This window comes from Streptomyces longhuiensis, assembly GCF_020616555.1.
Lineage (GTDB): Bacteria > Actinomycetota > Actinomycetes > Streptomycetales > Streptomycetaceae > Streptomyces > Streptomyces longhuiensis.
The window spans coordinates 3,699,091-3,814,433 of sequence record NZ_CP085173.1 but is presented as its reverse complement, the minus strand read 5'-3'; the positions used below and the strand labels follow the sequence as shown (position 1 = coordinate 3,814,433).

Annotated in this window: 96 protein-coding genes and 1 tRNA gene (1 of these 97 running past the window's edge); 49 read left to right on the top strand and 48 right to left on the bottom strand. The window is 72.2% G+C overall.

What is annotated here, in order from left to right:
- Window positions 1-112, bottom strand: the 5' end (the start) of a protein-coding gene (locus LGI35_RS17645) for a sugar phosphate isomerase/epimerase family protein (RefSeq protein WP_227294764.1). Its footprint begins 791 nt before the window's first position; the window shows 112 of its 903 coding nt (coding positions 1-112); it begins with the start codon at window positions 110-112; its stop codon lies beyond the left edge, outside the window.
- Window positions 113-254: 142 nt separating this feature from the next.
- On the opposite strand from LGI35_RS17645, the gene iolC reads away from it, so the two are divergent.
- From iolC to LGI35_RS17615, 6 genes are all read left to right on the top strand, one after another.
- Complete coding sequence (gene iolC / locus LGI35_RS17640) at window positions 255-1,223, top strand: 5-dehydro-2-deoxygluconokinase (RefSeq protein WP_227294763.1); 969 nt, start codon at window positions 255-257, stop codon at window positions 1,221-1,223.
- A 62-nt stretch (window positions 1,224-1,285) separates the two neighbouring features.
- Window positions 1,286-2,173, top strand: coding sequence for a Cgl0159 family (beta/alpha)8-fold protein (locus LGI35_RS17635; RefSeq protein WP_227300344.1), 888 nt, complete (start codon window positions 1,286-1,288; stop codon window positions 2,171-2,173).
- A 30-nt stretch (window positions 2,174-2,203) separates the two neighbouring features.
- On the top strand, window positions 2,204-3,013 hold the full coding sequence (gene iolB, locus LGI35_RS17630; protein ID WP_116513651.1) for a 5-deoxy-glucuronate isomerase: 810 nt from the start codon (window positions 2,204-2,206) through the stop codon (window positions 3,011-3,013).
- Entirely contained in the window at window positions 3,010-4,878 is a 1,869-nt protein-coding gene (gene iolD, locus LGI35_RS17625) for a 3D-(3,5/4)-trihydroxycyclohexane-1,2-dione acylhydrolase (decyclizing) (protein ID WP_227294762.1), read from the top strand. The genes iolB and iolD overlap by 4 nt, the downstream gene beginning before the upstream one ends.
- Window positions 4,879-4,930: 52 nt before the next feature.
- Window positions 4,931-6,442, top strand: a complete 1,512-nt coding sequence (gene mmsA, locus LGI35_RS17620) for a CoA-acylating methylmalonate-semialdehyde dehydrogenase (protein WP_227294761.1) — start codon at window positions 4,931-4,933, stop codon at window positions 6,440-6,442.
- Window positions 6,443-6,889: 447 nt separating this feature from the next.
- Window positions 6,890-8,308, top strand: a complete 1,419-nt coding sequence (locus LGI35_RS17615; protein ID WP_116512900.1) for an APC family permease — start codon at window positions 6,890-6,892, stop codon at window positions 8,306-8,308.
- Window positions 8,309-8,333: 25 nt separating this feature from the next.
- Here LGI35_RS17615 and LGI35_RS17610 read toward each other — a convergent pair whose 3' ends face one another.
- Window positions 8,334-8,753 carry a GNAT family N-acetyltransferase gene (locus LGI35_RS17610; protein WP_227294760.1) on the bottom strand — a complete coding sequence of 140 codons (420 nt, stop codon included), beginning with the start codon at window positions 8,751-8,753 and terminating at the stop codon, window positions 8,334-8,336.
- 115 nt (window positions 8,754-8,868) lie between these two features.
- Here LGI35_RS17610 and LGI35_RS17605 point away from each other — a divergent pair, with 115 nt between their 5' ends.
- The 5 genes from LGI35_RS17605 (at window position 8,869) to LGI35_RS17585 (ending at window position 16,586) form a co-directional block, all read left to right on the top strand.
- Entirely contained in the window at window positions 8,869-11,655 is a 2,787-nt protein-coding gene (locus tag LGI35_RS17605) for an alpha/beta fold hydrolase (protein ID WP_227294759.1), read from the top strand.
- Window positions 11,652-12,515, top strand: a complete 864-nt coding sequence (locus LGI35_RS17600) for an ABC transporter permease (protein ID WP_227294758.1) — start codon at window positions 11,652-11,654, stop codon at window positions 12,513-12,515. The genes LGI35_RS17605 and LGI35_RS17600 overlap by 4 nt, the downstream gene beginning before the upstream one ends.
- 150 nt (window positions 12,516-12,665) lie before the next feature.
- Window positions 12,666-14,279 carry a vWA domain-containing protein gene (locus tag LGI35_RS17595; RefSeq protein ID WP_227294757.1) on the top strand — a complete coding sequence of 538 codons (1,614 nt, stop codon included), beginning with the start codon at window positions 12,666-12,668 and terminating at the stop codon, window positions 14,277-14,279.
- 287 nt (window positions 14,280-14,566) lie between these two features.
- Window positions 14,567-14,707: a hypothetical protein gene (locus LGI35_RS17590; RefSeq protein ID WP_227294756.1), complete on the top strand. Its 141-nt coding sequence runs from the start codon at window positions 14,567-14,569 to the stop codon at window positions 14,705-14,707.
- 124 nt (window positions 14,708-14,831) lie between these two features.
- Window positions 14,832-16,586 (top strand): ABC transporter ATP-binding protein, encoded by a 1,755-nt coding sequence (locus tag LGI35_RS17585; protein WP_227300343.1) that lies wholly within the window; start codon window positions 14,832-14,834, stop codon window positions 16,584-16,586.
- A 2-nt stretch (window positions 16,587-16,588) separates the two neighbouring features.
- Here LGI35_RS17585 and LGI35_RS17580 read toward each other — a convergent pair whose 3' ends face one another.
- The gene (locus LGI35_RS17580) at window positions 16,589-17,563 is read right to left on the bottom strand and encodes an aldo/keto reductase (protein ID WP_227294755.1); all 975 of its coding nucleotides are present in this window, start codon (window positions 17,561-17,563) and stop codon (window positions 16,589-16,591) included.
- Between the two features lie 22 nt (window positions 17,564-17,585).
- A complete protein-coding gene (locus tag LGI35_RS17575; RefSeq protein ID WP_227294754.1) occupies window positions 17,586-18,065 on the bottom strand; it encodes an SCP2 sterol-binding domain-containing protein in 480 nt (159 codons plus the stop codon).
- Window positions 18,066-18,151: 86 nt separating this feature from the next.
- On the opposite strand from LGI35_RS17575, the gene LGI35_RS17570 reads away from it, so the two are divergent.
- Together LGI35_RS17570 and LGI35_RS17565 are read left to right on the top strand one after the other, a co-directional pair.
- A complete protein-coding gene (locus tag LGI35_RS17570; protein WP_341483369.1) occupies window positions 18,152-18,877 on the top strand; it encodes a TetR/AcrR family transcriptional regulator in 726 nt (241 codons plus the stop codon).
- A 174-nt stretch (window positions 18,878-19,051) separates the two neighbouring features.
- The gene (locus LGI35_RS17565; RefSeq protein WP_227294753.1) at window positions 19,052-20,992 is read left to right on the top strand and encodes an AMP-dependent synthetase/ligase; all 1,941 of its coding nucleotides are present in this window, start codon (window positions 19,052-19,054) and stop codon (window positions 20,990-20,992) included.
- Here the strand turns inward: LGI35_RS17565 and LGI35_RS17560 are convergent.
- The 3 genes from LGI35_RS17560 to LGI35_RS17550 form a co-directional block, all read right to left on the bottom strand.
- Window positions 20,931-21,524, bottom strand: coding sequence for a TetR/AcrR family transcriptional regulator (locus LGI35_RS17560; RefSeq protein ID WP_227294752.1), 594 nt, complete (start codon window positions 21,522-21,524; stop codon window positions 20,931-20,933). The two genes, LGI35_RS17565 and LGI35_RS17560, sit on opposite strands and share 62 nt — an antisense overlap.
- Window positions 21,525-21,606: 82 nt before the next feature.
- Complete coding sequence (locus tag LGI35_RS17555) at window positions 21,607-23,265, bottom strand: phytoene desaturase family protein (protein ID WP_227294751.1); 1,659 nt, start codon at window positions 23,263-23,265, stop codon at window positions 21,607-21,609.
- Window positions 23,262-24,233: an ACP S-malonyltransferase gene (locus LGI35_RS17550; protein ID WP_227294750.1), complete on the bottom strand. Its 972-nt coding sequence runs from the start codon at window positions 24,231-24,233 to the stop codon at window positions 23,262-23,264. The genes LGI35_RS17555 and LGI35_RS17550 overlap by 4 nt, the downstream gene beginning before the upstream one ends.
- A gap of 240 nt (window positions 24,234-24,473) precedes the next feature.
- On the opposite strand from LGI35_RS17550, the gene LGI35_RS17545 reads away from it, so the two are divergent.
- The 5 genes from LGI35_RS17545 to LGI35_RS17525 all read left to right on the top strand — a co-directional run bounded on the left by LGI35_RS17545 (window position 24,474) and on the right by LGI35_RS17525 (window position 28,026).
- Window positions 24,474-24,764, top strand: a complete 291-nt coding sequence (locus LGI35_RS17545; RefSeq protein WP_227294749.1) for an acyl carrier protein — start codon at window positions 24,474-24,476, stop codon at window positions 24,762-24,764.
- The gene (locus tag LGI35_RS17540; RefSeq protein ID WP_227294748.1) at window positions 24,757-25,995 is read left to right on the top strand and encodes a beta-ketoacyl-[acyl-carrier-protein] synthase family protein; all 1,239 of its coding nucleotides are present in this window, start codon (window positions 24,757-24,759) and stop codon (window positions 25,993-25,995) included. Before LGI35_RS17545 ends, LGI35_RS17540 begins: the two co-directional genes overlap by 8 nt.
- Window positions 25,992-27,101 (top strand): beta-ketoacyl synthase N-terminal-like domain-containing protein, encoded by a 1,110-nt coding sequence (locus LGI35_RS17535; protein WP_227294747.1) that lies wholly within the window; start codon window positions 25,992-25,994, stop codon window positions 27,099-27,101. The genes LGI35_RS17540 and LGI35_RS17535 overlap by 4 nt, the downstream gene beginning before the upstream one ends.
- Before the next feature lie 86 nt (window positions 27,102-27,187).
- Window positions 27,188-27,613 carry an FAS1-like dehydratase domain-containing protein gene (locus LGI35_RS17530; RefSeq protein ID WP_227294746.1) on the top strand — a complete coding sequence of 142 codons (426 nt, stop codon included), beginning with the start codon at window positions 27,188-27,190 and terminating at the stop codon, window positions 27,611-27,613.
- Window positions 27,610-28,026, top strand: coding sequence for a MaoC/PaaZ C-terminal domain-containing protein (locus tag LGI35_RS17525; protein ID WP_227294745.1), 417 nt, complete (start codon window positions 27,610-27,612; stop codon window positions 28,024-28,026). Before LGI35_RS17530 ends, LGI35_RS17525 begins: the two co-directional genes overlap by 4 nt.
- Here LGI35_RS17525 and LGI35_RS17520 read toward each other — a convergent pair.
- The 5 genes from LGI35_RS17520 to LGI35_RS17500 form a co-directional block, all read right to left on the bottom strand.
- On the bottom strand, window positions 27,929-29,335 hold the full coding sequence (locus tag LGI35_RS17520) for an MFS transporter (protein WP_227294744.1): 1,407 nt from the start codon (window positions 29,333-29,335) through the stop codon (window positions 27,929-27,931). The two genes, LGI35_RS17525 and LGI35_RS17520, sit on opposite strands and share 98 nt — an antisense overlap.
- 89 nt (window positions 29,336-29,424) lie before the next feature.
- Window positions 29,425-29,868 carry an ester cyclase gene (locus LGI35_RS17515; protein ID WP_116512913.1) on the bottom strand — a complete coding sequence of 148 codons (444 nt, stop codon included), beginning with the start codon at window positions 29,866-29,868 and terminating at the stop codon, window positions 29,425-29,427.
- A 48-nt stretch (window positions 29,869-29,916) separates the two neighbouring features.
- The gene (fabG, locus tag LGI35_RS17510; RefSeq protein WP_227294743.1) at window positions 29,917-30,621 is read right to left on the bottom strand and encodes a 3-oxoacyl-ACP reductase FabG; all 705 of its coding nucleotides are present in this window, start codon (window positions 30,619-30,621) and stop codon (window positions 29,917-29,919) included.
- Window positions 30,618-31,316: an HAD family hydrolase gene (locus LGI35_RS17505; RefSeq protein WP_227294742.1), complete on the bottom strand. Its 699-nt coding sequence runs from the start codon at window positions 31,314-31,316 to the stop codon at window positions 30,618-30,620. Before LGI35_RS17505 ends, fabG begins: the two co-directional genes overlap by 4 nt.
- Window positions 31,313-32,305, bottom strand: a complete 993-nt coding sequence (locus LGI35_RS17500; RefSeq protein WP_227294741.1) for an AfsA-related hotdog domain-containing protein — start codon at window positions 32,303-32,305, stop codon at window positions 31,313-31,315. Before LGI35_RS17500 ends, LGI35_RS17505 begins: the two co-directional genes overlap by 4 nt.
- Before the next feature lie 225 nt (window positions 32,306-32,530).
- Here LGI35_RS17500 and LGI35_RS17495 point away from each other — a divergent pair, with 225 nt between their 5' ends.
- On the top strand, window positions 32,531-33,175 hold the full coding sequence (locus LGI35_RS17495) for a MerR family transcriptional regulator (protein ID WP_227294740.1): 645 nt from the start codon (window positions 32,531-32,533) through the stop codon (window positions 33,173-33,175).
- An 11-nt stretch (window positions 33,176-33,186) separates the two neighbouring features.
- Here the strand turns inward: LGI35_RS17495 and LGI35_RS17490 are convergent, their stop codons facing one another.
- Window positions 33,187-33,834, bottom strand: coding sequence for a class I SAM-dependent methyltransferase (locus tag LGI35_RS17490; RefSeq protein ID WP_227294739.1), 648 nt, complete (start codon window positions 33,832-33,834; stop codon window positions 33,187-33,189).
- A gap of 164 nt (window positions 33,835-33,998) precedes the next feature.
- Here LGI35_RS17490 and LGI35_RS17485 point away from each other — a divergent pair, with 164 nt between their 5' ends.
- The 4 genes from LGI35_RS17485 (at window position 33,999) to LGI35_RS17470 (ending at window position 40,101) form a co-directional block, all read left to right on the top strand.
- The gene (locus LGI35_RS17485) at window positions 33,999-34,631 is read left to right on the top strand and encodes a DedA family protein (protein ID WP_227294738.1); all 633 of its coding nucleotides are present in this window, start codon (window positions 33,999-34,001) and stop codon (window positions 34,629-34,631) included.
- A 155-nt stretch (window positions 34,632-34,786) separates the two neighbouring features.
- Window positions 34,787-36,982, top strand: coding sequence for an MMPL family transporter (locus LGI35_RS17480; RefSeq protein ID WP_227294737.1), 2,196 nt, complete (start codon window positions 34,787-34,789; stop codon window positions 36,980-36,982).
- A 785-nt stretch (window positions 36,983-37,767) separates the two neighbouring features.
- On the top strand, window positions 37,768-38,484 hold the full coding sequence (locus LGI35_RS17475; RefSeq protein WP_227294736.1) for a hypothetical protein: 717 nt from the start codon (window positions 37,768-37,770) through the stop codon (window positions 38,482-38,484).
- A gap of 423 nt (window positions 38,485-38,907) precedes the next feature.
- Window positions 38,908-40,101, top strand: coding sequence for a lactonase family protein (locus LGI35_RS17470; RefSeq protein WP_227294735.1), 1,194 nt, complete (start codon window positions 38,908-38,910; stop codon window positions 40,099-40,101).
- Between the two features lie 97 nt (window positions 40,102-40,198).
- On the opposite strand, the gene LGI35_RS17465 is transcribed toward LGI35_RS17470, so the two are convergent.
- From LGI35_RS17465 to LGI35_RS17435, 7 genes are all read right to left on the bottom strand, one after another.
- Window positions 40,199-40,843, bottom strand: a complete 645-nt coding sequence (locus LGI35_RS17465) for a 4'-phosphopantetheinyl transferase family protein (RefSeq protein ID WP_227294734.1) — start codon at window positions 40,841-40,843, stop codon at window positions 40,199-40,201.
- Between the two features lie 197 nt (window positions 40,844-41,040).
- Window positions 41,041-41,898, bottom strand: coding sequence for an AfsR/SARP family transcriptional regulator (locus tag LGI35_RS17460; protein ID WP_227294733.1), 858 nt, complete (start codon window positions 41,896-41,898; stop codon window positions 41,041-41,043).
- Window positions 41,899-41,909: 11 nt separating this feature from the next.
- Window positions 41,910-42,743: a UbiA family prenyltransferase gene (locus tag LGI35_RS17455; RefSeq protein ID WP_227294732.1), complete on the bottom strand. Its 834-nt coding sequence runs from the start codon at window positions 42,741-42,743 to the stop codon at window positions 41,910-41,912.
- 216 nt (window positions 42,744-42,959) lie between these two features.
- Window positions 42,960-43,664, bottom strand: a complete 705-nt coding sequence (locus LGI35_RS17450; RefSeq protein WP_227294731.1) for a response regulator — start codon at window positions 43,662-43,664, stop codon at window positions 42,960-42,962.
- Window positions 43,627-44,763, bottom strand: a complete 1,137-nt coding sequence (locus tag LGI35_RS17445; RefSeq protein WP_227294730.1) for a sensor histidine kinase — start codon at window positions 44,761-44,763, stop codon at window positions 43,627-43,629. Before LGI35_RS17445 ends, LGI35_RS17450 begins: the two co-directional genes overlap by 38 nt.
- Before the next feature lie 204 nt (window positions 44,764-44,967).
- Window positions 44,968-45,684 (bottom strand): MerR family transcriptional regulator, encoded by a 717-nt coding sequence (locus LGI35_RS17440; protein WP_227294729.1) that lies wholly within the window; start codon window positions 45,682-45,684, stop codon window positions 44,968-44,970.
- A 355-nt stretch (window positions 45,685-46,039) separates the two neighbouring features.
- Window positions 46,040-46,112: transfer RNA gene (locus LGI35_RS17435), tRNA-Arg, on the bottom strand.
- A gap of 316 nt (window positions 46,113-46,428) precedes the next feature.
- Between LGI35_RS17435 and LGI35_RS17430 the strand changes: the two genes are divergently transcribed.
- The 4 genes from LGI35_RS17430 to LGI35_RS17415 all read left to right on the top strand — a co-directional run bounded on the left by LGI35_RS17430 (window position 46,429) and on the right by LGI35_RS17415 (window position 52,312).
- Window positions 46,429-48,042 carry a dynamin family protein gene (locus LGI35_RS17430; protein WP_376225217.1) on the top strand — a complete coding sequence of 538 codons (1,614 nt, stop codon included), beginning with the start codon at window positions 46,429-46,431 and terminating at the stop codon, window positions 48,040-48,042.
- A gap of 5 nt (window positions 48,043-48,047) precedes the next feature.
- Window positions 48,048-49,862, top strand: coding sequence for a YfjP family GTPase (locus LGI35_RS17425; RefSeq protein WP_227294727.1), 1,815 nt, complete (start codon window positions 48,048-48,050; stop codon window positions 49,860-49,862).
- Window positions 49,863-50,076: 214 nt separating this feature from the next.
- A complete protein-coding gene (locus LGI35_RS17420) occupies window positions 50,077-50,574 on the top strand; it encodes a single-stranded DNA-binding protein (RefSeq protein ID WP_227294726.1) in 498 nt (165 codons plus the stop codon).
- A 322-nt stretch (window positions 50,575-50,896) separates the two neighbouring features.
- Window positions 50,897-52,312: a Cys-Gln thioester bond-forming surface protein gene (locus tag LGI35_RS17415; RefSeq protein ID WP_227294725.1), complete on the top strand. Its 1,416-nt coding sequence runs from the start codon at window positions 50,897-50,899 to the stop codon at window positions 52,310-52,312.
- Between the two features lie 312 nt (window positions 52,313-52,624).
- Here LGI35_RS17415 and LGI35_RS17410 read toward each other — a convergent pair whose 3' ends face one another.
- Window positions 52,625-54,124 (bottom strand): glycosyltransferase family 39 protein, encoded by a 1,500-nt coding sequence (locus LGI35_RS17410; protein WP_227294724.1) that lies wholly within the window; start codon window positions 54,122-54,124, stop codon window positions 52,625-52,627.
- Between the two features lie 721 nt (window positions 54,125-54,845).
- Between LGI35_RS17410 and ettA the strand changes: the two genes are divergently transcribed.
- Genes ettA through LGI35_RS17395 form a run of 3 tightly spaced genes read left to right on the top strand, consistent with a single transcriptional unit; the run spans window position 54,846 to window position 57,621 of the window.
- A complete protein-coding gene (ettA, locus tag LGI35_RS17405; RefSeq protein ID WP_227294723.1) occupies window positions 54,846-56,510 on the top strand; it encodes an energy-dependent translational throttle protein EttA in 1,665 nt (554 codons plus the stop codon).
- Window positions 56,510-56,950, top strand: a complete 441-nt coding sequence (locus LGI35_RS17400; RefSeq protein WP_116513659.1) for an acyl-CoA thioesterase — start codon at window positions 56,510-56,512, stop codon at window positions 56,948-56,950. The genes ettA and LGI35_RS17400 overlap by 1 nt, the downstream gene beginning before the upstream one ends.
- Window positions 56,947-57,621 (top strand): DUF8185 domain-containing protein, encoded by a 675-nt coding sequence (locus LGI35_RS17395; RefSeq protein ID WP_227294722.1) that lies wholly within the window; start codon window positions 56,947-56,949, stop codon window positions 57,619-57,621. Before LGI35_RS17400 ends, LGI35_RS17395 begins: the two co-directional genes overlap by 4 nt.
- 35 nt (window positions 57,622-57,656) lie before the next feature.
- Here LGI35_RS17395 and LGI35_RS17390 read toward each other — a convergent pair whose 3' ends face one another.
- The 4 genes from LGI35_RS17390 to LGI35_RS17375 form a co-directional block, all read right to left on the bottom strand.
- Complete coding sequence (locus LGI35_RS17390; RefSeq protein WP_227294721.1) at window positions 57,657-58,613, bottom strand: ABC transporter ATP-binding protein; 957 nt, start codon at window positions 58,611-58,613, stop codon at window positions 57,657-57,659.
- Between the two features lie 91 nt (window positions 58,614-58,704).
- On the bottom strand, window positions 58,705-61,482 hold the full coding sequence (locus tag LGI35_RS17385) for an FtsX-like permease family protein (RefSeq protein WP_227294720.1): 2,778 nt from the start codon (window positions 61,480-61,482) through the stop codon (window positions 58,705-58,707).
- Between the two features lies 1 nt (window position 61,483).
- Complete coding sequence (locus LGI35_RS17380) at window positions 61,484-64,843, bottom strand: FtsX-like permease family protein (RefSeq protein WP_227294719.1); 3,360 nt, start codon at window positions 64,841-64,843, stop codon at window positions 61,484-61,486.
- Window positions 64,844-64,969: 126 nt separating this feature from the next.
- Window positions 64,970-65,374: a globin gene (locus tag LGI35_RS17375; protein WP_227294718.1), complete on the bottom strand. Its 405-nt coding sequence runs from the start codon at window positions 65,372-65,374 to the stop codon at window positions 64,970-64,972.
- 223 nt (window positions 65,375-65,597) lie between these two features.
- Between LGI35_RS17375 and LGI35_RS17370 the strand changes: the two genes are divergently transcribed.
- A complete protein-coding gene (locus LGI35_RS17370) occupies window positions 65,598-66,584 on the top strand; it encodes a methyltransferase domain-containing protein (RefSeq protein WP_227294717.1) in 987 nt (328 codons plus the stop codon).
- A gap of 3 nt (window positions 66,585-66,587) precedes the next feature.
- Here LGI35_RS17370 and LGI35_RS17365 read toward each other — a convergent pair whose 3' ends face one another.
- From LGI35_RS17365 to LGI35_RS17290, 16 genes are all read right to left on the bottom strand, one after another.
- Window positions 66,588-67,790, bottom strand: a complete 1,203-nt coding sequence (locus LGI35_RS17365; RefSeq protein ID WP_227294716.1) for an FHA domain-containing protein — start codon at window positions 67,788-67,790, stop codon at window positions 66,588-66,590.
- Window positions 67,791-67,825: 35 nt separating this feature from the next.
- Window positions 67,826-69,178: a vWA domain-containing protein gene (locus LGI35_RS17360; protein WP_227294715.1), complete on the bottom strand. Its 1,353-nt coding sequence runs from the start codon at window positions 69,176-69,178 to the stop codon at window positions 67,826-67,828.
- Window positions 69,179-69,258: 80 nt separating this feature from the next.
- Window positions 69,259-70,587 (bottom strand): protein phosphatase 2C domain-containing protein, encoded by a 1,329-nt coding sequence (locus LGI35_RS17355; RefSeq protein WP_227294714.1) that lies wholly within the window; start codon window positions 70,585-70,587, stop codon window positions 69,259-69,261.
- A gap of 4 nt (window positions 70,588-70,591) precedes the next feature.
- Entirely contained in the window at window positions 70,592-73,186 is a 2,595-nt protein-coding gene (locus LGI35_RS17350) for a serine/threonine-protein kinase (RefSeq protein WP_227294713.1), read from the bottom strand.
- Entirely contained in the window at window positions 73,183-74,499 is a 1,317-nt protein-coding gene (locus LGI35_RS17345; RefSeq protein WP_227294712.1) for a coiled-coil domain-containing protein, read from the bottom strand. Before LGI35_RS17345 ends, LGI35_RS17350 begins: the two co-directional genes overlap by 4 nt.
- Before the next feature lie 83 nt (window positions 74,500-74,582).
- Window positions 74,583-75,587: a glutamate ABC transporter substrate-binding protein gene (locus LGI35_RS17340; RefSeq protein ID WP_227294711.1), complete on the bottom strand. Its 1,005-nt coding sequence runs from the start codon at window positions 75,585-75,587 to the stop codon at window positions 74,583-74,585.
- 17 nt (window positions 75,588-75,604) lie between these two features.
- Window positions 75,605-76,990 carry a hypothetical protein gene (locus LGI35_RS17335; protein ID WP_376222454.1) on the bottom strand — a complete coding sequence of 462 codons (1,386 nt, stop codon included), beginning with the start codon at window positions 76,988-76,990 and terminating at the stop codon, window positions 75,605-75,607.
- 291 nt (window positions 76,991-77,281) lie between these two features.
- Window positions 77,282-77,767: a hypothetical protein gene (locus LGI35_RS17330; protein WP_227294709.1), complete on the bottom strand. Its 486-nt coding sequence runs from the start codon at window positions 77,765-77,767 to the stop codon at window positions 77,282-77,284.
- The gene (locus tag LGI35_RS17325) at window positions 77,764-78,276 is read right to left on the bottom strand and encodes an RNA polymerase sigma factor (protein ID WP_376597824.1); all 513 of its coding nucleotides are present in this window, start codon (window positions 78,274-78,276) and stop codon (window positions 77,764-77,766) included. The genes LGI35_RS17330 and LGI35_RS17325 overlap by 4 nt, the downstream gene beginning before the upstream one ends.
- On the bottom strand, window positions 78,266-78,730 hold the full coding sequence (locus LGI35_RS17320) for a DUF3995 domain-containing protein (RefSeq protein ID WP_227294707.1): 465 nt from the start codon (window positions 78,728-78,730) through the stop codon (window positions 78,266-78,268). The genes LGI35_RS17325 and LGI35_RS17320 overlap by 11 nt, the downstream gene beginning before the upstream one ends.
- 154 nt (window positions 78,731-78,884) lie before the next feature.
- A complete protein-coding gene (locus LGI35_RS17315; protein WP_227294706.1) occupies window positions 78,885-79,853 on the bottom strand; it encodes an N-acetylglucosamine kinase in 969 nt (322 codons plus the stop codon).
- Window positions 79,850-81,115 (bottom strand): 6-phospho-beta-glucosidase, encoded by a 1,266-nt coding sequence (locus tag LGI35_RS17310; protein WP_227294705.1) that lies wholly within the window; start codon window positions 81,113-81,115, stop codon window positions 79,850-79,852. The genes LGI35_RS17315 and LGI35_RS17310 overlap by 4 nt, the downstream gene beginning before the upstream one ends.
- Before the next feature lie 8 nt (window positions 81,116-81,123).
- The gene (locus tag LGI35_RS17305; RefSeq protein WP_227294704.1) at window positions 81,124-82,035 is read right to left on the bottom strand and encodes a carbohydrate ABC transporter permease; all 912 of its coding nucleotides are present in this window, start codon (window positions 82,033-82,035) and stop codon (window positions 81,124-81,126) included.
- A 5-nt stretch (window positions 82,036-82,040) separates the two neighbouring features.
- Window positions 82,041-82,976, bottom strand: coding sequence for a carbohydrate ABC transporter permease (locus LGI35_RS17300; protein WP_227294703.1), 936 nt, complete (start codon window positions 82,974-82,976; stop codon window positions 82,041-82,043).
- 17 nt (window positions 82,977-82,993) lie between these two features.
- Window positions 82,994-84,331 (bottom strand): ABC transporter substrate-binding protein, encoded by a 1,338-nt coding sequence (locus tag LGI35_RS17295; RefSeq protein WP_227294702.1) that lies wholly within the window; start codon window positions 84,329-84,331, stop codon window positions 82,994-82,996.
- Between the two features lie 67 nt (window positions 84,332-84,398).
- The gene (locus LGI35_RS17290) at window positions 84,399-85,577 is read right to left on the bottom strand and encodes an ROK family transcriptional regulator (protein ID WP_227294701.1); all 1,179 of its coding nucleotides are present in this window, start codon (window positions 85,575-85,577) and stop codon (window positions 84,399-84,401) included.
- 190 nt (window positions 85,578-85,767) lie between these two features.
- Here LGI35_RS17290 and LGI35_RS17285 point away from each other — a divergent pair, with 190 nt between their 5' ends.
- Genes LGI35_RS17285 through LGI35_RS17265 form a run of 5 tightly spaced genes read left to right on the top strand, consistent with a single transcriptional unit; the run spans window position 85,768 to window position 90,014 of the window.
- Window positions 85,768-86,328, top strand: coding sequence for an RNA polymerase sigma factor (locus LGI35_RS17285; RefSeq protein WP_227294700.1), 561 nt, complete (start codon window positions 85,768-85,770; stop codon window positions 86,326-86,328).
- Entirely contained in the window at window positions 86,325-87,284 is a 960-nt protein-coding gene (locus LGI35_RS17280) for a zf-HC2 domain-containing protein (protein WP_227294699.1), read from the top strand. Before LGI35_RS17285 ends, LGI35_RS17280 begins: the two co-directional genes overlap by 4 nt.
- A complete protein-coding gene (locus LGI35_RS17275; protein WP_227294698.1) occupies window positions 87,281-88,057 on the top strand; it encodes an ABC transporter ATP-binding protein in 777 nt (258 codons plus the stop codon). The genes LGI35_RS17280 and LGI35_RS17275 overlap by 4 nt, the downstream gene beginning before the upstream one ends.
- A complete protein-coding gene (locus LGI35_RS17270) occupies window positions 88,054-89,421 on the top strand; it encodes a hypothetical protein (protein WP_227294697.1) in 1,368 nt (455 codons plus the stop codon). The genes LGI35_RS17275 and LGI35_RS17270 overlap by 4 nt, the downstream gene beginning before the upstream one ends.
- Window positions 89,418-90,014: a hypothetical protein gene (locus tag LGI35_RS17265; RefSeq protein ID WP_227294696.1), complete on the top strand. Its 597-nt coding sequence runs from the start codon at window positions 89,418-89,420 to the stop codon at window positions 90,012-90,014. Before LGI35_RS17270 ends, LGI35_RS17265 begins: the two co-directional genes overlap by 4 nt.
- A gap of 77 nt (window positions 90,015-90,091) precedes the next feature.
- On the opposite strand, the gene LGI35_RS17260 is transcribed toward LGI35_RS17265, so the two are convergent.
- On the bottom strand, window positions 90,092-90,628 hold the full coding sequence (locus LGI35_RS17260; RefSeq protein ID WP_100594167.1) for an HNH endonuclease: 537 nt from the start codon (window positions 90,626-90,628) through the stop codon (window positions 90,092-90,094).
- Between the two features lie 259 nt (window positions 90,629-90,887).
- On the opposite strand from LGI35_RS17260, the gene LGI35_RS17255 reads away from it, so the two are divergent.
- Window positions 90,888-91,949 carry a mechanosensitive ion channel family protein gene (locus LGI35_RS17255; RefSeq protein WP_227294695.1) on the top strand — a complete coding sequence of 354 codons (1,062 nt, stop codon included), beginning with the start codon at window positions 90,888-90,890 and terminating at the stop codon, window positions 91,947-91,949.
- Between the two features lie 30 nt (window positions 91,950-91,979).
- Here the strand turns inward: LGI35_RS17255 and LGI35_RS17250 are convergent, their stop codons facing one another.
- Window positions 91,980-94,955, bottom strand: a complete 2,976-nt coding sequence (locus LGI35_RS17250; RefSeq protein WP_227294694.1) for a glycoside hydrolase family 84 protein — start codon at window positions 94,953-94,955, stop codon at window positions 91,980-91,982.
- Between the two features lie 319 nt (window positions 94,956-95,274).
- On the opposite strand from LGI35_RS17250, the gene LGI35_RS17245 reads away from it, so the two are divergent.
- From LGI35_RS17245 to LGI35_RS17235, 3 genes are all read left to right on the top strand, one after another.
- Entirely contained in the window at window positions 95,275-95,520 is a 246-nt protein-coding gene (locus tag LGI35_RS17245; protein ID WP_100594170.1) for a hypothetical protein, read from the top strand.
- 93 nt (window positions 95,521-95,613) lie between these two features.
- A complete protein-coding gene (gene malQ / locus LGI35_RS17240) occupies window positions 95,614-97,713 on the top strand; it encodes a 4-alpha-glucanotransferase (RefSeq protein ID WP_227294693.1) in 2,100 nt (699 codons plus the stop codon).
- A 20-nt stretch (window positions 97,714-97,733) separates the two neighbouring features.
- Complete coding sequence (locus tag LGI35_RS17235; protein WP_227294692.1) at window positions 97,734-97,970, top strand: hypothetical protein; 237 nt, start codon at window positions 97,734-97,736, stop codon at window positions 97,968-97,970.
- Window positions 97,971-98,154: 184 nt separating this feature from the next.
- On the opposite strand, the gene LGI35_RS17230 is transcribed toward LGI35_RS17235, so the two are convergent.
- Entirely contained in the window at window positions 98,155-98,727 is a 573-nt protein-coding gene (locus tag LGI35_RS17230; protein WP_227294691.1) for a TetR/AcrR family transcriptional regulator, read from the bottom strand.
- Between the two features lie 137 nt (window positions 98,728-98,864).
- Here LGI35_RS17230 and LGI35_RS17225 point away from each other — a divergent pair, with 137 nt between their 5' ends.
- On the top strand, window positions 98,865-100,325 hold the full coding sequence (locus tag LGI35_RS17225; protein WP_227294690.1) for an FAD-dependent monooxygenase: 1,461 nt from the start codon (window positions 98,865-98,867) through the stop codon (window positions 100,323-100,325).
- A 45-nt stretch (window positions 100,326-100,370) separates the two neighbouring features.
- On the opposite strand, the gene LGI35_RS17220 is transcribed toward LGI35_RS17225, so the two are convergent.
- Entirely contained in the window at window positions 100,371-100,871 is a 501-nt protein-coding gene (locus LGI35_RS17220) for a MarR family winged helix-turn-helix transcriptional regulator (protein ID WP_227294689.1), read from the bottom strand.
- Window positions 100,872-101,025: 154 nt separating this feature from the next.
- On the opposite strand from LGI35_RS17220, the gene LGI35_RS17215 reads away from it, so the two are divergent.
- The 4 genes from LGI35_RS17215 (at window position 101,026) to alc (ending at window position 105,174) form a co-directional block, all read left to right on the top strand.
- Window positions 101,026-102,012 (top strand): EamA family transporter, encoded by a 987-nt coding sequence (locus LGI35_RS17215; protein ID WP_227294688.1) that lies wholly within the window; start codon window positions 101,026-101,028, stop codon window positions 102,010-102,012.
- 40 nt (window positions 102,013-102,052) lie between these two features.
- Window positions 102,053-103,027 carry a DMT family transporter gene (locus LGI35_RS17210; RefSeq protein ID WP_227294687.1) on the top strand — a complete coding sequence of 325 codons (975 nt, stop codon included), beginning with the start codon at window positions 102,053-102,055 and terminating at the stop codon, window positions 103,025-103,027.
- 4 nt (window positions 103,028-103,031) lie between these two features.
- A complete protein-coding gene (locus tag LGI35_RS17205) occupies window positions 103,032-103,937 on the top strand; it encodes a LysR family transcriptional regulator (RefSeq protein ID WP_227294686.1) in 906 nt (301 codons plus the stop codon).
- A gap of 88 nt (window positions 103,938-104,025) precedes the next feature.
- Complete coding sequence (alc, locus tag LGI35_RS17200; RefSeq protein WP_227294685.1) at window positions 104,026-105,174, top strand: allantoicase; 1,149 nt, start codon at window positions 104,026-104,028, stop codon at window positions 105,172-105,174.
- Between the two features lie 73 nt (window positions 105,175-105,247).
- Here alc and pepN read toward each other — a convergent pair whose 3' ends face one another.
- Window positions 105,248-107,818, bottom strand: coding sequence for an aminopeptidase N (pepN, locus tag LGI35_RS17195; protein ID WP_227294684.1), 2,571 nt, complete (start codon window positions 107,816-107,818; stop codon window positions 105,248-105,250).
- A gap of 124 nt (window positions 107,819-107,942) precedes the next feature.
- Between pepN and LGI35_RS17190 the strand changes: the two genes are divergently transcribed.
- On the top strand, window positions 107,943-108,455 hold the full coding sequence (locus tag LGI35_RS17190; RefSeq protein WP_227294683.1) for a DUF1203 domain-containing protein: 513 nt from the start codon (window positions 107,943-107,945) through the stop codon (window positions 108,453-108,455).
- Between the two features lie 44 nt (window positions 108,456-108,499).
- On the opposite strand, the gene LGI35_RS17185 is transcribed toward LGI35_RS17190, so the two are convergent.
- Complete coding sequence (locus tag LGI35_RS17185; protein ID WP_227294682.1) at window positions 108,500-109,516, bottom strand: aspartate-semialdehyde dehydrogenase; 1,017 nt, start codon at window positions 109,514-109,516, stop codon at window positions 108,500-108,502.
- 195 nt (window positions 109,517-109,711) lie between these two features.
- Between LGI35_RS17185 and LGI35_RS17180 the strand changes: the two genes are divergently transcribed.
- Together LGI35_RS17180 and LGI35_RS17175 are read left to right on the top strand one after the other, a co-directional pair.
- Window positions 109,712-110,233 carry a sigma-70 family RNA polymerase sigma factor gene (locus LGI35_RS17180; protein WP_227294681.1) on the top strand — a complete coding sequence of 174 codons (522 nt, stop codon included), beginning with the start codon at window positions 109,712-109,714 and terminating at the stop codon, window positions 110,231-110,233.
- A gap of 1 nt (window position 110,234) precedes the next feature.
- Window positions 110,235-110,954, top strand: coding sequence for a hypothetical protein (locus tag LGI35_RS17175; protein WP_227294680.1), 720 nt, complete (start codon window positions 110,235-110,237; stop codon window positions 110,952-110,954).
- A gap of 153 nt (window positions 110,955-111,107) precedes the next feature.
- Here the strand turns inward: LGI35_RS17175 and LGI35_RS17170 are convergent, their stop codons facing one another.
- Window positions 111,108-114,422: a S8 family serine peptidase gene (locus tag LGI35_RS17170; protein WP_227294679.1), complete on the bottom strand. Its 3,315-nt coding sequence runs from the start codon at window positions 114,420-114,422 to the stop codon at window positions 111,108-111,110.
- Window positions 114,423-114,698: 276 nt separating this feature from the next.
- On the opposite strand from LGI35_RS17170, the gene LGI35_RS17165 reads away from it, so the two are divergent.
- Window positions 114,699-115,154: an NUDIX hydrolase gene (locus LGI35_RS17165; RefSeq protein ID WP_227294678.1), complete on the top strand. Its 456-nt coding sequence runs from the start codon at window positions 114,699-114,701 to the stop codon at window positions 115,152-115,154.
- The last annotated feature ends 189 nt before the right edge of the window (window positions 115,155-115,343 follow it).

The window sequence follows — 115,343 nt, the reverse complement described above, 5'->3', positions numbered from 1 at the left end:
CGACCTCGTCGAGAAAGCGCCGCCAGGGGACCTGGCGGGGGTCGTCGGGGAACCACACGCCCCAGGAGTCGGGTGCCGAGCCGATGCGGATGCGGGGTGACATCGTCGTCATGGAACCAGCCTTCAGGGCGCCGGAGACGGGTGTCAAGACGTGGTCCGAATGTCCGGACAAAATGTTGACAGGGTCTTGAGGCAGGGCTAGACCTGAGCCTGAGACCGCCGAAGGGGCGCGCGCCCCGCCGAAGGGAATCCGTATGCAGCCCAGTCCCGGCGAGCCGTACGACCTCATCACCATGGGCCGGATCGGCGTGGACCTCTATCCGTTGCAGACGGGCGTGCCGCTGGCGGAGGTGGACACGTTCGGCAAGTTCCTGGGCGGATCGTCGTCGAACGTCGCGGTGGCGGCGGCCCGGCTCGGGCGCCGCACGGCGACGGTCACCCGCACCGGGGCGGACCCCTTCGGGGAGTATCTGCACCGCCAACTCCGGGAGTTCGGCGTCGACGACCGCTGGGTCACCCCCGTGCCGGGCCTGCCGACGCCCGTCACGTTCTGCGAGGTCTTCCCGCCGGACGACTTCCCCCTCTACTTCTACCGCCTGCCCAAGGCGCCCGATCTGGAGATCCGCACCGCCGAACTCGACCTGGACGCCATCAGGGCGGCCCGCGTGTTCTGGATGACGGGCACCGGGCTGAGCGAGGAGCCGAGCCGCTCGGCGACCCTGGCCGCGCTGGCGCACCGGGCCGAGGCGGGCGTCACCGTCTTCGACCTCGACTGGCGGCCGATGTTCTGGGAGGACCCGGAACAGGCGAGGCCCCACTACGCCGAGGCCCTGCGCCACGCCACCGTCGCCGTCGGCAACGTCGACGAGGTCGAGATCGCCACCGGCGAGCGCGAACCTGCCGCGGCGGCACGGGCGTTGCTCGCCGCCGGGGTGCGCCTCGCCATCGTCAAACAGGGCCCCAAAGGCGTACTCGCCATGGCCGCGGACGGAAGGTGTGCGGAGGTCCCGCCGCTGCCCGTCGACGTCCTGAACGGGCTCGGCGCGGGCGACGCGTTCGGCGGCGCCCTGTGCCACGGACTGCTCGCCGACTGGGAGCTGGAGGAAGTCATGCGGTTCGCGAACGCGGCGGGCGCGATCGTCGCGTCCCGCCTGGAGTGCTCGTCGGCGATGCCGACCCGCGACGAGGTAGAGGCCGCACTCACGGCGGGAGAGGTCCGATGAGCCGGGCGGGCCGCGTCGGCGGGAGCGGTCCGGGACACGTCCCCGAGCGGGGCGGCCGGGACATGAGCGTCGATCCCCTGAAGCTGGTGCGGCTGCGGGCCCACCACCCCGAGGCCGTCGCCGAGGCGGCGGCGCGGCGGCCGCGCAGGTCGCTGATCGCGCACGAGACCGGGCGCCTCCTGATCGTCGCCGCCGACCACCCCGCGCGCGGCGCCCTCGCCGTGGGGGAGCGGCCCTTCGCCATGGCCGACCGCGCCGACCTCCTCGGACGGCTCTGTCTCGCCCTGTCGCGGCCCGGCGTCGACGGGGTCCTCGCCACCGCCGACATCCTCGACGACCTGCTTCTGCTCGGCGCGCTGGACGGCAAGGTCGTCCTCGGCTCGATGAACCGCGGCGGGCTCGCCGGGGCCTCCTTCGAACTCGACGACCGGTTCACCGGGCACCGGCCCGCGGACCTGCACCGGCTGCGGTTCGACGCCGGCAAGCTGCTCCTTCGTATCGACTACGACGACCCGGGATCGCTGCGCACCATGGAGTCCGCGGCCCGCGCCGTCGACGAGATGGCCGCGCTGCGCCTGCCGGTGTTCGTCGAGCCGTTCCTGTGCCGCCGCGACCCGGCGAGCGGGGCCCTGCGCAGCGACCTGAGCGCCGAGGCCGTCACCACGTCCATCGCCATCGCCTCCGGCCTCGGCGGCAGCTCCGCGTACACCTGGCTCAAGGTGCCCGTCACCGATCACCCCGACGACATGGCGCGCGTCATGGAGACGTCGACGCTGCCCGCGGTGCTGCTCGGCGGCGATGTGGGGGACGACCAGGACGCGGCGTACGAGAAGTGGCGGCACGCGCTCCAACTGCCCACCGTGCAGGGCCTGGTGGTGGGGCGCTCGCTGCTCTACCCGGCCGACGGCGACGTGGCGGGCGCGGTCGACAGCGCCGCGTCGCTGCTGTAGGAGGGGACGGTGACGAACGACAGGGACCTCATGAACCCGTACCTGCCCCGGGGAAGCGCCGCAGACGGGCCCTACGCCCTGGCCGTCGGCCCGGAGCGGGCCGGCTGGTCCCGCGCGGGGCTGCGAGTGATCGAACTGAGGCCCGGACAAACCCACGATCTGGACACCGGTGCGAGTGAATGGATCGTGCTGCCCCTGACGGGTGGTTGCACGGTGCGCACGGGAGGCCGGATCATCGAACTGCTGGGCCGGGAGAGCGTGTTCGGCGGGGTCAGCGACTTCGCGTACGTGCCCCGCGACGCCCATGCGCAGATCGCCTCCGGCGCGGGAGGCCGCTTCGCCCTGGCAGGAGCGAAGTGCGAGCGTCAGCTCCCCGCCCGCTACGGCCCCGCGCCGGAGGTTCCCGTCGAGCACCGCGGCTCCGGCACCAGCGCCCGCCAGGTGCGCAACTTCGCGTCCGCCGACGCCTTCGAGTGCGACCAGCTCATCGCCGTGGAAGTGATCACGCCCGGCGGGAACTGGTCCTCGTACCCGCCCCACAAGCACGACGAGCACCGGCCGGGCGTCGAGACCGAGCTGGAGGAGATCTACTACTTCGAGATCGAGGGGCCCGGCGGGTACGGGTACCAGCGCGTCTCGCCGTCCAGGCCCGGCGGCACCGACCTGCTCGCCGAGGTCCGTACGGGCGACGCGGTCCTCGTACCCGACGGGTGGCACGGCCCGTCGATCGCGCAGCCGGGACACACGATGTACTACCTGAACGTGATGGCGGGACCGGGCGAGGAGCGGGAGTGGCGGATCTGCTTCCACCCCGATCACCTGACGGAGGGATACCGATGACGCGGCTCACCACAGCACAGGCCCTCGTGCGGTTCCTGTCCCGGCAGTACACCGAGCGCGACGGCGAGCGGCGCCGCCTGATCGACGCGACCTGGGGCATCTTCGGACACGGGAACGTCGCCGGGATCGGCCAGGCCCTCCTGGAGTACGCCGACGACATGCCCTACCACCAGGGCCGCAACGAGCAGGCCATGGTGCACGCGGCCGTCGGCTTCGCCCGGCAGAGCGGCCGGCTCGCCGCGCAGGCCGTGACCACGTCCATCGGGCCCGGCGCCACCAACCTCGTCACCGGCGCCGCCCTCGCCACCGTCAACCACCTGCCCGTCCTGCTCCTGCCCGGCGACACCTTCGCGACCCGGCCCGCGGACCCCGTGCTCCAGCAGCTCGAAGTCCCTTACGCGGGCGACGTGTCGGTCAACGACTGTCTGCGCCCCGTCTCCAGGTACTTCGACCGGATCACCCGGCCCGAGGCCCTGATCCCCGCGGCCCTCGCCGCGATGCGCGTACTCGCCGACCCGGTCGACACGGGCGCGGTCACCCTCGCGCTGCCGCAGGACGTGCAGGCCGAGGCGTACGACTGGCCCGACGCCTTCTTCGACGAGCGGGTGTGGGGCGTGCGCAGGCCCGCGCCCGACCCGCGCGAGCTGGACGAGGCCGTCCGCGCGGTGCGCGCCGCGCGCAGGCCGCTGCTCGTCGCGGGCGGCGGCGTGCACCACAGCCGGGCCGAGGAGGCGCTGAAGGAGTTCGCGGACGCGACCGGGATCCCCGTCGCGTCCACCCAGGCCGGCAAGGGCTCCCTGCGCTGGGACCACCCCTCGGACGTCGGCGGCATCGGCCACACCGGCACCGCGACCGCGAACGAACTCGCCCGCACCGCCGACCTCGTCATCGGCGTCGGCACCCGCTACACCGACTTCACGACCGCGTCCGGCACCCTCTTCGGCTCCGGCGCCGTGCGCTTCGTCAACCTCAACATCGCGGCCCTCGACAGCCACAAGATGGCGGCCCTGCCCCTGGTCGCGGACGCCCGCACCGGCCTGGAGGAGCTCACGGCCGGGCTACGAGGCCACCGCGCGGAGCCCTCGTACGTCATGGAGTACACGGACGACAAGGAGCGCTGGGAGTACCGCGTCGACGCCTGCTTCACGGCCGACGACGACCTGGCGCACCCCACCCAGCCGCAGGTCCTCGGCGCGCTCGACGCACTCGTCACCGAGGACGACATCCTGATCAACGCGGCCGGTTCGCTCCCCGGCGACCTGCACAAACTGTGGCGCGCCCGGTCCCGCGACCAGTACCACGTCGAGTACGGCTACTCCTGCATGGGCTACGAGATCCCGGCCGCGATCGGGGTCGCGCTCGCCGCGCCGGGCCGGCCCGTGTGGGCGCTCGTCGGCGACGGCACGTATCTGATGATGCCGACCGAGATCGTCACCGCGGTCCAGGAGAACATCCCGGTCAAAGTGGTCCTCCTGCAGAATCACGGGTACGCGTCCATCGGCGGGCTCTCGGCCTCCGTGGGCGGCGAGGGGTTCGGTACGGGTTACCGCTTCCCGGCTGCCGACGGCACGTACACGGGTGCCCCGCTGCCCGTCGACCTCGCGGCGAACGCGGCCAGCCTCGGCATGACGGTGCTGCGCGCGAAAACCGTCCGTGATCTGCGGGAAGCCCTCGCGGCGGCGCGTGCGGCGGACGGTCCCACATGTGTCTACGTGGAGACCGAAACGGCAGACACAGTGTCGGGCGCGCCCCCCGCGCAGGCGTGGTGGGATGTGCCCGTGGCCGAGACAGCGACCCGACCGTCGGCGGTCAAGGCCCGCGAGGAGTACGACCGGCACGTCACCGCTCGGCGCCGCCGGCTGTGAAAGAACGCGAGACACCCGAAACACCCGTAGGACCCCAAAGGAGCTTGCCCTCATGACGACCGACGTCAAGACCGTCAACCACTGGATCGGCGGGAAGACCGTCGAGGGTGTCTCGGGCAATTTCGGCCCGGTCACCGACCCCGCGACCGGCGCTGTCACGACGCAGGTCGCCTTCGCCGACGTCGACGAGGTCGACGCCGCGGTCGCCTCGGCCAAGGCCGCGTACGCGACGTGGGGCACCTCGTCCCTCGCCAAGCGCACCGCGATCCTCTTCAAGTTCCGCGCGCTGCTCGACGCCAACCGCGACGCGATCGCCGAGCTGATCACCGCAGAGCACGGCAAGGTCCACTCGGACGCGCTCGGCGAGGTCGCCCGCGGCCTGGAGATCGTGGACCTGGCCTGCGGCATCACCGTGCAGCTCAAGGGCGAGCTGTCCACCGAGGTCGCCTCGCGCGTCGACGTGTCGTCGATCCGCCAGCCGCTCGGCGTCGTCGCCGGCATCACGCCGTTCAACTTCCCGGCCATGGTGCCGATGTGGATGTTCCCGCTCGCCATCGCGTGCGGCAACACCTTCGTGCTGAAGCCGTCGGAGAAGGACCCGTCGGCATCCATGAAGATCGCCGAGCTGCTCTCCGAGGCCGGTCTGCCCGACGGCGTCTTCAACGTCCTGCACGGTGACAAGGTCGCCGTGGACCGCCTCCTGGAGCACCCGGACGTCGCGGCCGTCTCCTTCGTGGGCTCGACCCCGATCGCCCGCCACATCCACACCACGGCCTCCGCCAACGGCAAGCGCGTGCAGGCGCTCGGTGGCGCCAAGAACCACATGCTGGTCCTGCCCGACGCCGACCTGGACGCCGCCGCCGACGCCGCGGTCTCCGCCGCGTACGGCTCCGCCGGCGAGCGCTGCATGGCCATCTCGGCCGTCGTGGCCGTGGGCTCCGTGGCCGACGAGCTCGTCGCGAAGATCAAGGACCGCGCCGAGAAGATCAAGATCGGCCCCGGCAACGACCCGACCTCGGAGATGGGCCCGCTCATCACCGCCGCGCACCGCGACAAGGTGGCGTCCTACGTCACCGGCGCCGCGGCCGAGGGCTGCGAGGTCGTCCTCGACGGCACCGGCTACACGGTCGAGGGCCACGAGAACGGCCACTGGATCGGTCTCTCCCTGCTCGACCGCGTCCCCACGACCGCCAAGGCCTACCAGGACGAGATCTTCGGCCCGGTCCTCTGCGTGCTGCGCGTCGACACGTACGAGGAGGGCGTGGCGCTCATGAACGCCTCGCCGTTCGGCAACGGCACCGCGATCTTCACCCGGGACGGCGGCGCCGCCCGCCGCTTCCAGCTGGAGATCGAGGCGGGCATGGTCGGCGTGAACGTGCCGATCCCGGTGCCGGTGGGCTACCACTCCTTCGGTGGCTGGAAGGACTCGCTCTTCGGCGACCACCACATCTACGGCAACGACGGCACGCACTTCTACACCCGCGGCAAGGTCGTCACGACGCGCTGGCCCGACCCGTCCGACGCCCCCGCGGGCGTGGACCTGGGCTTCCCGCGCAACCACTGAGGTCCCGGCAGTACCAGGTGCCCCGGCCGCCGCACAGCGCGTCCGGGGCACCGCTGTGTGTGCCCGGGGCGCCGGGGGAGTGTCCGGAGTGCGGACGAATTCAGACGGACTTCGGAGCGTGGGCTGCGGTTCCCGTACGTAGGGGATGTATCGGGTGTCCCAGTCGACATCGCCTGTTCACCTGGGAAAGCAAGGTCATTAATCCGAGATGCCTGATGGAATGCACTTGCTGCGGCGAACCGTCTTGGAAGTGACCGCAGTTGGATCAGGCGTCCGGTGCGGAATCCGCAGCTAAACGGCCGTTGACGTTCCGGATTTCGCACGGTGCAATGACGCGCCGGGAGCGGACGAACAACTCCCCATCGCGACAGCCCTTCGGAGGCGATAGCGCTCCCGGTCCGAGTATCAGAAACATCTGCCGCACGAGTCGATCGGAACCGCTTCCCCATGTCCGACACGCTTCGCACAAGCCCCACGACCGTCACCGAGGAGCCCCTCGCGCCCCTCGGCAACACGGCCAGTCCCCAGAAGCTCAAGCGTTCCATCGGCGTCGTCGGCGGCACCCTGCTCACGCTCTCGTGCGTGACGCCCGCCTCCACGCTCTTCGTGGTCGTCCCCGACCTGTTCTCCTCGCTCGGCACCGCCACCGCGCTCACCATCGCGATCGGCTCGCTGCTCTGCATCGCCGTCGCGTTCTGCTACTCCGAACTGGGCACCCTCATCCCCAGCGCGGGCGGCGAGTACGCCATGGTGTCGACGCTCGCGGGCCGCCTCGCCGGCTGGCTCGTCTTCGTGCTCTCGCTGCTCGTCGTCATGATCGTGCCGCCCGTCATCGCGATGGGCACCGCGGACTACCTCGCCCCGCTCGTGCACCTGCCCGCCGCCGGTGCCGGCGCGGGCGTCATGCTCCTCGCCACCCTCGCGGGCCTGCTCGACCTGCGCGCCAACGCCTGGATCACCGGCATCTTCCTCGTCCTCGAGGTCATCGCCGCCGGAGTCGTGGCCGTCCTCGGCTTCGCCCACTCCGAGCGCGGCGCCGGCTCCCTCGTCGACCTGCACGTCTCCGGGGCGGGCGGCCACACCGACACCGTCACCGCGATGCTGATCATCTCCGGGCTCGCCATCGCCCTCTTCATCACGCAGGGCTTCTCGACCGCGGTCTACCTCTCCGAGGAGCTGGAGAACCCCCGCCGCAACGTGGCCCGCACGGTGCTCGCGACCCTCGCCATCTCCACCGTGGTCATCCTGGTGCCGGTCGTCGCCATCACCATGGGCGCCCCCGACCTCGCCGCCCTCACCAGCGGCGACATCAGCGGCATGGTCGAGGCCTGGTCCAACTCCGCCGTCGGCACGTTCGTCAGCCTCTGCGTCGCCCTCGCGATCATCAACGCGGGCATCGTCATGGTCATCCAGAACTCCCGCGTCCTGTTCGCCTCCGCCCGCGACAAGTCCTGGCCCGAGCCGGTCAACAACGCGCTCTCCAAGCTCGGCCGCTTCGGCTCCCCGTGGGTCGCGACCCTCGTCGTGGGCGTGCCCGGCGCGGCCCTCTGCTTCGTCAACCTCGACACCCTGTACGGGGTGACCGGCGTCTCCGTCACCGGCATGTACCTCCTGGTCGCCGTCGCCGCGCTGCTCGCCCGCCGCGGCTCCCACCGCGACCAGCCGGCCTGGCGCATGCCGCTGTGGCCCGCGGTGCCGGTGGTCCTGATCGCCGTACTCGCCTACATCCTCAGCCAGCAAGAGGTCTCCTACCTGCTGTGGACCGGCGGCATCACCGCCGCCGCCACCCTCTACTGGGCGCTCTACCTGCGCCCGCGCAAGGACACCCGCTGGCTGGTGTCGATCCCCGAGGACGAGCAGGCCTGAGCGTCGGCGCCGCCCGGGGCGGCGCTCAGACGAACGACCACTCGACGACGGCGCACCCACCGCCGTCCCGGCCGCCCGCGCCGCGATACGTCGCGAGCGCGGGCGCGTTGTCCGTGTCCACGCCGACCCACATCCCGTAACAGCCCCGCTCCCTGGCCAGCGCCGCCAGCGCCTCGACCAGGGAGCGGCCGATGCCGCGGCGGCGGTACGCCTCGGCCACCGACAGCTCGTACAGGAACATCTCCACCCCCTTGTCCGGGTGGATCGTCTCGACCCCGCTGACGAAGCCCACGGGCGCGTCGTCCTCGTAGGCCAGGAAGAGATGGTGGCCCGGGGTCCGAAGGAAACGGGCCGCCCACTCGGGAAGGGCGGGCCCGTCGAACAGGGGCCCGGCGGCGGTCAGTTCGTCGACGGTGCGCGCACGGCGGATGCCGGATTTCTGCATGACGCTTCGTACCACGAGCGGTGTACGCGGGGGCGGGACCCTACTCCCCAGGGAGGTCCGCCGGTTCACCCCGGGGGCTCCCCCCGTTGTCGGCGGTCGCCCGTACCGTTGACGCATGGATCTACGACTGACCGGTCCGCGGGCCAGGCCGCGGCGGTGGGCGGCCGCCGCCGCGGCCGTCGTGGTGCTCGCCGGAGCAGGCACGTGGACGGCCGCGGCCGCCTCGGACGACGCGCCTCCCGTGCAGCGCCGCGACAGGGTGATGGACACGGGCGGAGCCAGGATCGACACGTCGTACTTCACGACGCCCGGATCCGAGCGCCGCCCCGCCGTCCTGCTCGCCCACGGCTTCGGCGCCAGCAAGGACGAGCTGCGCGCCCAGGCCGAGGGCCTCGCCCGCGACGGATACGCCGTGCTGACCTGGTCGGCGCGCGGCTTCGGCCACTCCACGGGCAAGATCGGGCTCAACGACCCGAAGGGCGAGGTCGCCGACGCGTCCAGGCTCATCGACTGGCTGGCGAAACGGCCCGAGGTGCAGCTCGACAAGAAGGGCGACCCGCGCGTCGGTGTCACCGGCGCCTCGTACGGCGGAGCGGTCTCGCTGCTCGCCGCCGGGTACGACGACCGGGTCGACGCCATCGCCCCGCAGATCACGTACTGGAACCTCGCCGACGCACTGTTCCCCCAGGGCGTCTACAAGAAGCTCTGGGCCGGGCTCTTCATCAACACCGGCGGCGGCTGCGACCGGTTCGAGCCGCAGCTGTGCCGCATGTACGAGCGCGTCGCCGAGGCCGGGAAGCCGGACGCCGCGGCCCGCGCCCTCCTCGAGGAGCGCTCCCCGATCGCCGTCGGCAAGCGCATCAAGGTGCCCACGCTCCTGATGCAGGGCCAGACCGACTCCCTGTTCCCGCTCGGCCAGGCCGACGCGGCCGCCAAGGCGATCCGGGCCAACGGCGCGCCTGTCGACGTCGACTGGATCGCGGGCGGTCACGACGGCGGCGACCGCGAGACGGGGCGCGTCGAAGCCCGCGTCGACTCCTGGTTCGACCGCTATCTGAAGGACGACAAGGCGGCCGACACCGGCCCCGCCTTCCGCGTCACCCGCACCGGAGGCATCGACTCCACCGACGGCGCCGCCCAGCTGCGCGGCGCGAGCAGCGACACGTACCCGGGCCTTTCGAACGACCCGCGGCGCGTGCCGCTGACCGGGCGCGAGCAGCGCGTCGACAACCCCGCAGGGGCCAGCCCGCCCGCCATCTCGAACCTGCCGGGACTCGGAGGCGGCGGCGGTGGCGGACTCGGCCAGCTCTCCTCCCTGGGCGTCGGCCTCTCCCTCGACTTCCCCGGCCAGTTCGCCCACTTCGAGTCGGCCCCCCTGCGCGACGACCTGCACGTCACAGGGTCCCCGAAGGTGACGGTGCACGTCGCCTCCGACAGCGACGACGCCGTCCTGTTCGGCAAGGTGTACGACGTCGCGCCCGGCGGCGGTTCCCAGCCGGTGCTGCCCTCCCAACTCGCCTCGCCCGTAAGGGTGGTGGGCTCCGGAGCCGACGGCGGCAAGGACATCACGCTCACGCTGCCCGCCATCGACCACGAAGTGCAGAAGGGCCACCGGCTGCGCCTCGCCCTGTCCTCCACGGACCTCGGCTACGCGTCCCCGACGCACCCCGCCACATACACCGTCTCCCTCAAGAGCGACCTGTCCGTGCCCACCGCCCCCGCCGTGCGCACGGCCGCCGCGCCGCTGCCCGCCTGGGTGTGGTGGCTGCCCCTCGCCGGCGTCCTGGCGGCGCTCGCCCTGCTGCTCACCGGGCGCCGCCGCGCGAGCGCGGGAGCGCCCGACCCGGCCCTCGCCGAAGTCCCGCTCCAGATCACCGACCTGAGCAAGAAGTACGCGAAGTCCGCCGACCGGTACGCGGTCCGTGACCTGTCCTTCCGCGTGGAGAAGGGCCAGGTCCTCGGTCTCCTCGGGCCGAACGGCGCGGGCAAGACCACGACCCTGCGCATGCTGATGGGCCTCATCAGGCCCGACGGCGGCGAGATCCGCGTCTTCGGGCACGCCATCAGGCCGGGCGCGCCCGTCCTGTCGCGGGTCGGCGCGTTCGTCGAGGGCGCCGGCTTCCTGCCGCACCTGTCCGGCCGGAAGAACCTGGAGCTGTACTGGGCGGCCACCGGCCGCCCGGCCGAGGACGCCCACCTGGACGAGGCCCTGGAGATCGCCGGGCTCGGCGACGCCCTGGCCCGCGCCGTGCGCACCTACTCGCAGGGCATGCGCCAGCGGCTCGCCCTCGCGCAGGCCATGCTGGGCCTGCCCGACCTCCTCATCCTCGACGAGCCGACGAACGGCCTCGACCCGCCCCAGATCCGCGAGATGCGCGAGGTGATGATCCGGTACGCCGCCGCGGGCCGCACGGTCATCGTCTCCAGCCATCTCCTCGCCGAGGTCGAGCAGACCTGCACGCACCTGGTGGTCATGGACCGCGGCCGCCTGGTGCAGGCGGGACCGGTCGCCGACATCATCGGCTCCGGCGACACCCTCCTCGTCGGGCTCGCGGCGGACATCTCCGACGCGCTGATGGAGAAGGTGGAGGCGCTGCCCGACGTGGAGTCGGCGGCCCGCGCGGACGGCGGACTGCTGGTCCGTCTCGCCGCCCCGGCGCACGCGGGTGTCCCGGCGACGGTTCCGGCGGTTCCCGCGGCGGTCGTGACGGAGAGCGCCCCGGCGGCGCCCGAGGACCCGGCTCGGTCCGCGGTCCTCATGCCTCCCGCAGGCGACCGCGAGACGGCCGCGGCCAGTCTCCTCGCCGAGCTGGTCCGGCTCGATGTGCCGGTCGCGTCGCTCGGCCCGCACCGCCGCCTCGAAGACGCGTTCCTGACCCTGATCGGAGGCGAAGCCGGATGACCGCGCTCGTCGAGACCACCGAGGTGGCGCCCGGATACCGCGCGCGCCGCACCCTGCCCCTGCGGGTCGAGGCCGTGCGCCAGCTGAAGCGGCGGCGCACGCTCGTCATGGGCGCCGTCCTCGCCCTGCTGCCGTTCGTCCTGGTCGTCGCGTTCGCCATCGGCGGCGACCCGGGCGCGCGCAACGGCCGGGTGACGCTGATGGACACGGCCACCGCGTCCGGCGCCAACTTCGCCGCGACGTGCCTGTTCGTCTCGGCCGGGTTCCTGCTCGTGATCCCCGTGGCCCTGTTCTGCGGCGACACGGTCGCCTCCGAGGCCGGCTGGTCCAGCCTGCGCTACCTCCTCGCGGCGCCGGTGCCCCGCGCCCGCCTCCTGTGGAGCAAGCTCACCGTCGCGCTCGCCCTCAGCCTGGCCGCGATGGTCCTCCTGCCCGTCGTCGCCCTCGCGGTCGGCACGGCCGCGTACGGCTGGGGCCCGCTGGAGATCCCGACCGGCGGCGCGCTCCCCGCGGGCACGGCGGCGCAGCGGCTGCTCGTCGTGATCGCGTACATCTTCGTGTCCCAACTGGTCACTGCGGGGCTCGCGTTCTGGCTGTCGACGAAGACGGACGCGCCGCTCGGCGCCGTCGGCGGCGCGGTCGGGCTGACCATCGTGGGCAATGTGCTCGACGCGGTGACGGCGCTCGGAGACTGGCGCGACTTCCTGCCCGCACACTGGCAGTTCGCGTGGGCGGACGCCATCCAGCCGCGCCCGGAGTGGGGCGGCATGATCCAGGGGACGGCCGTCTCGGTAACGTACGCCGTCATCCTGTTCGCCCTGGCCTTCCGGGGATTTCGCCGCAAGGACATCGTCTCGTAGGTCTCCGGAGGATCACCCTCCGGCCTCGGCGGGCCCCCTCCGTAGCCGCATCGAGATTCATCCGCAACGCCACCGACTGCTCGTTCCGGCCGTCTCGGACGTCACATTCACGAGTGCTGACGCAGCGATCGGCGAACCGAGGGGGCACGGATGAGGCCTGACAGCGAGCACCGGGCAGGGGACCGCGACCGTACGCGGGCATCGGCGCGGGCCCGAAGGCGGACACGGGCGCGGGCGGTCGGCCTGCTCGCGGCGGCGCTCGTGGGCGGGCTCCTCGTCACCGGGTGCGGCGGCGGGAGCGACGGCTCCTCGGCGGACCACGGCAAGGCGCGGCGCGCGGGCCCGCTGCCCGCCCCTGCCCCGGCCCGCCCGTCCGCGCCCGCGACGCCCGCGCCGGGCACCGGGGCCGACGGCGAGCAGCGGGACATCGCGCCGACCGACACCCCGCCCCCGACGCCCGCGGACTACCTCTCCACGTTCGCCCTCGACGTCGACACGGCGTCCTACGGATACGCCCGCCGCACCCTCGCCGACGGGCGCCTGCCCGAACCGAGGACCGTGCGGCCCGAGGAGTTCATCAACAGCTTCCGCCAGGACTACCCGCGCCCCGAGGGCAACGGCTTCTCCGTGACGGCCGACGGGGCCCGTGCCGGCGACGAGGGCTGGTCCCTCCTCCGCGTCGGCCTCGCCACCGGCCCGGCGGCCCCGTCGTCCGAGCGCCCGCCCGCCGCGCTCACCTTCGTCATCGACGTCTCCGGCTCCATGTCCGAACCTGGCAGGCTCGACCTGGTCAAGCAGTCCCTCGGCGTCATGACCGACCGACTGCGCTCCGACGACTCACTCGCACTCGTCACCTTCAGCGACACGGCCGAGACGGTGCTGCCGATGACCCGCGTCGGTGGCGGCCGGGAACGGGTCCACGACGCGATCGACAGCCTGGAGCCCATGTCCTCCACGAACCTCGACGCGGGCGTGCGCACCGGCTACGACACCGCGGTCGAGGGAGCGCGCCCAGGCGCCACCAACCGCGTCGTCCTCCTCTCCGACGCCCTCGCCAACACCGGCGAGACCGACGCCGACGCGATTCTCGACCGGATATCCGACGCCCGCCGCGAGTACGGCATCACGCTGTTCGGCGTAGGAGTCGGCAGCGAGTACGGCGACGCCCTGATGGAGCGCCTCGCCGACAAGGGCGACGGCCACACGACGTACGTCTCCACCCCCGAGGAGGCCCGGAAGGTCTTCTGCGACGAGCTGCCGCAGAACATCGAACTGCGCGCCCGTGAGGCCAAGGCACAGATCGCCTTCGACCCGCAGACCGTGCAGCGGTTCCGGCTCATCGGCTACGACGACCGGCAGGTCGCCGACGACGACTACCGCGACGACCGCGTGGACGGCGGCGAGGTCGGCCCCGGGCACACCGTGACGGCGCTGTACGCGGTACGGCTGCGCCCGGGCGCGAGCGGCCACGTCGCGACGGCGGGCGTGCGCTGGCTGGACCCCACCACGCGAGCGCCCCACGAGGAGACGACCCAGATCGAGGCGTCCGCGCTGGACACGGACGTGTGGCGCTCGAACCACGGCCTCCAACTCGCTGCCACGGCCGCCTATTTCGCCGACGCCCTGCGCCAGGGTGTACTGCCAGGTGCCCCCACGTTGCCCCAACTGGCCTCACGCGCGGACCAGTTGGCCCGCACGGCGGGGGACAAGGGCGTGCGGCAGCTCGCGGAGGCGATACGCAGGGCCGACGAACTGCAGATCTGAGTCGCGTGTCCGGGTCTCGTGCGGACCGGAGAAGCTGTCATTTCGCCCTGTAAGTTCTGGGTGAATATCGAGGCGGATTCTTTGGTCGCCGAATGATGCGGCGTAAATTCTGTGTGAATGGCTGTCCAGTTCCTGAAGAGTGATGAGAATTGAACTCAGACGTAACTGATCGATTTCTCATCCCATTTGGTCATTCCGGGCCGGGGGCCCGCGTAATGTTTTCCGTGTCGAAGCCGAACAGGGCTTACGGCACACGGAAAAGCGTCACCGAGAAAGGGACAACCCTCATGAGCTTCCACAAGATCGCCCCCGTCAAGAAGACCCGCAAGCCCGGCGTGAAGCCGGCCGCCGCACACCAGCCGGCGCCGAAGCCGAAGCATCAGCCCCGCCGCCGCCCGGTCGGCAACAAGGCCGGCAAGGACTGCTGAACCGTGCCGACGAGGCGGGCCCCCGGCGTGTGCCGGGGGCCCGCCTCGGCCGTGTTCCCGGTCAGGGCGGAGAGAGTTGAGAAAGCCGGAGAAGCCGGAGAAGCCGGAGGAGCCGGAGAAATCGATGGGGGTGGGGGAGTTGGTGGAGCGTAAAAGCTCGGGTGCCCGTCAGGCGTTCCGGTGTTTCTGGCCCTTGACGCGCGGTGACCGCAGATGGCTGGTCCTGATCATTGTCTGCGTCGTGGTCGCCGCGCTTGCCGAGACGGCATCGATCCTGATTTTCGCGAATCTCACCGACCACGCGCTGGCCGCGGGATCGCTCTCCGCATTCTGGGTGCCCGCCGCGCAATGGCTCGGTGTCGCCGTGATCGGCGCGGCGGTCGGGTATGCCGGAAACTCGCTCGCCGTATGGACCGCGGAGCGGTTCGTCCTGCGGCTGCGCGCCGGCGTGTTCCGTCATGTGCAGGGGATGCCCCCGCACTTCTTCCAGAAGCACCGGCAGGGTGATCTCGTCGAGCGGCTCACCGGTGATGTCGAGGCCATCGAACAGATGGTGGTGTCCGGCGTGGTCGGCACCGCTTCCGCGGTGTTCTCCACCGTCTTCTACGCGGTCGCCGCCCTCTGGCTTCGCTGGGACCTCGCCCTCGTCACCTTCCTGCTCGCCCCGCTCTTCCTCGTCGCCGCCCGCCGCTTCGCCGGCCGCATCCGGTCCGCGGCCCGTGACGAGCGCACCGCCGACGGCGCCATCACCTCGGTCGTCGAGGAGTCCCTCGGCAATGTCGTCCTCACCCAGGCCTACAACCTGCGCCGGGACGAGGAACGCCGGCTCGACCGCGAGGCCCGTGCGTGGATGCGCGCCTCCGTGCGCGGCGCCCGCGCGAGCGAGCTGTACGAGCAGTTCGTCGAGGTCGTCGAGACGCTGTGCGTGCTGGCCGTCATCGGATTCGGCGCCTGGGAGATCGCCGCGGGCCGTATGACGCTCGGCGATCTGCTCGCCTTCGCGGCCTTCATCGGCTACCTCTATCCGCCGATCCGCAACCTCGGGCAGCTGGGCCTCACGCTCACCGCCGCCACGGCCGGCGCGGAACGGATCCAGGAGGTCCTGGACGCCGAGCCCGCCGTGACCGACCCCGTCTCACCCCGCCCGGCCTGGCCCGTGCACGGCCGCATCACCCTCGAGGGCGTCTCCTTCCGCTATCCGGACGCTCCCGCGGAATCACTGACCGACGTGTCACTGACCGCCGAACCCGGCGAACTCGTCCTGATCACCGGGGAAAGCGGAGCAGGCAAGTCGACCCTCTCCAAGCTGCTGCTGCGCTTCTACGACCCGACGGCCGGAACCGTACGCCTCGACGGGGTGCCGCTCGCCGACGTACCGCTGGAGTTCCTCCGCGAGAACGTGGTCCTGCTGCCCCAGGAGACCCTGATCCTGCACGGCACCATCCGCGAGAACATCGCCTGCGGCCTCCCGGGCGCCGGTGAGCGGGAGATCCGGCAGGCCGCACTGGACGCGGCCGCCCACGAGTTCATCACCGACCTGCCCGAGGGCTACGACACCCGGATCGCCCCGGGCACCGCCGCCCTCTCCGGCGGTCAGCTGCAGCGCGTCGCGATCGCCCGTGCCATGCTGCGCGCCGCCCCCGTCCTCGTCCTCGACGAGCCGACCGCCGGACTCGACGCGCCGGCCGCACGACGCGTCGTGCAGCCGCTGCGCCGGCTGATGGCGGGCCGCACGACCATCGTGATCACCCACGACCTGGCCCTGGCGCCGGACGCGGACCGCATTCTCGTCGTGGACGGCGGGCGTCTCGTGGAGTGCGGTACGCACACGGAACTCCTCGCCCGGGGCGGGGCGTACGCGCGGCTGCGCAGCGCCTAGCTCTACGGCAGCGCCGCCCCCCGAGCCGTCACCCACAGCTCGTACCACTCCTCATGGGTGAGTTCGGGGTCGCGGAGGGCGGCGTCGCGGCAGGCCCGGATGCGGGTGGGGTTCGCCGTGCCGATGACCGGGGCGATGCGGGCCGGGTGGCGCTGGAGCCACCACAGGATGATCGTCTCCGGGGTGGTGTGCTTCTTCTCGGCCAGGGCCGTGACCAGCTGGGCCGTGGCGTATTCGGCGGGGGTCGCCTCGCGGCCGGTGTAACTGCCCTGGGCGAGCGGGCCCCACGCCTGGAGGCGGATCCCGTGGGTGGCGCAGTGTTCCAGGGTGCCGAGCGGGAAGCCGTTCGCGGCGGCCTCGGGCGTGTTCACCAGGACCCCGGCCTCCACCCAGTCCCGGCTCTTCAGGCTCATCTCCAGCTGGTTGGCGACGAGCGGGAAGTCCAGGTGGGACTGGAGGCGGGCGATCTGGTGGGCGTTCATGTTGGAGACGCCGAAACTCCTGACGAGGCCCTGCTCCTGGAGCGAGGTGAGGGCCTTGGCCACTTCACCCGGGTCCGCCAGCGGGTCGGGGCGGTGCAGCAGCAGGACGTCGACGTGGTCGGTCCGCAGCCGGGTCAGGCTCTCCTCGACGTACCGCACGATGCGGCCGCCGCTCAGGTCGTACACCCCGGGGCGGTCGCCGTCGGCGAGGCGGATCCCGCACTTGGTCTGTACGGTGATGCGCTCGCGCAGCCCGGGCGTGCGGGCGAGCACCTCGCCGAACACGGCCTCGGCCTTGCCGTCGCGGTAGATGTCGGCGTGGTCGAACGCGGTGATGCCGCTGTCGAGGGCCGCCTGCACGGCGGCCTCGGCGGCGTCGATGTCGGCCGCCTTGTAGGGCGCGGAGTCCCAACTCCCGCCCAGCCCCATGCATCCGTAGATCAGCCGGTCCTGGTCGGTGTGCGCGTGAGGGTGCGCGTGCGGTGTCGTGGTCACCTCGGCAGCGTAGGCCCCGCCGTCACGGCTTGGGGATGTCGAAGTAGCGGTTGAGGCCCGCGGCGAGTGCGACATCGCCGGTGATCCTGACCTTGCGCATCATGAACATCGTGACGGGGCTCTGATTGCCCGAGACCAGCTTCAGGAAGTCCGCGTCGCCCATGGCGAGCGTGACGCGCGGCGTGGCGTCCGAACGGCCCTCGGTGACCGTGCAGGTCCCGTCCGCGACCGCCGTCTCGTACACGGCCTCCGCCTTGTCGGCGGCGCTCGTGATCTTCCAGCGGATCAGAGCCTGGAGCGAACCCGCGGCGTCCGGCTTGAACTGCCGCTCCATGCGGGTGAAGACCTCTTCGAGGATGCGGGCCCGCAGCTCGCCGTCCCGCGCGATCCGGTCGATCTCCTCGGCGGACAGACCCTTCACGATCTTCGCGAACTGCTCGGGCGAGACCGCCGAGAAGTCGAGGCCGGCAATCCCGTCGCGCGTGCTGGCGCCCTCGCTCATGGAACCCTCCGTGTGCCGAAACTGCTTACCATTCAGTAAACTTACCAATCGGTAAGGTTACGGCCGGGGCAGATGGGCTGACAAGCGTGACGGGTATAACGGGCGATCCGGCCGAAGGCTACGGGCGGCTCGGGGAGCCTTCCGGGGCGCGCGGTGACGGAGCGGGCCCTCCGGCCGGCCGACGGCGCCGTGTGCCGCGCCGTGAGCGCGAGCAGCAGATGATCGACGTCGCCGTGCGGGTCTTCGCCAAGCGCGGGTACCACGCCGCTTCCGTCGACGAGATCGCCGAACTCGCGGGCGTCTCCAAGCCGATGGTCTATCTCTACCTCGACTCCAAGGAAGGGCTGTTCCTGGCGTGCCTGCGCCGGGAGTCGGACCGGCTCGTCGCCGCGTTCCAGGGGGCGGCGCGAGCGGGCGGCGAACCCGAGGAGCGCCTCTACGCGGGCCTCGCCGCGTTCTTCGCGTTCGTCGCCGGGCACCGTGACTCCTGGGTCGTCCTGCACCGTCAGGCCGCCGAGCTCAGCGCCGCCGTCGCCGCCGCCGTCGCGCAGGCGCGCCGGGCCGTCATGGCCGAGGTCGCGGGCCTGGTCGGGGACGGCATCGCGGACAGCGGACGGGGAGCCCTGCTCGACGCCGAGGACGCCGACTTCGTGGCGCACGCGCTCGTCGGCGCCGCCGACGCGCTCACCGACTGGATGGAGCGCCACCCGGGCCAGTCCCCGGACGGGATCGCGCTGCGGCTGATGAACATGGTGTGGGTGGGGATGCGGCATGTCCTCGACGGCGAGGTCTGGACCCCGCGCGACGCCTGACCCCGCGCACGGCGCCCGACCGCGCGGGGACCCCTCACCCGCCCGCGCCGTTCGGTCGCGTCGGCCCCATTGAATTTCCCTTACGCGTGAGTAAGTTGACGGCCGAGTAAGTCTGCAAGTCTGCGTGGGACGAGCGAGACGCAGGGATCACGTCAGCCGCGACCTGGAGCCGTCATGGGCGTACGCAAGGATCTTCAACGGGCACAGCAGCGCGATGACTTGACGGACCGGGCCACCGTCGAGACCGTCAAGGACGGGCACGGAACCGTGCGCGAGGCACGCACGGCCGCCCTCGCCGCGGACCCCGGCGGGAGCACGCCCGCCGACATCCCCTTCACGAACGCCGCCGAGGCGCCCGACGCCGTGGTCCTGCGGCGCCGGGAGGGCGAACACTGGCGTCCCGTCACGGCGGCGGCCTTCGCGCGTGAGGTCACCGCGGCGGCCAAGGGGCTGATCGCGGGAGGCCTCGAACCCGGCGGGCGCGTCGCCCTCATGTCCCGTACGCGCTACGAGTGGACCGTCCTCGACTTCGCCATCTGGGCGGCCGGCGGGCAGACCGTACCCGTCTACGCCACCTCGTCGGCCGAACAGATCGAGTGGATCGTCCGGGACTCGGGCGCGCGCCATCTGATCACCGAGACGCCCGAGAACACGGCCACCGCGCGGGCCGCGCTCGCCGCGCTGCCCGAGGACGAGCGGCCGCGCTGCTGGGAACTGAACGCGGGCGCCGTACTCGAACTCGCCACCCTGGGACGGGAGGTGGACGACGAAGAGGTGACCAAGCGGCGCTCCGCCCTCACCCCCGACACCGTCGCGACCGTCTGCTACACCTCCGGGACCACCGGGAAGCCGAAGGGCTGCGTCCTCACCCACGCCAATCTGCACGCCGAGGCCGCGAACACGGTGGAGCTGCTGCACCCCATCTTCAAGGAGGTGACCGGGCAGGTCGCCTCGACGCTGCTGTTCCTTCCCCTGGCGCACATCCTCGGCCGCACCATCCAGATCTCCTGCATGCTCGCCCGCATCGAACTGGGCCACTGCCCCGGCATCAAGCCCGACGAGCTGCGGCCCCAACTGCTCTCGTTCCGGCCGACGTTCGTGGTCGGGGTGCCGTACCTCTTCGAGAAGATCCACGACACGGGCCGGGCCACCGCGGAGAAACTCGGCCGCGGTGCGTCGTTCGACCGGGCCGACCGGATCGCGGTGAACTACGGCGAGGCGCACATGGCCCGCTTGCTCGGCCACGGCAGGGATCCCCGCGGCAAGGGCCCGTCCCTCGGTCTCCGGATCGCCCACGCCCTCTACGACCTGCTGGTGTTCCGCCGTGTGCGCAAGGAGCTCGGCGGGCGCCTGCGCTACGCGATCAGCGGTGGCTCCCCCCTCGACCGGCGCCTCAACCTCTTCTTCTACGCCGCCGGGATCCTCATCTACGAGGGGTACGGGCTGACGGAGACCAGCGCCGCCGCCACGATCACCCCACCGCTCGCCCCGCGTCCCGGGACGGTCGGCCTCCCGGTGCCGGGCACGGCCGTGCGGATCGCCGACGACGGGGAGGTGCTCGTCAAGGGCGGCATCGTCTTCGGCGGATACCGGAACAACCCCGAGGCGACGGCAGAGGTGCTCGACGGCGGCTGGTTCGCCACCGGTGACCTGGGCGCCCTCGACGAGGACGGCTATCTCACCATCACCGGCCGCAAGAAGGACATCATCGTCACCTCCGGCGGCAAGAACGTCTCGCCGGCCGTCCTGGAGGACCGGCTGCGCAGCCGCCCGCCCGTCGGCCAGTGCATCGTCGTGGGCGACAACCGTTCCTACGTCGGCGCGCTGATCACGCTGGAGCCGGAGGCGGTCGCGCACTGGCTGTCCGTACGGAAGATGCCCGCCGACACCCCGATGGCCGACGTCGTCCGCGACCCGCGGATGACCGCCGCGGTGCAGCAGGCCGTCGACTATGCGAACGAGGCGGTCTCGCGGGCGGAGTCCATCCGTGAATTCGCTGTGGTGGAAGGCGAGTTCACCGAGGACAACGGGCTGCTCACCCCCTCGTTGAAGATCAAGAGGCATGCGGTCGCGGCCGCGTACGAGCGGGAGATCGAGGACCTCTACCGGGGCTGACCGCCGCCGCCGGAATCGGCAGCGAGGTCGAGGCCGGGGGCGCGATCGGGGTCGGGTGCGGGGGAGCTGCGGGCGGCAGGCTGCGGGCGAAGAGCGCGGCGAGTTCGGCGGGCGGGGCGCCCGTGCGCTCGCCGGCCAGGTCCCACAGGTCCAGCCAGCCGCGCCGGACCCGCGCGGCGAACGCGTCCTGGCCCGGCGACGCGGCCGTGGCGGCGGCCTGGAGCAGCATGAGGGGGACGTCCCGGTCGGCGCGCAGCTCCGCGTACGCCCGGGACATCCCCTCAAGGGTCGCGGGCGCCTCGCCCAGGGCCTGGGCGAGGCGCTGGAAGCAGCGGTCGGTGGCCGCCTCGAACAGGTCGTGCTTGGTCGGGAAGAACCGGAACAGGTAAGGCTGCGACACCCCGACCCGCTGCGCGATCGCCTCCGTCGACGTGCCGTGGTACCCGCGCCCGGCGAACTCGGCGAACGCGGCCCGTACGACGGCCTCCCGCCGCTCGTCGGCACTCAGCCGCATCGCGTGCCCGGCCCGCACCGCCCGCTCAGGCCTGCTCGGCAGCGGTCGGTGCGGGCCACGACCAGGGTGAAGTGCGTCGAGGGTCTCCTCGTGGGTCGGTTCACAGCAGGACGTCGTCTCCCTTGGACACATCCAGCGGGTCCCAGCCCTCGCCTCGTTCCGGGAGCAGGGACGGGGCCGAGAGGACGGACCCCGTGTGGACCTCGTGCATCAGGCGGCGGTCCAGGATCCGGCCCGCGCAGGCGATGCCGCTGACCGCCGAGCCCGTGATGCCGTTGCCGTAGCGGGTGTCCGCGCCGGCGATGTAGAGGCCCTCGACGAAGGTCGCCGAGTCCGGGCGGGCCCCGGCCGCGCCCCAGTGCGCCATGCCGAAGGGCGTACCGCCGCTGGAGAGCGTGTAGCGCTCGTGGGTGAGGGGCGTCGCGGTCTCCAGGTGTGTGAGGTGACCGCGCAGCGGGCCGAGCAGCTCCTCCGCCGCGTCCAGGACCGCGTCCGTGAGGCGGGCCTTCTCCTTCTGGTAGGCGGGGTTGCGCCGGTACTTCTCGCCGTCCGCGGGGCCCGTGCTCACGCCCCACTGCTCGAAGCCGGGCGGGCACAGCGTCATCAGCTGGAAGTTGGAGTGGCCCGGAGGGCAGATGCGGGGCGTGACGTCGTCCTTGCCGGAGGCGAACGACGCGAAGAGGAAGTCCGAGCCGCCCTCCACGGTGCCGGCGCGCAGCCCCGCGTAGAACCGCTCGATGTCGTCGCCGCGGTACCACCACAGGTTGGCCTGCTGTTCGATGTCCCGGTCGAGGGCCACGTAGACCGCCGCCCAGGGGAGCGCCATCCGGGCGTCGCGCGTCTTGGCGGCGAGGCGGCGCGGCAGGTTCCGCGCGCCGACGAGGTCCAGCATGGTGCGCCGGTAGTCGGCGTTCGAGACGACGACCGGGGCGGACGCGCGGCTGCCGTCGGCGAACTCGACGCCCCGCGTGCGGCCCTCCTCGACGGCGATCCGCGTCACCCTGCTGTACGTGCGCAGCGCGCCGCCGTGCGCGCGGATCACTTCGAGGAGCCCGGCCGCGAGCATCTGGCCGCCGCCCTGCGGGTAGTAGGCGCCCCGGATGTAGTGGTCGGTGACCGTGGCGTGCAGGGCGACGGTCGCCTCGCCGGGCGCCATGCCGTAGTTCGGCGACTGGGCGGCGAGCAGGGTACGGGCCCGTGGCGACAGGCCGCAGTGGTCGAACAGCTCGGTCAGGGTGCGGCGCCCCCAGGCCACCGACCGCGGTGCGTGCTGCGGGAGTTCGGACATCGGGAGGTCCTCGGCGGCGACGATCGCGTCCCGCCGCTCGGTGCCGAGCCCCGCCACGACGTCGAGGAACGTGTCGATCCCCGCGGCGTCGGCCGGGCACGCCTCCTGGAGCCGTTTGCGGTACGTCGCCCAGTCCGCCGGCATGTCGAGCGTGGCGCCGGGGATCACGATGCGGTCGAAGCCGTCCGGGTCCATCTCGCGGTACGTGAGCCGCTCGCGCAGACCGAGCCCGTCCAGGACCGCGGGCAGCAGTCCGTCCGGCCCGCAGTCGCCGAGATAGTGCACACCGACATCGAACTCGTAGGCGCGGCGCCTGCGGAACACATGGCTGTTGCCGCCCGCGACGCCGCCCTGCTCGGCGACCAGGACCCGCTTGCCGCAGACCGCGAGATACGCGGCGCAGACGAGACCGCCGATGCCGGAGCCGACGACGATCGCGTCCCAACGGTCTGCCTGCTTAGTGGAGTTCATGCCACGCTCCGCGTCGGTGTCGACGGGAGCGGGGTCGGCACCGCCGGCAGCTGCCCCGGTTCGCCGACCGTGAGCCGGGAGACGCGCGGCGCGGTCTTGCGGGCCAGGCCCGTGAGCGTACGGCCGGGACCGATCTCGACGAACATGTCGCAGTGCAGCGCGTCGGCCATCGTGCGCACCGAGTCCGTCCAGCGCACCGGCGACGTCAGCTGCCGCTTCAGGAGCCCGGGCCAGCCGTCGGAACCGCGGTAGGGGCGGGCGTCGACGTTCGCCACGACCGGCGCGAAGCCGTGCAGGAACTCGGTCTCCGCCAGGGTCCGCTCGAACGACACGGCGGCGGGGGCCATCAGCGGCGTGTGGAAGGCGCCGCCGACCGGGATCGACACGACACGCGTCGCCCCCAGCTCCACGGCCACCGCGGAGCACCGCTCCACGGCAGCGGTCTCGCCCGAAAGGACCGTCTGCTGAGGCGAGTTGAGGTTCGCGACCCAGACCCGGCCGCCGTCCTCGCGCACGGAGGCGGCGGCCTTCTCCAGTTCACCGGCGGACAGGCCGAGGACCACGGCCATCGTGCCGGGCGCGTCCGCGCACGCCTTGCGCATCGCCTCGCCGCGCGCCGCGACGAGCCGTACGCCGTCCTCGAAACCGATGACGCCGGCCGCGACGAGCGCCGCGTACTCGCCGAGGCTGTGGCCCGCGCACACCAGGGGGCGGCCCGCGGCGGGCAGGACCTGCCGCAGCTCGCTCAGGATCACCATCTCCAGGACGAACGTGGCGAGCTGCGCGTTGTCGGTGCGCCGCAGATACGCGTCGTCGGCGCGGAGCAGCAGCTGCACCACGTCACGCCCGGACACCTCGCTCGCCCGCTCGGCCAGGAACCAGCCGGGGCTCGACGCCCACGGCCGGCCCATTCCCGCCTGCTGCGCGCCCTGCCCCGGAAACACCAGAGCCAATCGCGGACCTGTCATCTCGTCCATCGCCTTCTTCTGTCTCCCGGAATTACGGCTACGGCGATGATTCCAGAGGGATTTGGAACCGCCGTAGAGGGCAGATAAAAGGTCTCGGAATACCCGCGCGGGGCGGGGGAGAAGCCTTTGCTGTCACTTTCGGGGAATGCGCTGTCTCTTTCGTTGGGCGCCCCTTGTCCGGCCCGCTCCGGCCCGCTTACGTTCCCTTCGTCAAGGCAGCAGGCGATGAGAGGAACACACATGACTCAGCAGACCGTGGCGTCGGCGGCCGGCTACCACGAGCAGGTGAGCCGGATCGTCATCGAGGAACTCGAGCTGGAAGAAGGAGAGCTGACGGACGGCGGTCATTTCATCGACGACTACGACAGTGACTCGCTCTCCCTCATCACCGTGGTCTCCCGAATAGAGAAGGAATTGGGAGTGGCCATTCCGAAGGACACCCTCGGCGATCTGGTGAATCTGCGTCTCCTCGTCGACGCCGTTGTCCAGCACGCCGCGGGCCAGCGGGCGGGGGAGAGCGAGAATGGCTGACACCGCCGGTGCGGCACGCCCCTCGCGCCGCGTCGTCATCACCGGGCTCGGCGCGGTGTCGCCCGTCGGCATCGGCGCCGACGTGTTCGCCGCCGCCGTCCGGGCGGGCGTCAACGGCACCGCCCCCATCGAGTCCTTCGACGCGAGCGCCTTCCCGCGCCGTAAGGCCGGCGAGGTCCTCGACTTCGAGCCCGCCGACCACCTCAAGCGGCTCGACCCGCCGCGCTGGGGCCGCAGCGGCCTGCTCGCGGCGGCCGCCGCCCGGCTCGCCGTCGCCGACGCGGACATCGACGAGGAGCAGCTCGACACGGCCCGCGCGGGCGCCGTCATGGGCACCACCAGCGGCGAGTCCGCGGTCGTCCAGGCGCTCGCCGAGCAGTGGATCGAGGGCGGGCTCGCCTCGATCGACGGCGAACTCGCGGGCCAGACACCGGCGTCCAGGATCGCCAACGCGGTCAGCGCGGAACTGCGCCTCACCGGCGAGACGCAGACCATCCCGACGGCCTGCTCCGCCTCCAACTACGCGCTCGGCTACGCCTACGACCTGGTGCGCAGCGGCGAGGCCGAGGTGATGCTCGCGGGCGGCGCCGACGCCGTCAACCGCCTCACCCACGCCGGGTTCTACGCGCTCGGCGCGATGGCCGAGGACGTGCCGCGGCCCTTCGCCGCCGACCGCTCCGGCATCGTCACCGGCGAGGGCGGCGCCGTCCTCGTCCTGGAGACGTACGAGCACGCCGTGGCGCGCGGCGCCCGCATGTACGCGGAGATCCTCGGCTACGCGGCCAACTGCGACGCCGCCCACATGGTGCACCCCGACGCGACCAGCATCGCCGCGGGCATCAGGGCCGCGCACGAGGCGGCGGGCGTCGAGGCCGCGCAGATCGACTACATCTGCGCCCACGGCACGGGCACGCCGACGAACGACTCCACCGAAGTGGCCGCCGCCCGCGAGGTGTTCGGCGACCGCATCCCGCCGATCAGCTCCATCAAGTCGATGCTCGGCCACACCATGGGCGCCGCGTCCGGCTTCGGCGCGATCGCCTGCTGCAAGGCGTTCGAGCAGGACTTCCTGCCACCCACGGCCAACGTCACCGAGTCCGACCCGGCGCTCGGCGAGGGCGTGGACTGCGTGCCCGGCGTCGGCCGCGAGGCCCGCCTGGACATCGTGCAGAACCACGGGTTCGCCTTCGGCGGGAACAACGTCATCACCATCCTGGGGAGGGTCTCGTGACGACCGCGACTGCGACCGCGGGCACGGCCGCCGTCGCGACCGCCGCACCGCTCTACGTCACCGGCGCCGGAGTCGTCTCCGCGGCCGGGTACGGACTTGCCCCGCTCGGTGAACTTCTGCTCAAGCAGGGCGAGTTGGAGAGGCATCCGGCCGGTGAGGACGCGGAAGCGTACCCGCCGCGCCCCGTCCGCGCCGTCCACGGCTTCGACGTCAAGGCACACCTGGGCCGCAAGGGCACCAAGTACCTCGACCGGCTCACCTCCTTCGGCCTGGTGGCCTGCAAGGAGGTCCTGGAGGGGGCGGAGGTGAGCGGCGGCCGCACCGGCGTCGTGCTCGCCACCAACACCGGCTCCGTGTCGACGCACAGTTCCCTCCTGTACGACACGCTGACCCTGGAGAAGCCGTACCTGGTGAACCCGGGCCAGTTCCCGAACACCGTCATGAACAGCACCTCCGGGCAGATCGCCATCCGCAACGGCCTGCGCGGCCTGAACGCGACCGTCGCCGGCGGCCAGACCGCCTCGCTGCTCGCGTTCCGGCACGCACGCCTCGCGCTCGGCCTCGGCCGCGCCGAGCGGCTCCTCGTCGGCGGCGTGGAGGAACTGAGCGCCCCGGCGGCATGGGCGTGGCACCGCACCGGGGTGCTCCGCGAGGACGCGGCGCTCGGTGAGGGCGCGGCCGTCTTCACCGTTCAGCAGGACCCTGCGGAGGGGGCCCTGGCCGAACTCCTCGCGTGCGAGGTGCGGTTCACACCGGACCCGCGTCAGTACGCCGACGGTCTCGCGAACGCCGTCGCGCGCGCCCTCGACCGCAGCGGGGTCCGCCCCGAGGAGGTGACGGCCGTCTCCCTCGGCGCCGTCCACCACCGCGGCCTGGAGCGGATCGAGGAGCGCGGCGTGCGGGCCGCGCTCGGGGGTGAGCTGCCGCGCGCGGTACGGGTCGCCGATGTGCTCGGCGAGACGTACAGCGCGAGCGGCGCCCTGCAGCTCGCCGCCCTCCTCGCGCTGTGGCAGGCAGAGCCGCCGGCCTCGCCGGTGACGGCCCTCGTCACCTCCGTGGGCCGGGACGGCAACGCCGCGGCCCTGGTGGTGCGCAGCCCCCGCTGAGGCTGCCCCGATGACGGCAGCGGCGCCCGCGAGTCTCCCCGCGGGCGCCGCTGCCTTTTCCGTCGACCTCCCCCGAAGGAGCCCGTATGCCCACCGCCACCCTCGACCCGGCCTGTGCGGGCCGGACGTACCCGCCCACCGAGCCGTACGAAGTGGGCCGCGAGAAGATCAGGGAGTTCGCCGCCGTCCTCGGGGCGCCGGCCGGTGACGGCGCCGTCGCGCCGCCCACCTTCCCCATCGTGCTGTCCCTGCACGTCATGAAGCAGGTCCTCGACGACCCGGACCTCGGCTTCGACTTCGCGCGGGCCGTCCACCGCGACCAGCGCTTCGAGTCGGTCCGCCCGGTGCGCGCCGGGGACCGGCTCACCGTCACCGTCGAGATCGCCGCCGCCGAGACGGTCGACGGGAACGACGTCGTCACCCTGCGCGGACACCTGCGCGAGGCGGACGGCGGTGCGCCCGTGTGCACGACGACCTCGACCCTCGTCTCCCGTAAGGAGGAAGCCGTATGAGCCAGGTACCGCGGCCCGGCGACCGGCTGCCGACCCGCACCTTCCGTTACACCCGCGAGCGGCTCGTGGCCTACGCCGCCGCGTCCGGCGACCACAACCCCATCCACTGGTCCGACTCCCGCGCCGCCGCCGTGGGCCTGCCCGGTGTCATCGCGCACGGCATGCTCGGCATGGGCGTCGCCGCGACCGCCGTCACCCAGTGGGCGGGCGAGCGGGCCACCCTCATCGAGTACGGCACCCGCTTCACCCGCCCGGTCCTCGTCCCCGACACCGCCGACGGCGTGGACCTCACCGTCGACGGCACCGTGGGCGACGTCAGGGAAGACGGGACGGTTCGGGTCGATCTGACGGTGCGCTGTGCGGAGCAGAAGGTACTGGCGCGAACGCGCGCGGTGCTGGCGTACGACCGATAGCAAGGCCCGCGAACGCCCCGGCGAACACCACGGCGGCCCCCGTCAGCACCGCGCTGCGGAGGCCGCCGTGCGTGTACACGGCGGTCAGGACGGCGATGCCGAGGGCGCCGCCGAACTCGCGGATCGTGTTGTTCACGCCGGACGCGAGATTGTGCTCGTGCTCCGCGACCGAGCCGATGACCGTAGCCGGGTTCGCCGCGAAGACGAGACCCATGCCGACGCCCGCGAGGACCATGGCGCCGACCATCTGCCCGTACGCCAGACCGGGCTTCGAGATCAGGGCCAGCCACACCAGCGCGACCGCCTGGAGCAGACACCCCGCGGCCTGGAGCGGCCCGCCGCCCACTCGCCCGACCAGCGCGCTGGCCAGCGGCACGACCACCATCGGCGCCGCGGTCCACGGCAACGTACGCAGACCCGCCTCGAACGGCGAGTAGCCCATCGGCCCCTGCATGAACTGAGCGAGGAAGAAGATCGCGCCGAACACCCCGAAGTACATGGTCAGGGCCAGCGCGTTGCTCAGCATGAAGGGGCGTACGCGGTAGAGGTGCAGCGGCGCGAGAGGCGTCGGGGTGCGCCGCTGCCACCAGGCGAAACCGGCGAACAGCGCGGCGGACACGGCGAGTCCGGCCAGCGGACGCACCGCGGTCCAGCCGCTGTCGGCTGCCTGCACGATGCCCCACACGGCCGCCACCACCGCACCCGTCACGAACGCGATGCCCGGCACGTCGAGGCGGCGCGGCGCACCCTTGGACTCACGGATCGCCCACAGGGCGAGAGGGAGCGCGACCGCCCCCACCGGCACGTTGATCCAGAAGATCCAGTGCCAGTCGAGCCCCTGTGTGACCAGGCCGCCGGCCATCGGGCCGAGCGCGATGCCCAGGCCGTTGACCCCGCCCCACACACCGACCGCGAGCGGCCTGCGCTCCGGGGCGACGGCCGCGACGGCCAGCGTCAGCGAGACCGGCAGGACGGCCGCGGCCCCCGCCCCCTGCACGACCCGGGCGGCGACGAGCAGGCCCGCCGAGTCGGAGAGCGCGCACGCCGCGGACGCGACGGTGAAGAGCCCGATGCCCCACACGAAGACGCGCCGCCGGCCGATCCGGTCGCCGAGAGCGGCGCCCGCGAGCAGCAGCCCCGCGAACGCCAGAATGTACCCGTTGACGACCCACTGGAGGCCGGACTGGCGCACCCCCAGGTCGCGGGAGATGACGGTCAGCGCGTTGGTCACGACGAGGTTGTCGACGGCCACCATGAACATGGGCAGCGAGGTCGCGATCAGCGCCCACGCCGCCCCCTTTGCTCGCACGATGTCTTTCCTTTCCTACGGCTTGGGGACGCGAGGAGGCCGCCGGCCCTCGAAAGGTCCGGCGGCCTGGCCCGCGCGTACGAACGGCGTTACGCCTGCGTGCCCGCCGGCGGCAGCTTCAGCTCGACGGCGCCGATCTGCGCCAGCAGGAACAGGTCCTGGCGGCAGGCCCAGTGCTCGTGCACCAGACCGTCGTCACCGACGCGGTAGATGTGGATGTGCTCGACGTCGACCTTGTTGCCGGTGCCCTCGAAGCCGAGGAAGTTGCCGGTGTGGATACCGGTGAAGCGCACCCGGATGACGGCCTTGTCGCCGTCCGCGAACGAGTCGATGTGGTCCCAGCCGGCCTCGGAGAACACGGAGTTCATCCAGCGGGCGGTGCCGAGGTAGCCCGACGGGCCGCCGGGGGTGCCGGGCGGGGCCTCGTAGTCGACGAAGCCGGGGGCGACCAGCTCGTGGGCGACCTTCTCGTCGAGGTCGTTGAAGATCTTGCCCATCTGCTGGGCGATCTCCAGAACGGTGGCGTTGGACATGGAGTTCCTTTCCTGTAAGGGACGTTGGAGTGCCGCAAACCGGGCCGGCTAGTGGCCCACGCCGAGGCCGCCCGTGACCGGGAGGATCGCCGCCGTGACGTACGAGGCCTCCTCGCTTGCCAGGAAGCGGACGGCGGCGGCGACCTCGTCAGGGGTGCCGGCCCGGAACAGGGACGTCTGGCCGAGGACGTGCTGACGCCGGGCGTCGGTGACGTCCTTGACCATGTCGGTCTCGATCAGGCCGGGCGAGACGATGTTGACCGTGATGTTGCGGCGGCCCACCTCGCGGGCGAGCGAGCGGCCGAAACCGATCAACCCGGCCTTGGACGCGGCGTAGTTGGTCTGGCCGGGCGCGCCCGCCATCGCGCTCATCGAGGACATGAGGACGACCCGGCCCCAGCGGGCCTTGAGCATGTCCGGCACGACCTCCTTGGCGACGGTCACCGCCGACATCAGATTCGTCTCGATGACCGCGCGGAAGTCGTCGTCCTCCATGCCGACGAGCAGCTCGTCGCGGGTGATCCCGGCGTTGGAGACGAGCACCTGGATCGGCCCGTGCTGGATGCGGGCCTCGTCGACCGCGCGCCGCACGGACTCGGGGTCCGTGACGTCGCAGCGCACCCCGAACAGGCCCTCGGGCGGCTCACCGGTGCGGTACGTGACGGCGACCTTGTCGCCCTGTTCGGCCAGGGCGCGGGCGGTGGCGAGGCCGATGCCCCGGTTCCCGCCGGTGACGAGCACGGAACGGCTCACGGAGTCAGCTCCTGGGAGTGGAGGATGGGGGCCGCGGACAGGAGCGCGTCGAGCCGCTCCGCCGCCTCGGCCGTGTCGGTGAAGTGGATCGCCTGCCAGCCGGCCGCCTCAGCGCCCGCGCAGTTGTGCGCCAGGTCGTCGACGAGCACGCAGTTCTCGGCCGGCACCCCGGCGCGCTCGGCGGCGAGGGCGAACATGCCGGGCGACGGCTTGCGGTGGCCGACCTCGAAGGACAGCAGGACGTCGTCGAAGAGCTCCGCCGGGTCGACCATGCGGCGCCAGTGCGCGTCCCAGGTCGGCACCATGTTGGAGAGCATCCCGACGAACGCGCCGCGCTCGCGCGACGTGCGCAGCGCCGCCACCCACGCGTGGTTGGTCTCCCGCCCGTCGAACCAGGCGTCGGCCAGCGTCGTCAGATGGACGCCGGTCACGCCGTGGTCGGCGGCGAGCGCTTCGGAGACCTGCGCGAGCCACTCCTCCTCGGAGACGAGAGGGGTGTCGATCGGCTCCATGATGTCGCTGGTGCAGTAGCGGGCGGTCACCTTGCCGAGCGCCTGCTGAAGGGCCTGCGGATCGATGCCCTGCGCCTTGCAGAAGGTGCCCATCGTGTGGGCGATCGGCGGGGTGAGGACCCCGCCGAAGTCGGTCCAGACGGCGAGACGACGGGGCGCCCGCGCGTCCTGCGTGCTGCTCACAGCTCACTCCCGGGTGCGACGGTGACGGTGACGTGCGCGATCTCGGCGTCGCCCTGGAGGAAGCGCACGGGGGTCTGCGTCCGGCCGCCGTCCGCGCGCATCCGCGGCGCCTCGGCGTGCACCGGCTCGTCGAGCTCGGCGAACCGCGAGAAGCGCGCCTCGAACCCGACGGCGTACGTCGTCTGCGGCTCGCCGGTGGACAGCAGGGCCAGCTGCCGCGCCGCCTCGACGAGCGTCATCGCGGGCAGGTGGTCGTAGACGTGGTCGAACAGCGCGCGGTTGTCGAAGCGCGGGGTGACCTCGGCCGAGACCGCGGCGGGGGACGTCTGGGGGCGGGAGAGGACGACGTTCAGCGGGTTGCCGCGGCCCACCCGGGCGGGCTCGGCCTGCCAGATGTCGTCCACGGCGGCCCCGTGGTCGCAGAAGTCCGAGGTGAGCGGGGCGGGCGTGCCGCGCTGCGCGTGCCGCAGGACCTCGTTCTCGTGCTGGTTGAGGAACAGCACGTCCATCTCGTGCTCGCCGACCTCGGTGTCGTCGACGAAGTAGCGCTGGGCGACCTTGCCCTTGCGGTAGCGGCCGCGCCGCGTGGGCTGCCCGATGTACTCGGTGTCGATGCGCAGCCGGCCGGGCTCCGGGCCGACGACCAGTTCCTTGAGTCCGTACAGGTCGAGCCGGAACGTGTCGACGATCATCGTGGTGCCCTTGGAGAGCCCGATGTGCGCGTGCGACCCGGCGATGGCCGCCTGCCGGCCCGACTCCAGGAGCAACAGCGCGTCGTAGACCGCGGGCCGCTGGAGATGGTCGCTGTAGTAGCCGTGGGTGAGCGGGAGTTGGACCGCGGAGCGGACCTTCTTGGCGGCCAGCGCCCTGATGTCCGTGACGAAGACCTCGGAGACCGCGGCCCGGTGGACCAGGGAGCGGTCGACGGTGCGCCCGTAACTGAGTTCGGCGGGCGCCGAAGGAATCTCCGGAGCCACGTGTGTGGTCATACCTGTTTCCTTTGGCTGGGGTCCCTCGAGGACTTCTCGCGCGGGCATCTCGTGAAGACATCCGGTGAGGCTTCCGTCTGAGCGGAGGGGTTCGCTGCCGAATGAGCGTCGCAGGCACGCATGGAAGCGCGATGGCGCGTGAATTCAACGGTGATAAAAGCGTCTTCGCATTCCCGCGCACCGGGTGGGGAGCACGTCGCGGGGAAAGCGCAGTATCCTCATGGAATGCGTATCGGAGAGCTGGCGCGGCGTACCGGAGTTCCGGTCCCCACCATCAAGTACTACTCGCGCGAGGGCCTGTTGCCCCCGGGCGAGCGCACCAGCCCGAACCAGGTCGCGTACGACGATTCCCATGTCCGCAGGCTCAAGCTGATCCGGGCGATGCTGGAGGTCGGCGGCCTGTCCATCGCGGCCGCACGCGACGTCCTGTCCGAGGTCGACTCCCCGACCCGCACGGTCCACGGCATGCTCGGCGTCGCGCAGTCCGCGGTGACCAGGGCCGCCGTCGAGCGGGGCACCGACGAGGACCGGGAGCGGGCCGAGGGCGAGGTCCGCGAGCTCGTGCTCCGGCACGGCTGGGCGGCGAAGCCGGAGAATCCGGGCTGGCAGGCGCTCGTCCAGATCGTGCTGACCTACCGCGACCTCGACCGGGGCGACCTGCTCACCCTGCTCGACAAGTACGCCGCCGCGGCCGGGGAGTTGGCGGTCGCCGAGCTCGGCGCGCTCGCCGATGTGCCCAGCGCCGACGGCAAGGTCGAGGGCGTCGTCCTCGGCACGGTCCTCGGCGACGCGGCCATGGCGGCGCTGCGCCGGATCGCCCAGGAGGACGCCTCCGCCCGGATCCGCAGCGGGCGCAGGCACAGCGCGTAGCCCCCGCCGGCTCACCCGGCGTACGCCAGCAGTGGCGCCACCGGCGCCAGATGGTGCACATGGGCGGGCGGCAGATTCCCGAACACCGTCTCCGTGCGGAACCGGTGCCGGTCCAGGGTCCGCCCGACGACGGCCTGCACCGCGAGGGTCCGCTCGCGCGCCCCGCCCGTCGTGAACACCCGGCGCAGCGGCGGCATCCCGGCGTACGCGAAGAACGACAGGGTGCCGCCGGGACGCAGCGCCGCGAGCAGCCTGCCGAAGATGTCCTCGACCGTGCCCGCGTCGAAATTGGCGAACGGCAGCCCGCACACGATGGTGTCGTAGCTCCCCAGCTCGTGCTCCTGCACGAGCCCGGTGAGCAGCCGCACCCGCTCGTCGCCGCCGTAGTCGCGGTGCAGGAGCTCGGCGAAGCGGGGGTTGGCCTCGACGAGGTCGAGGCTGTCCAGGGCGCCGAGCGAGGCCCTGATGCGCCGGGTCACGGCGCCCGTACCGGGGCCGACCTCCAGGACCGCGCGGGCGCGGCCGGGGCTGGGGATCACATAGCGGGTCAGGGCCCGCGCCAGCAGGGGACTGCTGGGCGCGATGGCCCCGGTGTCCCGGCGGGTGCGGGCGAACTCTCGGAGGAACAGCGTCACATCGGTCATGGCCACCTGCGTCATTAGTGATAGTGAAACTATCGATAGCGTAGGTTACTGTTGGAGCTCAGGACACGCCCCGCCGCTGCCCACAGCGACGCTAGTGGGCCTCTGACCTGGGAACACGCCTCACCAAAGACCCAGCGCATGCCTCCAAAGAGGCATCGGGCCCAGGGAAAGGGAGACCGATGGACTTCGCCTCACTCATGTCGTGGGTCGACTTCACGTCCGGCCTGTCCACCCGGATGTCGGGCGCCGCCTGCTGGGCGTACGCGATCCTCGCGGTCACCACGCTGCCGCCCCTGCTGCCCAACGCGGTGCTCCTGGTCACCGGCGGGATGCTCGCCGCGCGCGGCGAGATGTCCCTCGTCCTGGTGCTGCTCTCGGTGGCCGGCAGCGCGCTCGCCGGCGACGTCCTCATCCACCGCTTCGGCTGGTTCGCCGGCCGCAGGGTGCGTGGCGGCGCCGCGGGGCGCGGGCGCAGGGGCGAGCTGTTCGACTGGGCCGCGGGGCGGGTGCAGCGCGGCGGGATCCCGTTCGTCGTCGGCGTCCGCTTCCTGCCCAGCGGGCGCCTCCTCGGCGGGCTCGCGGCCGGTGCGGCGCGCTACCCGGCCGGCAAGTTCGCGATCGGTGCCGCACTCGCCGAAGTCGTCTGGGCCGCCTACTCGGTGGGCGTGGGTTACTTCGGCGGAGCGGTCAGCGACGACCCCGTGTACTCCGTCGCGATAGGCCTCGGCCTGTCCGTCGCCGTCGGCGCGGTCGCGGCGCTGGCCCAACGCAGGGCGACCGCCACGGCCGCGGATGTCTCGAAGGGGGCATAGCACCTTCCCCGAAACGTGAATATCGGACGCTCACCTTTCCTGGAAGCCTCGGAATTCGTCTGCTGCGTAACGGAATTCACCGCAGCCACCCGCCGCCGACGTCACACGAAACTGACGCTCGCCACACGCCATTTGATTGATTCAGGGAGACAGAAGTGTTTGCCGCTATCGGAAAGTTCACCGCGCGGCGCCGGAAATGGGTCGTCATCGCGGCAGTCGTCTTCACGCTGTTCGCCGGCGTGTGGGGCACCGGGGTCTTCGGCTCGTTCACCGGCGGCGCCGGCTTCGACGACCCGGCCAGCGAGTCCGTACAGGCCGACAAGGTCCTCGACGGCCCGCTCGGCCGCGAGTCCAACGATCTCATCGTCCTGTACGAGTCGAAGAACAAGAACGCCACGGTCGACTCCTTCGGCGCGGCCGTCCGCGCCGCGCTGGACGACGTCCCGCGCGCCGGCATCGCCCGCCTGGACTCGTTCTGGCACCCCGGCGGTCAGGACCCGAGCGCGTACGTGTCCAAGAACAACCAACAGACCTACGCGACCGTCCAGTTCACCAGCGATGACGACCAGAAGCAGGTCGAGGCGCTGGAGAAGATCAAGGACGACTTCGCGGCCGACGGCGTCACGGTCCGCTACGGCGGCGTCGCCGCGATGACCGACCAGGTCAACACCCTCACCGGCTCGGACATCGCGCGCGCCGAGATGCTGTCGGTCCCGATCCTCCTGATCCTCCTGGTCCTGATCTTCCGCAGCGCGATCGCGGCACTCCTGCCGCTGGCCGTCGGCTCGTTCGTGGCGCTGGGCTCCTTCGTCGTGCTCCGCGTCCTGACGATGTTCACGGATATCTCCAGCACGGTCATCAACGTCATCACGATCCTCGGCCTCGGTCTCGCGATCGACTACGCGCTGTTCCTCGTGAACCGCTTCCGCGAAGAACTCCACGCGGGCGCCGACGTCGACACGGCCGTGGAGCGCGCCACCGCGACGGCGGGCCGCACGGTCGCCTTCTCCGGTGTCGCCGTGGCGATCTCCTTCGCGGGACTGGCCTTCTTCCCCTCCCGCTTCCTCTCCTCGATGGGGTACGCGGCGGTCGCCGTGGTGGCGTTCGCGGTGGTCGGCTCCCTCACCCTCCTGCCGGCCCTGCTGCGGTACACCGGGCACAGCATCGACAAGTGGCGTATCCCGCTGGGCGGCAGGAACCGCGCCCCCAAGCCGGAGAAGGAGGGCCGCTGGTACCGCACGGCCCACGCGGTCATGCGCAAGCCGCTGATCTCCTCGCTGGCGATCGTCGCCGTCCTCGTGGGACTCGGAGCCCCGCTCCTCGGCGTCAACTGGGCACGCCCCGGCGAGTGGGTGCTGCCCTCGGACGCCGACGCGAAGGTGGTCGGCAAGACGCTCGCGTCGGACTTCGGGACGAACCCCGCACAGATCATGACCTCGGTCGTCCAGGGCGCCACCGGCCCCGTGGACCGCGCCGAAGTGGCGGCCTACGCAGCCAAGTTGGCCAAGGTCGACGGAGTGGCCTCCGCGACCCCGACGGCCTTCGAGGGCAACGACGCGCGCATCACGCTCCGCTACACGCCGGACGCCATGTCCGACGCCGCGCAGAGCATGGTCCACGACCTGCGCGCCACGGCGCCCCCGGCCGGCGCGGACACGCTCCTGACGGGCATGCCCGCGTCCCGGGTCGACATCGTCGGCATGATCGGCGAACGCCTCCCGTGGATGGCCCTCTTCGTAGCGGTCGTCTCGTTCTTCGTCCTCTTCCTGGCCTTCGGCTCCCTGCTCCTCCCGCTCAAGTCGGTGATCCTCAACCTCCTCTCGCTCCTGGCCGCGTTCGGAGCGATCAAGTGGATCTTCCAGGACGGCCACCTCTCGGGCCTCCTGGGCTTCGAACCGATCGGAGCGGTGGACGCCAACTTCCCGGTCCTGGTCGTGGCGATCGCGTTCGGCCTCGCGATGGACTACGAGGTGTTCCTGCTCTCCCGCGTCCGTGAGGAGTGGGAGGTGAGCGGCGACCCGGTCGAGTCGGTGGCCCTGGGAGTCCAGCGCACAGCCAAGATCATCACGAGCGCGGCACTGCTGCTCGTCGTGGTCGTCGGCGGCTTCATGGCCTCCTCGATCCTCTTCATGAAGATGATCGGGGTCGGCCTGGTCATCGCGGTCCTCGTGGACGCGACGATCGTACGAGGCCTGCTGGTGCCCGCGACGATGGCGCTGCTCGGCAAATGGGCCTGGTGGGCACCGGCCCCGCTGGCGCGCTGGTGGTCGAAGTACGGCTTCCGCGAGTCCTCGGCCCCGCCGCCCCCGCCCGCGCCCGCCCCGGCACCGCGCACCGAGGCGCTGCGGTGACGTTGCCCTCCGCAGGGCGGGCGGGAGAGGCACCCAGCACGGAGGCGCCCACCCCGCCCGCCCCCCGAACCGGGACGGCCGGCAACCCCGGTCCGGCCGTCCCTTCACACGCGCCGCGCCCCGGCCCCGTCACTCCCCCGTCGACGGCAACCCGGGGCGTGGCGCCCCTCCGAACGGATGGCGAGCCGGGCCCCCTCACTCATGAGCAGCCAGGCCCTCTCACCAACGAGCAGGCTGGCCCCCTCACCGATGAGGAGCCCGGCCCCGCCCCCGATGCACGGACAGGCCTCCGCACCGATGAACAGACGGACCCCGCCGCCGCCAGGGACGACCGGGACGCGCCGGCGGGGGAGGACCGGGACGACCGGGATGACCGAGATGCGCTTGCCGGGGATGATCGAGACGCGTCAGCGGGGGACGAGCGGGCCGCGCGCGTGAAGGCCAGCCGGGACGACCGGGCTGCACGCGCCAGCGCTAGCCGGGACGGCCGGGCCGCAGGCGGGAGTGCTATCCGGGACGGCCGGGATGATCGAGATGCGCTTGCCGGGGATGATCGAGACGCGTCAGCGGGGGACGAGCGGGCCGCGCGCGTGAACGCCAGCCGGGACGACCGGGCTGCACGCGCCAGCGCTAGCCGGGACGGCCGGGCCGCAGGCGGGAGTGCTATCCGGGACGGCCGGGATGATCGAGATGCGCTTGCCGGGGATGATCGAGACGCGTCAGCGGGGGACGAGCGGGCCGCACGCGCGAACGCTATCCGGGACGGCCGGCTGGCGCTCGCCGGAATGATCGCGGCCGGCGTGACCGCGGTGCTCGCCGCGCTCTTCGGGGACTGGGGAACCTGGTCCGCGCCCCTGGGCGACGGCCTGCCCGGCTTCCCCCTGGCGTGGGGAGTGACGGCGGGACCGCCGGTCGTACTCATAGCCCTGGCAGGCGTGTTCGTGGCCTGGGCGGGCGCGCCCTCCTTCGCCCGTACGTGGGCGCACACCGCCGCCGCACTGGCAGCGGCCACCGGACTCCTGGCCCTGCTACGGCTGCCCGTAGGCCCCGACACCACCTGGGCCGCGCTGGCCGAGGCCTCGCACGCGGGCCTGTTCGGCGTACTCGCGGGCTGGGCCCCGGCACTGGCGGCGCTGGCCGTCACCCGACGGCGCGCGGACGGCCGTACGGGACTCACTCCATACGTCTGGGTAACGGCCCTGGTGGCCGTGGCGCCCCTGCTCGTCCTGGCCGCCGGAACGGCGTGGAGCAGCCCGGCCCACACGTCCCTGTGCACGCCGTCGGAGTGCATCAGCCCGCGCGCCGGCCTCCTCTTCACCGGCGAGGTCACACTGCGCCTGGCCCTTCCCGCCTGGGCGGCGGCGATCGCCGTGCTGGCGGCGGCCCGCCGGGCACCCCGGTTCCGCGACCTGCGCGCGACCTGGCAGATCCTCGTGGCCCTGGCGGCGGCGGGTTTCGCGATCCTGCTGGCCCCCGGGCTGGTACTCGGAGCCAAGATCTGACGCGCGGGCGCACCGTCCGGCCGCCCACCACGAGAGGGCCCACGGAGCCCCACGGCCGATGAGCCGCGTACGAGACAAGGCCCGGCGACGGCGAAGGGGCAGCCCCACCGAACGCCCGACGGCGCACGAGACACGACCTGGAAGGCAGGCAGGCAGCGAGTTCCACCGGCCGTGAGGCGCCGACGAGACGGGAGGGGACGTGGGGGCATGTGCGCGCGGAGCCACCAGCACCACGTACGGGCAATCAACTAGCTGACGTGCACCCGTAGAACAGCGAGCACGTACATGCCCCCGCGGCCCCGCACCCGAAAACGCAACGGCCGACGACAGCCGGCACAGCCAGCGAAGCCGAAGCCCGAACCCCACCACTCGTCTCCCATGACGCTGCCCCGACCATTTTCCACGACAACGGAGAGCCGAACCATGAACGCGACGCACCACCCAAACCGCCGCAGGCTGCTCGCAGCATCCGCGGCCGGAGTCGTCGCCGCGCTGGCCTGGACCGGGGCCACAGCCGTAGCGGGTGACGCCCCACGCCCCCGCGCCAGGCGCGCGTACATCGGCGGGTTCACGCTCGGCGAGTACGGCCTGCCGGGCCTCCCCGGCATAGGCATCGCCCGGGTCGGCGCGGACGGACAGCTCGAACTCACCGGCTGGCAGCGGGACATCGTGAACCCCTCCTACCTCACTCTCGCCCCGAACCACCGCCACCTGTACGCCGTGAGTCAACGCCCCGGCGGAGCCACCGGCTCGCTCCACGCGTACCGCATCGACGGCGACAGGCTGCACCCCCACGGCCCGCCGCGCTCCAGCCACGGCGCGGCCCCCGTTCACCTGGCCGTCCACCCCGACGGCCGCTTCCTGCTCACCGTGAACTACGACTCGGGCCACCTCGCGGTCCTGCCGGTGCACCCCGACGGCTCCCTCGGCGATGCCGTCCAGGTGCTTCGCCACCACGGCCACGGCCCGCACCCGCAGGAACAGCGCGGCCCCCACCCGCACATGATCGCCTTCGACCCCGCGGGCCGCCGCGTCCTCGTCCCCGACAAGGGCAACGACCACATCTACGTCTACGACTTCGACACCCGCGCAGGCCGCCTCGAGCTGGCCCACAGGACCCAGGTCGGCCGAGGCATCGGCCCACGTCACCTCGTCTTCCACCCCGCCGGCAAGCTGGCCTACGTCACCAACGAACTGGGCCACTCCGTGACCGTCCACGCGTACGACGCGCCCACGGGCCGGCTCACGCCGGTCTCGCACGCCTCCGTGGCCCCGCCCGGCATCAACCCACGTAACGCCCCGTCCGCCGTCCACCTCACGCGAGACGGCGGCACCTTGGTGACCGCGGACCGGGGCCTCGACACGGTCGAGTCGTTCCGCGTGGAGAACGCGGGCCGCACGCTCACGCTCCTCGCGTCGCAGCCGGTCACGGCGAAGGCCCCGGGGACCCGCTGGCCCAGGGACGTGGCACTCGACGCGTCGGACCGGTTCGTCTACACGGCGAACCAGGCGGGCCAGTCGGTCAGCGCGTTCCGGCTGGACCCGGCCACGGGCCGCCTCGCCCCGGCGGCCCCGCCGCTCCAAGTGGCGAGCCCCAGTTGCGTACTTCTCGCATAGGGCGTACCGCAACACGAGCGAGGGAGGGGCTGCTCCCAGATCCACAGACCCGGGAGCAGCCCCTCACCCACACCCACGCCTTCACCCACACCCCCACCTAGGGGCGCCAAGGCACCACAGTCACCCCGGCATCGGCCCGCCCGCCGGCCACCGAAGCGGCATAGCCGTCGGGCGAGCGCACGCTCCGCACGAACCACTCGTGACCGGACCCCGGCACCCGCGCCGCGCGCCAGGTGCCGAAGACGTGCCCGGTGTAGCGCGGCGGCGTCCGGCTCAGGCCCGTACCCGCGGCCTTCACGAGGGCCTCGGCACGCGTCCACTGCTCGAAGCCGTGGGTGTTGCGGCCGCCCTGGACGCAGGGGATCCGGCTCCAGTCCATGTCGGCCCTGACCCGCTCGATGTCGACGCCGACGGGTACCTCGGCCGAGTCACCGACAGCGATGAGGGCGTACGCCGCGGAGTGCGACAGGCTCGCCGACAGAGTGGTCCCGTCGGGCGCGAACGGCACGGGCTTGCCGTGGCCGTGGTCACCGCAGCGCGCACAGAACCGGCGGAAGCCCACGTCGGCCGGGTCGACCCCGAGGGCCTGCCCGAGCACGGTCCGGTACACGTGGTGGACGGCCAGATACCGCATCCGGTCACCACCCCGCCGGAACCGCGCGTAGCGCTCACGCTCGGAAGGGTCGAGAACGCCGTACGCCTCTTCATGGGGAACGGCGGAGGCAGCCGAGGCGATGGACACAGTCCAGACGCGAATCATCCCGGAACCACCAGCCGAACGACTCACCGAGCCGCCCACCGACGGACTCGCCGCCCCACTCACCGAACCGCTCACCGACCGACTCACCAAGCCGCCCACAGACAGACTCACCGAACCACCAGCCGAACCGCCCACAGACCGACTCGCCGCCCCACTCCCCGTACCGACAAAGCCGCCGCTCACGCCGCAGACCCACCCGCCAGGATGTGATGCTGAAGCTGGCGCAGGTCCTCGGAGGGCTCCAGTCCCAGCTCCTCGGCCAGCACGGCCCGTACGTCATGAAAGGCCCGCAGCGCGTCCCCGCGCCGCCCGCACCGGTGCAGCGCGTCGATGAGGCGCGCGTGCAGCCACTCGTTGAGCGGGTCGACGGCGACCAGACGGCGCAGCTCGGGCACGAGCTCGCGGTGACGGCCGAGCCCCATGGCCGCCTCGATGCGCAACTCCTGGGCGCGCACGCGCAGTTCCTCGATACGCGCGGCATGCCCGGCGAGCACGCGGCCGTGCCCGACATCGGACAGAGTCCGCCCGCGCCACAGCCCGAGCGCGGTGTCCAGGCGTTCCAGAGCCTTCTCGCGGCGCCCGGCGCGCAGCTCGGCGCGCCCCTGCCCGTACAGACGGGTGAAGTTCTCCAGGTCGAGGCGGCCCGGCGCGGTGCGGAGCGAGTACCCGGTGGCCTCGGTGGAGATGACGTCGCGGACGGCGCCGTCGCCGAGCTCGCGCTCCAGCTCCTGGCGCAGGTGGTAGATGTGCGTGCGCACCGTGCTGACGGCGGTGGGCGGCGGCGCCCCGTCCCAGAGCTCCTCGACGAGCGTGTCCACCTCGACTATGTCGTGGGCGCGCACGGCGAGGAGCGCGAGCAGCTTGCGCACCTTGGGCCCGCGCGGCCGGTGCGTGACGCCGCCGCCGACGGCCTCCAGTGGGCCGAGGATGCGGAAGCCGACGCTCCCGTCGGGTTCTGAGGCCGTGACGCCCGGTATTCGGAAGCGGGCCTGGGTGTCGCGCATCGTGGGTCCCCCGTTTCTGTCGGAACTGCTCATGCGAGAACTGCTCATGCGATGGGCTGGGCGAAGGTGACGAGATGCGCCGCGTACTGGGTGACCATGAAGATCCGGTACGGCAGTCGGCGCCGGGCGCGCGAGTCGTCGCGGCGGACGGTCAGCGCGGCGGCGCTCAGCGCGAGCGCCCCGCACAGGACCACACCGGCGGGCGCGAGCAGCCCGTACGAGGCCGTGGCCACGGCGCAGACGAGGAGCGCGGCGCCGATCCCCACGGCGCTCAGCGACACGATCAGCGCGGTGACGGCGCGGCCCCAGAGGACGGTCCAGTTGCGGCGGCCGTGCTTGGCGTCGCCCTCGGCGTCGGAGAAGTCCTTGGCCACCGCGCCGACCATGCCCATCCACAGGCACATGGCGGCCGAGAAGGCGAGCAGCGCGGGGGACAGGGGCGAGGCGCCGCTCAGGGCGCCCGCGGTGTAGGCGAGGGCGCCGCTGGCCACGACGACGGCGATGGTGCCGGGGGTGCGGCTCTTGAGGGCGAGGCCGGGCGCGGAGTACGCGTATCCGAGCAGCAGCATGCCGGCGGTGACCAGGAACATCAGCGGGCCGAGCACGGCGCCGCCGGTGAGGGCGAGGGCGGCGAGCACCCGGGCGGTGGTGCGGGCGAAGCGGACGGGCAGGGCGCCTCGCGCGATGGGCCGCACGGAGCCGTTGGCCCGGTCCTCGTGGATATCCGTGACACCGTTGTAGAGATAGGTGAATGCGACGGAACAGAACCAGACGGCCGCGCCGAGAACGAGTGACGGCCGAATGGCCAGGTGGGACAGGTAAGAAGCGGTCCCGGCCGTGCCGGCCACCAGGAAGCGCAGCAGAAAGATGACCTGCACGGCATATCTGGATTCCTGCGCGCACAGGGCCAGGAGGCGGAACTTTCCCAGGACACCGGACGATTTTCCGGATCGCGGAGTCGTGGTGGGTATCAGGGTTTTCGCAGGCGTCGCTATCGACATACCTGCGAATCTAATCCGAGTGAGGGAGAGGTGACAGACTCTCCATGGGCCACGGGGATACTCCCTAAGATGTATCCCCGTGACTCAACCTTCCTAGGGGTGGGGCGATTTCGCGTCACGTCCAGGACCCTGCGGTCTTCTGATCAGTTGCGCGTCCACCGCTTTGTTAACGGCATCGATACGCGATACGGCGTGGAGTTTCTCGAAGATGTTGCGCAGATGTCGCTTCACGGTGCCTTCGGTAATCCGCAGCCGGGTGGCGATCTGACGATTGCTCAGAGCGGCGGCCGCCTGTGTGAGCACTTCCCGTTCCCTGGGAGAAAGGGTCTGCTGCGGCTCACTGAATCCGGATTCTGGAATTCCGCTGCGGGGCACGGCGATCGTCACATGCGGATCGCGCGCCGCCGTATTCCGGATCGCCGACAGGAGCGACTCGCGCGGAACGCTCTTGTGCAGATAGCCGCGCGCGCCGCGGGCGAGCAGCTCCTGCACCAGCTGCGCGTCGTTGTACATCGTCAGCATCAGCACGTGCAGTTCCGGGAAGCGCCCCGTCAACTCGCTGACGACGCTGGGCGCGTGGTGATCGGGCATCTCCACGTCGAGCAGCACGACCTGCGCGCCGGTGCGCTCCACCAGGTCGCCCAGGCCCTGCGAGGTGTCGACGTCCGCCACGACCCGCAGGTCGTCCTCCGCGTCGAGCAGCTGGCACAGGGCGGTGCGCAGCAGGGAGTGGTCGTCGACGGCGATGATGCGGATCGGCTCAGCCGTGCCGTGCCGTCCCTCGTCCGTCGTCTGCATGTTCCTCCTCGTCCAGGGGGACGGACAGCTCGATGGCCGTGCCGTGCCCGGGGGCGCTGTTGATGGTGAGCCGGCCGGCCAGGAGCTGGGCCCGCTCGGTCAGCGACGCGAGCCCGTTCCCCTCCCGCTGCCCCGGTACGAAGCCGATGCCGTCGTCGCGCACGGACGCCTGGACGTGACGCGCGTCGACCTTCACGTCGATGGTGACGCGGGAGGCCGATGCGTGGGCCAGCGCGTTGCGCAGGCACTCGCGGAGCATGATGAACAGGTCGTCGCTGACGCCGCGGGGCAGCAGGTCGTCCGGATCGTCGACGTGGATCTCCACCACGGGTTCGTCGATCGCCATGGCGCTGACGAACGCGGACAGGGCCAGCTGGAGCGAGCGGCAGGTGTCCGACCTGGTGCGCAGCTCGGTGACGATGTCCCGGGTGGTGTAGAGCGTCTCCAGGATCGCCTGCTTGAGGCTGCCGAGCCGGGCGTCCGACGAGGCGGCGTGCTGCGTGAGTTCGTAGAGCTCGAGCTGGCGCAGGGCGAGACTGGCGGTGCTGCCGATCCGGTCGTGGATCTCGCGCGCCATGCCGTGCCGGCCCTGCTGCGCGGCGTCACGCACGATGTCGAGCAGGAAGAGGTCGTATCCGCTGGACCCTTCCTCGAGGCGCCGCGTGATCGCGGACTGCAGAATGGGCGGCACCTTCATCAGGTAATGCTCGGAGCCGGGCCGGTCCGCGAAGATCCGTCCCAGGAACTCCATGGTGATCTGGAAGAACATGGATCCCGCGCGGACCGAGTAGACCGGCGGAATTCCCTGTGAGATCCGGGCGCCGCCGAGGCGCCGGGTCTTCTTCATGAGCTGGGGATTGAGCGGCGCTTCGGTGCCGTACCGCAAGGCGTGCGCGCATTCCCCGAGAATGTGCTGGGCCTGCTCGCGGCAGGACGTCCAGGCTTCCTGATCCTTGCCGAGCGGATTGTTCTGCTCGAGCAGAGCGCGCCGATAGGCGTCGAGCAGTTCCGCTTCCAGTGCCTGTAATTCCGCAGCGAGCGTCGCGCCTTCAGGATCCGGAGTCTCCCCCCGGATTTCCTGCGGCGATGCGTCGTGCACGTTTCCTTCCCCCCGTCGATACCCGTCGCCGCTTCCAGGTCCGGACTACGTTGTCAAGAGGGAAGACGGTTCGAAGATCGGATTGAGCATGCCTCGTGCCGCGACGGGGTGTCAAGCGACAACCGGGATACTCCGCCGCATAGGTGCGGCTTTCAACTACCCGTATTTACGGGCTTGCTGACAAGGCAATCCAAGGCGTCACCGTCAGCTCTCGCGTGCGGCATCCACGACTTCGGCACGGGCGGAACGCGCGGTGTCCCGAGCCGTCACGTCCGTGGGCCCGCCACGGGCCGTATCGCCTGTTTCGGCCAATTTCTCTGCCGAGCACGAGAAATGTTCATGAATCAGCCTGCGCAGAGCGGAAAGCGCGACGTCCCCGAGAACGGTGCCGGACACCATGCTCGCCGCGGCACTCTCGGGGTCGGGCTGCCGGCGCAGCAACTGCACCTCGATGTCGACTACCCGCTCGAGCGCCTCCGCGTACGTCTCCAGGAGCCGCGGCAGATCGCGCTGTTCCAGCCATTCGCAGGTGACCAGGACCTGGGTGAGCGTCTGCCAGGCCGGATTGTCCGGGCTGACCTGCCACGACCGCTGCTCGGCGAGCGCCGTGGTCAGCTCCTTGGCGCGCTCCCACTCCTGGTCCTGCGACACGGACCCGCGCGCGGGCAGCGCGTACTGGACCGCGCCGAGCAGCTCGTGCAGCGGCGGCGAGGTGTCGATCCGCCCGACGATCTGCCGGATCGCCGCGGGGGAGAGCCCGCCGACATCGAGCAGCGTCCGCACGAGCGCCACCCGGCGGACATGGGACTCGTCGTACTCCTGGGACTCGTCCAGAGCCGGCAGGAGCTCCATGCGCAGATAGAACCTGAGCATGCGGTCGGGGACGCCGGTCCGGCGGCTCAGATCGGAGAGCTGCGGCACGTCTCACTCACCTTCGGGCCAACTCGGCTGAACAGCCGTCTACTTCGGGGTGTACGGGCGGATCCGTGCGGAATCGCGAGGGGAATCAGCGGGACCATACGCAGCATCGGAACACGGACACAAGACAGCCCGAGTGAAATCGATCACCACTACAACCAAGGGAGTACCCCCGCTGCGCCCTGAGACCGGACCGGCCGCCGCTCGGGCGTGTCGGGGGTGGTACCGGAGGGGGTGATCGCCGGATCCGACGGTGCGGTATCGCTTACGCTACTGCTACGGCCGGCTCGCTAGCGTCCGGCGGACCCCATGAAAAAAGCCCTCCCTGAGGAGGGCCGGCAACCCGGAAACAATGAGGCGCCCCCGGCAGGACTCGAACCTGCGGCCAAGCGCTTAGAAGGCGCCTGCTCTATCCACTGAGCTACGGGGGCCGGTGTGGGGCCAGTGGCTCGGGACGGATGTGGGGGAGATCCGTGACCTTGCCGGGACCAAGGATAGAGCTCCTGGATCCCTGTCCCTGCTGCTTCGCCTCCGTGGCACGATGTGGAGGTTCGGTGAAGCGGTCCTGATAATCGCAGGCAGGTACGAATCCTGCACCGCTTTTGGCGTCTCGCGCCCCGGGTGTTGTGCACTCGTTATGCCTGCGCCCCAGTCGTCCCTTCCGTCCCATGGACCGGATGGGCCGCATCGGCGCGCAGAGACGTCCATATGCTTCAGAAAGCCGCCAAAATTGGGCATTCTTCGCATGTGGTGACCTTGGACGTACGGCCTCAGTTGCTCGACGCACTCTCCGCGCTGCGCGACCGTGTCGCCGCCGCGCGCTTTCCCCTCCCTCTCCCGGGGGCGCCGCGTGCGCGTGCCAACCGGGCGGAGCTCCTCGCGCAGCTCGACGACTATCTCGTGCCCCGGCTGCGAGACCCCGAAGCCCCCTTGCTCGCCGTGATCGGCGGGTCGACCGGCGCCGGGAAGTCGACCCTGGTCAATTCCCTCGTCGGGCGGAAGGTCAGCGAGGCCGGGGTGCTGCGGCCCACGACCCGCACCCCCGTACTCGTCTGCCACCCGGAGGACCACCGCTGGTTCTCCGGGGCCCGCGTCCTGCCCGACCTCACCCGCGTATGGGTGCCGCAGTGGCCCGACGACACCGAGCGCGGCGCCTCGCCCCCCGCCGACGACGGCGAGCACGTCCTGCGCGTCGAGACCTCCGGCAACCTGCCCCGCGGGCTCGCCCTCCTCGACGCGCCCGACGTCGACTCCCTCGTCGCCCACAACCGCGTACTCGCCGCCCAGCTCATCAGCGCCGCCGACGTCTGGATCATGGTCACCACCGCCTCCCGCTACGCCGACGCCGTGCCCTGGCACCTGCTGCGCAGCGCCAAGGAGAACAACGCGACCCTCGTCACCGTCCTCGACCGCGTGCCCCACCAGATGGTCGCCGAGGTCTCCCGCCAGTACGGGGCCCTGCTCGCCAAGGCCGGACTCGGCGACGTACCGCGCTTCACCGTCCCCGAACTGCCCGAGTCCACCGGCGGCGGCGGCCTCCTGCCGGCCTCCGCCGTCGCCCCCCTGCGCGCCTGGCTCACCCACCGCGTGCAGGAACCCACCGCCCGCTGCACGGCCATCGCCCGCACCGCCAACGGCGTCATCGACTCGCTCCGCGTCCGCACCCCCGAACTCGCCGGCGCCGTCGCCTCCCAGTACGCCGCCGCCCTGCGCCTCACCGCCACCGTCGACGAGACGTACGCGAGGGAGGAGGCGCGCGTGCGCACCCGGCTCCAGAGCGGCGGCGTGCTCGCCGGGGACGCACTCAAGCGGTGGCGCAGCTACCCCCTCGACTGCGCGCCCGCCGAACTCCTCGACGCGCTCACCGAGAGCCTCGGCGCGCTCCTCCTGTGCGCCGTCACCGCCGCCGACGAACGCATCGACGAGGCCTGGCGCCGCGACCCCGCGGGCGCGGCGGACGGACTCGCCGCCCGCGACCCCGACCTGGAGACCGCGGAACACCGCATCGGCATGGCCGTACGCCGCTGGCGCCGCATGCTCGAGGAGTACGCGGAGGAACAGGTACGCACCCTGGACACCACCCCGCCGCCCGACACCGAACTCGTCGCCGCCCTCCTCGCCACCGCCCTCCTCGGCGGGAACCGCGCCCGCAGCGCGGGCGAGAGCCTCGCCGACCGCGTCGGCGCCCAAGGAGCCCTGCGGCTGCGCGACCGGGGCGGGCGGCTGCTCACCGACTACCTGGACAAGGTGCTCGCCGCGGAGCGCGAACGCAGACTCGCGCCGCTCGACGCACTCGACGTCCACCCCGAGTCCCAGGCCGAACTGATCGCCGCGCTGTCCGTACTGCAGAAGGAGAGGTGACCGGGGTGACCACCGTCACGGACCACACCCAGCACAGCGAGCACATCGATCACACCGATCACGTCGAGCCCGCCGAGGGGACGGAACCGGCCGGGCGGGTGGATCCGCCCAGGGGCGACGTGGACGGCTCCGGCGGCGGCGCCTGGGACGATGGGCTCATCGCCCGGCGCGCCGCGGACTCCGGCGTCTTCGACCTGGAGGCCGCACCCGACCCGTACGCCCACGAGGACGAGCTGCACGGCGCCGACGCGGAACTCGCCGCACGCCTCGACGCGCTGCGCGAACTCGTCGGTCTCTCCCGGGCCCGCGTCGACGGCGCGGCCCTCGCCGAGGCGGGCCACGTGCTCGACCAGGCGGCCGCCCGGCGAAGGCTCTCCGACCGGCACACCGTCGTCGCGATCGCGGGCGCCACCGGCAGCGGCAAGTCGACCCTCTTCAACGCCCTCGCCGGCGTGCCTCTGTCCGAGACGGGACTGCGCAGGCCCACCACCTCCGCGCCCATCGCGTGCAGCTGGACGGACGGCGCCGCGGGGCTCCTCGACCGGCTCGGGATCCCCGGCCGGCTGCGCCGCCGCCCGCTCCAGGGCCAGGGCCCCCAGGGCGTGGACGCCCCGCTCAAGGGGCTCGTCCTGGTGGACCTGCCCGACCACGACTCGGCGGCCGTCGCGCACCGTGAGCAGGTCGACCGGATCCTCGAACTCGTCGACGCCGTCATCTGGGTCGTCGACCCCGAGAAGTACGCCGACGCGATGCTGCACGAGCGCTATCTGCGGCCCCTGGCCGGCCACGCCGAGGTCACCTTCGTCGTCCTCAACCAGGTGGACCGGCTGCCCGGCGAGGCCGCCGACCTCGTACTCGACGATCTGCGGCGCCTCCTCGACGAGGACGGGATCGCGCTCGGCGAGCACGGTGAACCGGGTGCGACCGTCCTTTCCCTGTCCGCGCTCACCGGTGACGGTGTCGATGAACTGCGCGAGTCCCTGGACCAGTTCACCCGGGAGCGGGGCGCCGCCGTCCGCCGGATCTCGGCGGACATCGACGCGGCGGCGCTGCGGCTGCGGCCCGTCTACGCGACCGGGCGCAAGAGCGGGCTCAGCGAGGACGCCCGGGAGGAGTTCACCGACCGGCTCGCCGACGCCGTGGGCGCCGAGGCCGCGGGGCAGGCGGCCGAGCGCGCCTGGCGCCGCAACGCCAACAAGGCGTGCGGCACCCCCTGGCTGCGGCTCTGGCGCTGGTACGACGGCCGGCGCAGCCCGAGCGCCACGCTGACGGTCAGGCCCGCGCCCTGCGACGAGGAGGCGACGGCGCGCCAGCGCGTGGAGCACGCGGTGCGCGTCGTGGGCGAGCGGGCGTCGGCGGGACTGCCGGGGCCCTGGGGACAGGCGGTGCGGGAGGCGGCGACGCGGGGGGCCGAGGGGCTCCCTGAGGCGCTCGACGACCTGGCGGTCTCGGCGGGGTCGCCGCCGCCGCGGCTGCCGAGGCCCGGCTGGTGGCCGGTCGCGGTCCTCGCCCAGATCTCCATGACGATCGTTCAGGTCATCGGCGGGCTGTGGCTGTTGGGGCAGATCGTCGGCGTCCTCGACCCGAACCTCGGGGTGCCGGTGCTGCTGATGCTGTGCGGCATCGTCGGCGGACCGTGCGTGGAGTGGTCGTGCCGGATGGCGGCGAAGGGGCCGGCGCGGCGCTACGGGCTCGACGCGGAACGGCGCCTGCGGGAGGCCGCGGCGGGGTGCGGCCGGGCCCGCGTCCTCGATCCGGTGGCCGCCGAGCTGCTGCGGTACCGGGAGGTCAGGGAGCAGTACGTGAAGGTGACGGGGTGAGGCGGCCTCCGGCGGGGTGAGGCGCAGCCCCCACGGGCCCTGGCCGGGTGACGGGGTTTTCCACAACCGGCCGGTAGAGCACAGGCTTCAGCGGGCTCGTCCCGGCACAGGCACTCTGAGATCGCGAACCCGGAACCGACCGGGAACGCGGTACGGACGAGGCCGTGCGGGACGGGCCCGCACGCGTCCGTGCGCAGGGGAGGGGTGGACCGACATGAGCGAGACGACGGTGACGGTCGTGGGGAACGTCGCGACGACGCCGGTGTACCGGGAGCTGCCGAAGGGGCCGGTGGCGCGGTTCCGGCTCGCGGCGACCGCGCGACGCTTCGACCGGGTGCGCAACGAGTGGGTGGACGGGCACACGAACTTCTTCACGGTGTGGGCGTGGGGCGCGCTCGGCACGAATGTGCAGGGCTCGCTGTCCATCGGTGAACCGGTGCTCGTCCAGGGGAGGTTGAGGGTGCGGGACGAGGAGCGGGGCGGGCAGCACTGGACGTCGGCGGACATCCAGGCGTCGGCCGTCGGGCACGATCTGTCGCGCGGGACGACCGCGTTCCGGCGCGCCCGGCAGGGCCGGCCGGGACACCAACCGGACGGCGACGAGCCGTCGTTCGAGATCGATCCGCAGGGGGAGGGCGAACCCATGGGGCAAGTTGAACAGAGCGAGCAGAGCGAGCAGAGCGAACAGCGAGAACCGGCCGCCGTCGGCTGAAACAAACCGCTGAGCCCTCGGAGCGAGGCGCGTTGCGCATGCGGCCCGAAGTGCGGCTTATCGGTGAATGAACACCGGTTCCATGCCGTTGATTTGTCGATAAGCCAGCGTCGTAATCATTAGCGGCGATAACGATTACGAGTCGGATCGTCCTCGTGCCGCTCTGACCTGGGGACTGTGGTGCGCAGCTTCCTTAGGATGCCGGGCGTAGCCCACGGGGCCATTGATTCAAACGTCTGCTCAAGCGTCTGATTCACACATCGTTCTGTCGGCGGGACGTCACCCCCCTCGTGTCAATGTCTCCCGCCTGAAGGGGAATTCTGTGTTCTCTGCGGTATCTGTGTTGTCGGCGGTCACTCCACGCGGGCGGGGCGCCGCCCGCCTCGCCGCGGCGGCCCTGGTCTCGGGACTCGTGGCCACCGCCGCGATATCCGGCGCTGGTGCGGCCTCTGCGGACGAGGTCCCCCAGCAGCAGGGCGGCGCGACCGCCACGATCGGCGGGCTCAAGACCTACGGTCAGGCCGTCATCCACGACCACGGCCAGGACCAGCCCGTCTCCGCCGGACTCTTCGAGATGTCCGTCGACAACGGCGGCACGCTGCAGACGTACTGCATCGACATCCACAACCCGACCCAGCGGGACGCCAAGTACCAGGAGACCCCCTGGAGCGGCACGTCGCTGAACGGGAACGCGGACGCGGGCAAGATCCGCTGGATCCTGCAGAACTCCTACCCCCAGGTCAACGACCTCGCCGAGCTGGCCCGCAAGGCCGGCGCCGGCAGCCTCACCGAGAAGGACGCCGCGGCCGGCACCCAGGTCGCCATCTGGCGCTACTCGGACGGCGCGGACGTGGACGCGGTCAGCCCCGCGGCCGAGAAGCTCGCCGACTACCTGCAGAAGAGCGCCCAGCCCCTCGCCGAGCCGAAGGCCTCGCTGAACCTGGAGCCCTCCGCCGTCTCCGGCCGCGCCGGCGACCGGCTCGGTCCCGTCACGGTCCGTACGAACGCCGACAGCGTGAGCGTGGCGCCGCCCGCCGACGCGGCCGCCAGCGGGGTCAAGGTCGTCGACAAGAACGGCAAGCCCGTGACGTCCGCCGTCGACGGCGGACAACTGTTCTTCGACGTCCCCGCGGACGCCGCCGACGGCACGGCCGCGCTGACGGTGCAGGCGTCGACGACCGTGCCGGTCGGCCGGGCCTTCGCCTCCGAGACCCGCAGCCAGACGCAGATCCTCGCCGGTTCCAGCGAGTCCACGGTCTCCGCGACCGCCACGGCGAACTGGGCGAAGAAGGGCGCGGCCCCCGCGCTGTCGGCCCAGAAGAACTGCGCCAAGGGCGGCGTGGACATCACGGCGACCAACAAGGGTGACGAGGCGTTCACCTTCGAGCTGATGGGCATCGAGCACACCATCGCGGCCGGTGCCTCGCAGACGGTGACGATCCCGTTGCAGGAGGACCAGGCGTACGACTTCACGATCAAGGGTCCGAACGGCTTCGAGAAGCGCTTCAAGGGCGTCCTCGACTGCAAGACCGAGAGCACCACGGGCGGCGGTGAGCAGCCGTCGTCGCAGCCCAGCCCGGCTTCCGTGGGCGGCACCGGCACCCAGGCCGGTGACCTCGCCGAGACCGGCGGCTCGAACGCCACCCCGATGATCGCGGGCATCGCCATCGCCCTCGTGGTGATCGGCGGCGGAGCGGTCTTCCTGGTCCGCAAGAAGAAGGCCCCGACCCAGGACTGACCCCCACCACGCCTGACCGCGGCTCCGGCCCGCCTCCACGGCGGCCGGGGCCGTATGCGTTCCCGGCCGCACCCGGGAGCGTCACCCATCGCCCCAGGCAGAGCCGAGCGGACGCGGCCCATGGCGTCCAGGTCGTTCGTACAACGGCGCGCTCCACCTGGATGCCGTGAACCACGCCCGCTCCACGGTGTGTGGGCCGACGGCGGGCGGGCCGGAAGCAGGGGAGAGCGGTGGGTGAACAGGCCGGCTCGGAGGCCGCTTCGTATCGTGGAGCGATCGCCGGTCGGGCAGCCCCCTCATGAAAGCGTGCGGCTAGCCGGTGCGGACCATCAGGGACACCGTGAGGCCAGTGGGGCGCGCTTCTTCGGACACCTTGTAGTGGGCCTGCAGCGCCGCCGCCTGGGTGAGGGGCAGCCCTTGCAGCGGATTCGGCGCGTTCCCCTCCACCACCACCCAGATCCGCTTCTCGCCCCGCAGGCACCGGGCCGGCTCGGGGCACTCGGTCGCCGCCAGGTCGTTGCGCCGGATCGGTGACTCGGAGAGGAAGACGTCGCGCAGCTTCAGGTCGCGGGGAAGGTAGTAGCTGACGCCCAGCGAGAGGGCCTCCTCCTGGACCCGGTTGTAGACGATCGCGTCGCCGGAGACGTAGCCCTGCTGGATGGTTCGTGCGGCCGCGGCGAAGTCGGGGCCGCCCGACCAGTAGTGCGCGAGCGGCTCGCGCACGGATTTCTGTTCCGAGAGCGTGAGCAGGGCGAGGACCGCGAGGACCGACGCGATCACCCGCCGGGACTGTGCCCCGGTGACAAGCCCGGCCCCGGCCAGCATCGCGAGCGCCGGCAGAGTGAACAGCATGTAGCGGAAGTAGAAGTACGAGATGTGTCCGTGGGACACCGCCCAGATCAGCAGGACGGGCGCAATGGCCGACACGGTGCAGAAGACGACGGCGTCGCGGCGCTCCTGGCAGGCGGCGAGGGCCAGCAGGAGCACCGTCCCCGCGCACAGGCCGGAGTAGAACAGCTGGGACCAGATGTCGATCAGGCCCCACGGCTCCGGCTTGCTGATCCACCAGATCTGCCGCGCGGTCTGCGCCCTGCCCAGCACCACGACCGGGACCAGCCAGACGATGCCGCCCAGGACCGCGCAGCCGAAGCCGAGCCAGGTCCGGCGCTCGCGCCGGGCCCGCATGGCCACCAGGACCAGATGCCCGATCAGGCACGTCAACGCGAGCAAGTGGAACAGTCCGACGGCCGTCAGGGCGAGCGCGTAACCCGCCCATCGCCGCGGGCTGCCGGGACGGTCCAGGGCCCTCAGCAGCAGCAGCGCGGACAGGGTCACGGCCAGCATCACCAGGGCATAGGGACGGGCCTCGTGGGCAAAGCGGCTCACGCCCGGGATCAGGGCGAACAGCAGGCCGGCGGCCAGTCCCGCGCGGTGGCCGAAGAGCCGCCTCCCGACCAGCGCGACACAGCAGGCGGCACCGGTCATGGCCAGCGCCGAGGGCGTGCGCAGGGAGAGGGCCGAGTCGCCGAAGACGCTCGTCCAGGCGTGCAGAATCAGGTAGTACGTGCCCAGCACCCCGTCCACCCGCTGCACCGTGGCCAGCACCTGGCCGACGCTGCGGCCGGACATGTCCCAGCTCGTCAACTCGTCGCGGCCGAGCAGCGGTTCACCGATCCGGTACATCGCCAGGACGAGAGTGGCCATCGCCGGCAAGTACCACAGACGGACCGTCGTCGCCTTCCGGTCGCCGTGCTGTGGTTCGCGGGCCGGATCGTCGTCCGTGCGCGGCGCGGTGGGGGAAAGAGTTGCCATGGCGAAAGCCATAGCGGCGCGGTGGCGCGGGCGTCCGCCGTGACCCGCCCGTTGTGGGCGGCTTCCCCTGTTCGGCCCTGGGCTGTTACGGAACCGGGCCTGAGGGGAGACCGTCCCCGCCGGTTCTTACGGCGGGACCGGGGCCTTGTGGACCGTCTGACCAGGCGAGCAGATGTCAATGGCCGTCGCGCCCATGGTTCGCATCGAAGGGAGCAGGTCGGCGGTAGTGCCTTGACTCAGTCATCGAATCCTGAGGTGGCCGCTGCCGTACAGGTCAGTCGCCTGTCGGTAGCGAACCGGCCCAGCCTCTGCCAAGCGTTCGGTCGTAGGTTCGAGTCATGCCGGGGGCGCCGAAGCCGAGCAGAAACGGCAGGCGGGAGCGGATCGCCGTACCGAGGCCTGCACGGATGAGAGAGCGTGAGGGGGCCATCGCGGGGGAGGGGCGAAGGGGGAGCAGCCGCTGCCGCGATCTGGTTGAGCCTGTCGAGGCGCTCCGCCAGGTAGCCCGCCGCGGGAGCAGCGTTCGGGCGCCGGGCCGTCTGAGGGCCGCGCGCAGGGGCTCAGCAGTTGCCGGCGTCGACAACCAGTGACAGATCAGCTACCGATACGAACCGGGAAGGGCCAGGTCATGGACCCCTGGCCATACTGGTTTCCCCCATGGGGTGGCGGTCAGGCAAGATGGGGTGTATCTGCCCACACATCGATTGCCGGACGGTTTCTCTTGGCTGAGTTCATCTACACCATGCGCAAGACGCGCAAGGCGCACGGCGACAAGGTGATTCTGGATGACGTCACCCTGAACTTCCTGCCCGGCGCGAAGATCGGTGTCGTGGGTCCCAACGGTGCCGGTAAGTCCACGGTGCTGAAGATCATGGCGGGCCTCGAGCAGCCGTCGAACGGCGAGGCCTACCTCTCGCCCGGGTTCAGCGTCGGCATCCTCATGCAGGAGCCGCAGCTCGACGAGTCGAAGACGGTCCTGGAGAACGTGCAGGACGGCGCCGCCGACACGATGAAGAAGCTCAACCGCTTCAACGAGGTCGCGGAGCTCATGGCGACCGACTACTCGGACGCCCTCCTCGAGGAGATGGGCAAGCTCCAGGAGGACCTGGACCACGCCAACGCGTGGGACCTGGACGCGCAGCTCGAGCAGGCCATGGACGCCCTGGGCTGCCCGCCCGGCGACTGGCCCGTCAACAACCTCTCCGGTGGCGAGAAGCGCCGCGTGGCGCTGTGCAAGCTCCTCATCGAGGCCCCCGACCTGCTGCTCCTCGACGAGCCCACCAACCACCTCGACGCCGAGTCGGTGAACTGGCTGGAGCAGCACCTCTCCAAGTACGCGGGCGCCGTGGTCGCCGTGACCCACGACCGCTACTTCCTCAACAACGTCGCCGAGTGGATCCTCGAGCTGGACCGCGGCCGCGCGCTCCCCTACGAGGGCAACTACTCGACGTACCTCGACAAGAAGGCCGCCCGCCTCAAGGTCGAGGGCCGCAAGGACGAGAAGCGCGCCAAGCGGCTCAAGGAAGAGCTCGAGTGGGTGCGGTCCAACGCCAAGGGGCGCCAGACCAAGTCCAAGGCCCGTCTCGCCCGTTACGAGGAGATGGCCGCCGAGGCGGACAAGATGCGGAAGCTGGACTTCGAGGAGATCCAGATCCCGCCGGGCCCGCGCCTGGGCAGCATCGTCGTCGAGGTCCAGAACCTCTCCAAGGCCTTCGGCGACAAGGTCCTCATCGACGACCTGTCGTTCACGCTGCCGCGCAACGGCATCGTCGGCGTCATCGGTCCGAACGGCGCGGGCAAGACCACGCTGTTCAAGATGATCCAGGGCCTCGAGACGCCGGACAACGGCTCGATCAAGGTCGGCGACACGGTCAAGATCTCCTACGTCGACCAGAGCCGCGCCAACATCGACGCGAAGAAGACCCTCTGGGCCGTCGTGTCGGACGAGCTCGACTACATCAACGTCGGCCAGGTCGAGATGCCGTCGCGCGCGTACGTCAGCGCCTTCGGCTTCAAGGGCCCGGACCAGCAGAAGCCGGCCGGCGTCCTGTCCGGTGGTGAGCGCAACCGCCTCAACCTCGCCCTGACGCTCAAGGAGGGCGGCAACCTGCTGCTCCTCGACGAGCCGACGAACGACCTCGACGTCGAGACCCTGTCGTCGCTGGAGAACGCGCTGCTCGAGTTCCCGGGTGCGGCCGTGGTCATCTCCCACGACCGCTGGTTCCTGGACCGGGTCGCCACGCACATCCTCGCCTACGAGGGTGACTCCAAGTGGTACTGGTTCGAGGGCAACTTCGAGTCGTACGAGAAGAACAAGATCGAGCGCCTCGGCGCGGACGCCGCCCGTCCGCACCGTGCCACGTACAAGAAGCTGACGCGAGGCTGATCGTGCGTCATATCTACGCCTGCCCCCTGCGCTGGTCGGACATGGATGCCTTCGGGCATGTCAACAACGCTGTCTTCGTGCGGTACCTGGAAGAAGCGCGGATCGACTTCATGTTCCAGCTGGCGCCCGGGGACGGGTCGCCGTCGTTCTCCGGCGGGTCCGTCGTGGCCCGCCATGAGATCGACTACGTACGCCCGTTGGTGCACCGGCACACGCCGGTCACCATCGAGTCGTGGGTGACGAAGATCGGCGCCGCGTCGCTCACGATCGCGTACGAGATCAAGGACGAGGACCAGGTCTACGTGCGGGCCTCGACCGTGGTCGTGCCGTTCAACCTGGAGGCGCAGCGGCCCCGGCGGATCACCGCCGAGGAGAAGGCGTACCTCCAGGAGTACATGGACGACAGCGCCGACAGCGGCTCGGGGGCGCTGGCCGCATGACGGCACCCGTGCTGCACTTCGCCGACGCCGGGGAAGGGGCGGACCTCGCCGCCTTCCTCGGCCGGCTGGTGCACTACGACCGGGCCGCCGCCGTGCGGCTCCAGGCGGGCGGACAGGCGCTGGCCGTCTTCGGACGGCCGCCGTCGTTCGAGGTGCTCGCGATCCGCACGGCCCGCCTCCTGAAGCCGTACGAGTACGGGCTGGACAGCTCGCTCGACGTGACCGTGTCGGCCGGTGAGCTGCTCGAGTCGATCGACGAGGCCGCCGGGACCGCGCGCGTGCCCGCCTCGGTGACCGGGCCTCCGTGGGCCGGTGTCCTGCCCCCTCGCGGCGGCTGGGAGCTGGTCCCCGGCTTCCCTGATGTGGACGTCGTGCGCGGGCTCGTACGGGCCGCCGTCGCCGAATTCAAGGCGCGTGTCGAGGAGTTGGCTCCCGACGCGCGCACCCGCGCCGAACTGGACCGGATCGGGCGCGAGATCTGGTCGCGGACCATCGGCGACACCGGCGTTCCGGTGCGCGCCGCCCACGCGGCCCAGTCGCTCGGCTTCCTGCGCGGGGACGCGCTCGACCTCCTGAGCAGCGGCTCGTGGCTGCGGCTGCGCACGGCCTACGGCTCCGTGGCGCTGCGGCGCAGCAACGGGCTCTCCGGCCTCTCCGTGACGCCCGCTTGACCGACGGCACCAGGGCCGCGCTTGCCGGATCGGGCTCAGCCCGGCTCGGTGTCGTCCGGCCACACCCCGATGTGGTCCTCCTCCAGCTCCAGGAGCACCCTGTCCCGCATGCCCAGTGCCCGCGTGTGGTCCGCGGGGAGCTGGAGCCGGCCCGCGCGGTCGAGCATCGCGTACTCCCGTGAGATCAGGGACTCCTGGCCCGTCGCCGCGTCGACCTCCGTGCGGCGCAGGACCTCCGTCGAGGTGCGGCCGTCGCGGATGGCGACCGTGCGGCGGACCTCGGAGGCGACGGTCTGGTCGTGCGTGACGATCACGATGGTCGTGCCCAGCTCCTCGTTCGCGGTGCGGAACGCGGCGAAGATCTGCTCGCCCGTGTGGGAGTCCAGCTCGCCGGTCGGCTCGTCGGCGAGCAGGACCGACGGCTCGTTGGCGAGCGCCACCGCGATGGCGACGCGCTGCTGCTGGCCGCCCGACAGCGCCTGCGGACGCCGGTCGCGGCAGTCGCCGACCCCCAGCAGATCGAGGAGTTCCACGGCCCGCCGGGACTTGTGCGCGCGCTTGGTGCCGCCCTTCAACTGCATGGGCAGCGCCACGTTCTGGGCCGCCGTCAGATAGGGCAGCAGATTGCGGGCCGTCTGCTGCCAGACGAAGCCGACGATGTCCCTTCGGTAGCGCAGGCGTTCCTTCGTGCCCATCGTGAGCAGGTCGCAGCCCGCGACCTTCGCCGCGCCCGCCGTCGGCTCGTCGAGGCCCGCGAGGATGTTCATCAGTGTCGACTTGCCGCTGCCCGACGCGCCGACCAGGGCCATCAACTCGCCCTCGCGCACCAGGAGATCGAGCCCCTGGAGCGCCTGTACCTCGATGCCGTCCGTGGAGAAGATCCGCACCAGCCGGTCGCAGGTGATCAGGGCGTCATGGCCGTACGCGGGCTGCTCGCGGCGGTCCGCGGCGCGCCGTTCGAGATCGGCGAGGGTGGGGTCGGTGGTGGTCATGATGTCTCTCCCGGTGTCCCTTCGGCCCTCGCCGCTGACATTGCCGATCCTGTCGGTGTGGTGACGTCGTACGCCTGCCGTCCCCGTCGGTTCATGACGTTTCTCCCGCTCTCAACTCGCGTACGAATCCCCGCCGTCCGGTCCACCAGGCCTGACCGGCGGCCACGGCCGTGGCGAGCAGGACGACGCACAGTGCGGGCAGCAGGAGCGACAGGGCGTCGGTGCGCAGCTGCGCCACCGGGCCCCCGTCACCGGCCGTCGCCAGGGCCAGACCCGTCAGGTCGAGGCCCGGCGAGAGGAGCCGGATCGCCGCCCACCCCGTGAGGGCGCCGCCCGCCGCGGCGAGCGCGGCCTGGGGGAGCGCTTCGAGGACGAGGAGGCGGCGGGCCTGGCGGCGGGTGAGGCCCATGGTGCGCAGGCGCGCGAGGAGCGCGGTGCGTTCGGGGGCGGCGCGTGCGAGCGCGAGGAGCAGGGTGAGGGCCGCGTACCCCGCGCCGATGACGACGGCCGCCGAGTAGACGCGGGCGGCACCGGTCTGGAGGGGCGAGTCGACGTACCGGGCGCGTTCGGTGGCGCGCAGCCGCACCGACACCTTGGAGCCCGCGGCCTTGCGCAGGGCGGGCCCGTCGATGTGGTCGCCCGTGATGAGGAGGGAGCTGGGAAGGTAGCGGTACGCGATGTCCTCGTTGGCCTTCTGGCCGATGCCGACCCGGCGGGCCAGGGCCGTCCTGTCGACCACGAGGAAGTCGTCGGACAGGGCGGGCGTCGTCGTACGGACCTCGGAGATGCGCAGCACGACGTCCTCACCGTCCATCCACAGCGAGAACGGCCCGGTCCCGAAGATGTCCCGCATCGAGGGGGAGGCCAGCACGGGGAGCGGGGACGCGGCGGTGCCGGTCTTCGCGGCGTCCGTCGTCAGCGCGCCGGCGGGGAAGGCCCCGAGGTCCGTACGAGCGGCCAGACGCGCGTACGACGCCGTGTCCACGACCGCGAGCGGCACCTTGCGCTTGCCGTCCTTCGGCTCGGCGTCGTACCGCAGCGTCACCGGCGCCACGTCCCGCACCCCGCGCATCTTCCCGACCTGCCCGGCGAGCGCGCCGGGCAGTGCGGAGCCGGATTCGACGCGGGCGTCCGCGCCGGTCGCGAGGACCGCCGCCCGGTCCCGCTCGTGGTCGATCCCCGCGAGGACCGAACCGCCGAACGCGGCCGTCGTCAGCGCCGTGAGCAGCGCGAGCAGGGGGAGTACCGCCGTACCGGCACCGGCCGTCGCGCGGCCCGTCCTCGCGAGCGACAGATAGCCGACGACGCCGCGCAGCCGTCCCGCGGGGCGGGCCAGCCAGCGCAGCGGCAGCGGATACACGCGTACGAGGACGAACGCGGCGACGACACCGACCAGGACCGGCGCGAGCGCGACGAGGCTGTCCCCGCCGTCGGACGTGCCCCGGCGGCGCAGCGCCACGATGGACGCGACCGCCAGGGCGAGCAGGGTGAGTTCGGCGACGGTGCGGCGGCGCGAGGGGCGGGCGTGGGCGAGGTCGTCGCGCGCGCCGCCCACGTGGACGCGGCGGTGCGCGACGACGGCCCGCAGGGGCAGGGCGAGGCAGGTGAGCAGGACGACCGCGGCAGCCGCGAGCACGGCGGGCTGCCAGCGGCCGTGCCGGACCGCGACCAGCGCGAGCGCGAGCCCGGCCGCGCCCGCGGGCACGGCCACGACCGCCGTCTCGGCGAGCAGCCGCCCGGCGAGCCCGCGCACCGAACCGCCGCGCGAGCGCAGGACGGTGAACTCGGCTCGGCGCCGCTCGGCGGCCAGGCCGCCCGCCATCAGGAGCACGATGCAGGCGACCGTGCCCGTGCCGTACGCGGCGACGGAGACGACCGGGCCGATACGGGACCGCAGATTCTGGTAGCCGGTGATGAACTCGTCGAGGCCGGTGGCGACCTCGGTGTCGCCGCTCGTGGCCTGGCGCACCGCGAGCAGGCCCGGGCCGTCCTTCGTATAGGCGAGCGCGGACTTGAGGGCGGGCATGGTGCGCGCGTCGAGGGAACCCAGGTCGGGTGCGAGCTGCCAGAACTGCTCGGGGTCGCCGGCCGTGTTGAGCAGCGCGGGCGCCGCGTCGGGCGCGAGGAGGATCCCGCCGACCCAGAAGTTCGACGGAGGTCTCGTCTCGGTCTGGCGCAGCGACGGGGCGGCGAGGAGCGGATTGGCCGCCCAGTAGGAGGCTTTGGGGTCCTTCGCCTTCAGGACGCCGGTGATGCGCACGGACACGTAGCCCTTGATCAGGGCGGGCACATGGATCACGGAACCGGGCTCGATGTGCAGCGTCTCGGCGGTGGAGGCCGTCACGGCGCCCTCCACCTCGGTCGCCTCCACGGTGACCTTGCCCGTCACGCGCGGCAGCCGCCCGGCTGTGACCGTGCTGTGCCGGGCGAGGCCGCTCTGCGCGGAGAGCGTGAACCTGGCGTCCTCCCCGTCGGGCTTCGGCAGCCACTTGTCGGTGGTCGCCGGCAGTTGCACGGTGGTGCGCAGCCCGTACGAGGACTGCGCCCTGTCCATGGCGAGCGGTGCGCGCAGGGAGTCGACGATCTTCCCGTACACGGCGCTCATGGACGCGGTGCGCATCATCTCGGCCCGCGCGTCCGCCTCCTGTTCGATGGCGGGCTGCGCGGTGGTGAGGTCGAGGACCGTGCGCTCGGGTGCCGCTCTTGCGACCGCGTGGCGCAGACCCTCGTCCTCGTAGTCCTGGACGGCGCGCGGGAACACGGCGGCCAGGCACGACGTGAGGGCGACGAGGAGGGCGAGCGCGCAGGCGGCGCCGGGTGCGGCGCGCAGGCGGGTGCGCACCCAGGGGGCGACGGTCGGTGGCGTCATGTCACTCACTCCCCTGGCGGCGCAGTGTGATGGCGGCGTCCGGCGGCCGGCGCAGGGCGATGCCCGCGGTGATCAGGACGGGCGTCACCGCGACGCCCGCGAGGAGCAACAGGACCTGCCCCCAAGGCAGTTCGACCAGGACCCGGGGCATCGGCTGGGTGGCCTGCCCGGTCAGGACGACGAGCGGCACGACGGCTCTCGTGAGGAACGACCCCAGGGCCAGCCCCACCAGGAGGGCGAGCGCGACCAGGATGCCCTGCTCGGCGGCGACGAGACGGGCGAGCTGGCGCCGGGGCGCGCCGAGCGCCCGCAGGATCGCGAACTCGTCGCCGCGCTCGCGCATCGAGCCCGCCGTGTTCACGGCGAACCCGACCGCGGCGAGGAGGGCGGCGGCGACGGCGGCCGCGGCGAGCGCCGACTGCGGTCCGGCGCCGAGCGGGTCGTCGCGCAGCGACTCGGCGATCTCGGACCGCACGACGACCTGCGCCGGGTCGGCGTCGGGGCGGGCGCGCAGCGTGGCGGCGGCCTCGGCACTGCGGCCGGGCTCGGTGCTCAGCCACCACTCGTCGGGCAGGACGGTGTCCTTGTGCAGATCGGCGAGCGCCCGGTTCAGGGTGGGCAGGTCGAGCAGCAGGGCGCCCCCGTCGGCGGACTTGGGGCCGGTGGCCGTTCCGGTCGTGGTGTCGGCCCCGGCCTCGGGTCCCGTGGTCGGCAGGGCGCGCACGCTCGCGGAGATCCGCACCTTGACGGGCGAGCCGTCGACGGGCACGGCGACGACGGACCCGACCTCGGCGCCGGACGAGCTCAGGAAGCGGTCGGTGGCCACGGCGGTGACCTGCTTGACCGGGGGACGCTTCGCGGTGAGCCGGACGCTCATGCTGGGCGGCGCTCCGAACGGGATGTTCGCCGGATCGAGCTGCCCGGTGTCGAACCCGACGGACACCTGGCCGCCCGACGGACGCTCGAGCACCGGGGCGTTGGGCCGGGTGTCACCGTTTCCTTCCGCGCCGCCCCGCACGGACGCCTGCCACCGCGTGCCCAGCTTCAGTGACTGCTGCGCCCCCGCCGCGTTCACGGACCGCAGCCCCTCAAACGTCAGGCGGTGCTTCGCCGTCTCGGTGACGGACTGGTTGATGTCGAGGGCCAGGCCGGTCAGGGTCATCGGGGTCGCCGCCCGGTCGAGGGAGGAGCCGCCGCCCCCGCCGAGGTCCAGGGCGAGCCGGTGCGCGTGCCCGTCGGCGGGCAGGTCGTCCATGAACACCTGGTACGGGGTTCCGTAGCGGTCCTCGACGGTCGCGGCGACCGTGCCCCGCACATCGGACGGCGAGGCGTCGTGCGGACGGGCGGGCGTGCTCAGGCGCAGCGTGAGGGAGGCGCCGACCGCGTCGGCGGGCAGCACGACGCCGGGCGAGCGGCCGTCGCCGCCGGTGCGCAGCGATGACAGCAGCCGCGACGGGGACGTCGACGCCATGTCGTCCCGCAGCATCAAGTGGTCGGTGGCGTGTGCCGTGTCGAGGGCGAGGAGCGTCGCCTCGCGGCTTCCGGTCAGCGGAATCGGCGCGCGCAGGGCGGGAGCAGCGTCCCGTACGCCGGGAGCCGCCGCGTAGACCCCGGCCTGGCCGAGCCCGCCGCCCGGCGCGAGGACACGGATGGAGGCGCCCGACCGGAAGTCCGCCTGGTCCTCCTGCGAGCGGTTCCAGGACGCGCCCTGCCCGATCGCCAACATGCCCATGGCGACGGCGAGTACGAGGAGCAGGACGGGGCCCGCGCCGCGCAGCGGGCGGCGGCTGAGCTGCCAGCCCGCGAGCGCCGACGGCAGCCCGCGCCCGCCGGCCGCGCGCCGCTCCGCGAGCTTCGCGGCGGGCGGCAGCAGCCGCAGCGTCAGGACCGTACCGGCGAGCAGGGCCAGGGCGGGGGCCGTGACCAGAAGCGGGTCGATGCCGAGGGTGCCCGAGGCGTTGCTGCTGAGCGTGCCCGAACCGGACGTCTGCCGGTCCAGCTGCCAGTACGCCACGGCCGCGATGACCAGGAGCCCGACGTCGGCGCCCGCCCGCAGCGGGGCGGGCAGGGCCCTGGCACGGCCGCGCTCGGGACCGGCGGCGCTCAGCGAGGGAACCGTCACGGCGAGCGCGCAGCCCACCGCGACCGCCACGGCGACGAGCCACACCCCGCGGTCGGCGCTCACGTCGAGCCGCAGCCCGATCCGCGACAGGGCACCCCAGGAGGACAGCAGCCGGGTCAGCGGGCCCGCGAGGAGCGGCGCGCACACGGCGGCGGGCAGCGCGAGCAGCAGCGCCTCGACGGCCGCGAGCGACGTCACCCGGACCCGCGAACCGCCGCGCGCCCGCAGCATCCACGTCTCGCCCGCCCGGTCCGTGCTCAGCAGCCGGGCGACCAGCAGCAGCGTGTACGTGGCGAGCAGAACGAGCTGGAGCGCGACGATGAGGAGGGTCGAGCGGGAGACGAGCAGGGCGCGCTCCGCCCGGTCGAGGGTCTCCGGCAGCGAGGTCGTCACCCCGGTCGTGCCCGCGAGCGCCTTCTCGCGCAGGAGCGCCCTGGTGCCTTCGCGGGCGTTGGTGCGCAGCGTGTCGATGTCCGAGGTGGTCACCGTCGAGAAGTCCGCGGACGCCAGCCAGGCCGACTTCCCGGCGGAGACCCGGCCGGCCGCGAGGTCGGAGGGGGCGGCGAGCAGCGGCCCGTACGTCGTGAAGGAGATCTTCTGGATGCCGCGGCCGCCGAGGTCGTCGAGCTTCCAGTAGGGGGCGGTCGGCCGGACGGGCCGGTACACGCCGGTGAGCACGACCGACACGGCGGGGCCGCCGATGCGGTCCTTCAGGGTGAGCTCGTCGCCGGGGCGCAGCTTCAGCTGCCGGGCGGCGATCTCGGGGAGCGCCGCCTCGACGGGCGCCTTCGATCCCTGTGATGCCTTGGATCCTTGTGCCGCCTTCGGGGCACGGCCCTTCGTGATGCGGACCTCGCCGCGCTCCAGCGCCGCGAACTGGGTCAGGTCGGGGTTCCCGGAGCGGGCGGCGGGCGGCTGGAGGGAGCGCGGCAGCGCGTACGGGCCCGACCTCATCAGCGTCTGCACCCGCACCGGCAGACCGTCGAAGGTGTGCCGTGCCCCGGACCGGACCGCCGCGTCCGCCGCCTCGCGGCCCTCGGCCGGCACATCGGCCTTGACCGTCAGCGCCGTGGTCGCCGCGTCGCGGGTGCGCAGGCTGTTGCGCAGGGCGGCGTCACCGATCGCGCCCGAGAAGGCGCTGAGCATCGCGAGGACCGACGTCGTCAGCAGGACCGCGAGGAGCGCAGCCGTCAGGAGCAACCGGTGCGCGCGCACCCGAAGGAGAACAAATCCTGACACCCCAGCCCCCGTACCCGCTCTACGCCGTACATCCCCCGAAAGTCTGTCCGGATGCTTTCAGAGCGAACGAAGTTGGGGAAGGGGTTTGAACCGGATAACGGGGGCGGTGCGCCGGATAACGGCGTCTCAGCCCTCGGTGTTCACCATCGAGGCCGCGGCGTACGTCAGGTAGTTCCAGAGCGTGTGCTCGTGCTCCTCGGACAGACCGAGCTCGTCGACGGCGTCGCGCATGTGCCGCAGCCACGCGTCGTGGGCCGCCCGGTCCACGGCGAACGGCGCGTGCCGCATCCGCAGGCGCGGGTGGCCCCGGTTGTCGCTGTAGGTGCGGGGACCGCCCCAGTACTGCATCAGGAACAGCGTGAGGCGCTCCTCGGCCGGACCCAGATCCTCCTCCGGGTACATCGGCCGCAGCAGCGGGTCCTGGGCGACCCCCTCGTAGAAGCGGTGGACCAGGCGCCGGAAGGTCTCCTCGCCGCCGACCTGCTCGTAGAAGGTCTGCTCCTGAAGCGTGCCGCGCGGAATCTCGGTCACGTCGGTGGGCCTCACAACTCTCGCTCGGGTCACCCCGATGCCTTTCCGGCCGGGGGCCCGGGGGTCGTCCCCCGGGAAATGCAGCACGTGTCCATCGTCTCAGACGACCCGGACGAGGACTTGAGGCGTAGGGCCTCTCGTTCGGATCGGGCCGGCCCCTCGCATCCGACTACACCCCGGACGGGGGCTCGCTCTTACGCCTCCGGCACAGCACAGTGGACCCATGGGCGCACAGGGCACGGACCCGGATGCGGGAGCCGACGCGGCACGGGCCGCGCTCGTGCGGGAGATCGCCGTGAGCGGGGCCTTCGACGGGGACCCGGCCTGGCGCGAGGTGTTCGGGCAGGTCCCGCGCCATGTGTTCGTGCCCTACTACTACCTTCCGGCGCCGAGCGGCTACCGGCGGCTGTGGAGCGAGGACCCCGACCCGCGGGAGCGGGAGCGCTGGCTGCGCGGCGCCTACGCCGACGAGCCGCTCGCGACCCGGGTGCGCGACGGGGAGCTGGTGTCGTCCAGCAGCCAGCCGTCCCTGATGGCACGGATGCTCGTCGAGCTGGACGTACGCGAGGGGCACCGGGTCCTGGAGATCGGCGCGGGTACCGGATACAACGCCGCGCTGCTCGCCCGCCGCGCCGGCGACGAGAACGTCACCACCGTCGATCTGGACCCGGAGATCACCGAGTCCGCGCGCCGGCACCTCGCCACGGCGGGCTTCCGGCCCCATGTCGTCACGGGCGACGGCGCGGCCGGCTGCCCCGAGCACGCCCCGTACGACCGGATCATCGCGACCTGCGCGCTACGGGCCGTGCCCAGTGCCTGGCCCGCGCAGTGCCGGCCCGGTGCGCGCATCCTGGCGCCCCTCGCGACCGGCCTGGTCCTGCTCACGGTGCGCGAGGCGGGCCACGCCGAGGGCCGCTTCCTGCACACGCCCGCCTACTTCGTGCCCCTGCGCGGCGGGACGCAGGGCGAGGAACCGGTGCAGCACATCGGCGGGCTGCCCCGCAGGGTGCTCGCCGACGACCTCTTCCGGTTCCTGCTCTCGCTGACCGCGGGCCGGCTCGACCCGCACGAGGCCCTCGCCCTGTGGGAGCGGGAGGGACGGCCCGTGCGGGAACGGTTCGGCATCACGGTCAGCGGCGAGCACGAGTGGGCCTGGCTGGACGACCCCGAAGGGCCGTACGCCTGGTCACTGCGCCCCGACCGGATGTAGCGACTAGCCCCGGTGGATCGTGATCGTCGTCCAGGCGCCCACGTGCACCCGGTCGCCGTCCTGGAGCGGCACGGGGACGAAGGGCTGGATGGGATCTTCGCCGCCGTTGACCGTGGTGCCGTTCGTCGAGTTCTGGTCGACGACCGCCCATGATCCGTCCGGCTGCTGCACCAGCACGGCGTGCTGGTGCGAGACGCCCGGGTCCTCCGGCGGCACCGACAGATCGATGTCGGGGGTGTCGCCCGTGGAGTGGCGGCGACGGCCGATCGTCATCTGGTTCCCGGTGAGCCGGCGCTGCTGCTCGGGCGAGTACGCGGGCAGGTTCAGGCCCGAGGCCTCGGGCCCGCTGCGGTGCATCATCGCCATGAAGTACTCACGGTCCGGGCCGATCGTCGCGCTCCAGGACACCGGCTGCTGCTGGAAACCCTGGGGCGCCTGCGGGGCCTGGGTCTGCTGCGGTGGCGGGAAGCCCTGCGGGCCGCCCGGCGCCTCGGTCGCGCCGGGACCCTGACCCTGCTGCGCCGGCGCCGACGGGGGCGAGAGCACCCAGTCGTCACCGCCGCCGAACGACGGACTCGGCGGAGGCGGCGGCGGACCCTGCGGGCGGCCGGTCTCCTGCGGGAACGCGGGCGGGGCCGGCGGACCCGGCTGCTGGAACGCCTGCGGGGCGCCACCCGTACGGGGGCCCGGCGGGGGCGGCGGGGTCTGTGCCGGGCCGCCGCCGAACGGCGGGATCGGCTCGGCGGGCCGGTTCATCTGCGAGGGCCGCGAGCCCTGGTACTCGAACGAGTCTCCGGGACCGGGCGGCGGCTGCTGGAAGCGGAGCGCCGGGTTCGGGCCGGCGGGTCCCTGACCGGGACCGGGAGCCGGCGGGTTCGGCGCGGCCGGGGTGTAGGACGTGGCCGTGTTCGTCAGGAAGTTCCACCGGCACTCCTCGCAGAACGGCGCGCCGCCCTCACGGGGCGTGCGGCACTGCGGGCACAGCTCGGGGCCGGCGCCGGGCGGCGGCGGAGCGGACTGCCCCGCGTTCCCCGGCGGCGGGTAGCCGTAGCCGGGAGGCGGGGTCTGGCCACCCTGCGGGTAGCCGTAACCGGCGGCCGGGGGCGGCGGCGGAGGGGGCGGGGGTACGGCACCGGCCATGCGGTGACCGCAGACCTCGCACCAGTCGTCGGAACCCGACTGGTGTCCGTTCGGGCAGGTCGGCATGTCGGCGCTTCCCCCTCCGTTACTTCGCTACGTCATCACTTCTTGACACGGACAGTCTTCGTCGACCGGGTCTCGAGGGTCATTTCGTCGGCCTCGGCGACCTTGGCCTTCAATCGAACAGTACCTTCCGCGGCGTCGACCACGTCCACCACCTTCGAGAGCAGTTTGGCCGTATCCGCGTTCCCGGAGGCCGCGGCGAGCTGCACCGCGCGTCCCAGCTTGGCGGTCGCCCCGTCCGCATCGCCCGCTTTGCGGGCATCCAGGCCCTGCTGGATGACCTGTGCCAGTTCCGCCTGACCCGTGTAGTGCGCGACCTGCGGATTGATCGACGTGGACGCCGTCATGTCGTCCGTCCACACGGCCCGTACGAGTCCCTGTCCGAGGGTCTGCGCGCCGCCGTCGGCGCCCGGGATCACGAGCGAGACGCGGCCGGCCAGCATCTCCTGGCCGAGTTCGGCGTTCGGGACCTGTACGCACACGTGGTAGTCGCGGGACTCGTCGCCCCACGAACCCGTCGGGTAGTCGCCCGCGCGGGGCCCCACCTCGACACGACGGTCCGTCAACTCCTCGACGGTGGGCGCCACTTGCTTCACGAACTTGATCTCCGCGCCGAGCGGGGTCCACAGCCGCAGCGCGACGTCCGCGACCTCCTTGCCCATCGCCGTCTCCATCATCCGCGTGAAGTCGGCGGCCAGGCCGGCCGGGTCCGCGACGATGTCGGCGGTGCCGAGCATGGCCGAGGCGATCCCCGTGACCTCCTTGACCTCCCAGTCCGTCCCCACGCCACGCGCGTCACACGTGAAGCGGCCCGCGCACGCGTCGAGCGCGGCCTTCAGGTCCTCGGGCGACTCGTGCTCGTTGCGCCCGTCGGTCAGCAGGATGCCGTGACGCACCGAGGACGCGGGGACGTCGGCGGCCCACAGCAGCCGGTCGGCGAGGCGCAGCCAGGTGCCGATCGCCGTGCCGCCGCCCGCGGACAGCTTGCGCAGCGCCTGCTTGGCCTGGTCACGGGTCTGCGCGTCGGCGACCGCGAGCCGGCCGTTGCCCGGGAAGACCTCCTTCGCGACATGCGTCCCGCCGATCACGGCGAAGTGCACCCCGTCGCGCAGGGCGTCGATCGCGGCGGCCGTGGCGTCACGGGCGTTGCGCATCTTCGTCGGCGGGTAGTCCATCGAGCCCGAGCAGTCGACCATCAGCGCGACCGCCGCGTCGGCCCCTCGGCCCGCGGCGTAGAACTGCGGGGCGGCCACCGCGCCGCCGACCGCGCCGCCGCCCGTCGACGTCACGGTCACGATCGCGTTGACCTCGCGGCCGCCCTCCGGCAGGAACTCGTTCTGATAGACGTCGACCGAGAACTGCGGAACGCTCGACTTCGCGAACTTGGCCATGGTTGTTGGTCCCCCCTGCACCTTCGTGTGCCTACGCGGAACTTCCCCGACGGCCGCGCGACTTCCCCGCGCCGTGCGGCCTAGGCCGATCCTGCCCCCTGCGGCGGGACGGGGAACGGCAGCACGGCCACTGTTACGTTGTCGTGGCCGCCGCCGTCGAGCGCGTGGCCCACGAGGACCTGGGCGCTGTGCAGCGGCCGGTGCGCCGCGTCGGCCGGGATGACCCTGGCCATCTCCTCCGCGGCCTCCGCGTAGTTCCACAGCCCGTCGGTGCACACCACGACCACGCCGGGGCGGTCCGGCTTGAACGAGGCCGTGTGCGGCTCCAGTTCGTACGCGTCCGCGCCGAGCCAGCCCGTGATGGCGTGCGCGCGCTCGTCCGCGTACGCCTCCGCCTCGTTCATCAGGCCCGCGGCGACCATCTGTGCCGCCCACGAGTCGTCCTCGGTGAGGCGGGCGGCGGGGGCCGTGCGGTCGTCGGGCACCCAGTAGGCGCGCGAGTCGCCGACCCAGCCGACGATCAGCAGGTCCTTGGCGACGATCGCGCCGACCAGCGTGCACGCGGGCGCGTTCTGGTGTGGGGCGTGCTCGCGGGACGAACCGGACTCCTGCGCCAGGACGTTGACCGCCTCGGCCGCCACGACGATCGCGTCGTGCATGGCCTGCTGCGGATGCGTGCCGCGCGGCAGGGACTCCAGGAGCGCCTCGCTCGCGGCGCGCGACGCGGCCAGGGACGCCTCGTCGGGGCGGGTCGCCGAGGAGACGCCGTCGCAGACGATCGAGACGACGGACGGTGTCCCGTCGGGCAGCGCGGCCGACGCGATCGCGAACGCGTCCTCGTTGCGGTGGTGGCGCAGCCCGCGGTCGCTGACCGCGGCGACCGCGCCCAGCTCCTGCTCCATGTGATCGCGCTCGCGCGGCTGCGCGTGCCCGCAGTTCTCGCAGTAGCCGTCCTGGTCGACGTGCCCGGCCCGGCACGCCACGCAGAGCTTCGTGCCCGCGGGCGGCGTCGCGAGCGCCTCGGGCGGCGCCGTACGCGGATCGGGCGCGGGCAGCGTGTAGTCGCCGGAGACGGCGGACTCACCGGCCTGCTCGGGAACCCCGTCGAAGCGTACGGCCGACGGCAGTTCGGAGCCGCCCGAGTCGGTGCCCGGCAGATCGGTGGGCAGATGCACGGGCGCCGGGGTGTCGGAGCTGTCGAGCTCGGGGGCGGACGGCCAGTCCACGGCGGGCGCCTGCGCGGGCGGGGTCCCGTCCGCGGCCGGCGTGACCGTCGGCAGGTGGTCCGGCGGGGCCGGTACCGCCGACAGGTCGTACCCGCACGCGCCGCAGAAGCGGTCGCCCGACTCGAGGGGCTCCTCGCAGCTGGGGCACGTCGACATGGCCGTCGGCCGAGGCATCTGCGACATCAACTCACACCCACGTCCGTGGACGGTAACGGTTCGCCCGCTCCACCAGTTCGATCCTCTCCTCGCCAACCTGAGCGAGCCTGGCCAGTGTCCGGTACGAGCGCTCGAGGCCCAGTCGCAGCCCCCGCTCGTCCAGATCGTTCCCCAGCACCAGGGTCCTCACGGGTCCCTGGCGCGGAGCGGAACCTTGACTACCGGAGAGTACCCAGTCGAGCGCGGTGCCAAGGACCTCGGTCGACAACTGCTCCCGGCGCACCGCGTCCAGGCCGAACCCGTCCAGCGCCTCGACCTGGCCCGCCGCGGCCGTCAGGTCGTCGAGCAGCGGCCCGTGCGCGACGGCCGTCTCCGCCATCCGCTGCCGCAGTCTGGACCGCACCGCGGCGACCCGGGCCGCCGTGTAGTGGATCGACGACTCCGGTACGGACTCCAGGGTGTGCACGGCGCCGTGCCGGTCGGCCGCGGCGAGCTGCACCCGGGCCAGGCCGAACGCGGCGCTCACATAGCTGGGGTCGGTGGCCCAGACGAGGCGGTAGTACTCCGCCGCGTTGTCCAGCTGGCCGAGCACCTCCGCGCACACGCCGAGCGCGAGCTTCGGGGCGGGCTCGCCCGGGAACGCGTCGTAGACCGCGTCGAACGACAGGGCCGCGTTCGTGTGGTCGCCGGTCGCGAGCGCCGCCACCCCGCGGTACCAGACGACCCGCCAGTCGTCCGGGTGTTGCGCCTCCAGCTCCGTCAACGCGTGGGCGGCGGAGACCAGTTCACCCATTTCGAGGCGGGCCCGCAGTTCGCGCAGGCGCAGCTCCACGGAGGCGGCGGGCGCGGCGCGCAGCGCGGTGATGAGCTCGCCCGGCGCGGACGCCATGAGTCCCGCGAGGAACCCGGCGTTCGGGTCGCCGGGGTCGACCCTCGGCACGGGGAGCGCGAGCGCGGTGGCGGCGGCGTTGAGGGGCTTCACCAGCGAGCCGGGAGATCCGAGGGAGCCGGGGGAGGCAGGAGTGCCCGGGGCGCCCGGGAGCGCGGTGGGCACGCCGGCCGACGGGAGCGCGGACGGGGCCTGTCGCGCGCCCCGCCCCTTCCGCCGCACCGGCTCCGTCCGGACCCCGAGCCGCGACACCTCGCCCGTCAGCTGCGCGAACAACTCCGTGTCCGTGACCTTGACCTCGGGCCCGAAGAGCGTCGACAGCGCCGGGCGCGGACGGCCCGTCTGGAGGGCCACGACCTCGCGCAGGACGCCGGTCAGCTGCTCCGCCATCTCCTGCGCGGACGCGAACCGGCGGGCCGGGTCGGGGTCGGTGGCGCGGACGAGGAGCCGGTAGAACGACTCGTACGTGCGGAAGACCTCGATGCTGTCGGGGTCGGGCAGGGAGTCCGCGAAGACGTTCGTGTAGCCCTGGAAGTCGAAGGTCAGGACGGCCAGCGTGCGCGCCACCGTGTACAGGTCGGAGGCGACGGAGGGGCCGACGTCCGCGACCTCGGGAGCCTGGTAGCCCACGGTCCCGTAGATCGCCGACTCGTCGTCGTCCATCCTGCGGACCGCGCCCATGTCGATGAGCTTGAGCTGGTCCTCCGTCTGGATCGCGTTGTCCACCTTGAAGTCGCAGTACAGGAGGTTGCGGCTGTGCAGGTGCCCGAGCGCCTCCAGCGCCTCGATCCCGTACGCGCAGGCCTGCTCGACCGGCAGCGGGTCGCGCTTGCCGGCCGGTGTGCGGCGCCCGTTGGCGATCTCCTTCAGGGACTTGCCGCCGACGTACTCCATGACGATGTAGCCGTCCATGGAGCCGGTGCGCTGGTCGAGATGCTCGACGAAGTTGTAGATGCGCACGATGTTCGCGTGCTCGATCTCGGCGAGGAAGCGGCGCTCCGAGATCGCCGCCGCCATGGCGTCCTGGTCACCCGTGTCGAGGAGACCCTTGAGGACGACCCAGCGGTCGGAGACCGCGCGGTCCACGGCGAGATAGACCCAGCCGAGCCCGCCGTGCGCGAGGCAGCCCACCACCTCGTACTGGCCGTGCACGATGTCGCCCGTGCGCAGCTTCGGCACGAACGAGTACGGGTGGCCGCACTTCGTGCAGAACCCCTCCGTGCGGCCCGGGCGTTCGCCGCGCGCGCGGCCCACCGGCGCCCCGCAGTCCGAGCGCGAGCAGAATCGCTTCCGCTCGGGGACCTCGGGGTTCTCCTGGATCATCGCCCGCGGGTCGGGCCGCGGCACGTCCGGCACCTGGACGAGGCCGACGCCGAGGCGCCCGCGCCCCGACGACGCGGCCGAGGCGCCCGAACTGCGCACCGACACCGACCGGGACCCCTGCGAACCGGACTGCCCCGACAGGGACCGCGACAGACGGCCCGAAACCGACCGGCGCGACTGCGAAGAACGCGACGAGGAGCGCGAGCTGGCCCGCGAGGACCGCGAACTGCTGCGCGCACTGGAGCTGTTGGAGCCACGGCCGCCGACCGTGACGCCCGTCGGCGGCGACGCCACCATGCCCGTCGGCGAGACCACCGGGGCCAGTCCGCAGGTGTCGCAGTACAGCTCCCCGCCGCCCACGTCCTCGTACGACCCCGTGCATCCGGGACGCTGGCACTGCCGCTGCTCGCTCATGATTCCCCCCTCCGGTCCGCGGGACCGCCCTGATCGGGCACCCGCGGGACCAATACGTCGGCGGCCGCCCGCTGGTACCGCAGGACCGCGTCCTCGGCCGCCCGCAGATCGCACGGCGCGCTCCACAGCATCCGCCGGGCCGCGTCGTAGCGCTCCACGAGCAGCGGGTCCTCGGCGAACCCGAGCCGCGCCACCTTCGCCTTGTACGCGTCGAGGCGGCCGCGCAGCTCGGCGCGGACCGCCAGGGGCTGGGTGACCGCCGTCAACGACTCCCGGGCCCGCAGGAGTTCGTCCTCGGCCCGCGTCTCCAGCGTCTCCAGAAGAGGCGAGAGCCGGTGCCACTGGGCGGATCTGCGGTACTCGGCCGCCGTCGCGAGCTGCTCCTGGAGCGCCGTCGGCGGGCCACTGACCGCGGGCACCTCGAACGCGGCGATCTTGGCGAGCACCTCGCCGCGCGCGGACCGCGCCTCGGCGAGCGTGCGGTCGGCGCGCGAGAGGACGTCCCGCAGCCTGCCGAGCCGGACCTCGGCGTCCTGCCGCACGGTCAGCACCGCGTCGATCTCCCGGCGCACCTCCTCCAGCGCCCGCGCCTCACGGTCGTACGCCGTCGTGTCGGGCCGGCCGCCGCCGGGCGCCGAACTGCCGCTCCCGGAACGCCAGTACGCCAGCGGATCGGACACGACGTCCTCCCGCAGCCGCGTCAGCGCGTGCGTGATCCGCTCCAGGTCGTCGCCCGAGGGGTGCTCACCCGGACGTACGCCGACGGAGTGCGCGAGCTGACGCGTGCGGCCCAGCTCGGCGGCGAGGAGATCTATGCGGGCGGGCAGCGCCGACCAGACGGCGTCGGCGGCGACCACCATGTCCAGCGAGCTCGCGTACAGGTCGTTCATCCGCTCGACCAGGTCGGCGAGCGTGAACCGGTCGCTGAGCCGGGCGGGGCCGGTGAGCGACGCGGGCGTGGAGGGTCCGCTTCCGGCGACGGTCACGCTCTCGCCGCGCAGCAGCTCGGTCAGCTCGACGAGGTCCTCACGGCTCGACCAGCGGCGCCGCGCCCGTATCTCACGGGCGGAGCGCAGCGTGGCCGTGTACGCGTCGAAGTACGTCCAGAGCAGAGTGATCGCCTGGTCCGCGGCCGCCCAGCGCTCCTGAGTGGTGCCGGTCAGCCGCGCGCCTTCGAGGAGCCTGCGGCCCGCGTGGTCCTGGAGGGCGAACAGTGACGTCTCGATCGCCTCGTGCTCCGCGCCGAGCCGCGCCAGCGCACGGTCCACCTCGTCCCGGTCCATCACCGGACCGGGGGGTCCCGTGACGCCCATCGATCACCTCTCCGTTCACGTCGCTGCCGCCGACTGCCGTCGGCCGCCGCTGTGCAGTTGCCGCAAGTAGCGCCCGGCCGGGGCTACTTGTACTTCGGTGCGGGCGGACCGGAGGCCGCGCCGAGACCGTCCTTGAGCCACGCGTCGTACGAGTCCTGCCAGCCGCCGTCCTTGCGGAAGTCCTCCAGGACCTGGTTGACCCGGCGTACCAGGTCGTCCGTGCCGCGCTTCATCGCCACGCCGTAGAACTCCTTGGTGAACGGCGTGCCCTTGAGCTCGACCGTCGGGTCCTGCGCGGCCTGGCCCGCGGCGAGCGCGCTGTCCGTCACCACGGCGTCCACCTCACCGAGCTGCAGCCGGACGAGGCAGTCCAGCTGGTTCGGCACCGTCGTGGAGATGTCGGCGCCGGCGGCGAGCGTGCCCGCCCTGCGGTCCGCGTCGAGACGGTCGAAGGCGGTCGAGCCGGCCGCCGTGCAGATCCGCTTGCCCGCGAGCGACTTGTCGTACCCCGTGATCGAGGAGGTCTTGGGCGCCAGCACCTGCTGCCCGGTCTGGAAGTACGCCGTCGAGAAGGCGACGTCCTTGAGCCGCTCGCAGCTGATCGTCATCGTGCGGACGACCATGTCGACGTTCCCGTACTTGATCGCCGGGATGCGCTGGTTGGTCGGGATCGCTCGGAACCGGATCAGGTCGCGGTCGCCGAGGATCTTCTGGGCGATCTCGTGCGCCAGGTCGATGTCGAAGCCCTCGAGCTCGCTGGACTTCTTGTTCGGGTCGCGGTAGCCCCAGTGGTAGCTGTTCTGGTCGACGCCGACGATGAGGTAGCCGCGGTCCTTGATGGCCTTGACCGCGGCACCCGACTCGTCGCCGGACGGCTTCAGACTGCGCTCCGGGTCCGTGCACTTGTCGGCCCTGGCCTGCACACCCGTGGCCAGGCCGGGGCCGCCGACGCCCGTGCTCCCGTCGCCGCCGGCGCCCCGGGTCAGGGGGAGCAGCAGCGCGAGGACCGCGGTCAGGGCACAGGCGACCGCCATGGCCGCCACACCGCCCCAGCCGCGCAGGCTGATGCGCGTACGTCGTGCGCTCATGGCTGTCCCGCCCCCTCTCACCGGTACTCCGAAAGCCGGCGCCCGATGCCGAGCACGGCGCCCGCCGCGCCCAGCACGGCGAGTACGGCGGCGCCCACCGGGAGCCCCGTCATCGCGCCGCGCCCGTCCGTGGCCGCCTGCTTGAACTCCGCCTGCTCGTGCCTCAGGGCGGACTGCAGTTCCTTGTCGACGTTGTCGAAGCACTCGCGGGTCGGCTTGTCCTGCGCGGAGCCGATCACCTTGTCGAGCGCCCCCTGGTAGTTGCCCGCGTCGTCCTGCTCGCGGGCGTCCTTGTGGCGGTCCTGCCACACCCGCATGTTGTCACCCGCGGCCTGCACGGGCCGCTTGCCCGTGCCGTCGTCGGCGAGCTTCGCCGCGTCCCCGAGCTTCGTGGCGAGCGTCTTCATCTGGTGCTGGTAGTCCACGTCGAAGGCGTCCTTGGCCACACCCTTCACCTCGACGGTCTCGGCGCCGCGGCTGACCAGCGTCAGATTCTCGTTGCCCCGCGCCTTGAGGGAGGCGATGCGCGCGTCGTGCAGCACGTTCAGCGAGCGCACCCCGTGGTCGTACGACTCGTCGAGACCCGCGCGGGCGACGCTGTGGCCGACGGCGAGCCAGAGGAGGACGACCGTGGACGCGGCGGTCGCGGCGACCAGGCCGTGGTTGAGCACGCGGTTCGTCCGGCGGTAGTTGCGCCGCTGGGCCCAGGTGAGCGCGCCGAGCGCGACGACGCCCAGCCCGATCGCGGCCCAGGGGTAGGGCGTGGCGCTGTCGTAGTCCGAGCGGAGCCGCTCGTTCTCCTTCTTGTACAGGTCCTCGGCCGCGGGGAGCATCTGCTCCTGCATCGTCTCGTTCGCGTACCGCAGGTAGGCGCCGCCCAGCGGGAAGCCCTGCCGGTTGTTCGCCCGGGCGCGCTCGATGAGGCCCTTGTACTGGGGCAGCAGCTTGTTGAGCTTCGAGATGGCCGCCGTGGAGGGGGAGTCGGGGTCCGAGTTCGCCGCCGCCGTCACCAGCTTGGCCGCGGCCGTCCTGATGTCCCTCTCGTACCGGTCCCGCGTCTCGGCCGGTTCCTGACCGCCTGCCAGGAAGCCGCTGGACGCCGCCGTGTTGGCGTCGGCGAGCGAGCGGTAGATGTCCGCCGCGTCGGCGCTCAGGGGCTGGCTGCTGTGCAGGACGTCGTCCGCGGCGGCCGAGCGGTCGGACATCTGCCAGGCCGTGACCGCGCCGAACGCGACGACGAGCAACGCCAGTACCGCGCCGATGATGCGCAGGCGCCCCGGCTCCGTCGTCGCCGCGGCGCGTACCCGGTCGACGCCCTCCGCCCACGCGGTGCTGCGCGCGGGCGCGGCGGGCTCCGGACCCTGCGCGTGCGGCGGCCGTACCTGCGGCGGCACGGACGGCATCGTGGGCGCGCCGACCGTCCCCGGCGGCGCCGCGCTGCCGTTCGGCGGGTTGTTCACTCGACCTCCCCCATGGTCATCGGTCCGTCACTTCCGTCCGGCGTGCGGGGAGCGCGGGCGAAGGTGCACGGCCGCAAGTATTGCCGCAGGGACTGACATCCGCACAGCCATTGACTGGATCTTGTTCGGATTCCCGCGCGAACACACCACGCCGAACGCCCCCGCGCGCACCGTCGTGCGACCCCGCTCTTGAACACGTGAGGCGCATCCGATCGGTTCCCTCCGCTCGTGCCGTCACAGCAGGGCGGTGAGCCGCTCCAGGCTGCGGCGGCCCTCGACGCGTACGCCCAGCGGCACCAGCGCGGCCCGCCCCGGCACCCGCACCCCGCCGGTGAACGCGACGCGGGTCCCGTCCCCGTCGGGCGCCGCCGCGACCCCCACCAGCAGGAACCGGCTCTGCAGCCAGCACCAGCCCGGCCGGTGCACCCCGCGCAGGCGGGCCCGCATCCCGTACTTGCTGATGGCCAGGGCCTCCACGCGCTCCCCGTCGCGGCGCAGCACCCGCAGCCCTCTCATATCGGGGGTGATCCGTCCGAACTCGCCCTCCAGATCGCCCAGAAGGGCCCACACGCGCGCGTACGGAGCGTCGACGCGCCCCTCGGTGACATGGGCGCCGCCGATGCCGGACGCGAGGGCGTGCAGCCTGCGTACGGGGTCGAGATCGGCCCGGGGCCACTGCGGCGGCTGGGGTGGTTGGGGCGGCCGATGCGGCTGCGTCATGAGGTCCACGCCTTCCGGAAGGTGTCACGGGCCCGGGACAGCCGGGACTTGACCGTGCCGACGCGCACGCCGAGCAGCTCGGCGGCCGCCCGTTCGTCGAGGCCCTCCACGTCCCGCAGGACGAGCACCGCGCGGTGCTCGGGGGAGAGCCGGTCCAGTACATCCCTTATGTCTGCGGCGAGTTGGGGGTCGCCGCGCGCGGGCAGAGCGCTCAGGTCGGCGGGCACGGCCCGTGCCGAGCGCCGCGCGACGCGGACCGCCTCGCGCACGGCGATGGCCCGGGCCCAGCCGCGCACCGCCGCCGGGTCCTTGAGGGAGCGCAGCGAACGGAACACGGCGACCAGTGCCTCCTGGGCCGCGTCCGCACCCTGGTCAAGTGCGATGGGGCCGCAGATCCGCCCCACGTAGGGAGCGAGTTCGTCGAGGAGTCGCGCCATGGCGAGGGTGTCGCCGCGCTGAGCCGCCCGCACGAGACGTACGGTCGCGGCCCTTTCGTCGTCATCGGACACGTACGGCATCTTCCCTGTGCTCGACGAGCACCGGCCGCGCGACCCTGACGGCGGCCGTCGCGAGCACCGCGCAAAGCGGCGTGTAGGCGCCCAGGTTGAGCCAGTAGAACGCGGTGCCAGGGCCCTTGGTGAAGAGCCAGTAGATCCCCGCGAGGCCCCGCAGCGACAGGCCGGCGGCAACCGCCCACGTGCCGAGGCGCAGCAGGGCGTGCGGGCGGTCCAGGCGCGCCCGTGCCACGACGACACCGCTCGCCGAGAACAGGACGGTGGCGAGCGGCAGCAGAACGGGCGGGGTGAAAGGCACGTCCGCGCCCAGGACGGCGTACGACAGGCTCGTCACGTCGCGCGCGGGCCAGGTCGATCCGGTCGACCAGCAGAGGTGCAGCAGGCCGTCGCAGCTCAGTACGGAGGCGATGAGCGCGGCGGCGCGGCGGGCGGTGCGGTCGGTGGGCATGGGCGCGTCCTCCGGAGGGTGCGATGAGTGACCGTCACCCTCCAGAGGACGTGTTCCGGCGAAACGTTCCCTGCCACTTTTCCGGCGGACCTTCCCCCGGGGAGTCGGGATCGGGAGTCGGGGTCGGGGGCCGGGATCGGCTCGGCCCCCGAGCTCACCCCCCGAAGTGCGCCCGCACGCGCGCGTGCACGTTCTCGTCCGCCCCCACGGCGTCGAGGCCGAGCAGTGCCGCGCCCAGGACGGGCCGGGCGGTGACCACGCGCGGTACCGCCTTCGGGGCGCGCGCGGTGAGCATCTCCCGTATCCGGTCGTCGAGTTGGGGATGGCGCGCGGCGAGCACCGAGCCGCCCAGGAGCACGGGGGTCTCCTCGTCGAGCAGGCCGAGCCGGTCCAGGGCCACCACGGACATGGCCACGACCTCGTCGCCCATGCGGTCGATCAGGTCGCGGGCCACCGGGTCGCCGTCCGCCGCCGTCGCGAAGAGCACCGGCGTCAGCTCGTGCCGTCGCTGCACCGGGATGCGCTCCAGGTGCAGCGCCTCGATCAGGGCGTACATGGAGGGCAGCCCGAAGTGCGCGGGCAGGGAGCGCATCAGGGCGGTCGCCTCGCCACGGCCGTCCTCGGCGCGCGCCGCGTACCAGAGGGCCTCCTCGGCGAGGCCGCCGCCACCGCCCCAGTCGCCGGAGATCTTGCCGATCGCGGGGAAGCGGGCGGTGCGCCCGTCCGGCAGCATCCCGGCGCAGTTGATGCCGGCGCCGCACACGACAGCGACGCCGCGCGGCTCGGAGTCCTGGAGGAGCCCGGCGCGCAGGACGGCGAAGGTGTCGTTGCGTACGTCGACGGAGGCGGCCCAGCCACGGGTGCGCAGCTCCGCCGCCAACTCCCGTTCCTCGACCGGGAGATCGGCGTTGGCGAGGCACGCGGAGACGTGTCCCACCGTGTTCGTGCCCGCCTCGGCGAGCGCACGGTCGACGGCCTCGGCGAGCACGTCGACGGCGGCCTCGACGCCCACCTTGGGCGGCTGGAACCCGCCGCCGCGGGCCGCGCCGACGACGGTGCCGTCGGCCTCGACCACCGCGACGTCGGTCTTGCTGTTCCCCGCATCGATGGCAAGGACGGTCATGCCCACGCGAGGTGCTCCCGGTTGTGCGCGATCAGCTGGTCGGTGAGCTGCTCGGCGTACTCGTACTGGCCCACCAGGGGGTGGGAGAGAAGTGCCTTGAAGACGCGGTCGCGGCCGCCCCTGAGAGCCGCCTCGAGCGCCAGGTCCTCGTACGTCGTCACGTTGGCGATGAGGCCCGCGTACAGCGGGTCGAGCTGCGCGACCGGCAGCGGGCGCGTGCCCTTGCCGTCCACGGCGGCCTGTACCTCGATGACCGCGTCGTCGGGCAGGAAGGGCAGCGTCCCGTTGTTGTACGTGTTGACGACCTGGTACGGGGAGCCGCCGCCCCCGAGGAGTGACGCCGCCAGATCCACGGCCGCCTCGCTGTAGAAGGCGCCGCCCCGCTTGGCGAGCAGCTCCGGCTTCTCGTCGAGCGTCGGGTCGCCGTACATCTCCAGCAGCTCTCGCTCCATCGTGGCCACTTGGGAGGCGCGCGACGGCTTCGTGCGCATCTCCCGTACGACCGCGTCGTGCTGGTAGTAGTAGCGCAGGTAGTAGGAGGGCACGACCCCGAGGCGGTCCACGATCGCGCGCGGCATGTGCAGGTCCTCGGCGACGGCGTCGCCGTGCTCGCCGAGCAGGCGCGGCAGCACGTTCTCGCCGTCCGGGCCGCCGAGGCGGACACCCAGCTCCCAGGTGAGGTGGTTGAGGCCGACGTGATCGAGGTGGACCTGCGAGGGCGTCACGTCGAGCAGCCGCGCGAACTTCCGCTGGAAGCCGATCGCGACGTTGCACAGACCGACGGCCTTGTGCCCGGCCTGGAGGAGCGCGCGGGTCACGATGCCGACCGGGTTGGTGAAGTCGATGATCCAGGCGTTCGGGTTCGCGCGGCGCACCCGCTCGGCGATGTCGAGGACCACCGGCACGGTGCGGAGCGCCTTCGCGAGGCCGCCCGCACCGGTCGTCTCCTGGCCGACGCAGCCGCAGTCCAACGGCCAGGTCTCGTCCTGGTTGCGGGCGGCCTGACCGCCGACGCGCAACTGGAGCAGCACGGCGTCGGCGTCCGCGACGCCCGCGTCCACGTCGGAGGTGGTGACGATGCGGCCCGGGTGGCCCTGCTTGGCGAAGATGCGCCGCGCGAGGCCGCCGACCAGTGCGAGCCGGTCGGCCGCCGGGTCGACGAGCACCAGCTCCTCGATCGGCAGGGTGTCCCTCAGCCGCGCGAATCCGTCGATGAGTTCGGGGGTGTAGGTCGACCCTCCGCCGACCACTGCGAGCTTCATATCGGTTCTCAGCCCTTTACTCCGGTGAGGGTGACGCCTTCGACGAAGGCCTTCTGTGCGAAGAAGAAGACGATGCAGACCGGCGCCATCACGAGGAGTGTCGCGGCCATCGTCAGGTTCCAGTTGACGCTGTGTGCGGACTTGAAGGACTCGAGGCCGTACGACAGCGTCCAGGACGCCGGGTTCTGGGCCGCGTAGATCTGCGGTCCGAAGTAGTCGTTCCAGCAGTAGAAGAACTGGAACAGCGCGATCGCGGCGATACCGGGCTTGGCCATCGGCACGATGATCTTCAGCAGGGTCCGCAGCTCACCGCAGCCGTCGACCTTCGCCGACTCGATGTACTCCTTCGGGATCGTCAGGAGGAACTGACGGAGCAGGAAGATCGAGTACGCGTCGCCGAACGCCATCGGGATGATCAGCGGCCACAGCGTGCCCGACAGATGGAACTGCTGGGCCCACACCAGGTACATCGGGATCACGATGACCTGCGGCGGCAGCATCATCGTCGAGATGACGAGGATCATCGCCGTCCGGCGCCCGCGGAAGCGGAACTTGGCGAGCGCGTAGGCGACGGGGATCGCCGAGCACACGGTGAGCAGCGTCCCGAGGCCCGCGTAGAGCAGGGAGTTCTTCCACCAGTCGAGGAAGCCGTCGGTCTCGAAGACGGCCTTGTAGTTCTCCCAGTGCCAGGAGTCCGGCCACAGGTCGCCGCTCATCGCCTGGCTGTCGCTCATCACGGACGTCAGGAAGACGAACACGAACGGCAGGATGAACAGCAGCGCGACGGCGATCGCGACGCTGTGCACGGCGATCCAGTGCAGGACGCGCTTGCGGCGGGCGCGTGCGGCGGCGGGGCCGGGCTCACGCGAGGCGTCCGCGGGAGCCGCGGTCGGTACGGGGCTGAGTGTCGTAGACGTCATCTTGATCAGTCCTCCGCCGCGAGCAGGCCCGAGCGCTTGCGCATGAGCAGCATGGTCACGGCCATGGCGATGGCGAAGAGCACGAGCGAGAGGACGCACGCCGCGCCGGTGTTGAAGTTCTGGAAGCCCATCGAGTAGACGAGCTGCGGGACGGTGAGCGTCGAGTGGTCCGGGTAGCCGGGCTGGATGACGCTGCCGGGGCCGATGGAGACGCCGGAGGCGATCTTTCCGGCGACCAGGGCCTGCGTGTAGTACTGCATCGTCTGTACGACGCCGGTGACGACGGCGAACATGACGATCGGAGTGATCGACGGCCAGGTCACGTACCGGAACTTCGACCAGGCGCCCGCGCCGTCCAGCTCCGCGGCCTCGTACTGCTCCTTGGGCACGTCGAGCAGCGCGGCCATGAAGATCACCATCAGGTCGCCGATGCCCCACAGCGAGAGCATCACCAGGGACGGCTTGGCCCAGTTGGCGTCGTTGAACCAGTTCGGTCCGGTGATGCCGACGTGCGCGAGGACCTCGTTGACCGGTCCCGTCGACGGGTTGAGCAGGAAGACGAAGGCGACGGTCGCCGCCACCGGTGGGGCCAGGTACGGCAGGTAGAACGCCGTGCGGAAGAAGCCGGCTCCGGTCTTGATCTTCGTGATGAGCAGTCCGAGGGAGAGCCCGAAGACCACCCGCAGGGCGACCATCACGACGACCAGCCACAGTGTGTTCCACAGGGCGGGACCGAACAGCGGCATCTGCTCGAAGACGTACTTCCAGTTCCGCAGGCCCACGAAGTCGGGCTTCTGGATCTGGTTGTAGTGCATGAACGAGAAGTAGACGGTGGCGATCAGCGGGTACGCGAAGAAGGCGCTGAAGCCGATCAGCCAGGGGGAGAGGAAGCCGAGCGTACGCAGTCTGCGCCGCGCGGGATTGGACAGTGTCAGGGCCATGATGGGACTCCCGCTCCTCAGCTCTTCGACTGAAGGGTGTCGGCGTCGATCTGCCGGTCGAGCTCGCGCAACCCCTTCTTGAGGTCGTGGACCTTGCCCGCCTCGACCGAGTACGAGAAGTCCTGCAGCGAGGTCACGTACATGCCGCCGTTGGTGGAGGGCGGCATGACCTGGCTGTACTTGTTCTGCGCGATGCCCAGGAAGGTGCGGAACGTCGGATCGGCGTCCAGCTTCGGCGACTTGAGGGCGGCGAACGTGGACGGCACGTTGTGGATCGCGTTGGCGAAGCTGACGACCTGATCGGTGTCGGAGGTCAGGAACTTCACCAGCTCCCAGGCCGCGTTCTGATGCCTGCTGCTGTGCGCGATGCCCGCGACGGTGCCGGTGAGATAGCCGCGCCCGTACGTCTCGGCCTGGTCGTCGGGGACCGGCAGCGGTGCCACGCCCCAGTCGAAGCCGACCTTGGCCTCGTTCATCATCAGGCCGCGCCACTCGCCGTCGAGGTGCATCGCCAGCTTGCCGCTCATGAACGCGTTCTGCGTGGACATCTCGTCACCGAAGGACGTGCGGAAGCGCTCCAGGGCGTTGTATCCGCCCTGCGCCTCGACGAGCTTGTGGGCGGTGTCGAAGAACTTGTACGTCGACGGGTCCTTCGCGAGCCGCGAGTCGCCCTTGGCGTCGAAGTAGGTGGGGCCCCACTGGGCGAAGAGCCGGTCGGGGCTGTTCTGGTACAGGCGGAAGTTCGGCATGAAACCGACGCGCCGGTAGGAGTTGCCCGCGCGCTTCGTGAGCTTCCTGGCGTCGGCCTCGAACTCGGACATGGTCCGCGGCGGCCGGCTGATGCCCGCCTCCTTGAACGCGTCCTTGTTGTAGTACATCCCGTACGCGTCGGCGAGCAGCGGAAGGGCGCACTGGTCGCCCTCGTAACTCGTGTAGTCCAGCAGGGTCTTGGGGAAGACCTTCGACTTGTCCAGGCCGCTCTTGCGCATGAACGGGTCGAGGTCCGCCCACATCCCGGAGTCGCAGTACTGGCCGACGTTGTTGGTGGTGAACGAGGTCACCACGTCGGGTGCCTCGTCGCCGCCGGCCCGCAGTGCCTGGTTGATGGTGGCGTCCGTGACGTTCCCGGTGGACTCCACCCTGATGTTCGGGTGGAGCTTCTCGAAGCGGGCGATCGAGTTGTTGATCGCCTTCACCTCGCCGGGAGCCGACCAGCCGTGCCAGAACTTCAGCGTCACGGGCTTCGTCGGGTCGTCGTCGGCGCTGCCGACGCTCGGGTTGGCGCAGCCGGACAGCAACAGTCCGGCCGCGGCGAGCGCCATGGGCGCACGCAGGGGAATACGCCATCGCGGCATGGCGAACGTCCTTATTCTGTACGGGAGTTGGAGGGAGGTGCGAGAGAGGGAGGGGAAGAGGTGGGGGTCAGACGTGGCTGGTGTCGAAGACGATGTCGCGGGCCTGGGTGAGCGCCGAGCGCAGGGCACCGGTGAGGATCGGGTCGTCGTCGAGATCGCTGATGCGCAGCTGGGGCCGCGGCAGGGCGAGCCCGGTGAGTTCGCGTTCGACGCGGACGCGCAGCGCCTCGCCGCCGGCCTGGGCCACCTGGCCCGACAGGACGACGAGTTCGGGGTCGACGACGGCGACGACGGCGGCGAGCCCGGTGGCCAGGCGGCGGGCCACCTCGTCGAGCACGGCGGGGTCGGCGAGGGCCTCGCCGAGGTCCTTGGCGCCCCCGGCCAGCAGCCGCACGGCGGGCGCGGCGACCAGACTCTGGAACCCGCCCCCCGCGTCCTCGCCGGCGATCTCCTCCTCGCCGCCGCGCGCCAGCGGGGCGCCGGGCAGCGGCATGTAGCCGATCTCGCCCGCGCCGCCGGTCGCGCCCCGCAGGAGCACGCCGCCGAGCACGATCGCCGCGCCGACACCCTCGTCGACGTAGGCCAGCACGAAGTCGTCGTGGTCCTGCGCCGCGCCCTCGTACTGCTCGGCGATGGCGGCGAGATTGACGTCGTTATCGATGGAGACAGGGGTGCCGAGGACCTCGGCGAGCTCGGCGAGCAGGGTGCGCGAGTGCCAGCCCGGCAGGTGCGGGGCGTACCGGAGCTGTCCGGTGTGCGGGTCGATGGCGCCGGGGGTGCCGATCACGGTGGCCGTGATGTCGGCGTGGCCGAGTCCGGCCATCCGCAGGGCGCCGTCGAAGGCCTCGGCGACGAGCTGGGCGGTGCGGTTGCGCACGTCGTCGGCGACGGCGACGGCCTCGATACGGCAGCGGCCGCGTTCGGCTCCGGCGATGTCGGCGACCACGGCGGTGATCCCGGTGGGGTCCGCGGAGACGGCCACGATGTGGGCGGCGCCGGGGTTGATCTCGTACAGCACGGCGTTCGGTCCGGGCCGGCCGGTCTGGCTGCCCGTGGTGCGCACCAGGCCCACCGCTTCCAGCCGGCTGAGCAACTGGGAGGTGGTGGGCTTGGACAGACCCGTCAGCTCCCCGATCCGGGTGCGGGTCAGCGGGCCGTGCGCGACGAGGAGGTCGAGGGCCGCCCGGTCGTTCATGGCGCGCAGGACGCTCGGGGTACCGGGCGTTCCCGGGGTCGTACCGGCCATGACGCCTGCCTCCTCGGAGCACTGTTAGGAAGGTTTCCTATTGATGTGCGAGGAAGGTAAGCCGTGGGTGAAGGCGGCGTCAATAGGGTGCGGCCGGGCGGTGGCCAAGTCGTTGTCTCCATCGAGCCCGCCCCCGTGAACCGAAGTGGCACGCACCGTCGATAGAGGGGTTGTGAGACTGTTCCGCCCCATGGGGGGCCAGGGAGACGACGACTCGGACGCGGCGTTGCTGCGCGCCGTCGCCGGCGGGGACTCCGCCGCGATGGCCGTGCTCTACGACCGGCACGCCGGATGGCTGCACGCGCGGCTCAGCCGGCGGTGCGCGGATCCCGAAGTCGTCCGCGAAGTACTGCAGGACACCTTCGTCACCGTGTGGCGCTCCGCCGCCTCGCACCGGGGCGCGGAGGCCGGCGGCTGGCTCTGGGTGATCGCCGCCCGCAGGCTCGTCGACGCACGACGGGTCCAGGAACGGACCGAACAGATCGCCTACGCGCCCACGGCCGACGTCCCCTCCGTGGAGGAGCACGTGCTCGACGGGCTGGAGTACGGCGACGTGGGCACCGCGCTCGGCCGCATCTCACCCGAGTTGCGCGAAGTGCTGCGTGCCACGGTCGTCGACGGTCTGACCACCCGTGAGGCCGCCCGCCTGCTCGGCATACCGGAAGGCACCGTGAAGACCCGGGCGATGCGGGCGCGGCGTGAACTGCGCATCGCGCTGGGCCAGTTGACGCCGATGGGAGGAACCGCATGAGCGGCGAACGGCACGGATCGGCCTGGCACGTCGGCGAGGAACTCGCCGCGCGCTACGCGGACGGGCTCCTGACCGAGACGGACGACTGGTCCGTGGAGAAGCATCTGGAGAGCTGCGGGGCGTGCGCCTCGCGGGTGTCCCGGGCGGTACGGGCCGGGACCGCCGGGGCCGAACTGGCGGAGATCCGCGCGGCCGTGCTCGGGGACATCCGCGCGGCGTCGCCGGCCGGCGTCAAGGAGGCCGCGTCACCACGGGCCCACTCGCTGCCGACGGGGACCCGGCGCCCGCGGCGCGGGCGACTCCTGTGGGCCGCCGGACCGGCGCTGCGCGGCCCCTGGACCCTGGCCCTGCTGCTCGTCGCCGCGGGGGCCGTCGGGCTGGGGAAGGCCGGAGGGTACGAAGCCGCCCGGCCTCTGCTGCTCGCCCTGGCCCCCGTGCTGCCGGTCGCCGGGATCGCCCTGTCCTACGGGCGGCACGCGGACCCGGCGTACGAGCTCGCCGCCACCTCACCGTCGGGGGGACTGCGGCTGCTCCTGACGCGCGCGGCCGCCGTCCTCGCCGTCTGCGTCCCGCTGCTCACCGTGGCGGGGCTCCTGCTGCCCGGCACGTTGAGCGCGGGCCACGGCGGGCCCGTCCCGTACGAGACGCGGGTGCCCGGCGCCGCCGCCTGGCTGCTGCCGGGACTGGCCCTGACCCTCGCGTCGCTGGCGCTCACCGCGTTCCTCGGCTGCCGCACCGCGACCCTCCTCGTCGGCGGCGGCTGGCTGCTCGCGCTCGTGGTGCCCACGGTCGCCGGTGGCGACGGTCCCGGCCGCCTCACGGAACGGCTCACCGAACAGATCTCCCTCTACTTCGACGGAGCGGCGGCACAAACGGGCTGGGCGGCCGCCATAGCGCTGTCCGGCGCCGTCCTCGCCGTCCGCCGCTCCTCATACGACCACTTGGAGAAGGCGTGAGCACGATTCGAGTGACCGGACTGACCGTCCGTCACCGCAAGACCCCGGCCCCCGCGCTCGACGAAGTCGACCTCGGTTTCGGCCCCGGCGTCCACGGGCTCCTCGGCCCGAACGGCGCGGGCAAGACCTCCCTCATCCGGGTGCTCGCCACCGTCGCCGAACCCACCGGCGGCCGGGTGGAGATGCTCGGCGGCGACCTGCGCAAGCCGCGCGAGCGCAGCGCGGCCCGCCGCCGACTCGGTTATCTGCCGCAGCACTTCGGCTACTACCCCGGCTTCACCGTGCGCGAGTTCGTCGCGTACGTCGCCTGGCTGAAGGAGATGCCCGCCGCGCTCACGCCCGACGCGGTCGAGCGGGCCGTCGAGCGCGTCGGCCTGACGGACCGCATCGACGCGAAGATCAAGAACCTGTCGGGCGGCATGGTGCGCCGCGTCGGCATCGCGCAGGCCATCGTGAACGACCCGTTGGTGCTCCTCCTCGACGAGCCGACCGCCGGCCTCGACCCCGAGCAGCGGGTCGAATTCCGTTCACTGTTGCGTGAGTTGGGGCTGGGGGCCACCGTCATCGTGTCCACCCATCTCGTGGAGGACGTCGCGGCGGCCTGCACCCAGGTGACGCTGATCGAGGCCGGCCGGATCGCCTACCGCGGCACCCCCGGCTCCCTCGCCGCCCTCGGCGCGGACGGCGACGAAGCCGACGGCAACGCCACCGAACGCGGCTACACGGCCGCCCTCCGGGGCCATCGCGCGGCCGCGGCCGGAGCGGGCCGATGACCACAGACGTCCAGGCACCCGTCACCGCCCCACCGGCGCCGAAGGCACCCGGCCGCCCCCGCCACCCCCTGCGCGCCGAACTGCTGCGCGGCTTCGCCCCCTGGTCCGGACTCGCCGCACTGCTCAGCGTGGGCGGCCTCATGGCGTCCAAAGCAGCCCAGTGGCAGGGCAGCTGGCCCGAGACCATGAGCAACCTGCATCTCGCGGCCGCCGCCCTGGCCGTCCCCCTCGCCCTCGCGGCGGGCGCCTGGCAGGGCGGTCGGGAGCGCCGGACGCGGATGGGCGAGCTGAGGGCGTCGGTGCCCCGGGGCCCGCTGGCACAGTTCCTGGTCTGCGCGCTGCCCGTCGCGCTGTGGGTGACGGCCGGCTACGCCCTCGCGGCAGGCGGCTCCCTGCTGGCCGGCCTGCCCTACACCTCCGCCGGACACCCCCTGCCGCTCGTGCTCCTCGGCGACGCGCTGACGGTCGGCGCGTGCGCGCTGCTCGGGCATGTGGCGGGCCGGACGGTGCCGTGGCGGCTCGCGGCCCCGGTGCTCGCCCTGGGCGGCTACGTCCTCTTCGGCCTCGCCTCCACCGCGGACTCCGCCGTGCGCTTCGTCGGGCCCGCCGGAGGGTTCCCGCTCGGCAGCACCACGGTGCCCGTGTGGTGGCAGCCCCTCGTCTTCGCCCTGTGGGGCGGCGGACTCGCCCTGACGGCCGTCCTCGCGCACGCGGCACGCCGTCGCGGCATCGCCCTCGTTCCCCTCGCGGCCGCACTCGCCGCGGCCACCGTCCTCGTACAGAGCGGGGACTCGATGTGGCAGCGCGACCCGCTGACCCAGCGCCAGGTGTGCGACGACTCCGCTCCGCGCGTCTGCGTCAGCGCCGCCTACCCGGGGATGCTGCCCGAGGTGTCGGACGCCCTCTCGGGGCTCAGGGGCCGCCTCGACGGCGTACAGAACCTGCCGGTCCGCTTCGAGGACCTGCCGGGCAGGCCGCACGAGGACGAGGTCGAGCTGCCGAACCTCACGCCGATCGGCTGGGGTGTGGTGCGCGGTGAGCTGACCGACCCGCAGCAGTACGCGTGGGAGGCCGCGCACAAGCTCGTCCGCGAGGACTGCCCCACGCTGAAGGCGCAGGACGTACGGATCGCCCGGACCGACGAGGCGGTCCTGCGCTGGCTGGCCCCCGACCCGCTGTGGGAGCAGATCCACAGCACCCAGTCCCGCGGCGACAAGGAGCGGCGTGCCGCGTACCGCGCCGACGAGGCGGCCCTGGACCACCTCAAGGCCATGTCCCCCGAGACGCGCCGCACCTGGCTGAGCCGCTACTTCGCGACCGCCCGGGACTGCGCCCCCGACCCGAAGGAGGTCCCGTCACTGTGAGTGCACCCCTGGCTCTCTACGCCCGCTCGCGGGGCCTGCCCCTCACGCTCCTCATGTTCTTGTGCGCGGCGCTCTTCACCCTGTGGGCCGGGACCCAGCAGGACGCGTTCCTCGACCCGTACCGCCGCGTCCCCCTCCTCACCCTGGCCCCGCTGCTCGCCTCCGCCGCGATCGGCACCAGCCTCCACCAGCACGCGGAAGAACTGGACCGCACGGCGGTACGCCCCTGGTGGCGACGGCGGCTGGCCCATCTGCTGGCGCTCACCGCCCTCGCCGCGGCCGTCCTCGCCCTCGCGGTGCCGGGAGACACACACGTCTACGGGGCCCCGGCGATGACCCGCAACGTCCTCGGCGCCACCGGCATCACGGCCCTCGCGGCGGTCGTCATCGGGGCGCGGCTCAGCTGGCTGCCCGCGATGCTGTACTTCTCGACCGTCTATCTGTCGTTCTCGTCACCCCGCATGCGGGAGGCGACGGTCCTGTCCTGGCCCATGCAGACGGGGCCGCAGCGCGGTGCCTGGGCCGCGGCGCTCACGCTGTTCGTGCTCGGCGGCGCGCTCTACGCCCGGCGCGGCGCACGGGCCGGGCACTGAGGCGGGCAACGGTGCGGCCGGTACGTCCTGCGGGGCCCGCAGAACGTACCGGTGAAAACAAGGACCCGGATCGATGGTCAGGCGGAAATGCCTTCGATCCGGGCCAGTGCCTCGTCCGCGCCGAACGGCTGCAAGTACGGCAGCCAGCGCGGATCCCTATGCCCGGTCCCGATGATGCGCCAGGCGAGCCCGGTCGGCGGGGCCGGCTTGTGCCGCAGGCGCCAGCCGATCTCGACCAGGTGACGGTCGGCCTTGACGTGGTTGCAGCGGCGGCAGGACGCGACCACGTTCTCCCACGCGTGCTGGCCGCCGCGGCTCTTGGGAATGACGTGGTCGACGCTGGTTGCGACGCCACCGCAGTACATGCACCGCCCGCCGTCCCTGGCGAACAGCGCCCGCCGGGTCAGAGGAACGGGCCCCCTGTAAGGGACCCGGACGAACCGCTTGAGGCGGACCACGCTGGGCGCGGGGACAGTACAGGTTGCGCTGTGCATATAGGCGCCGGACTCCTCGAGGCACATGGCCTTGTTCTCGAGGACCAGAACGAGCGCGCGGCGGAGCGGTACGACGCCGAGTGGCTCGTACGACGCGTTGAGGACCAGGACATGCGGCACGGATGCCTCCTTGTACGCCGGCGGCGCGTGGCTCGCGCCGGGACGATCTGTAGTCAGTTTCCCCTCATGGCCTGCACAAGCGCCACCATGTCCCGGTAACGGGCTGGGAGTGTTTTCGACCACACACCCTTCATCCCCAGGTGAGGACCGTCTCTCCCTCGAACAAGACAACGATCCACACACAATGCCCCGTTAGTGTGGTGGGTCTGCCCGTAACTTCGCCTTTCGCGGGCGGCCGCTATGCCTGGAGGTTTCAGCCGTGATCTTGTCCGTCCTGTCGGCGTCCGACCCCGCCTCGGATCCGACCACACTCAAGGACGCCCAGGAGCAGGCCACCAACGCAGCCAGCTGGGTCGAGCAGAACTGGTCCACCTGGCTGGGTATCGGCCTGCGCATCCTGCTCATCGTCGTGATCGCAGCGGTTCTGAGAGTGGCGATCCGGCGGGCCATCACCAAGCTCATCGAACGCATGAACCGCACGGCGCAGGCCGTGGACGGCACGGCGCTCGGGGGCCTGCTGGTCAACGTGGAGCGCCGCCGCCAGCGCTCGCACGCCATCGGCAGCGTGCTGCGCTCGGTCGCCTCGTTCGTGATCCTCGGCACAGCCGCCCTGATGATCCTCGGCACGTTCCAGATCAATCTGGCCCCGCTGCTCGCCTCGGCGGGCGTCGCGGGTGTGGCGATCGGCTTCGGCGCCCGCAACCTCGTCACGGACTTCCTGTCCGGCGTCTTCATGATCCTCGAGGACCAGTATGGCGTCGGGGACAGCATCGACGCGGGCGTCGCCTCGGGCGAGGTGATCGAGGTCGGCCTGCGCGTCACCAAGCTGCGGGGCGCCGACGGCGAGATCTGGTACGTCCGCAACGGCGAGGTCAAGCGCATCGGCAACCTCTCGCAGGGCTGGGCCACCGCGAGTGTCGACGTCACCGTCCGCTCGGACGAGGACCTGGTCAAGGTCAAGGAGACCCTGGCCGAGGTCGGCGTCGCCATGAGCAAGGACGAGCCCTGGAACGAGATGCTGTGGGGCCCGGTCGAGGTCCTCGGCCTGGACAGCGTGCTCCTCGACTCCATGGTCGTGGGCGTCTCGGCGAAGACCATGCCCGGCAAGTCCCTCACCGTGCAGCGCGAGCTGCGCTGGCGTATCAAGCTGGCCTTCGACGAGGCCGGGATCCGCATCGTGGGCCGACTGCCCCTGCAGGCCGCCGACGAGGTCGTCGCCGACCCGACGGCCGGCATCTCGGCGCCGTCCGCCTACGCGTCGAGCACGTCCCCGCAGTCCCTCGCGGCGTCCCCGATCACGCCGCCGAACCTGTCGAAGTAACGGCCGCAGGCGTACGCGGGCCCGCTCGCCTCACTCCGCGACCGCGTACGCCTCCACCGACCACAGCGAATAGCCGTACCGCGTGGCCCGCTGGTCGCCCTGGACCCGTACGAATCGGGTGTCGCGGGCGTCCATGCGGACCGACTCGCGGCCTCCCTGGCCGTCCTTCACGGTCGCGGCCGTGCGCCACGACTTCCCGTCGGCGGACGTCTGGATCCGGTAGCCCTTCGCGTACGCGTCCTGCCAGGTCAGCACGACCTGGCCGAGCCGCACCGGCTTCGCCAGTTCGACCTGCCACCAGGCGCCGTCCTCGGCGGGGGACGACCAGCGGGTCTGCGGGTCGCCGTCGCCGGCGGCGGCCGCCGGGAAATCCGCGGTCTCGTCGGCCGAGGACGAGGGCCTGCCCTCCCGGACCAGGTCCGGGCCCGCCGTGCGGGGGTACGCCCGCACCGACACCGTGCGCGTCGTGCCGGCGAAGCTGACCGGGACGTCGTACGTGCCCGCCGGGGTGCCGTCCGGGACGGTGATGTCGACCGGGGCGCTCACCTGCGTGCCGCGCGGGAGCGTCGCCTGGGCGGGCAGCTCCACCTTGATGCCGTGCGGGCCCTTCGCGCGAAGGCGCCCCTCCACGGAGCCGGGCCGCTGCGACGTCAGGCGCGCCGTGACCCGCCGTGCGCCACCGCCGATCTCCGCGTCCAGCTCCGCGCGGGCCAGCTCGAACGAGGCGTCGGGGGAGTCCGCGTACCAGGGGACGACATGGCGCACGGCTCCCTTCTCGGCACCGGTCACGCGGATCGCGTCCGCCCGTACGTCCTTCGGCCTGCGCTCGGTGAACCCGCTGTCCGTGAGCGTGCCGACGGCCTTCCAGCCCTCGCCCGGCACATGGACCTGCACGGTGCCGTGGGTGCCGGGGTCGGCCAGGACCGTCACCGCCGCGAGCCGCCGCGCCCGCGGCAGCTTCGCCTCCCCGTCGCGCGTCGCGTCGGCGCGCCCCGTCCCCGCCCACTCCCTGTACGCCTTCTGCGCCCGGTCGAGGAACGGGTCCAGCACGCCCTTGCCGACGGTGACCTGACGGGACTCCAGACCGGCGCGCCGGCGCTCCAGGAGCCGCGCCTCCCGCCACGCCGCCGCCCCGTCACCGCGGGCCTGCGCGCTGAGCATGTCGACGGCCGTCTCCCCGGCCTCCCCGTAGCGCGCCAACTGGTCGCTCCAGGGCCGCACCTCGGCGTCCACCGGGGTCGACCTGAGCCGCTCCGGCGTCCGCCGCATCACGGTGAACGCGTCCCGCAGTTTCTTCGCCGCCGCCTCGTACCGCGCGCGGTCGGTGACCAGCGTCGTACGGGAGTCCCAGAAGCCGGAGACGACCGGCTTCAGATACGCGGACTCGTCCTCGCCGAGCACGGACGACGCGTCGTTGCCCGCCAGCGCGCCGAGCGCCTCACGGGTGGGCGCGTCACCGCCCGCCAGGTCGTCGATCGCGGCCTTCCAGGACTCCTGGGGGCGGTAGTCGCGCGGGTTCCACGCGTAGTCCGCCGTCGTGAACAGCGGGATGCGGGAGGCCGCGGGCTGCTCCATCGCGTTGGCGAGCAGCGCCGCCGAACCCGTCGCCACCGCGGGCTCGCGGCCCGTGTAGGGACCGAGGAAGATGCGGTCCTGCGCGTAGTCGTTGACCGGGTAGTTGTCCATCGTGACGAGGTCGTGCGCGGACCCGAACGCGGTCCGCGCGCCCGCCAGTTCGCGCCCGGTGATCGTGCGCGGGACCACGCCGACGCCCGTCCACGCCAGCTCGACGGAGTCGTCGAGCCCGCCCGCGAGCGCCCCGCGGTACTCCGTCGACCCGTCCTGGTAGAACTCCGTCGGCATCAGCGACAGCGGCCCCGCACCCGGGTGCCGGGCCGCGAGGTGCCGGGCCACCGCGTTCGCCACGCGCGCCTGCGCCCGCGCCGCCGCCTTCGGCCCCGAGCCGAACGTCCTCGCGTCCGCCTCGCAGTGCCACTCGCTGTACGACACGTCCTGGAACTGCAGCTGGAACGCCCGCACCCCGAGCGCCCACATGGCGTCCAGCTTGCGGTTCAGGGCCCTGACGTCGTCGTCCGACGACATGCACATCGCCTGCCCGGGTGCCACGGCCCAGCTCAGCGTCACGTGGTTGGCGCGTGCCCGCTCGGCGAGCGCCCGGAAGTCCGCGCGCTGGGCGGCCGGATACGTCTCGCGCCACCGCGCCTGCCGGTACAGGTCGTCGCCCGGCGCGTACAGATAGCGGTTCTGCTTGGTGCGCCCCATGAAGTCGAGCTGGTCGAGCCGCTGTTCACGGGTCCACGGGGTCCCGTAGAACCCCTCCGTCATGCCGCGCACGGCCGTACCGGGCCAGTCGCGCACGACGACCCCGGCGACCTTGTGCCCGCTCACCAGCTGCCGGAACGTCTGCACGGCGTGGAACAGACCGTCGTCGCCGACGCCTTCCATGGCGACGGTGTCCCGGCCGTCCGTGTGCCCGACGGCGAGGCGGTACCCGCCGGACGGCAGGTCCTTGCGGGCCGACGCCCCGAGAGCGCCGAGCGCCGCCTCGAGGCCCTGTCCGCGGCCGGGGCGGGCGTCCGCCGCTCCCCAGCCGTCACCGGACGCGGTCCCGGCGGCCACCGAGCCGATCCGCACCACGAGCGCGGGAGCCGCGGGCAGGGGGCTCCCGTCGTCGACCTCGGTGATGTGCCGGGCTCCCGCCCCGCGCAGCACGGTGCGCAGCGCCTCCACCGCGTACCGGTCGGCGCCCCGGCCGGTGACGAGGACGACCTCGTCGGTCACGGTCACGGACTCCGCGCCGGAGGCGGTACGCAGCGACTGCGGCCGGGGCCACACCGCGGGCGTCCCCGTCTCGCTGTCCCGGTCGCCCGTGGAGAGCGGGTGACCGGGAGGGGCCGCCACCGCTCCGGAGGCTCCCCCGAGCGCACTGGCGATGACGGCGGCAGCGATCGCCGCCGCCCCCTTCCTGTGGCGCCGGAGCTGCACGGCTCACTCCTCGTTGGTCTCGGCTCGGTGGTGGGACCGGTCATAGGTGTCCCAGGATGGGAACCGAGCCCACCACTGACCGGGTCGGAGTGTCAACGGGAGTGGCCGTTGTGCCGCAATTGCCCGGCCGGGAGTCGCGGGAGAGGGTGATTCGCGCCGCCCGCCGACGCATTCCCGCCCATGGAGCAGAATGTGACCAGTAACACGTTGTCGGGCCGTTCATGTCTGCGGCCGCGTTCGTTGGGTAGAGCTGCCGAGACCGTCACTCACGAAAAGATCGACGACAAGACCCGCGAAGAACCGCGAAAAGGAGGCCGTCATGGCCGCATCAGCGCACCTTCTGCTCTCGGCCCTGTCCAAACAGGCGGACGTCATCCTGCCCGCCCCCGCCCTGCCGCTGCCGGACGAGTTCGCGTTCGGCGCCGAACTGCCCCTCACCAGCGAACCGCCCCTCGCCGACACGGAGCCGCTGACCAGCGAGCCCGCCCTCATCGACGTAGCGCCCCTCACGAGCGAGCCGACCCCCTCGGGTCCGGTCGCGGGCCTGGACGCCTCGGGGGTCTAGGGCCTCTCGTTCGGATCATGCCGGGCTCGCGCGGTCCGGCACGCACGTCCGCCCCGCTCCCTGATCCAGCCCGCCCCAGACGAAAGGCCCTAGGTGACGCTGGCCCGGCTCGCCGCGCTGCACGGGGTTGCCCCGTCCTACTCGCCGTCCCCCGGCCGCACGGTCGAGGCCCCGGACGCCGCGCTCATCGCCGTCCTCGCCGCCCTCGGTGTCGACGCGCGCACCCCGGAGTCCGTAAGGGACGCGCTGGCCGCGCGTGAGGCGGAGGCCGCGGCGCGGCTGCTGCCCCCGACGGTCGTCATGTGGGCCGGTGAACCCGCCCCGGCCTGGGCGCGGGAACTGCCCGAAGACGTGACGCTCCAGCTGACCACCGAACAGGGTGAACGCGTCGACGGCTGGCTGCCGTCCGGATCCGTTCCCCTCGGCGTCCACCGCCTGCGGGCCACCGCCCCCGACGGCATCGCGGCCGAAGCGCACCTGATCGTCGCACCGCCGCGCGTGCGCACCCCGGGCGAGCGCACGTACGGGCTGCTCGTCCAGCTCTACTCCCTCCTGTCGGCGAAGTCCTGGGGCATGGGCGACCTCGGTGACCTGGCCGAGCTCGCGGCCTGGGCGGGCCGCACCGCCGGCGCGGGGTTCGTGCAGGTCAACCCGTTGCACGCGGCCGTACCCCGCGGGGAAGGGCCCTCGGACCCCTCCCCGTACCGCCCGTCGTCGCGCCGCTTCCCCGACCCGGTACACCTGCGCGTCGAGGACATCCCCGAGTACGCCTATCTGCCCGATGCCGACCGCGAACGCGTGCGCGAGCTGCTCACGGAGGCCGCCCGGCTGCGCGACGGCGTCCTGCACAAGGGCGCCCTGATCGACCGCGACGCCGTGTGGGACCTCAAGCGCCGCGCCCTCGACCACGTCCTGCGCGTCCCGCTCGGCCCCGGCCGCCGCGCCGCCTACTGGGACTTCCTCGCCGAGCAGGGCGCGGACCTGGACCACCACGCCACCTGGTGCGCGCTCGCCGAGCGGCACGGCCCCGACTGGCACACCTGGCCCGAGCCCCTGCGCGACCCCGGATCGCGCGAAACCGCCGAAGCCCGCGCCGAGTTGATGGACCGCGTCGACTTCCACAGCCACCTCGCCTGGCTCACCGACACCCAACTGGCCACCGCCCAGAGCTCCGCGCGCGACGCGGGCATGCCCGTCGGAATCGTCCACGACCTGGCCGTGGGCGTACACCCGCAAGGTGCCGACGCCTGGGCCCAGCAGCACGTCTTCGCCGCGGGCATGTCCGTCGGCGCGCCCCCGGACGCCTTCAACTCCCGCGGCCAGGACTGGGGTCTGCCGCCCTGGCGTCCCGACCGGCTCGCCGCCGTCGGCTACGCCCCGTACCGCGCGCTCCTGCGCGGGCTGCTCGCCCACGCGGGGGCGGTCCGCATCGACCACGTCATGGGCCTGTTCCGGCTGTGGTGGGTGCCTGCCGGGCAGCCGCCGACCGAGGGCGCGTACGTCCGCTACGACGCGGAGGCGATGCTCGCCGTACTCGCCCTGGAGGCCGATCGCGCCGACGCCCTGGTGATAGGCGAGGACCTCGGCACGGTCGAGCCCGGCGTCCGGGAGGCCCTGGACGCGCGCGGGGTGCTCGGCACGTCCGTGCTGTGGTTCGAGCGGGACTGGGACGGCACGGGCCGCCCGGTGCCGCCGGAGCGGTGGCGGACGGGCTGCGTGGCCACCGCCACCACCCACGACCTGCCGTCCACCGCGGCCCGGCTGACCGGCGACCATGTGCGGCTGCGCGACAGCCTCGGCCTCCTCGGGCGGCCGCTCGCGCCGGAGCAGGCCGAGGCCACGGCGGAAGTCGCCGAGTGGACCGCCCTGTTCGCGCGCCTCGGGCTGCTGCCCGGCGGCGGTGGGCAGGGGCCGAGCGAGGAGGAGGAGATCCGCGCCGTCCACCGCTTCCTGCTGCTGACCCCGGCCCGCATGGTCGGCGTCTGGCTGCCCGACGCGGTCGGCGACCGGCGCCCGCAGAACCTGCCGGGGACCTGGGACGAGTACCCGAACTGGCGGCTCCCGATCGCCGACCCCACCGGCCGTCCGGTCACCTTCGAGGAGCTCACGGCCTCGCCGAGGGCGCACGCGCTGATCGAGGTCCTGCGGTCCGGACTGCCCCGTACGGCACCCCCGGGCGCGCGGCTCGTTTAGGTGTTCGCTACGTTTGCACCGTGGACAAGAAGAACGCCCTGCGCGCCGGCGCCCTGGCTGCCGGTACGACGCTGATGATGCTGCTCATGTCGTCCCCCGCGCTCGCGCTGGCGCGCGACGACGGTGACGACCCCGGTCAGGGCCTCACCGTCATCGAGACCCTTGGTCTCTATGTCGTTGCGCCGATCGTGCTGTTCCTGGTGATCGCCGGCCTCGTGATCGTCGGTGACAAGTCCCGCAAGCCGAAGCAGGGCTGACCGCCGCACCTCTCACTGACGTCTTTGCCGAGGGCGTCCTCGTGTGCACCGCGCACCGGGGGCGCCCTCGGTGCGTTCCCCGGTGCGTTCCCCGGTGCGTTCCCCGGTGCGGTGTCCGGTGTGGTGTCCAGGGTGTTCTACGGCCTGCGCCAGGGATGTTCCACGTGGGCTCGGCCGGGGCGTTCTACGGCCGCTCGGCCGTCAGGTAGCGCTGGAGGGTCGGCGCCAGCCACTCCACCATCTCGTCGCGGCCGAGCCCGACGGCGGGGCCGAAGCGCAGCACGTAGCGGGTGAGCGCGAGGCCGAGGACCTGCGACGCGCAGAGCGCGGCCCGCACCGGGGCCTCGGCGGGGTCGGGGCAGACGCGCAGGGCGAGCGGCAGCGTCTGCCTCTTGAAGATGTCCTGCATGCGCTCGGCGCCCGCGGCGTTGGTGGCGCCCACGCGCAGCAGCGCGGTGAGCACCTCGTTCTCCTCCCACAGGTCGAGGAAGTGCCGCACGAGGGTCCGGCCCATGTCCTCGACCGCGATCTCCTCGGGGTCGGGCAGCCGCAGGTCCAGGTCGATCGCCGCGGCGAAGAGCCCCTCCTTGTTGCCGTAGTAGCGCATCACCATCGACGGGTCGATCGCCGCGTCCTTGGCGATGGCGCGGATCGTGGCGCGCTCGTACCCGTCGGCGGCGAAGCGTTCGCGGGCCGCCGCGAGGATCGCGGTGCGGGTGGCGTCCGAGCGGCGTGCCTGCGGGGTGGTTCCTGTCATGCCAACAAACGTAGGCCAACACCTGTTGACAGTCCAGAGCCGCGCGCCTAAGTTTGCCAACAGACGTTGACCAACAAGCGTTGGCAATGAGTGACCGGGCACCACCGACCTGAGCTCGCAGGCACCAGGAGGCCACCATGAACGGCACCGCTCCTCGCACCGTGATCGTTGTCGGCTCCGGCCCCACCGGCCTGCTCCTCGCCGGTGACCTCGCCGCCGCGGGTGTCTCCGTCACCGTCGTCGAGAAGCGCCCCCACAAGATCAGCAACCTCTCCCGGGCCTTCGTCCTGCACGCCCGCACCCTGGAGCAGTTCGACGCCCGCGGCCTTGCCGACGGCATCGAGGCCAAGGGCCAGGCCCTCGACCGGCTGAGCCTCTTCGGTCGCCTCGCCGTCGACCTGAGCGACCTCACCTCCCGCTTCCAGCACCTCCTGGTCCTGCCGCAGTACGAGGTCGAGGCCGCCCTCCAGCGGCGCGCCACCGACGCCGGCGTGAAGTTCTCGTACGAGAGCGAGGTCACCGGCCTCACCCAGGACGCCGACGGGGTGACGCTCCAGGTCCGCACGGGAGACGGTGAGTCGACGACGATGCGGGCCGCGTACGTCGTCGGCACCGACGGCATGCGCAGCGCCGTGCGCGAGAGCGTCGGGCTCCCCTTCCCCGGCAAGTCCGTCATCCGCTCCGTCGTCCTCGCCGACGTGAAGCTCGCCGAGGAGCCCGAGAACGTCCTCACCGTCAACGCCGTCGGCGACGCCTTCGCCTTCATCGCGCCCTTCGGTGACGGCTACTACCGCGTCATCGGCTGGAACCGCGCGCGCAACGTCCCCGAGTCCGCGCCCCTCGACCTCGACGAGATCAAGGAGGTCACCCGCCGCGCGCTCGGCCGCGACTACGGGATGCACGAGGCCCGCTGGATGTCCCGCTTCCACAGCGACGAGCGCCAGGCGCCCGCGTACCGCGTCGGCCGTGTCCTGCTCGCCGGCGACGCCGCGCACGTCCACACCCCGGCCGGCGGCCAGGGCATGAACACCGGACTCCAGGACGCCGCCAACCTCGGCTGGAAGCTCGCGGCAGTCGTCGACGGCCGTGCGGGGGACGCCCTGTTGGACACCTATGAGGCCGAGCGCCACCCCGTCGGGAAGGCCGTCCTGCGCAGCAGCGGCGGCATCGTCAGGCTCGCCATGGCCAACCGGCCCTGGACCCTCGCGGCCCGCGCCGCCCTCACCGCGTTCCTCGGCCGCGTCCGCCCCGCGCGCACCCGGATGGTCGGCCGGCTCACCGGCATCGGCGTCGCCTACCCGGCCCCGCGCGGCGCGCACCGCCTCGTCGGCACCCGCGTCCCCGACGTCACGCTCAAGGAGGGCCGGCTCTACGAGGCCCTGCGCCAGGGCGTGTTCGTCCTGATCGTCCCCGGGGGTGCGCACGACAAGGGTGACGACCGCTACGCCGTCACGCACTGGGCCAGTGACCGCCGCACGTCACTCCTGGTGCGCCCCGACGGCTACGTCGCCTGGGCGTCGGACGACGAGCCGGCGGACGGGGGCGTCATCTCCGCCGGGATCCCGGACAGCATCGACTCGTACTCGTTCCGGGCGTAGGCGGCCGACCGGGACCGGGACGTCCGGGGGGGGTTCGGCCCGGCATCAGGAGGGCTGCGTGCCCGCCATCAACTGACGGAGCAGGTCGGCGAGTTGCCCGGCCTGCTCCTTGTCGAGCGCGGCGAGCGCCTCGGTCTGCACGGCGAGCCCGGCGCCGACCGCCTCGTCGACCAGCGCACGGCCCTCGTCGGTGAGCGTCACCTGGAGGCCGCGGCGGTCGTGCGGGTCGGGCGAGCGGCGCAGCAGCCCGCGCCGCTCCAGCTTGTCGAGCCGCCCGGTCATGCCGCCGGTCGTCAGCATCAGCGTCGCCGAGAGCTGACGGGGAGAGAGCGTGAACGGGTCGCCGGAGCGGCGCAGTGTGGCGAGGACGTCGAACTCGCCCCGCGCGATGCCGTAGCGCGCGTACGTCTTGTCGATGCGGTCGCCCATCGCGCGCGAGATCCGGTAGACGCGGCCGAAGACCTCCATCGCCGTGGTGTCGAGGTCGGGTCTGACCTCGGCCCACTGGTCGATGATCGCGTCGACGGCGTCCTTGCTGCTGCTCATGGGGCGAGTATGCGACCCGGATTCGGCCGGTCGCAAGAAAGTAGCTGAGTCGAAAGCAACTTTGAAGGAAGTGACTTGACGATAAGTAGCTTACGGCTAAGCTACTTTCCACGAAGCTACTTCTCTCCAATCATTCCGCCGCGGGGGGCGCCCGATGAAGACGAACAAGCTCAGCGTCGAGAAGGCCGGCAAGCGCAACGGCGCCGTGATCGCGCTGACCGCTCTGGCCCCGATCTCCTGGGGCTCGACCTACGCGGTCACCACGGAGTTCCTGCCACCCGACCGCCCTCTGTTCACCGGGCTGATGCGGGCGCTGCCCGCGGGGCTCCTCCTGCTGGCGCTGGCGCGCACACTGCCGCGCGGTGCCTGGTGGTGGAAGTCCCTGGTCCTCGGCGCGCTGAACATCGGCGCGTTCTTCCCTCTCCTGTTCCTCTCCGCGTACCGCCTCCCCGGCGGCATGGCGGCGGTGGTCGGCTCGATCGGCCCCCTCTTCGTCGCCGGCCTCGCGACGCTCCTGCTCGGTGAACGCCCCACGCGGCGCACGTTGTTGACCGGCATCGCGGCCGCGCTCGGCGTCAGCCTCGTCGTCCTCAGGGCGGCGGGCGCGCTCGACGCGGTCGGCGCGCTGGCGGCGCTGGCCTCCACGGCCTCGATGTCGACGGGAACGGTCCTCACCAAGCGGTGGGGCCGCCCGGAAGGGGTGGGCCCCCTGGCGCTCACCGGCTGGCAGCTCACGGCAGGCGGCCTCCTCATCGCCCCGCTCGCCTTCCTCGTCGAGGGCGCGCCCCCGGCGCTGGACGGCCGGGCCGTAGCGGGCTACGCGTACCTGGCGCTCGCCAACACGGCGGTCGCGTACTGGCTGTGGTTCCGCGGCATCGGCCGCCTGACCGCGACGCAGGTCACGTTCCTCGGCCCGCTCTCGCCGCTGACGGCGGCGGTGATCGGCTGGGCGGCGCTCGGGCAGGCGCTGACGCCGGTGCAGCTGGTGGGCATGGCGCTGGCGTTCGGCGCGACGCTGCTGGGCCAGCGTCCGCTCCGGGCCGCCGCTTCCCCCGCTCCATCCTCCCGATCTTTCAGTTCTGCTGAAGAGAAGAAGCGGAAAGTTTCGATGGACCTGACGAGTGGGGGGCTGCGACGGTAGTGGGGTCGTAGAAACATCACAGCTCAGGAGGGGATACGGGATGGCAGTCCTGGACCGGACGACCGCCGGCGCCGAGAAGGTCGCGGCGGGGGACGCGGACGACGCGGGGGCGGGAGGGCGCCGCGCGGGCAACGGGCTCGGCTCCGGCCTCGCGCTCGCGGTACTCGCCACGGTGGTCTGGTCGGGCAGCTTCGTCACCTCCCGAGCGCTGCACGACAGCGTGCCCCCGATCCAGCACGCGTTCTGGCGCTGGATCATCGCGATCGCCGCGGTGGCGCCGTTCGCGGCGCGCCCGGCCTGGCGCCGGCGGGCACTGCTCCGCGCCCACCTGCGGTTCCTGCTGCTCGCCGCGCTGCTCGGCGTGACCGTCTACAACACGCTCGTCAACCAGGCGGCGATGACGACGTCCGCCGGGAACATGGGCATGATCATGGCCGCGTCGCCGGTCCTGATGGCGGCCTACGAACGCCTCGGCGGCGCGCGGCTCGGGGCCCGCCGGGTGACCGGCACGGTCGTGGCGTGCGCGGGAGTGCTGCTCCTGGTCAGCAAGGGCTCCCTGGCGCCGGACTTCACGGCGGGCGACCTTTGGGTGGTCGCGGCGGCGGTCTGTTTCGGCTCGTACAGCGCGCTGCTGCGGCGCCGGCCGGCGGAGATCGGCGGGGCCGCCTTCCTCTTCGCGACGTTCGTGCTCGGCGCGCTGATGCTGCTGCCGGTGTATCTCGTCAGCCTGGCTGTCCAGGGCGGCTTCGAGCCGACGGCGGCGACCGTCTCGCCCCTCCTGTACGTGGGTGTGGTGTCGTCCGCCGTCGCGTTCTTCGCCTGGAACAAGGCGATCGCCCAGATCGGCGCGGCCCGCGCCGGCGTCGTCTACTACCTCCAGCCGGTGTGCGTGGCGCTGCTCTCGTACGCGGTCCTCGGCGAGGCCATGGGCCGGCTGCAGATCGCGTGCATGGCGCTGATCCTGGCGGGGGTGGCCCTCGGCTCCGCGACCCGGAGCGGGTCCCGGATACGTTGACCCCATGCGCACCGCCGACTGGGACATCAAGAAGCTCGCGATCCTGCGGGCCCTGCGGGACAGGGGGACCGTCACGGCCACCGCGCAGGCGCTGCGCATGACCCCGTCGGCCGTGTCGCAGCAGCTGACCAACCTGGCCAAACAGCTCGGCGTGCCGCTCCTGGAGGCGCACGGGCGGCGCGTACGCCTCACCGACGCCGCCCATCTCGTCCTGCGGCACGCCGAAGCCGTGTTCGCCCAACTGGAGCGCGCCGACGCGGAGTTGGACGCGTATCTGCAGGGCGAGTCCGGGGAGGTGCGGGTCGCCGCGTTCTCCACCGCCGTGCCCGCCCTGGTGGTGCCCGCCGTACGCGCCCTGCGCACCGCCCACCCCGGGATCGCGGTCCGGGTGCGCGAGGCGGAGGCGGCGGAGGCGTACGAGCTGCTGTCGGCCGGTGACGTGGACCTGGCCCTGTCGCTCGCCGCGCACGCACCCACCGCGCGCGACCCCAAGTTCACGCGGGTGCCGCTGCTCGCCGACCCGCTCGACGTGGCCCTGCCGGCCGGGCACCCGCTGGCGGGAGCGGCGGGCCCGCGCCTGGCCGAGCTGGCAGGCGAGCACTGGATCTTCGGCGGATCGGGGCCCTGGTCGGAGATCACGCGGGCCGCGTGCGAGGCAGCCGGGTTCGTGCCGGAGCAGGCGCACAGCGCGGCCGGCTGGACGGCGATCCTGGCGATGGTCGAGGCGGGGATGGGCATCGCCCTGGTCCCGCGCATGGCGGCGGCGGGCCGGGAGGGCGTCGTGATGTGCGCGCTGGGCGAGGACCGCCCGGTCAGGCACGTGGTGGCGGCGGTACGCAGCGGGTCGGAGGAGGCGCCGGCGGTGTCGAGGGTGCTGGAAGCGCTGAGGGACGCCGCGGCGGAACGCTGACGCCAGGACCGACCGTTCAGTTCACCTGAACGTACATGTCGAAAAGTTTCGATGGACCTAAGGGCTCGGCGGGTCCGACAGTGGACGTATGACGACATCTGACGCCACGCCGCTCGAAGCCACCGAGGACCCGCACGCCAACGACGCCGCCCCCTACTCCGGCGGCGACCCGTACGCCGACTACCGCCACTTCGGCGACACCGAGAGCTACGCGGAGCTGGTGGACCTCGCCGACCGGCGCCTGGGCGCGGGAGTCGTCGCCGCGAACGACGAGTTCTTCGCCCAGCGCGAGAACCTCCTCCTCCGCGAGCCCGCGGTGTTCGACCCGGAGCACTTCGGACACAAGGGCAAGATCATGGACGGCTGGGAGACCCGCCGCCGCCGCGGCACCGCGGAGTCCCCCTTCCCCGCGCCCGAGGACCACGACTGGGCGATCGTCCGGCTCGGCGCGCCCGGCGTGATCCGCGGCATCGTCGTGGACACCGCGCACTTCCGCGGCAACTACCCGCAGCGCGTCAGCGTCCAGGCGGCGTGCGTGGAGGGCTCCCCGAGCCCCGAGGACCTGCTCGCCGCCGACGTGAAGTGGGAGGAGCTCATCGCCCCGACCCCGGTACGCGGCCACGCGGCGAACGGCTTCACTATCACCTCCGAGCGCCGCTACACGCACCTCCGCCTCTGCCAGCACCCCGACGGCGGCGTGGCCCGCCTGCGCGTGCACGGCGAGGTGGTCCCCGACCCGGAGTGGCTCGACCTGCTCGGCACGTTCGACCTGGTCTCGGTCCTCAACGGCGGTACGTACGAGGACGCGTCGGACAAGTTCTACTCGTCACCCACGCAGATCATCCTGCCCGGCACGTCCCGCAAGATGGACGACGGCTGGGAGAACCGCAGGCGCCGGGTGCACGGCACGAACGACTGGGTACGGTTCCGCCTCGCCGCGCAGGGCGCGATCCGCGCGGTGGAGATCGACACGGCGTACCTGAAGGGGAACTCGGCCGGCTGGATCGCCCTGAGCGGCCGCAACGGCGACACGGGCGAATGGTTCGACATCATCCCCCGCACCCGCCTCCAGCCCGACACCCTCCACCGCTTCGAACTCCCCGCCCAGGCCGTCGCCACCCACGTACGCCTGGACGCCTTCCCGGACGGTGGTGTGGCCCGGATGCGCCTGCACGGCTCCCTGACGGAGGCGGGCCGCGAGCACCTGCGCACCCGTTACACCGAGTTGAACGGCTGATCGCGCGCACACGCGAAGGCGCCCGGCACCGGAGGGATCCGGTGCCGGGCGCCTTCGCGTGTGCCTGCGCGTGCTACGCGTCAGCCCCCTGCGCCCGCAGCGCGCGCTCCACGCCCGCTCGGGATTCCGAGACCAGGCGGCGCAGGGCCGCGTTCGGTTCGGCTGTGGTGAGCCAGGTGTCCGTCGCGTCCAGGGTGGGCTGCGAGACCTGGATCGCCGGGTAGAGGCCGATCGCCACCTGCTGGGCCATCTCGTGGGAGCGGGACTCCCAGACGCCCTTGACCGCGGCGAAGTACTTCTCCGTGTACGGGGCGAGCAGGTCGCGCTGGTCGGTCTGGACGAAGCCGGCGATGACCGCTTCCTGGATCGCGTTCGGGAGCTTGTCGGACTCGACGACCGACGCCCAGGCCTCCGCCTTCGCCTCGGCGGTGGGGCGCGCCGCACGGGCCGTCGCCGCGTGGCGCTCGCCCGCCGCGGTCCGGTCCCGCTCGTACTCCGCCGCGATCTCCGGCTCGTCGTAGCGGCCGACCGCCGCGAGCCGCTCCACGAAGGCCCAGCGCAGCTCCGTGTCGACGGCCAGGCCCTCGACGGTCTGCGTGCCCTCCAGGAGCGCCTCGAGCAGGTCGAGCTGCTCCGGCGTGCGGGCCGTCGCCGCGAACGCGCGGGCCCAGGCCAGCTGGTGGTCGCTGCCCGCCTCCGCGGCCCGCAGGTGCGCCAGCGTCGCCTCGGTCCAGGTCGTCAGCGCCGCGTCGCGTCCCGCCGGGGCCGCGTACAGGTCGATGGCCAGCTTCACCTGGCGGTGCAGGGACTGCACGACGCCGATGTCGGACTCCTTGCCGATGCCCGACAGGACCAGCTCCAGGTAGGCGCTGGTGGGCAGTTCGGCGTCGCGCGTCATGTCCCACGCCGATGCCCAGCACAGGGCGCGCGGCAGGGAGGACTCGAAGTCGCCGAGGTGCTCGGTGACGAACGCCAGCGACTTCTCGTCCAGGCGGACCTTCGCGTACGACAGGTCGTCGTCGTTGAGGAGGATCACGGCCGGGCGGGCCTTGCCGGTGAGCTGCGGGACCTGGGTCAGCTCGGTGGCGGTGACGTCCAGCTCGATGCGCTCGACGCGCACCAGCTTGCCGCCGGCGCTGTCCAGGTCGTACAGGCCGATCGCGATGCGGTGCGGGCGCAGCGTCGGCTCGCCCTTGGCGCCGGCGGGGAGCGCGGGCGCCTCCTGCCGGATGGCGAAGGACGTGATGACGCCGTTCGCGTCCGTCTCGATCTCCGGGCGCAGGACGTTGATGCCGGCCGTCTGGAGCCAGGCCTTCGCCCACGCCGTCAGGTCGCGCCCGCTGGTCTCCTCCAGCGCGCCGAGCAGGTCGGACAGGCGGGTGTTCCCGTACGCGTGGCGCTTGAAGTACGCCTGCACGCCCTGGAAGAACTCGTCCATGCCGACGTACGCGACGAGCTGCTTGAGGACGCTGGCGCCCTTGGCGTACGTGATGCCGTCGAAGTTGACCAGGACGTCGTCGAGGTCGCGGATCTCGGCCATGATCGGGTGCGTCGAGGGCAGCTGGTCCTGCCGGTACGCCCAGGTCTTCATGGAGTTGGCGAACGTCGTCCACGAGTGCGGCCAGCGGCTGCCCGGGGCGTACGCCTGGCAGGCGATGGACGTGTACGTGGCGAACGACTCGTTCAGCCAGAGGTCGTTCCACCACTCCATCGTCACGAGGTCGCCGAACCACATGTGGGCCAGCTCGTGCAGGATCGTCTCCGCACGCACCTCGTACGCCGCGTCCGTCACCTTCGCGCGGAACACGTACTGGTCGCGGATGGTGACCGCGCCCGCGTTCTCCATCGCGCCCGCGTTGAACTCCGGCACGAAGAGCTGGTCGTACTTGGCGAACGGGTACGCGTAGTCGAACTTCTCCTGGAACCAGTCGAAGCCCTGTCGGGTGACCTCGAAGATCGCGTCCGAGTCGAGGAACTCGGCGAGCGAGGGCCGGCAGTAGATGCCGAGCGGCACGAACTGCCCGTCCGCGCCCTCGTACGAGGAGTGCACCGAGTGGTACGGGCCGACGATCAGGGCCGTGATGTACGTGGAGATGCGCGGCGTCGGCTCGAAGTGCCAGACGTCATCCTTCGGCTCCGGGGTCGGCGAGTTGGAGATGACCGTCCAGCCCGTCGGCGCCTTCACCGTGAACTGGAAGGTCGCCTTGAGGTCCGGCTGCTCGAAGGAGGCGAAGACGCGGCGCGCGTCCGGCACCTCGAACTGCGTGTACAGATAAGCCTGCTGGTCGACCGGGTCGACGAAGCGGTGCAGACCCTCACCCGTGTTGGTGTAGGCGCAGTCGGCGACGACCCGCAGCTCGTTCGGCCCCGCCTGCAGGTGCTTGAGCTCGATCCGCGAGTCGCGGAACACGGCGGCGACATCGAGCGAGTGCCCGTTCAGGACGACCTCGTGGACCGCCGGGGCGACCAGGTCGATGAACGTGTGAGCGCCCGCCTCGGCGCTCTCGAACCGCACGCTGGTCACGGACCGGTAGGTGCCGCCCTCCTGCGCGCCCGAGAGGTCAAGATCGATCTCGTACGACTCGACATCGAGCAGCTTCGCCCGCTGCTGCGCCTCTTCACGGGTCAGATTGGTGCCAGGCACGCGGTCATCTCCTAGATCCGGTCTACGTTTGTGACGTTCCGGTCATCCTTCCACGAGGGAAGCGGAGAGCGCGATGTCCGTTTTCCGCCGGTGAACCCGCGCGCGCGGGACGAGCCTGGAGCACATGACCACGTACACCGCACAGCCCATCGCACCGGCCACCCTCGAGGAGCTGCGGGACACCGACGACGCGGGCCGCCCCTGCGTCGCGTTCACCGCCACCGACGACGCGGCGGTCGGGTCCCCGCTGCGCTGCTGCCTGCGCTCCGTCGAGCCCGGCGAGCGGATCGCGCTCGTCTCGTACGCGCCGCTGCGGCGCTGGAGCGAGACCACGGGCGCGCACCCGGGCGCGTACGACGAGCAGGGCCCGGTCTTCATCCACGCCGACGACTGCGGGGGACCGGCACCGGACGCCGGCGGCTACCCCTTCGACCGGCCCGGCGCGCTGCGCACCGTGCGCCGCTACGACGCCGAGGGGCACATCGTCGGCGGGCGCCTCCTGGAGATCCCCGAGGACGCGACGGCCGGCTTCGACGCGGCGTTCGCCGAGGCGTTCGGCGACCCGCACGTGGCGCTCGTCCACGTGCGGGCCCTGGAGTACGGCTGCTTCCAGTTCGAGGTGCGCAGGCCGCGGTAGAACCGCTGCGCGTCCGCGGCGGGCGGGCGTCAGCCCTTGAGGCGTCAGCCCTTGAGCTCGGCCGCCACCAGCTCCGCGATCTGCACCGCGTTCAGCGCGGCGCCCTTGCGGAGGTTGTCGTTGGAGACGAACAGCGACAGACCGTTCTCCACGGTCTCGTCACCGCGGATGCGGCCCACGTACGAGGCGTCCCGGCCCGCGGCCTGGAGCGGCGTCGGGATGTCGGAGAGCTCGACGCCGGGGGCGCCGGACAGGAGCTCCGTGGCGCGCTCGACGGAGAGCGGACGGGCGAAGCGGGCGTTGATCTGGAGCGAGTGGCCCGAGAAGACCGGCACACGCACGCAGGTGCCGGAGACCTTGAGGCCGGGGATCTCGAGGATCTTGCGGGACTCGTTGCGGAGCTTCTGCTCCTCGTCCGTCTCGTTCAGACCGTCGTCGACGATGGCGCCGGCCAGCGGCAGCACGTTGAACGCGATGGGGCGCTTGTAGACCTGGGGCTCGGGGAACTCGACCGCGGACCCGTCGTGCGTGAGCTTGTCCGCCTCGGCGACGACCTTCTGCGCCTGGCCGTGCAGCTCGGCGACGCCCGCGAGGCCGGAGCCGGAGACCGCCTGGTAGGTGGCGACGACCAGCGCTTCGAGGCCGGCCTCCTCGTGCAGCGGACGCAGGACCGGCATCGCGGCCATCGTCGTGCAGTTCGGGTTGGCGATGATGCCCTTGGGTCGGTTCGCGATCGCGTGCGGGTTGACCTCGGAGACGACCAGCGGGACCTCGGGGTCCTTGCGCCAGGCCGACGAGTTGTCGATCACGACCGCGCCCTGGGCCGCGACCTTCTCGGCGAGCGCCTTGGAGGTGCTGCCACCTGCGGAGAAGATGACGATGTCGAGGCCCGTGTAGTCGGCCGTCGAGGCGTCCTCCACCGTCACACCGTCGATGACCGTCCCGGCCGAGCGGGCCGAGGCGAACAGGCGCAGCTCGTCGACCGGGAAGTCCCGCTCGACGAGGATCTTGCGCACGACCGTGCCGACCTGACCGGTGGCTCCGACGATTCCGACCTTCACAGGGTTTTCCTCCGTACATACACGAACAGAACAGCGGGGGTGCCGCTCCATGATGCGTCTGTCCCAGGCGGCCTTGTCCAATCCATTGTCCGAGGTGCGGGACGCCACATTCATCCCCGTCTCACGGTGCGAACGTTTCCGGCTGCCCCGGCGTCCTAGGGGAAACGCGGGAGAGCCAGGGGGAGGGGAGGGGCATTGCTGCGCAGAAGAACGCGCCGCGCGGAGGCGGCCGATCCGCTGGATGCCGCACAGGAGGACCGGGTGCGGGCCGTGCTGTCGCTGGGAGGGGTACCGCACGGCGACCTTCAGGACGGCGTGCAGCAGGTGCGGCTGCGGCTGCTGGAACGGGCCGCGCGGGGCGACGAGGCGCCGCGCGACGTGTCGGCGTGGGCCGCCGTCGTCGCCTCGAACCTGGCGATGGACTGGCACCGGGCACGTCGCCGCCAGGAACGGCTCGGCGAGCGCCTCGCCTCGCTGCGCCAGGAACAGCCCGCGCAGGACGGCGCCGAGTCGCGCGTCCTGTCGCTGGCGGTGGCGCAGGGCCTGGACGAGCTGCCGGACACCCAGCGCCAGGTCGTCGTGCTGCGCTTCTACGCGGATCTCCCGGTGCGGGCGATAGCCGAGGAGCTGGGCATTCCGGAGGGCACGGTCAAGAGCAGGCTGCACACGGCGGTACGAATGCTGCGGGCGCGACTGCGCGAAGGGGAGGTGGTGTGACATGGAGCACGAGGACCGCGCGCTGATGCTGGCGCTCACCGGGGAGCCGCTGCCCCGGGAGGACGTGGCCGACCCCGAGGCGGCGGCCGCGCACGCGGCGGCGCAGGCCGATGTCGCGCTGCTCGCGGAGCAGGTGCGGGGGATCGGGGACGCGCTCGCCGCGCCGGCGAGGCCGCGCCCCGCGCCGGTGGCCGCCCCGCGGCCCCGCCGCAGGCCCCTCGCCGTCGCCTTCGGGGCGCTCGCCGCCGCGTGCGCGGCCACGCTGCTCGGCGGGCTCGTGTGGCTGGGCGCCGACGCCCCCGGCAGCGGCGCCGACAACAAGTCCGCGGCGGACCAGAGCGGGGCCGCGGACAACGGGAAGCGGGGCGCGGACGTGACGCCGGAGGGCTTCGTGGCGTGCTCGCGGCTCATCGTCGAGGGCACCGTCGTCCGGGTCGAGCCCGTGCCCGGCGCGGAACGCGACACGATCACGCTGACCGCGACGCGCTACTACAAGCCCGCCGAGGGACCGGAGAAGGTCACCTTCCGGATGGATCACGACGTCGACCCGCGCCTGAAGCCGGGCGACCGCACGCTGATCAGCATTCCCAAGGGCGAGGAGTACCCGGACAACTGGGCCACGAAGGCCGAGGACCGGGCGTCCCTGCGCGACATGGTCGTCAACGCGCTGCCCGGCTCCCGCGCCCTGAAGTGCTCGAAGGCCCCCGGCCCGGGCGCGTGAAGGCTCGTACCAACGGGACGGCGAAGGGAACGACGAAGAGAACGGCGAAGGGAACGGCAAAGGGAACGGCAAAGGGAACGGCAAAGGGAACGGCAAAGGGCGGGCGCCCCTCAGGACGCCCGCCCCCGCCGTTACCGGACTACCGGGTCACCGTTACGGCGTGACCTTCTCGATCTTCACGCTGCCGAGCCCGGCGACCGTGCCGCGCCCGTTCAGGAGCTGCACCTCGCCGAAGAACTCGCGGCCCTCCGGCGCGGCCGCCGCGGCGACGACCTCGGCGGTGACCTGGGTCGAGGCACCGTTGCCGAGCTTCACGGACTTCGCCTCGTCGACCTTGACCTGGCCGAGCGTCGGGGAGAAGAACACGTCGCGGTAGTCGTACTCCGTCGAACCGGACGGGACGGAGTAGCCCACGACCTCGACCGTGTACGTGCCGGCGGCCGGCTTGCTGATGCTGACGGCCTCCTCGGAGTCGCCGTCGGCGGACTGGCCGACCTGGTTGCCGCCCTGGTCGTAGACCGTCAGGTCCAGGTCGGCGGCGTTGTCGGAGACGCCGCCGATGGCGACGTCCAGACGCTCGGCGCCCGCGGGGACGACGACCGTGGAGGTCTGCGTCTCACCCTCCTTGAGGGACGGACGCGCCGTCTTCGACGAGCCGAGCGGACCGCCCTTCAGCTTGCCGTCGAGCGCGGCGAACTTGTTCGTCACCTTCCAGGAGACGTTGGCCGGGGTGCCGACCTTGGCCTCGGGGACGGTCTGCACGGCCGGGTCGAAGGCCGCGCCGAGCACGGCGACGTCCAGCTTGTACGGGTTGTCGAGCTGCGGCGACGTACGGCGCGCCTCGACCTCGATCTCCCAGACGCCGGCCTGCGGGTCCGCGTACGAACGCAGGTCGGGGCGGCAGACGTTGTCCGGGTTGTAGTTCGGGTAGCAGCTCGGGGTCGAGGTGTCGTCGACCGGGACGCCGTACGGGTGGATCGAGATGAAGCGGGTCTGGCTCTTGTCCTTCAGACCGCCCATCGCGACCTCGAGGGACTTCGCGCCCTCGGGGACCGTCAGGAAGTACGACTTCGTGCTGTTGCGCTGCACGGAGCCGGAGTCCGAGAACGTGTACGACGGCTTCGCGAGCGGCGTCGCGACGACGACGGTCGCCATGACCTGCTGGTCGACGCCCTCGGTGCGCGGGTCGTCCACCTCCAGGATGGCGCTGCGCAGACCGGCGCTCTTCGGCGCGGCCTGCACCTTGACGGTGACCGGCTTGTTCAGCGGCAGCGAGACGGTGTCGTCGCCGACGATGCGGAACGTGGAGCCCGAGTTGTTCTTGAGGGACAGCTCGTGACGGACCGCGCGATCCGGGCCCGACGTACGCGTGACGGTGACGTCGTAGGTCTTCTTCTGGCCGGCCTTGAGGCCGCCCTCGCGGTCGTAGATGCCGGTGCCGAAGCCCGGGTCCCTGAGCGCGTAGTCGATCGCGGTGTCGACCGGGGCCTTCACCGTGTACGTGTGGGCGTCCGCGCCGCGCTTGATGGACTTCCACGCGTCGACGATGTCGATGAGGCCGGAGCCCTCGGCGTACGCCTGCTCGCCGCTGATGTGCTTCGCGGTCGAGGTGAGCGCCGTGCGCAGCTTCGCCGGGGTGAGGGCGATGTGCTTCTGCTTGGCGGCGGAGAGCAGCAGGGCCGAGGCGCCCGCGGCCTGCGGGGAGGCCATCGAGGTGCCCTGGAGCATCGAGTAGCCGGCCGGCAGGTTGTAGCCCGCCTCGGCGACCGGGGAGCCCGGCAGCCAGGTCTGCGTCGTGTTGATCGCGGCGCCGGGCGCGGTGATGGTCGGCGTGAAGCCGCCGTCCTCACGCGGGCCGCGCGACGAGAACGGCATCATGGCGTAGCGCTTCGTCACGCCGGAGCCGTAGTTGGCGGCCCAGGTCTCCTTGGAGATGGACGCGCCGACGGAGATGACCTTGTCGGCGAGGCCGGGGTCGCCGATGGTGTTCGCGCCGGGGCCGGAGTTGCCCGCGGAGATCACGAGCTGGACGCCGTAGGTGTCGATGAGGCGCTTGTAGAGCGCGGCGCGCGCGTTGTCACCGTCGTTGAGGGCGGGCAGGCCGCCGATCGACATGTTGACGATGTCGACACCGCGCTTGGTGACGAGGTCGGCCATGCCCTCGGTGAGCGCGACGTTGGTGCAGCCGCCGGACCAGGTGCAGGCGCGCGAGGAGACGAGCTTCGCGCCGGGCGCGGCACCGCTCATCTTGCCGCCGAACAGGCCGTTGGCGGAGGTGATGCCCGCGACGTGCGTGCCGTGCTCGGACTCGATGACGCCGATGTTGACGAAGTCGGCCTTCTTGCCGATCCAGTCGCCGCCCAGCGGGTCCATCGGGACGTCCTTGCGGATCTCCACGACGAACGGGATCCGCTCGACGACGTCGGTCGCCGGGTTGTCCTTGCCGAAGTACCCGATCTGGTAGCCGTCCTTGTACGGCTTCATCGGGGTGTCGTCGGTGAAGTCGGCGTTGTTGTTCAGGTCGACGGTGACCGTGCCGGCCTTGGCGTCGTAGAGGACGGTCCAGGAGTCGGTGGTGTCGCCGTCGCGGTTCAGGTCGCCCTTGGCGTCGCCGCCGGTGGTGGCGGACTCCTTGAACGTCGAGACCTGGTACGAGCCGGCCGCGGCCTTGAAGGTCCGGCCGCCGAACGTGAACGTCGGGCCGCTCACGTCGGTGACCATCGCGCGCCAGGTGGCGTCGCCGTCGACGAGCGGGTCGGTCGAGGTGACCCAGTCGACGATCTTGCGCTCGCCGGTGGTGGTCTTCTGGAGCGCCGGGTGACCGAGGTCCACACCGGAGTCGAGGATGCCGATCGTGACGCCGCGGCCGTCGGCCTTCGGGTTGTCCTTCACGAAGTCGACGGCGCCCGTCTCGAAGGACGGGTTGTACGGGTTCTTCGCCGGGGTGCTCTTGCCGGGCGCGGCGTAGGAGCCTTCGGCGCCCTTCGAGGCCTTGGCGGTGTCGCCGGCCGGGGTCGGGTCGTCGAGCTCGATCTCGTGGCGCAGGTCGATGCCCTGCACGGAGGAGAGCTTCTCGGCCGCCTTGATCGCGGCGTCCGCCTTGGCGGTCGGCACGGTGGCGCGGACGTAGCCGAGCTTGTCGTAGGTCCGGCCGACCGAGCCGCCCTTGACCGCGTCGAGCTGGTGCGCGACCTGCTCGGTCGCGCCGGGGGCGGTCGCGATCATCATGGTCACGTTCTTGTCGCCGGCCGCCTCGGCCTGGTCGAGGAGCTGTGCGTCGGACGAACCGAGCTTGTCACCGGCCGACTTGACGGGTGCGTCGGTCGACGGAGTGGTGTCCGCGGCCGCGGAGTAGGCCAGGGGTATCGGCCCGGCGGCGGTGAGCGCTGCGACGAGGCCGGCGGCGGCCGCGAGCCGGGCCGCCCGTCTCGCTCCGGATATCGGTGCGCGCTGGGGATCGAGGGTCATCAGCATCCCTGTACGTAAAGGTCGGAAAGGGTCCGGAATTCGGTGCCGGATGACCGGTCAGCTTTACGTAAGTGACGCCTGTTTGGGGAGAGTTGCCCGTGACGTGATCAGGTCATGGCGTACTTCCGCCATACGCCATCGCGGACAAAGTGGTGCATACAGGGAAACGCGTACAGCCGGGCACGGTGAGCGCGCCCCGCAAGGAGTCCCGCCTGCCGCGTCACCGACCCGCACATTCACCGCCCCGACCCGCCGCGGACCGCATAACGTCACCGTGTGCACACGGAACTGAGGGTCGCGGCCTACGCAGTCTGCGTACGGGACGGGCAGGTGCTGCTCGCCCGCTGGGTGGCCGGCGACGGCACCAGACGCTGGACGCTGCCGGGAGGCGGCATGGACCACGGCGAGGACCCGTACGACACCGTGATCCGCGAACTCGACGAGGAGACCGGCTACGCGGTCGAGCCCGTCACCCTGCTCGGCGTCCACTCCGTCCTGCGCCGCTACCCGCGCAAACTGGGCGCCGTCGCCGACTTCCACGGACTGCGCCTCGTCTACGAGGGCCGCGTCACCGGCGGCGAACTGCGCCACGAGGTGAACGGCTCCACCGACATGGCCGCCTGGCACACCCTCGACGACGTGCCCCGCCTCGCCCGCGTCGAACTCGTCGACGCGGGCCTCGAACTGTGGCGCGACAGGCCCACGTCGGGCCACCTCTTCCCCGAGAAGTGAACACGGAGTGACCGGCTCCTCTACGGCACACGAGGCGTGCGTGACCGCGCAGGGTGGCCGGTGATCCACGTGGCGTGATCGGCGCTGCCCGTTGCGGCCTCGTTAACGCGCAGGTCATCCCCGATGTCAACGATCCAGTACGAGCGGGTAGTTCTGCCACGGCGAGCGCCCCGCGACCACTGCCGACGC

Coding starts and splice junctions, on each gene's coding strand:
- LGI35_RS17460 (WP_227294733.1), bottom strand. CDS start 41,898: ATGAGCAGTTCCGACAGAAACGGGGGACCCACGATGCGCGACACCCAG.
- mmsA (WP_227294761.1), top strand. CDS start 4,931: ATGACGACCGACGTCAAGACCGTCAACCACTGGATCGGCGGGAAGACC.
- LGI35_RS17485 (WP_227294738.1), top strand. CDS start 33,999: ATGGACTTCGCCTCACTCATGTCGTGGGTCGACTTCACGTCCGGCCTG.
- LGI35_RS17525 (WP_227294745.1), top strand. CDS start 27,610: ATGAGCCAGGTACCGCGGCCCGGCGACCGGCTGCCGACCCGCACCTTC.
- LGI35_RS17360 (WP_227294715.1), bottom strand. CDS start 69,178: ATGGCCAAGTTCGCGAAGTCGAGCGTTCCGCAGTTCTCGGTCGACGTC.
- LGI35_RS17550 (WP_227294750.1), bottom strand. CDS start 24,233: ATGACAGGTCCGCGATTGGCTCTGGTGTTTCCGGGGCAGGGCGCGCAG.
- LGI35_RS17555 (WP_227294751.1), bottom strand. CDS start 23,265: ATGAACTCCACTAAGCAGGCAGACCGTTGGGACGCGATCGTCGTCGGC.
- LGI35_RS17345 (WP_227294712.1), bottom strand. CDS start 74,499: ATGGGCGTCACGGGACCCCCCGGTCCGGTGATGGACCGGGACGAGGTG.
- LGI35_RS17330 (WP_227294709.1), bottom strand. CDS start 77,767: ATGACGCAGCCGCATCGGCCGCCCCAACCACCCCAGCCGCCGCAGTGG.
- LGI35_RS17280 (WP_227294699.1), top strand. CDS start 86,325: ATGAGCGGCGAACGGCACGGATCGGCCTGGCACGTCGGCGAGGAACTC.
- LGI35_RS17230 (WP_227294691.1), bottom strand. CDS start 98,727: ATGACAGGAACCACCCCGCAGGCACGCCGCTCGGACGCCACCCGCACC.
- LGI35_RS17290 (WP_227294701.1), bottom strand. CDS start 85,577: ATGGCCGGTACGACCCCGGGAACGCCCGGTACCCCGAGCGTCCTGCGC.
- LGI35_RS17220 (WP_227294689.1), bottom strand. CDS start 100,871: ATGAGCAGCAGCAAGGACGCCGTCGACGCGATCATCGACCAGTGGGCC.
- LGI35_RS17210 (WP_227294687.1), top strand. CDS start 102,053: ATGGCAGTCCTGGACCGGACGACCGCCGGCGCCGAGAAGGTCGCGGCG.
- alc (WP_227294685.1), top strand. CDS start 104,026: ATGACGACATCTGACGCCACGCCGCTCGAAGCCACCGAGGACCCGCAC.
- LGI35_RS17205 (WP_227294686.1), top strand. CDS start 103,032: ATGCGCACCGCCGACTGGGACATCAAGAAGCTCGCGATCCTGCGGGCC.
- LGI35_RS17595 (WP_227294757.1), top strand. CDS start 12,666: ATGAGGCCTGACAGCGAGCACCGGGCAGGGGACCGCGACCGTACGCGG.
- LGI35_RS17245 (WP_100594170.1), top strand. CDS start 95,275: ATGGCCGCATCAGCGCACCTTCTGCTCTCGGCCCTGTCCAAACAGGCG.
- LGI35_RS17565 (WP_227294753.1), top strand. CDS start 19,052: ATGGGCGTACGCAAGGATCTTCAACGGGCACAGCAGCGCGATGACTTG.
- LGI35_RS17365 (WP_227294716.1), bottom strand. CDS start 67,790: ATGCCGACCTGCCCGAACGGACACCAGTCGGGTTCCGACGACTGGTGC.
- LGI35_RS17540 (WP_227294748.1), top strand. CDS start 24,757: ATGGCTGACACCGCCGGTGCGGCACGCCCCTCGCGCCGCGTCGTCATC.
- iolB (WP_116513651.1), top strand. CDS start 2,204: ATGAACCCGTACCTGCCCCGGGGAAGCGCCGCAGACGGGCCCTACGCC.
- LGI35_RS17355 (WP_227294714.1), bottom strand. CDS start 70,587: ATGTCGCAGATGCCTCGGCCGACGGCCATGTCGACGTGCCCCAGCTGC.
- LGI35_RS17170 (WP_227294679.1), bottom strand. CDS start 114,422: ATGACCCTCGATCCCCAGCGCGCACCGATATCCGGAGCGAGACGGGCG.
- LGI35_RS17295 (WP_227294702.1), bottom strand. CDS start 84,331: ATGCCGCGATGGCGTATTCCCCTGCGTGCGCCCATGGCGCTCGCCGCG.
- LGI35_RS17300 (WP_227294703.1), bottom strand. CDS start 82,976: ATGGCCCTGACACTGTCCAATCCCGCGCGGCGCAGACTGCGTACGCTC.
- LGI35_RS17470 (WP_227294735.1), top strand. CDS start 38,908: ATGAACGCGACGCACCACCCAAACCGCCGCAGGCTGCTCGCAGCATCC.
- LGI35_RS17515 (WP_116512913.1), bottom strand. CDS start 29,868: ATGTCCAACGCCACCGTTCTGGAGATCGCCCAGCAGATGGGCAAGATC.
- LGI35_RS17530 (WP_227294746.1), top strand. CDS start 27,188: ATGCCCACCGCCACCCTCGACCCGGCCTGTGCGGGCCGGACGTACCCG.
- LGI35_RS17270 (WP_227294697.1), top strand. CDS start 88,054: ATGACCACAGACGTCCAGGCACCCGTCACCGCCCCACCGGCGCCGAAG.
- LGI35_RS17315 (WP_227294706.1), bottom strand. CDS start 79,853: ATGACCGTCCTTGCCATCGATGCGGGGAACAGCAAGACCGACGTCGCG.
- iolD (WP_227294762.1), top strand. CDS start 3,010: ATGACGCGGCTCACCACAGCACAGGCCCTCGTGCGGTTCCTGTCCCGG.
- LGI35_RS17450 (WP_227294731.1), bottom strand. CDS start 43,664: ATGCAGACGACGGACGAGGGACGGCACGGCACGGCTGAGCCGATCCGC.
- LGI35_RS17340 (WP_227294711.1), bottom strand. CDS start 75,587: ATGAGCGCACGACGTACGCGCATCAGCCTGCGCGGCTGGGGCGGTGTG.
- LGI35_RS17605 (WP_227294759.1), top strand. CDS start 8,869: ATGGATCTACGACTGACCGGTCCGCGGGCCAGGCCGCGGCGGTGGGCG.
- LGI35_RS17500 (WP_227294741.1), bottom strand. CDS start 32,305: ATGACCACACACGTGGCTCCGGAGATTCCTTCGGCGCCCGCCGAACTC.
- LGI35_RS17305 (WP_227294704.1), bottom strand. CDS start 82,035: ATGACGTCTACGACACTCAGCCCCGTACCGACCGCGGCTCCCGCGGAC.
- iolC (WP_227294763.1), top strand. CDS start 255: ATGCAGCCCAGTCCCGGCGAGCCGTACGACCTCATCACCATGGGCCGG.
- LGI35_RS17635 (WP_227300344.1), top strand. CDS start 1,286: ATGAGCGTCGATCCCCTGAAGCTGGTGCGGCTGCGGGCCCACCACCCC.
- LGI35_RS17615 (WP_116512900.1), top strand. CDS start 6,890: ATGTCCGACACGCTTCGCACAAGCCCCACGACCGTCACCGAGGAGCCC.
- LGI35_RS17370 (WP_227294717.1), top strand. CDS start 65,598: ATGGGCGCACAGGGCACGGACCCGGATGCGGGAGCCGACGCGGCACGG.
- LGI35_RS17475 (WP_227294736.1), top strand. CDS start 37,768: ATGATCGCGGCCGGCGTGACCGCGGTGCTCGCCGCGCTCTTCGGGGAC.
- LGI35_RS17390 (WP_227294721.1), bottom strand. CDS start 58,613: ATGACCACCACCGACCCCACCCTCGCCGATCTCGAACGGCGCGCCGCG.
- LGI35_RS17335 (WP_376222454.1), bottom strand. CDS start 76,990: ATGCCGTCCGTGCCGCCGCAGGTACGGCCGCCGCACGCGCAGGGTCCG.
- LGI35_RS17495 (WP_227294740.1), top strand. CDS start 32,531: ATGCGTATCGGAGAGCTGGCGCGGCGTACCGGAGTTCCGGTCCCCACC.
- LGI35_RS17225 (WP_227294690.1), top strand. CDS start 98,865: ATGAACGGCACCGCTCCTCGCACCGTGATCGTTGTCGGCTCCGGCCCC.
- LGI35_RS17585 (WP_227300343.1), top strand. CDS start 14,832: ATGGGGGTGGGGGAGTTGGTGGAGCGTAAAAGCTCGGGTGCCCGTCAG.
- LGI35_RS17610 (WP_227294760.1), bottom strand. CDS start 8,753: ATGCAGAAATCCGGCATCCGCCGTGCGCGCACCGTCGACGAACTGACC.
- LGI35_RS17420 (WP_227294726.1), top strand. CDS start 50,077: ATGAGCGAGACGACGGTGACGGTCGTGGGGAACGTCGCGACGACGCCG.
- LGI35_RS17215 (WP_227294688.1), top strand. CDS start 101,026: ATGAAGACGAACAAGCTCAGCGTCGAGAAGGCCGGCAAGCGCAACGGC.
- LGI35_RS17410 (WP_227294724.1), bottom strand. CDS start 54,124: ATGGCAACTCTTTCCCCCACCGCGCCGCGCACGGACGACGATCCGGCC.
- LGI35_RS17590 (WP_227294756.1), top strand. CDS start 14,567: ATGAGCTTCCACAAGATCGCCCCCGTCAAGAAGACCCGCAAGCCCGGC.
- LGI35_RS17385 (WP_227294720.1), bottom strand. CDS start 61,482: ATGACGCCACCGACCGTCGCCCCCTGGGTGCGCACCCGCCTGCGCGCC.
- LGI35_RS17575 (WP_227294754.1), bottom strand. CDS start 18,065: ATGAGCGAGGGCGCCAGCACGCGCGACGGGATTGCCGGCCTCGACTTC.
- LGI35_RS17490 (WP_227294739.1), bottom strand. CDS start 33,834: ATGACGCAGGTGGCCATGACCGATGTGACGCTGTTCCTCCGAGAGTTC.
- LGI35_RS17175 (WP_227294680.1), top strand. CDS start 110,235: ATGGAGCACGAGGACCGCGCGCTGATGCTGGCGCTCACCGGGGAGCCG.
- LGI35_RS17350 (WP_227294713.1), bottom strand. CDS start 73,186: ATGAGCGAGCAGCGGCAGTGCCAGCGTCCCGGATGCACGGGGTCGTAC.
- LGI35_RS17600 (WP_227294758.1), top strand. CDS start 11,652: ATGACCGCGCTCGTCGAGACCACCGAGGTGGCGCCCGGATACCGCGCG.
- LGI35_RS17545 (WP_227294749.1), top strand. CDS start 24,474: ATGACTCAGCAGACCGTGGCGTCGGCGGCCGGCTACCACGAGCAGGTG.
- LGI35_RS17310 (WP_227294705.1), bottom strand. CDS start 81,115: ATGAAGCTCGCAGTGGTCGGCGGAGGGTCGACCTACACCCCCGAACTC.
- LGI35_RS17320 (WP_227294707.1), bottom strand. CDS start 78,730: ATGCCCACCGACCGCACCGCCCGCCGCGCCGCCGCGCTCATCGCCTCC.
- LGI35_RS17190 (WP_227294683.1), top strand. CDS start 107,943: ATGACCACGTACACCGCACAGCCCATCGCACCGGCCACCCTCGAGGAG.
- LGI35_RS17395 (WP_227294722.1), top strand. CDS start 56,947: ATGACGGCACCCGTGCTGCACTTCGCCGACGCCGGGGAAGGGGCGGAC.
- LGI35_RS17285 (WP_227294700.1), top strand. CDS start 85,768: ATGGGGGGCCAGGGAGACGACGACTCGGACGCGGCGTTGCTGCGCGCC.